Consider the following 113413-nt stretch of genomic DNA (forward strand, 5'->3'; position numbering starts at 1 on the left):
ACGAACAGGGCTGTGCCCACGATCCCGCAGGCCAGGAGCACCGTCACGGTCCCGACGCTACAGGGCGGGGAGCCGGCCCGGCGGCAGGATCAGCGGGCGCTCCCGGCGCTGTGGTGACCGTGGTCGGCCTCGGCCCGCGTGCCGGGCGCCAACGCCTCCTGCAGCAGTTCGACCGGGTGCCAGGCCGAGCGCTCGGTGCCGTGGAAGATCTGCTCCCGGCAGGACGTGCCGGTGGCCGCGATCACGGTCTGCATGTCCTCGGCTTCGATGGCCGGGAACAGCCGGTCGGCACCGACCTGCATGGACAGGGCGTAGTGCTCCTTCTCGTAGCCGAAGGAGCCCGCCATACCGCAGCACCCGGCGTCGAGCTCGACGACCTCCACGCCCGGGATTCGGCGCAGCATGGCCACGGTCGCCGCGGTGCCGACCTCGGCCTTCTGGTGGCAGTGCCCGTGGTAGAGGATGCGACGCCCCGCCAGCCAGGAGTCCTGGGCCAGCTCGAGCCGACCGTCGTCGACCGCCTCGGTGAGCAGTTCCTCGACCTGCCGGACCCGGCCCGAGACGTCTGCCACGTTCGGGTCGTCGGGCAGCATCGAGGCGTGCTCGTCACGCAGCGTGAACAGGCAGGACGGCTCACACCCGACGATCGGTGACCCCGATGGGGTGTCCTGGGCGAGCGAGCGGGCCATCTCCCCGGCGCGCTTGGCCGCCTCGTCGACCAGCCCCTTGGACAGGGCCGAGCGACCGCAGCACCCGGTGGTCGCCAGCTGGACGTCCCACCCGGACTGCTGCAGCAGCCCGATCGCGGCTTGGCCGATGTGCGGCTCGGTGTAGGTGGTGAAGGAGTCGGCCAGGAAGTTCACGGTCCCCTGGGGGGCGGCGGCCGGCGCGGTGCTGCCGGCCTTGGCCTGGCGGGCGTACCAGCGCCGCAGGTTCTGGAACTCAAAGTGCGGCAGTGGCCGCTTGGCGGTGATCCCGAGGAAGCGTTCCATCCCGTCGCGGACCAGCGGAATCCGCACCGAGGCGTTGGCCAGCGGCGCGAAGGCCGAGCCGAGCCGGTTCAGTCCCCGGATCGAGCCGAACACCCTGGAGCGCAGGGGCACGCCGTGCTGGTCGTGGTAGTGCGACAGGGTCTCGCTCTTGAGCTTGGCCATGTCCACCCCGAGGGGGCACTCGGACTTGCACGCCTTGCACATCAGGCACAGGTCCAGGATCTCGTGCAACCGCTCGTCCCCGAGGGCCTGGGCCGGGTCCGGCTCCGACAGGGCCTTCACCAGGGCGTTCGCGCGGCCCCGGGTGGCGTGCTCCTCCTCGCGGGTCGCGATGTAGGAGGGGCACATCACGCCGGTGGTGCTCTTGCGGCACTGCCCGATGTTCATGCAGCGGTCGGCCGCCCCGCGCATCCCGCCCACGACGTCGAACTGCAGCCGGGTCCGCAGCGGCGGGGCAGGCGGCAGCGCCGCGTCCCGCAGGTGCTCGGTCATCTTCGGCGCGTCGACGATCTTGCCGGGGTTCATCCGGTTGTCGGGGTCGAAGAGGGCCTTGACCTCCCGCATCGCCTCGTACAGGTCGTCGCCGAACAGCTCCCGGTTGAACTCGCTGCGCGCCAGCCCGTCCCCGTGCTCGCTGGAGTTCACGCCGCCGTACTCGCGGACCAGGTCCTTGACCAGCTCGGCCACGATCCGCATCCGCTCGACCTCGTCGGGCCTGCTGAGGTCGACGAACGGGCGGATGTGCAGGCAGCCGACCGAGGCGTGGCCGTAGAACCCGGCCTTCATCCCGTACCGGTCCAGGATCTCGGCGAACCGGGCGGTGTAGGCCGCCAGGTGCTCCGGCGGGACGGCCGTGTCCTCCACGAAGGCCAGCGGTCGGTTGGTGCCCTCGCTGGCGGCCATCAGCAGCCCGAGGCTGGACTTGCGCACCTTGAGCAGCGCAGCCTGTTGGGCTGCGGTGACCAGCTGCAGGGTGTGGTAGCCGTGGCCGTGTTCCTCCCACAGCCGGGTGACCTCGTCGAGCTTGGGCTGGAGCTGGGCCACGTCGTCCCCGGTGAACGAGACGAACAGGAGGGCCCCGGGGTCGCCGACCAGGCTGTTCCCCAGGTCGGCGAACTCGATCTTGCGGCGGGACAGGTCCAGGATGGTCTTGTCCATCATCTCGACCTGGGCGGGCTCGCAGGACAGCGCGTCCACGGTGGCCTCGATGGCGTGCTGGGGGCTCTCGAAGTGCCCCACGGCATACACCGTATGCCGTGGCTTGGGCACCAGGCCGACCGTCGCCTCCGTGGTGATCACCAGGGTGCCCTCGGCGCCGACGACGAACGTGGCGAGGTCGAAGTCGCTGTCGTCGGCGAGCCGGTCCAGGCGGTAGCCGCCCGCCCGGCGCCAGAACGGCGGGAACCCGGTGGCGATCGACTCGGCGTGCGCCGCCACGATCTCCGGCAGGCCACGGTAGAGGCGGCCCTCCAGCGTGTCCGCCTCCGCCCGGCGTGCCCGCTCTGCCTCGTCGACCGGCTCGAAGACGGCCGTGGAGCCGTCGGAGAGCACCACGTCCATGCTCTGGACGTGGTCGATGGTCATCCCGAAGCGCAGCGACCCGCTGCCGGCGGAGTTGTTGCCCATCATTCCGCCGACGTTGGCGCGGTTGCTGGTGGAGGTGTCGGGGCCGAACATCAGCCCGAACGGGGCGGCCGCCCGGTTCAGGTCGTCCTGCACCACGCCCGGTTGGACGCGTGCCGTGCGGGCCTCGGGGTCCAGGTCGAGGATCTTGGACATGTGCCGGGAGAAGTCGAGCACGATCCCGGTGTTGATGGTCTGCCCGGCCAGGCTGGTCCCGGCCCCGCGGGGGGTCACGACCACCCCGAACTCGGCGGCGATGCGCACGGTGGCTGCCACGTCGTCGGTGTCGCGGGGGAAGACGACGCCGACCGGCATGATCGCGTACATGCTGGCGTCCCGGGAGAACAGGTGCCGGCTGTAGTCGTCGAACTGCACCTCCCCGCGCAGTTCCGCCTCGAGGCGGGCGGCGAGTTCGGCGTGGTCGCCGGTGACGGTCGTGGCTGGGGGCTGTCGTGGCGGTCAACGGACCGACCTCCTGGAGGGTCGCGGCTGTGGGGTGGGCGTCACTGCTGCTCGAGGACGGCCAGCGCCTGACCGAGCCCGCCCTCGTCGATCGGGACCCCGGCGAGCTTCAGCCCCATCTGCACTCCGCTGAGGGTGCCCGCCAGCGTCAGGTCGTTGAAGTGGCCCAGGTGGCCGATGCGGAAGACCGTGCCGGCCAGCTTGCCGAGCCCGGCGCCCAGGGACATGTCGAACCGGTCCAGGATGATGCGGCGCACCTGGTCGGCGTCATAACCATCCGGGAGCAGGATGGCGGTCAGGGAGCCGGAGTACTCCCGCTCGTCCAGGCACAACACCTCCAGGCCCCAGCCCTGCACGGCGGCCCGGGTCGCGGCGGCGTGCCGCTGGTGACGGGCGAAGACCTCGGGCAGGCCCTCCTCCTGCAGCATCCGCAGCGCCACCTCGAGCCCGTAGAGCAGGTTGGTGGAGGGGGTGTAGGGCCAGAACCCACGGGTGTTGGCCTCCAGGATCGGGGTCCAGTCCCAGAAGGAGCGCGCCAGGCCGGCGGTCTCGTGGGCCCGGAGTGCCTTGTCGCTGATGGCGTTGAAGCTCAGCCCCGGGGGCAGCATCAGGCCCTTCTGCGAGCCGGACACGGTGACGTCCACCCCCCACTCGTCGTGGCGGTAGTCGATCGAGCCCAGGGAGGAGATGGTGTCGACCAGGAGCAGGGCCGGGTGGTCCGCCGCATCCATCGCGGCCCGGACCTCCCCGATCCGGCTGGTGACCCCGGTCGAGGTCTCGTTGTGCACGCAGCACACGGCCTTGATGTCGTGACCGGTGTCGGCCGTCAGGCGCTCCTGCACGACGGCCGGGTCGACGCCGTGCCGCCAGTCGCCGGGGACAAAGTCCACCTGGAGCCCGAGCCGGGTGGCCATCTCCTGCCAGAGGGTCGCGAAGTGGCCCGTCTCGAAGCACAGCACCCGGTCCCCCGGGCTCAGCGTGTTGACCAGCGCAGCCTCCCAGGCACCGGTGCCCGAGGCCGGGTAGATGACGACCGGGTTGCTGGTGCCGAAGACCGGCTTCACCGCCTCCAGGACGCGGGTGCCCAGCTGTTGAAACTCCGGCCCCCGGTGGTCAATCGTCGACTGGGAGATGGCGCGGAGCACCTCGTCGGGACAGTTGGTGGGCCCCGGGATCTGCAGGAAGTGCCGTCCGGTGTGCGTCATGGGATGTCACCTTCGCTCGGCCGCCACGGTCGCCGGCGGTCGGCGCAGAGGCGGTGCTGACTCGTCCGCCCAGTCTCACACCGACGAGGGACGCGTGGGGCCGTTTGGTTATGCCTGTCAGTGCTGGGGGTCAGCACCACCTGCCCGCGGCGTGTCGGCCCTATGCCTGTCAGTGCTGCGGGTCAGCACCCACAGCCACGGGTGCCGAGGCCCACTGCGGACCCTTGGGCTAGCCTCCCGGGGTGGAATTGCACCAGTTGCGCTACGTCCTCGCCGTTGCCGAGACCGGCAGCTTCTCGCGCGCTGCCGAGCGCTTGTACGTCGTGCAGTCCAACGTCAGCGCCCAGGTCCGCAAGCTGGAGCGAGAGCTGGGGGTGGAGCTCTTTGAGCGCAGGCCGCACGAGGTCGTCCCCACCGCCTTCGGCGAGGCGTTCCTGCCCGGGATCCGCGCCTCCCTGGAGACCCTCGAGGAGGCCCGCTCCTCCCTGGACGCGCTGCGGGGGCTGACCGCGGGAAACGCCCAGCTTGGAGTCCTGGGCACGGTCGGGAACTGGCTCATGCCGGCCGTGACCAGCGAGTTTCTGGACACCTACCCGGGTGTGGAGTTGTGGATCACCGAGGAGCCCAGCTCGATCCTGGGCGGGATGGTGCTGTCCGGCGACATCCCCCAGGCGCTCATGATCCTGCCGCGCAGCCTGCCCCAGCAACTGGTCGCCGAGCCCCTCTTCGAGGAGGAGCTCGTGGCCCTCGTGCCGGCAGGACATCCCCTGTGCGGCAGCGAATCAGCACCCCTCACCGCCTTCGCGGAGGAGGACGTCCTACTGCCGGAGGCCGGCAACCAGCTGCGGGACATGCTCAACGATGCCTGCGCCGAGGCGGGGTTCCACCCGAGGACCCGCGTCGAGGTCGGCAAGAAGCAGCTGGCCCGCGAGCTCGCGGTCGCTGGCGTGGCCACGGCCTTCATGCCCGCGCTCACCGCACTGCATGACGTGGCGCGGGAACCGGAGCGGGTCGTCCGCCTCACCGCGCCGTCCGTGGTGCGCTCGGTGGGTCTCGTGCGGCACCAGCGCACGACGCTGTCACCGGCAGACGCCGCCCTCGCCGAGACCATCAGGACGACCCTGCCCGACCACCTCCGGGCCGCGCTGGCAGCCGCAATACACCCGGCGGACGGGAAGCGTCAACCCCTCGCCCGGGCTCACAGCAGCCCGGACGGCTAACCCAGCGCCCAGGGCCTTAACGGCCCGGTTTGGCCACTTGACGGGGCCCGTAGCCCGAAGCAGTATCGCTGACCTAGCGAGTCTTGGATTCCACTAAGTGGAATGTTCCTTCTCGGTGGCAACGTCGCCGCCCGTGGGCTCGCGTCAGCCGTCCAGCGCGTGGTGATGGAGTTCTCTGCTCGGCTGGGAGTCCTATTCAAAGGAGAAGTCGTGGACATAGTGGTCACCGAGAGCGTGCCCCTCACGTTGATCGGATTTGCCGCCGTCATCGTGGTGCTGTTCTTCTTGATCGCCAAGTATCGATGGCACGTCTTCATCGCCCTGTTGCTGCCCATCGTCCTCTTCGCCTTCCTCCCCGGGGTGGACCGCGGCGCGTTCGTCGAGGCGTTCACCGTCGGATTCGGCGGGACGATTCAGTCCATTGCCGTCGTCATCGTGCTGGGTTCACTGATCGCCGAGCTCCTGAAGAGATCCGGTGGGGTGGAACGCATCACCGACTCCATGATCAAGTTCGTGGGGCGACGCCGGATGCCACTCGCGCTCACGTTGGCCGGATTCATCATCGGCATCGCGATCTTCTCCGACGTGGGCTACGTCATCCTCAACCCGCTCGTGCACGGAGCGGCCATCGCGAGCGGCAGCACCATGGGTGTGATGGCCACGGGCCTCGTCGGCGCCATGCAGACCACACACGCGATGGTGCCTCCCACGCCCGGCCCATTGGCAGCAGCTGCGCTGGTCGGCGCCGACCTGGGCACCGTGATCCTGATCGGCTCGGTGATCACGCTGGCGGCCTCGATTGCCGGGTGGGGCTACGCGATGCTCATTGGCAAGCGGGTGCCCTCCCCGCCGTCGAAGGAGTTCCTCGGGGAGTCCTTCGTCGACAAGGGCCAGAAGCTCCCGCCGCTGGGGATGTCGTATGCCCCGATCCTGGTGCCGCTCCTCCTGATCGCCGTCGGCAGCATCGCCAACCTGACCGTGGAGGAAGGCACCACGGCCCACCAGCTCCTGACGTTCATCAGCTGGCCCGTCTTTGCCCTGGGCGTGGGCGTCGTCATCGCCTACATCCTGTCCGTCAAGATGACGGGCAAGGAGGACTCGGCCGACCGGCGCGACGCCTGGGTCGAGGAGGCCCTGCGCGGCTCCGCCATGATCATCATGGTGACCGGATTGGGTGGCTCGCTGAGTGAGATCCTGAAGGGCACCCCGGCTGTGGACGTCATCGCCGATGGGGTGGCGAGCACCGGTCTGCCGATCATCTTCCTGCCCTTCGTGCTCGGGATCGTCGGCAACATCATCACCGGCTCCACCACGGTGGGAGTCATCACCGCGGCCTCCATCACGGCTCCGCTGCTCGGGCAGGTCGACCTCTCCCCCGAGGCAGCGATGCTGGCCGCGGCCGCTGGGTCGATCATCATCAAGTACGTGAACTCCAGCTACTTCTGGGTCTGCACCTCACTGTCCCGGATGCCCCTGCGATCGGCACTGATCTGCTACGGCGGGGTGACGCTGGTCAACGGTGTGGCTGCGATGCTGGGAGTCCTCGCCTTCTGGGGTGCCGGAATCATCTGACCCGGTTCCTTGAGCGCTCTGTCTTGGGCGTGGAGTGCCTACTCGAACGGGAAGCACCGCTTCAGACCCTGCACGTACCAACTACCGTCAGCGTGAGGCTCAAGTCGGAACTCGTACAGGACCCGGTCCTCGTGGTTCAGTCGGCGCCACAGTGCGTCGGAGACCTTGAGATCGCGCGTCTCCTCCGACGTCAGGCCCTGCGCGCCAGCGAAGTTCTGCACCGCGATCTGCGGGTCAGGATCCGACCCCGGTGGGCCAGTCGGCGCCTCCTCCATCGCGCTCTCCGCGTCCTCATAGAGCTCACAATCGAGGGTCGGAATAGACGAGCCCGACGGACTCGCCTCGGCATCCGACGGAGCGGAGTCGCCGCATCCACCAAGGAGCACGAGGCCTGCCACCAACAACGTCCAGGCGGAACCCCTCACCGACGGGAACGCACCGGTGTCGCTCGACAGGTTGCCCATCTCCATCACTCCTCCGCGGAGGTCGGGTGTCAGCTACTTGGCTTGGACGCAACGAACTGACAACGGGTTGCCCCGCCCGGTGATTGTCCCGCGGAAAGTTTTCGGGCTCTTCGCATTTAGGGGTGTAGTTGGGGTCTGAACCCGCCGGCCTCGAGCAGTGCGCGGGCGATGTAGTTGGTCAGGTTGCGGAACCCGAGGGCCGAGCCACGCAGGTGCTCAAGTCGACCGTTGATCGCTTCGGTGGGCCCGTTGCTGGTGCGCGGCCGGTCGAAGTAGGTCAGGACGTCCTCGGCGCGGCGAGACAGGGTCCGCCCGAGCCGACGCAGCTCGGCCAGACCGGGCGGGACGCCTTGGCGGACGGCGTCGATCACCGACCGCATCTGCTCGACGGCCCTGGCGGCGGATCGGGGTGCGCGGTAGGCGGCGACCATCCGCTGGTAGATGCCCCAGGTCGCCTCGACCGCGACGTGCTGCTCGACGGCGAAGAGCGCCTCCAGGCGCGCGGTGCTGCTTGTCGGTGAGCAGGTCGGCGCCGGTGTGCAGGGTCCGCCGGGCGGAGTACAGCGGGTCGCTCTTGCGGCCTCGGTGCCCGCAGGTCTCCTGCTGGACTCGGCGACGACAGTCTCGTCCATCGCCTCCCCGGCCAGCAGGACTACGTGAAACGGATCCATCACCGCTGACCGCCTCGGGCAGCTCTTCGGTGGTGGCGGTCTTGAAGCCACTGAAACCATCCATGGCCACCACCTGCACCCCGTCGCGCCAGGTCTGGTCCCGCTCGTCCAGCCAGGTCTTGAACGCTTTCTTGCGAGCGGCCCTCGACCATGTCCAGCAGCCGCGCCGGCCCGGTCCCGTCACGGACCGGGGTCAGGTCGATGATCACCGTGATGAACTTGTCGCCCGCGACGGGTGTGACGCCAACAATGCTCATCGACCCCGAGGACCTCGACCCCGTCCAGACGGTGCCGGATCGTCGATCAGCAGCCGCGTGCCCTTCGGCCAGGACAGCATCGTTGGCGGTGTGCCACGCCACGCCCAGCCCCTCGGCGACGCGAGCCATGGACAGGTGCTGCGACCACGATGCCGACCAGGGCCCAGGCGCAGCCCGCCCCGGGAGATCTTCGCCCGTGGCGTCGGCCGCGGCGGTGGTGTCCTGGCGCCACACGTGACCGCACTCGGCGCACCGGTACCGGCGCACCGTGACCAGCAGGGTGGTGGGACGCCACCCGAACGGCGCGTGCGCGAGCCGACTGGACGACGGTGTCCCTGGCCACGCCCTGGCAGCCGCACCGGCTGGCACCAGTCGTCGGGGTCCACGACCCGACACTTCAAGCACGGCGCGGTCGGGCTCGAGCAACTGGCCGGTCGACCTCCAGGCCGAGGCTCGTCCAGGCGGGTGAAGGTGGTCAGGTCAGGAGCAGCGCGAAGGTAGTAGCGTCAGGCACGTCGAGGTCTTTCGGATGGGCGGTGTGAGAACTCCCATCATCGGAAGACCTCGACCCTCATCCAGCGAGCGACGCGCGGACGACCGTTACACCCTCAACTGCGAAGAGCCAGAAAAGCCCCCGCCAATCCCTAAGGACGGCGGGGCGTGATGCGCTCAATTTACCTCATCGCCACCCGCTCCCGTCAGTCGACGTCAACCGGCTCTAGAAGCACTTGCGCCGCATCCACCGTTTTCGCGCCAACCAGCCCTTCGAGTTTCGCCTTGAGGAAGGCGCGACGCTTCTCGATGAAGTCCTTGTAGTCCGCGAAGTCCAAGCTGGTTCCGGCGGGAATGAGTGGGTCGAGGGCTGTCTTGCCGAGCCTAGGCTCAAGCCAATCCGCCAGCGGCTGGTCCTGTTTGGAGGTGTTCTCGCTTTCGGTGAGCAGCCAGAGGTTGCTCACGCCGTTCCAGTTCTCGCGGTCCTCGAAGAAGGCACGCAGGTCCGGGTTTCCCGTGAGGAACTCGCGCTTGTCCAAGCGGTCCTTGCCGAAGTCGGCGGCCGGGTGAAGATGGTCGGCGTGCAGTATCTGCTGGATGTCGACGTCCGGCTGAAGCAGCGCGAGAATCGAGTAGCAGTTGGGGTCGTCCTTCTGAGTGGCAAGCAGCCTGTCGACGAAGACGTCATCGAAAGTGAGGTCCCGCGCCGTTCCCCTGTAGCCCGCCAGGATGTGGTCGAGCGGGAATCCGTCGGCGTCATCAAGGTGGTCGCGGATCACCCGACGTAGGCTGGTCAGCAGTGAGTCCGCCGCGCGACCGAAAACGGAGCGAAGTATCGACATCAGTAGCCACTTCCTCATCTTGGTTCGCTCGTCTTGGTGGGCGATCGGCTTGTTGATCGTGGAGAATAGGCCACGAGCACCTGACGCCGGATCCCGCCCCTTGTGGAACAGGTAGTAGGCGATCGGAAGTACTGCGTTCTTGGCGCGCAGGGATGCATCGTTGAGGCCGAACGATGCGATCATGCGGAAGGACTCGACAAGTGAGTCTCTGATGTCGTCCCAGGCCACGCGAATCTTCGCCACGTTAGACGCATCAAAGTTGCGTGCCTGAAACCTGACATCGGCGTCCGTGATCATCACGGCGGCCTTCATGACCAGGTCGCGGTCGATGGAGAAGCCGAACGCGGTTCGGACCAAGTTCACAAGCTCGTCGACGCGGTCACGGGCATCCTCCCAGTTCGCCGACATGATCGACATAAGGAGGTCGGAGAACCGCAACGGCGTGCCGCCCTCATTCGTTCGGATGAAGATATCGAGGACACGGCCGATATCCTGGCTCTCCTCTACGAAGTAGTTCAGGATCGCCTCACGACGGACCGCGAAGTAGAGGCGACGGAGCGTCTTACGCGCGAACCTGTTGTCTCCATGACCGAGTCCATCGAGGTAGTCCATCACATGGTCGACGATTTCGTCATCGGTCTCGACCGTCGGAAATTGGAGAATCTGACCGACCTCAAACCACAAGTTCTCCGAATCGGTCGACTTCTTGGCCACACCGTCGGCCGTGAGGAACTGGAAGTCGTAGATCAACTGGTCGTCGTTGCGCTCTGGGTCCAACGGAGCCGCGAGGTTTAGATAGAGCGTGCGAGGCGGCAGCACGGCCGGGTCGTATGCCTTCGGCCACCAAGCACGGTGCTTCTTGACGCTGTAAGTACCCTTCAGCCCGATATAGAGCGAGGTCAGACGCTGCTGCCCGTCGATCACGGCGTAGAACTCGCCGTGACCTTTGGTATCGAAGTCGGGGTTGTTCTCGGCGAAGCGATCGACATACTTGGTCAGGAACTCATAGAACCGGAAGCCATCTCGAATCTCGGCCGAGTCGACCTTCCAGAGCATCAGGCTGTTGACTGGGTAGTGCTGCATGATTGAGTCGAATAGGCGGCATACCTGGCCCATGTCCCAGGTGAACTTACGCTGGATCGACGGCAGAAGGTACCGACGCTCGGCAATGTTCCTGATCGCAGCCTCAACCGTGATCGCCTTCTCGTATCCGCCTGCCATGAGCTGCCGTCCTCTCGACCACCTGGTGCCGTGCAATCATTCCACGCAGCCCCGTCGGGCACGGCGCAAGCCCTCTACCTGAACCGCTTCAGTGACGTCGCCACCAACCCGAGAGGCACGACCTACGCCTACGTAATCTGCTCGGGCCGTACAGCGAAGACCAATACCGCCGCCCCGCTGCCGAGGTCGACGCCGCGTTTGACGAGCGCGGGGCGGGACACGATCAGGAGTTCGCCGACCTCACCGCGAACCCAGCACGCTGAGACGGCCACAGCTCCTCGCGGCGCGCTTCGCCGAGGCCATCGCCCTTCCCAGGCGCAAGCGCCACCAGGACCGCATCTGCGCCGAGCTCGCGGAGGTCGACCGCCGCCTGGGTGGGCCCGGCCAACCAGGCGTTCTACACACGCGTGGAAGTCGCCACAGACGAGCATCTACGCCCGGTACTAGCCGAGCCGTTCGCCACCATCGTCGGCGAGACGCGAAGCAAAGAGACGGAACACGAACACACCGCAATCTGCGATGTCGTATGTTCCCGTAAGACACGTTGGGTGGACGTGAAGGGACTCGAACCCCTGACCTCTCGCGTGTGAAGCGAACGCTCTAACCAACTGAGCTACACGTCCGTGTTGCGGCAGGTAATGTACCCCGCCGCGGCGCACCCATCCTAATCGACGGGCTCAGGCGCCGAGCAGCCCGTTCACGGGTCGCGTCGCTCCGCACCCAGCCGGGCGAAGATCTCCGCCGCGCGGGCGGTGACCGGGCCGGGCCCACCCCCCAGTTCGCGCTCGGGCAGCTCTGCCGCGGGCAGGTGCCCGGCCAGGGTGTCGACCCCTGCGGCGACCCGGATGGTGGTCACGGCCTGGATGTCCCGGGTGCTGGAGGTAATGAATGCCTCGTCGCAGTCGGCGAGCACCGACAGCGGCAGCGCCTCCTCCCGCACCTCCAGACCCTCCTCGCGCAGCCACTCCACGGTGAGCGCTCGGGTGATGCCGGCCAGCGGCCCCGTCTCCAGGGACGGCGTGAGCACCACCCCGTCGCGGACCACGAAGATGTTGGACCCGGTGCCCTCGCACAGCTGCCCGGAGGAGTTGGCGAAGATGGCTTCGGTGCCGCCCAGCGCCTTGGCGGCGGCGAGGGCGACGACGTTCTCGGCATACGAGGTGGTCTTCAGGCCCACCGTCGCCGCCCGCTCGTTGCGCACCCAGGGCACCACGGCCACCGTCGTGCTGGCCGGACCGGGCGCCATCTCACCGGCGGTGACGATGTAGGTCAGCGGGCCGTCGAGCCGGTCCGACCCCAGCGGTCCGGGACCCCCGGTGACGGTGTAGCGCAGGCGGCCGAAACCGATGGTGCCTTCTGCGAGGACCGCGTCGATCCCCTCCTCCACCCGGGCCCGGTCCAGGGCGGGCAGTCCCAGCCCGGCAAGTGAGCGGTCCATCCGGTCGTGGTGCCGGGTCAGCGCGAAGACCGTGCCGTCGACGATCTTGGCGGTCTCGAAGACGCCGTCGCCGACCGTGACCCCGTGGTCGAGCGCGGCGATCGCCGGGCCCTCGTCGACACGTCGGCCGTCCACCCACACCCTGATCTGGTCTGTGCTCATGGGCACCAGCCTCCCACGACCCTCCGGGCGGCCGGCCCGAGGCCGGTGCAAGGGCGGCGGGCGCAACGGGTGACCTGCCTTCCCCGTTGCCGCTAGATTCGGGGCCGTGACCACGAGTCTGTACCTCGCGTCCGCGGAGTCCCGCTCCGGCAAGTCCGCCGTCGCCCTGGGCATCCTGGCCCAGTTGACCCGGTTGGGCGGACGGGTCGGGGTGTTCCGACCGATCGTGCAGGCGGACGTGACCGACCCGCTGCTGGACCTGCTGCTGCCGCACGCCAGTTCCCCGCTGCGGGTGGACGAGGCCGTGGGTGTCACCTACGACCAGGTGCACGCGGGTGCGGACGCGGCGGTCGGGGTGGTGGTTGAGCGATTCCATGCGTATGCCGAGGCGCACGACACGGTGCTCGTCGTGGGCTCGGACTTCACCGACATCCCGGGCCCGACCGAGTTCTCGGTGAACGCCGTCATCGCCGCCAACATCGGTGCGCCGATGCTGCTGGTCGTCCCGGGCATCGATCGCTCCCCCGCCGAGGTGGTCACGGCGGCCGAGCTCACCGCCCACGAGGCAAAGCTGCGGCACGGGCGGGTGCTCGCGGTGATCGCCAACCGGGTCGCCCCCGAGGACGTGGAGGGCGTGCGGTCGGGTCTGGTCGACCACTTCGGGCAGAAGGCCACCTACGTGCTGCCGGCGGACCCGGTGCTGGCGGCGCCCACGGTGCGGGACCTGATGACCGCGACCGAGGGCACCCTGCTCCTCGGTGAGGAGCCGCTGCTGGACCGCGAGGCGATGCACCTGATCGTGGCCGGGATGACGATGCCACACGTGCTGGACCGACTCGCCGAGGGGGCAGTCGTGATCTGCCCCGCTGACCGGGAGGAGGTGCTGATCGCGACGCTGCAGGCACACCGGGCGAGCACGTTCCCCAGCCTGGCCGGGATCATCCTCAACGGCGGCTTCGCCCTCAGCCCCCAGGTGCAACGCCTCGTCGACGGGCTCGGCGTGCAGTTGCCGGTCGTCACCACGGAGGGCGGCACCTTCAACACGGCGGCGGCCTGCCACAACGCCCGCCCCAGGATCGGCTCCGGCTCGCACCGCAAGAAGGACGCGGCCGTCGCGGTCGTGGAGGCGCACCTGGACGTCGCCGAGCTCCTCCCCCAGGCCGCGGAGCACGCCTCCGGCGTCGTCACCCCGCTGATGTTCGAGCACCGGCTCACCGAGTGGGCCCGGGCCGCGGATGCCCACATCGTGCTGCCCGAGGGCGCGGAGGAGCGGATCCTGCGCTCCGCCGACATCCTGCTGGCCCGGGGCGTGGCCCGGCTGACCCTCCTCGGGCAGGAGCAGGAGATCCGCGACCGGGCCACCGGCCTGGGCCTGCACCTGGACGGTGCCCAAGTGCTGGACCCCACGACGGACGAGCGGCGGGAACGCTACGCGCAGCGGTATGCCGAACTGCGGGCGCACAAGGGAGTGACGGTGGAGATGGCGCGCGACACCGTGGCCGACCCGGCCTACTTCGGCACCCTGATGGTGCTGGAAGGCGAGGCCGACGGCATGGTGTCCGGCTGCATCACCACGACCGCTCACACCATCCGCCCCGCCCTGGAGGTCATCCGCACGGTCGAGGGGGTGTCGGTCGTCTCCTCGGTCTTCTTCATGTGTCTGGCCGACCAGGTCCTGGTCTACGGCGACTGCGCGGTCAACCCGGACCCGACGGCCGAGCAACTGGCCGACATCGCGGTCTCCTCGGCCGCGACGGCCGCCCAGTTCGGGGTGGAACCCCGCGTCGCGATGCTGTCCTACTCCACGGGCGGTTCGGGCAGTGGTGCCGACGTGGAGAAGGTGCGGACCGCCACGGAGCTGGTCCGGGAACGCAGCCCGGAGCTGTCCGTCGAGGGACCCATCCAGTACGACGCCGCCGTGGACGCCGCGGTGGCCGCGACCAAGCTCAAGGACTCGACCGTCGCCGGTCGGGCGACCGTCCTGGTCTTCCCGGACCTGAACACCGGCAACAACACCTACAAGGCGGTGCAGCGCAGTGCCTCCGCTGTCGCCGTCGGGCCCGTCCTGCAGGGCCTCAACCGGCCCGTCAACGACCTGTCGCGCGGCGCCACGGTCCGCGACATCGTCAATACCGTCGCCATCACCGCGATCCAGGCAGAAGGGGCCCGCCGATGAGCGACGACCGTCCCGTCCTGGTGATCAATGCCGGGTCCTCCTCGCTGAAGTACCAACTGGTCCGGCCCGCGTCCGGGGAGTCCCTGGCGACCGGGCTGGTCGAGCGGATCGGGCTCGTCGGCGGCACGGTGCGCCACCGCGTCGGCGGGGGCGACCACCGGACGGACGTCGAGGTCCCCGACCACCACGCCGCCTTCGAGGTGCTCGCGGCCCAGTTCGCCGAGCACGGACCGGACCTGGCGCAGGAGGGCCCGGTCGCCGTCGGCCACCGCGTGGTGCACGGCGGTTCCCGCTTCGCCTCGACGGTGCGGGTGGACGCGGAGGTGCTCGACACGCTGCGCACCCTGGTGCCGCTGGCGCCGTTGCACAACCCCGGCAACATCGCCGGGATCGAGGTGGCGACGGAGGTCTTCCCGGACCTGCCGCAGGTCGCCATCTTCGACACCGCGTTCCACCAGACCATGCCGCCGGAGGCCTACACGTATGCCGTGCCCCGCTCCTGGCGGGAGGAGCACGGGGTGCGTCGCTACGGCTTCCACGGCACCTCGCACGCCTACGTCGCACGTCGCACGGCAGCCCTGCTCGGTCGGCCCGAGACCGAGGTGGCCCTCGTGGTGCTGCACCTGGGCAATGGCGCCAGCGCCACGGCCATCTTGGATGGTGCGAGCGTGGACACCACGATGGGGCTGACCCCCCTGGAGGGCCTGGTCATGGGCACCCGCGGCGGGGACCTGGACCCGGGCATCGGGGGGCACCTGGCCCGCACCGCCGGGGTCGGCATCGAGGACTTCGACCGGGCCCTGAGCAAGGAGTCGGGGCTGCTCGGCCTCACCGGGAGCAGTGACTTCCGCGAGGTGATGGCCCGCCGCGCCGCCGGCGATCCCGACGCCGCCCTGGGCTTCGACGTGGTGGTGCACCGACTGGTCCGCTACCTGGGAGGGCTGGCCCTGGTGTTGGGCCGGCTCGACGCCGTCAGCTTCACCGCGGGCGTCGGGGAGAACAACGCCGAGCTGCGGGCGGCCGTCCTGCGCAGGGCGGGCCTGCTCGGCATACTGCTGGACGAGGCGGCCAACGACGGCGCGGCCGGCGAGGCACGGATCAGCACCGCCGACAGCCCGGTCGCCGCCTTCGTCGTGCCGACCAATGAGGAGTGGGAGATCGCGCGCCAGGCCGCGGACCTGCTCGCCGCGACCTGACCGCCCTCAGAGACCTCCGCGCTCCCCCACCCGGTCCCTCCGGGGACGACGCCGACGCCCCAGCCACAGCGTGAGCGCGACGCCGCACAGCAGCCCGACGCCGAAGGCCGGGACCATGTAGTTCATCCGCCACCAGAGCATGCGCAGCCCCCACCAGGCGAGGAACAGCACCACGACGGTCAGCGCCAGTGACCACCCCGTCCGGCTCACCCGGTCACCTCCGGCCGACGCAGCATCATGCCCCTCAGACTACGGTGCCAGGATGGGCCGATGGCCACGCCTCCCGCACCGGAACCTACCGACCTCCCGCACCTGCGACGCTGCGTGGAGCTCGCCCGCGAGGCACTCCGGGCGGGCGACGAACCCTTCGGCTCGATCCTCGTGCTGGACTCGGGGGACGTCGTCTTCGAGGACCGCAACCGCGTCGCCGCCGGCGACCGCACCCGCCACCCCGAGTTCGCCGCCGCCCGGTGGGCTGCCGGGCACCTCACGGAGGCACAGCGGGCCGCGGCCACGGTGTACACCTCCGGCGAGCACTGCCCGATGTGCGCGGCCGCCCACGCCTGGGTGGGTCTGGGGCGGGTCGTGTATGCCGTGTCCTCCGCACAGCTGGTCGGCTGGCGGCGGTCGTGGGGGCTGCCGGACGGCCCGGTGAGCCCGCTGCCCATCGGGACGGTGGCCCCGGGGGCGCGCGTCGCCGGACCCGCGCCCGAGCTCGAGGACGAGATGCGGCGGCTGCACGAGGCGGCGGCCCGGCGGTCCTAGCCGACGACACCTATGCTGGGGGGAACCGCGAGACCAGGCAGGCCGAGATGATCGACTCCGCCCACGACACGACCCAGGGACACCCGCCGCCCATGTTGCTGCGCCGCGCGCTCGCGAGGGGGATCGATACCGCGCTGGCCCTGCTGCTGTCGGCGCTGGTGGTCTGGCCGCTGTCCTGGGGTGCGGCCTCCGACGTGCTCGCCGCCTCCGGCTTCAGCAACGCCCTGGACTTCCTGCGCGCCGGCCCCACCACCGCCGATGCCGGGACGGCCGCCTTCGCCGCGGCCCAGGACCTGCAACCCATCGTCGTCAGCGCCCTGCTGCTGCAGCTGGGGATCGTCTGGCTCTACGAGACCGTCTTCCTGGTGCTCGGCGGCGCGACACCCGGCAAGGGCGCGTTCCGGATGCGCGTGGTGCCGTTCGAGGGGTCCGCGGCCACCATCGCGCCGGTCCACCCGCCCGCGCACCGTTCCTGGGCCGACCGGCTGCTGCGCGGGGCGCTGCGTGCCGCCCTGGTCGTCGGTCCTCCCGCGATCGCCGTCGCGATGCTCATCGCTGCGGCACTGGGAGTGCCCGAGGCGACCGAGCTGGCCGAGGTCAGCATCGCGCTCAGCCTGGTCCTCGTCGTGGTCTGGTTCGCCGGAGGGCGCGGGGCCCACGGAATCCTCACCGGCACGACCGTCGCCCCGTTCAGCTGGCAGCAGGTGCGTCAGGCCGGGGAGGACTACCTGCGGGAGCAGACCGCCGACCCGGCCCGCCGACGGCAGGTCGCGGAGGCGGGCGAACGGGCCCGCCGGGCGGGTGAGCGACAGCTCCAGCAGCACCCCGAGGCGGGCAGCCTGCGCGACCTGCTCGCGGAGCGGTTCCCCGGCCTCGCCGAACGGGCCGAAACCTGGCTGCGCGGCACCGTCCCACTCCCGGGGCAGCAGGGGCAGGCCCCGCAGTCCAGACCCCGGGACAGCGACCCGTCCGGCCACCCCTGAGGCACACGGGGGCTGCCCCGCGTCTGCCCTGGCCGGAACGGCACCGGTTGCCTAGGGTGGGTGGATGCGGCAGACGCGGCCACGCGCGGCCTTCCGGTATGCGACCACCTGGGAGCTGCCGGCCCCTCCCGGACGCGTCTTCGCCGTCCTGTCCGACCTGTGGGCCTACCCCACCTGGTGGCCCCAGGTGCGCGGCGTCGAGCTCCTGGAGGACCGCACCGTCCGCGTCGAGGTCAGCAGCTTCCTCCCCCGCACCCTGCACGTCTCCCTGCTCCCCCGCACCGCCGATGAACTCACCGGACGGCTCGGCATCTGGGTGACCGGGGAGATGCAGGGATGGGCCCAGTGGTTGCTCAGCCCCGGTCCGGAGCCCAATTGCACGGTGGCCCGGTACCACCACGAGGTCATGACGCCCGGCAGCCGGGGGTCTGCGACTATCCTCCGCGGACCGATGTGGGTAAACCATGGCTGGCTCTTCCGGGAGGGTCACCGTGGGTTGCGTCGCCACCTGGCCGGAACGCCTGGTTGACATGCTCACCGCCAAGTTGATAATGATTCTCGCTATGATCTTGAAGCGACGCTACCTCCCCGTGTCGGTGACGGCCCTAGCCCTCACCCTCGCCGCGTGCGGCACCCAGAATCCCGACGAGTCGCACCGAGGCCGGTGCGGGACACCGCCCCGGGGCCCCGGAGTGACACCGACGACGGGGAACACAACGACAAGCACGACGACGAGCACGACCACGACGACAAGCACGAGCACGACGACGAGTCGGACACCCACGAGCTCGACCCGGCCGATGCCCGGGAGACCTCCGAGTCCGCCGGCCCCAGCCCGCGGCTGGGCATCAGCTACGACGGTGGCGTGCTCGTCGTCGATGCGATGACGCTGAAGGTTCTCGCGGACTTCCCCGCCGAGGGCTTCGTGCGGCTCAACCCGGCCGGGGACGACAGACACCTGCTGCTCACCGAGGGCGACAGCTTCCGGGTGCTGGACGCCGGCGCCTGGAGCGAGCCGCACGGTGACCACTCCCACTCCTACACGACCGAGCCCCTGCTGACCGACCTGCGCTTCGACGGCGACCACCCCGGCCACGTGGTGAACCACGCCGACCGCACGGTCCTGTTCCACGACGGGTCCGGGGCGATCGAGGTCTTCGACCCGCACGATCTCACCAGCGCGCACCTGCCCCACGTCACCGAGTTCGCCGTGCCGGAGGCGCATCACGGTGTCGCGGTCCTCCTGGAGGACGACAGCCTGCTGCACACCGTCGGCACCGAGGAGTCGCGCAGCGGCGCATTGGTCCTGGACTCCTCCGGCCGGGAGATCGCCCGCAGCGAGGAGTGCCCCGGCGTGCACGGGGAAACCGTCGCGGCCGACGAGGTGGTGGCGCTGGGATGTGAGGACGGGGTGCTGATCTTCCGGGACGGTGAGTTCCACAAGGTGGCGGCGCCCGACGACTACGGTCGCTCGGGCAACCTGGCCGGCAGCGAGCACTCCCAGGTCGTCCTTGGCGACTACAAGACCGATCCGGATGCAGAGCTCGAACGCCCCACGCAGGTGGCCCTGATCGACACCCTGTCCGGAGAGCTCCAGGTGGTCGACCTGCCTGCCAGCTACTCCTTCCGCTCCCTGGCCCGCGGCCCCGAGGGCGAGGCGTTGGTGCTCGGCACCGACGGCGCCCTACGCACTCTGGACCCCGACAGCGGCGAAGTCGTGTCGGAGACCGCGGTGGTGGCGGAGTGGGAGGAGCCCGAGGACTGGCAGGACCCCCGGCCCACGGTGCGGGTTGAGGGCGCCTTCGCCTACGTGACGGAGCCGGCCGAGCAGTCCCTGCACGTGGTCGACCTGTCCACCGGGGAGGTCATCGACCACGCCGAACTCCCCGTGGTGCCGAACGAGCTGGCCTCGGTCAGCGGCTGAGGGCCCTGGCTGTCCCGTCTAGTTGTCGGTCTCCCCGGCGGCCTTGCCGCCGGGGCTGTGCCGTCGGAACCACCCCGCGACGAGGGCACCCGAGAGGTTGTGCCAGACCGAGAACACGGCACCGGGCAGGGCTGCCGCCGGAGTGAAGAACGTGGTGGCCAGACCCGAGGCGAGACCGGAGTTCTGCATCCCGACCTCGATGGCCATGGTGCGCGCGCTGAGCTCGGTCTGCCCGGTGAGTCGGCCGAAGCCGTACCCGAGCAGGATGCCGAATCCGTTGTGCAGGATGACGGCGACCGCCACGATCAACCCCGCCTCCAGGAGTTGGTCGGCGGACAACGAGACCACGATCGCGACCACCATGCAGATCACCGCGACGGAGAACCAGGGCATCACCGGGAGCACCTTCTGCACCACGCGGGGCAGCGCGAGCCGGATGACGAGACCCAGGATGACCGGGATGAGCACGATCTGCACGATGGTGGTCGCCATCCCCGCGCCGTCCACCGGGAGCCGCTCGCCCACCAGCCAGAGCGTGAGCAACGGCGTCATCACGGGGGCGAGCAGGGTCGAGACCGAGGTCATGGCCACCGACAGGGCGGTGTCGGCACGGGCCAAGTAGGCGACCACGTTGCTCGCCGTGCCACCCGGGACGCACCCCACCAGAATCACGCCGACGGCCAGCTCGTCCGAGAGGCCGAGCGCCTTGGCCACCCCCCACCCGACGAGCGGCATCACGGCATACTGCGCGAAGACGCCCAACAGGACCGGTAGCGGCCGGGTGAGGACGAGCTTGAAGTCCGGCAGCGTCAGGGTCAGCCCCATCCCGAACATGATCACGCCCAGCAGGGGGGTGATCAGGCCGGACTGGGTGGAGATGGAGTCGGCCCCGAAGTAGCCGACCACCCCGGCCAGCAGCACCAGGAGCGGGAAGATCGTCACCGCCCGGTAGGCGCTGCGGTCCTCCGCCGGGGTGGGTCCAGGGCGCTGTGTCATCTGCTGGCCAGTCACGGCCACACACTGTGCCACGCACGGGCCGTGGCGTCAGCACGACGCGCGGGAGGCCCGCACCTCCCGGTGCGGGCCTCCCGATCGTGGTGGGGACTGAGTCCCCGGGACCTCAGCCCTTCAGGCTGTCGATGAAGTCCGGGTTCTCCTCCAGCCAGGCCTCGATGGCCGCTTCCTCCTCGCCGGATCCGAACTCGTTGACGACCATGTCCTCGAGCGAACCGTAGGCGTCGTCGTCCAGCGAGAAGTTGCCGAACATCTCGGCGACCTCGGGGAACTCCTCGCTGAAGCCCGCGGTCGCGATGGCGTTCAGCGTCTCGGCCTCGCCCAGAGCGCCCTCGGGGTCCTCCAGGTCCTTGACCGCGAACTCGCTGTTGGCCCAGAACGGCCGCCACAGGGTGACCACGACGTCGCGCTCCTCCTCGATGGCGTTGCCGAGCTCGGTCAGCATGGCCGTGGTCGAGGACTCCACGAGGGTGTAGTCACCGTCCAGCTCGTAGGTCGGCATGACGTCTTCCTTGGTCACGCGCGTCAGACCGGCCCCGGGCTCGATGCCGATGATCTGGCCGCCGAACATGTCCGCGTTGCCGGTCAGGTCGGCGATCGAGCTGATGTCGGTGTACTCCGGGACGGCGAAGGTCAGCTTGGCACCCTCGTAGTAGGCACCGAGGTCCTCCAGGTTCTCGCCGTACTCGTCCATGTAGGCCGAGTGGGTCACCTGGGGCCAGGCCGAGGGGTAGATGTCGATGTCGCCCTCGGCCACACCGGTGTAGAGCGGGGCGGCCTCGGGGATCTCCTGGATGGTCACCGTGTAGCCCTCGCTCTCGAGGACGTTCTTCCACAGGTAGGCCGTGCTCAGGCCGTCGGTCCAGGAGGGGATGATCCCCAGGGTGATCTCACCGCCAGCGCCACCGCCGGCGCCGTCGTCACCGTCGGTGCTGTCGCCGCCCTCGGCGCCGTTGTCGCCGCCCTCGGCGCCGTTGTCGCCGCCGTCGTCGCCGCCGTCATCGTCGGAGCCGCAGGCCGCGGCGGTCAGCACGAGGGCAAGTGCCCCCACGACCGCGCCGCTCCGTCTGATCATCGAATTGCGCTTCATCGTGCTCTTCCTCTCCTTCGTGCCCTCCCCGGCGCGTTCGCCGGGAACGTTGGGGTGCTCGCGGACCGGTGGCCCGCAGGGTGATGTCGCCGTCTCAGGTGGCCCCCTTCATGGCCGACGAGGCCCGACCACGACTGGTCTCCAACTCGATCTCCACCTCCTCGGCAGCCTCGGCCCCCTTGCCCGGCTTCCGGCGGCGCAGGCGGCCGAGCGCACCCCCGCCGACCGAGGCGGTGACGCGGTCCAGGTAGATGGCCAGCGCCACCACGGACAGACCCGCCTCGAAGCCGAGCCCGATGTTGAGCGTGGAGATGGCCGAGATCACCTGGGCGCCCAGGCCGGGCGCGCCGACCAGGCCCGCGATGACGGCCATCGACAGCGCCAGCATGATGACCTGGTTGACCCCGGCCATGATCGTGGGCATCGCCAGCGGGAACTGGATGCCGCGCAGGATCTGTCGTGGGGTCCCGCCGAACGCGTGGCCGGCCTCCACCACCTCGGCGTCCACCTGCCGGATCCCGAGCTCGGTCAGACGCACCCCGGGTGGCAGGGCGAAGATGATCGTGGCCACCATGCCGGCGGGGACGCCGATGCTGAACAACGTCACCACGGGCACCAACCACACGAACCCGGGCATGGTCTGCATCAGGTCCATCACGGGTCGGATGAACCTGCTGAACCGGTCCCAGCGGGCCGCGGCGATGCCCAGGGGGATGCCGATGACCAGCGCGATCAGGGTGGCGATCAGCACCAGCGAGAGCGTCAGCATGGCGTTGTCCCACTGGTTCATCCCGACCACGGCGGCCAGCCCGATCAACGAGCCGAGCGCGAGCTTCCAGTCCTTGGCGAGCCACGCGAGGAGCGCGAGGGCGACCACCACCACGAGGGCCGGCGGCGCGGACAGGGCGTCGGCCAGGCCCTCCACGGAGGTCTCGATGAGGTCGGCGATGGTGCGGAAGAACTCACGGAAGTTGGCCTTGACCCAGTCGAACCCGGCGTCGATCCAGTCGCCCACGGGCAGCCGCGGGATCCCCGGCTGGACCCAGTCCACGGTCGGCAGCACGCTCATCGCACCAGTCCCTCCGCCTCGGGCTGTTGATCGGGTCTGCTCGCGGCGTCATGGCCCCCGACACTGCCCAGGGCGCTGAGCAGGGTGACGCGCGGGATGACCCCGATCAGGCGGCCCTCCTCCACCACTGCCAGGGCGGTGGGGCTCTCGGCGGACGCTCCGAACAGGTCGGCGACGGCCACGTCGGGGCCGACGCTCGCGACCTGCTGCAGCACACCCGCGAGGTCGTCCCCCTGCTGGTCGACGGCACGCGGCGACGTCGATCTCGGTCACGACGCCGCGCAGCGTCCGGTCTCGGTCCACCACCATGAGCGCGCTGAGCTGGTGCTCCCGCATCAGCCGGTGCGCCGCCCGCGGTCCCTGCTCGGACCCGAGCACCGCCACCGGGGGCTCCATCACCGAGGAGGCGGTGAGGACGCGGGTCCGGTCGACGTCCTGGACGAACTGCGCGACATAGTCGTTGGCCGGGTCGTTCAGGATCTGCTCGGCCGTGCCGACCTGCTCGATGCGACCATCGCGCATCATCGCGATCCGGTCGCCCAGCCGCATCGCCTCGTTGAGGTCGTGGGTGATGAACAGGATGGTCTTGTCCAGCTTGTGCTGCAGCTCGATGAGCTGGTCCTGCATCTCCCGGCGGATCAGCGGGTCCAGGGCGCTGAACGCCTCGTCCATCAGCATCACGTCGGTGCCCGCGGCCAGGGCGCGGGCCAGGCCGACCCGCTGCCGCATCCCGCCGGACAGTTCGCCGGGCAACGAGCCGCCCCAACCCCCGAGCCCGACCATGGACAGCGCCTCGCTCGGCCTTGGCCTCCCGCTCCGAACGGTTCATGCCCGCGCAGCGCCAGGCCGTATGCGGCGTTCTCCCCCACGGTGCGGTGCGGCAACAGGGCGAAGTGCTGGAACACCATGCTGACCTTGTCGCGGCGCAGCGCCCGCAGGCCCTTGGCATCCAACCCGCCCACGTCGCGCCCGCCGACCTCGATGGTCCCGTCGGTGGGGAGCAACAGCCCGTTGACCATCCGGATGAGGGTGGACTTGCCGGACCCGGACAGGCCCATGACCACGAAGATCTCCCGCTCCGACACGTCGAAGGAGGCGTCGATCACCGCCGCGGTGATGCCCTCCTCACGCAGTTCGTCGCGGTCCGTCCCCTGCCGCAACCGCTCCACCGCCCGCTCCGGGCGGCGTCCGAAGACCTTGAACACGTGATCGGCCCTGATGACTGGCACCGTCGTGAGCTCCCGTCGTTTCGGCGCGACCGTTCGTCGCACCTCGTACGGCGGCGCACCCCGCAACCGGCACACTGCACGGTTTGCGGACCGGGACACGGACCCGGTCCTACCGGGGGCGGAGGAACGCGCCGATCACACAACGTACCAATCCCGTTCTTGCTCAGGGAGCGCTTGCGGGTCGCAACTCGGTAACGTTCTCGTCACCTTTGCGGCGCCGTCGGCGCACCGCCGGGGGCGCCGGACGTGCGTGCGGCCTCGTCCAGCGCCGCCAGTGCGGTGGCGATCGTCGGTTGTCGGCTGCTGCCCCGGCGCACCCCCGTGCGGATGTATCGCGCCGGTGTCGGGTCGCCCCGCAGCGGCACCCGGGTGATCCGGTAGCCACCGGGCAGCCGCGCCAGCCGGGGGATCAGGGCCACCCCCAGGCCGGCGTCCACCAGGGCCGCGCCCGTGTCCCACTCCGCTGCCTCGTGTGCGACATACGGAGAGAACCCGGCCGCCGCGCAGGCGGACTGGACCAACTCGTGCAGCGGACGTCCGGGACGGTCCAGGATCCAGGACTCCCCCGCCGCGTCCCCGAGCAGCACCGAGGCCCGCCCGGCGAGCGGGTGGTCCTCCGGCACGAGGAGGTCCAGGGGATCCTCCAGCAGCGCGGCCTGGTCGAACCGTGGGTCCGAGGCCGGCGGCAGACCCGGTGTCGCGACCACGACGGCGACGTCGGCCTGATCCGCCAGGAGCAGGTCGAAGCAGTCCGCGGGGTCCGCCTCGATGATGCGGACCGTGCACAGCGGATGAGTGGCGCGCACCTGGGCCGCGACGCGGGGCAGCAGCGCGGCCGCCGCGGTGGAGAACCCGCACAGCCGCAGCGTCACCACCCTCTCGGGACCCTGCTCGGCCAGCTCCGCCCGGATCTCCTCCCAGCGGGCGTAGAGCTCGTCGCTGCGCTCCAGCAGGATGCGGGCCGCAGCCGTCAGCCGGACCCCACGACCGACCGGCTCCAGGAGCGGCACCCCGAGGTCCCGGGACAGGGTGCGCAGCTGGTGTGACACCGCGGACGGTGTGTAGCTGAGGGCGCGGGCGGCGGCGGTCACCGTGCCCCGTTCGGCCACCAACCGCAGCACCTGGATCCGCTCGTCGATCATGCAACATGATTGCACGGTCATGTGTATGAACTGTTGATTCTCTTCAGGAGAGCGCGGGGTCACACTGGGTGACATGGGTCTGCACGATCCCCTCCTGCAGCCGTTCGCGCTGAAGGGCCTGACGTTGCGCAACCGCATCGTCAGCACCTCCCACGAGCCTGCCTACTCCGAGGAGGGCATGCCCAAGGAGCGGTACCGCGCCTACCACGTGGAGAAGGCCCGTGGCGGCGTGGGACTCACCATGATCGGCGGCTCGGCCGTGGTGTCACCGGACAGCCCGCCCGCCTTCGGCAACCTGCTGCTGCACCGCGACGAGGTCGTGCCCTGGCTGCGCCAGTTGAGTGACGCGGTCCACGAGCACGGCGCGGCCGTGATGTCCCAGGTCACCCACCTGGGGCGCAGGACGAGCAACTTTGCCGGGGACTGGCTGCCCCTCGTCTCGGCGTCACCGGTGCGCGAGCCGGCCCACCGCTCCTTCCCCAAGGAGGCAGAGGAGTGGGACCTGGACCGCATCGTGCGCGACTACGCCGACGCGGCCGCCCGCTGTGCCGCCGGCGGCCTGGACGGCATCGAGCTGCAGCACTGGGGACATCTGATGGATGCCTTCCTCTCCCCTGCCACCAACCAGCGCGCCGACCGCTACGGCGGCACCCTCGAGCAGCGGATGACCTTCCCCCGACGGGTGATCCGGGCGGTCCGCGAGGCCGTCGGCGAGGACTTCATCGTCGGGATCAGGATGTCGATGGAGGAGGACCAGCCCGACGGGCTGGAGCTGCACCGAGACTCTGGAGGCGGTGCGCCGCTACACCGACGACGGAGTCGACTTCCTCAACGTCACCCGGGGGACGATCGAGCGGGACGTCACCCTGGCCCGCGGCATCCCTGCGATGGGCACGCCCTCGGCCCCGTTCCTGGAGTTCGCCGGCCAGGTGCGCCGGGCTGTCGACATCCCCGTGATGCACGCCGCCCGGATCGCCGATGTCGCCACCGCGCGCCACGCGATCCGCAGCGGTCTCCTCGATCTGGTCGGGATGACCCGGGCCCAGTTGGCCGACCCCTACCTCGCGGCCAAGGTGCAGGCCGGGGAGGAGGACCGGATCCGTCCCTGCGTCGGGGCCAACTACTGCCTGGACGCCATCTATGAGTCCGGCGACGCCAAGTGTCTCCACAACCCCGCGACCGGGCGGGAACTCACCATGCCCCACCGCATCTCCCCCAGCGCGGGCCGCGCCCGACGCACCGTCATCATCGGCGCCGGCCCCGCCGGCCTCGAGGCCGCCCGGGTGCTGGGCGAGCGGGGCCACCGGGTCCTGGTGTTGGAGGCGGCAGACGCCCCGGGAGGGCAGGTCCGGCTCGCCTCCTCCGCACCCCGGCGTCGCGACCTGATCGGGATCGTCGACTGGCGGATGGCCGAGGCCAAGCACGCCGGGGTGGAGTTCCGGTTCGGCGCCTACGCCGAGCGCGACCAGGTGCTGGCGCAGGAGCCCGACCTCGTGATCGTCGCGACCGGCGGCCTCCCGAACCGCACCTTCCTGGCCGAGGGCCAGGCCCTGGTGTCCGACAGCTGGGACGTGATGGACGGCAGCGTCCGCGCCACCGGTGACGTGCTGGTCTACGACGACAACGGGGCCGAGCCCGGCATGGACGCGGCCGAGAAGCTCGCCCTCGCCGGCGCCCGGGTGCACTACGTGACGCCAGAGCGTGCCCTGGCTCCCCTGGTCGGCAGCATGAACTCCCCGGCCTACCTGCGCACCTTCGCCCGCCACGATGTCGAGGTCACGCTCGCCCAGCGGCTCACCGGCGTGCGGCGCGAAGCGGGGGCCCTCGTGGCCACGCTCTACAGCGAGTATGCCGAGGCGACCGTGGAGCGGGTGGTGGACCGGGTGGTCGTCGAGCACGGCACCCTGCCCAACGACGAGCTGTACCGCGACCTGGTGACCGACTCGACCAACCTCGGTGAGGTCGACCACGCCGCGCTGCTGGCGGGTCAGCCACAGACGGTCCACACCAACCCCGCGGGTAGCTTCCAGCTCTTCCGGATCGGTGACGCCGTCACCAGCCGCAACATCCACGCCGCCGTCTACGACGCCCTGCGGCTGTGCCACACCGCCTGATCGAGGAGGACCATGACCGCCGTGACCGCCCGGGCGACCGCCGGGACCACCGCCCCACCCGCGCACCCGACGGCCGTGACGGGTGCGACCCCGCAGGACCCCGTCGCCCTCCTGGCCCGGCGACGTCCCGGCCACGCGCTCGAGGGGGACTTCTACACCAGCCCGGACCTCTTCGCCCTCGACGTGGAGGCGGTCTTCGCCCGGCACTGGATCTTCGTGGCGACCGAGGCTGAGGTGCCCGAGCCCGGGGACTACGTCACCGTGGACCTGGGGCGCTACTCGGTGATCGTCCTGCGGGACGACGACGGTCAGGTGCGGGCGCTGCACAACGTCTGCCGGCACCGCGGCTCCCGGGTCCTCCACGAAGCGAGGGGGTCGGTGGGCAACCTGGTCTGCGGCTACCACCAGTGGACCTACGGCACGGACGGCCGACTGCTGCACGCCGGCGATCAGCCACCAGGGTTCGACAAGGCCTGTTTCGGGCTGAAGCAGGTCGTCGTCCGCACGATGGAGGGGTTGGTGCTGATCTGCCTCTCCCCCACTCCCCCGGACGACATCGACGATGTCGTCCGCCGGGTCGGCCCCTACCTCGCGCCGCACCGGTTGGCCGAGACCAAGGTCGCGGCCCAGATCGACCTGGTCGAGCACGGCAACTGGAAGCTGGTCATGGAGAACAACCGGGAGTGTTACCACTGCGAGGCCGGCCATCCCGAGTTGACCTGCACCTTCTTCCCCACCTACGGCTACGCACTGGAGGACATCCCGCCCCGGCTGATGCCGGCGCACGCCCGCTATCTCGCCGCGGAGGCGCATCTCGAGCGTGCCTGCACCGAGCGGGGTATGCCGTTCGCGGCCATCGAGGAGATCTCCGGACGACCCACCGCATTCCGGGTGCAGCGCGAGGCGCTGGACGGGGCCGGGGAGTCCTACACCCGGGACGGCAGTGCCGCCTCCGCGCGGTTGCTCGCCGACCTCGACACCCCGCGTCTGGGCCGACTCAGCCTGCACCTGCAACCCAATTCGTGGTTTCACTTCCTGGCGGACCACGTCGTGACCTTCACGGCGCTGCCGCTCGCGGCCGACCGCACCCTGGTCCGGACCACGTGGCATGTCCACCAGGACGCGGTCGAGGGTGTCGACTACGACCTCGACACCCTCACCGAGGTCTGGCGGATGACCAACGAACAGGACGGCGCCTTCGTGGCCCGCACCCAGGCCGGGGTGAGCAGCCCCGCCTACGAGCCGGGTCCTTACTCGGCCAACGAGTATCAGGTCGATGCGCTCGTGACCTGGTACCTCGAGCGGCTGCAGGAGCACCTGGCATGACCGAGGTGCTCGCGCCCGGCACCGCGCTGGCCACCCAGGAGTGGGTCGAGGAGCTGGACGGCACGCTCACCTGCGTGGCGATTACCGACGTCACGCACGATGTCCGCAGCTTCACCTTCGCGCTGCCCGGCGGGGCCGGGCTGCTCTTCCGGCCGGGGCAGTACCTGACGATCCGGGTGCCGGCGCACGGGGACGAGGTGGAGCGTTGCTACACGATCTCGTCCTCACCGGCCGAGCCGACCAGCCCGACCATCACCGTCAAGCGCGTCCCGGGCGGGCCGGTGTCGAACTGGCTGCACGACCACCTTCGGGTCGGCGACACGATCCAGGCCAGCGGGCCGCTCGGGGTCTTCACCACGGCTGAGCACCCGGCCGCGAAGTACCTCTTCCTGTCCGCGGGCAGCGGGATCACCCCGCTGATGTCGATGACCCGCGACCTGCGGGACCGCGGGGCCGGCGCCGACGTCGTGTTCGTGCACTGTGCGCGGAGCCCGCGGGACATCATCTTCCGCGACGAACTCAAGCAGCTGGCTACCTCGGGACTGGCGGCGGTGAGCATCCTGTGTGAGGAGGACTCCCCCGCAGAGGCGTGGACAGGACCACGCGGGCGGTTGACCCTGCCGGCACTGTTTGCTGCGGCCCCCGATCTCCTCGAGCGCGAGATCTTCATCTGCGGTCCTCCTCCGTTCATGGCGGCCGTCCGCGAGCACCTCGCCCTGGTGGCGGCCGACCCGGCACGGTGCCACGAGGAGTCCTTCCTCCTCGGCACCCCCGGGGCGCCCGCAGCGGGCACGCCGGGCGACCCCGGCGCGGACGTGGGCACCACCTACCGGATCGACTTCCTGAAGAGCGGGCGCTCCATCGAGTGCGACGACCGCACCACGGTGCTGGCCGCGGCGGCCAGGGCCGGGTTGACCCTTCCCTCGTCGTGCGCCGAGGGCGTGTGCGGGACCTGCAAGTGCCCCCTGATCAGTGGCCGGGTCGACATGCAGCACGCCGGTGGCATCCGAGCGCGTGAGGTCAATGAGGGCAAGATCCTGCTCTGCTGCTCGACCCCACAGGAGGACCTCCAGATCGACGCCTGAGCGTCGCGCCCCCGGGCCTCGGCTCAGCATCTCCGCGCACTACTGTGGGGGGCGACCACCCACCCCGCCGGCACCTGCCCGGCATACGGAAGGAACCTGCGTGCAGATCCGCGGTGCTGTCCTGGAGGAGATCGGCCGCGGGCGCCCCTACGCGTCCAGCGTCCCCCTGACCGTGTCCGACCTGGAGTTGGACCCGCCGGGACCCGGTGAGCTGCTCGTGCGGATTGAGGCAGCGGGCGTCTGCCACTCCGACCTCTCCGTCGTCGACGGCAACCGGCCCCGCCCGGTGCCGATGCTGTTGGGCCATGAATCCGCCGGGATCGTCGAGCAAGTCGGCGAAGGCGGCTCCGACCTCGCCCCGGGGCAGCGGGTCATCATGACGTTCCTGCCGCGGTGCGGGGAGTGTGCCGGCTGCGGCACCGGCGGACGGTTGCCGTGCGTGCCGGGCACCGCCTCCAACACCGCCGGGGAACTGCTCGGTGGCGGCCGGCGCCTCCAGCGTGACGGCACCCCGGTGCACCACCACATGGGTGTCTCCGGGTTCGCCTCGTATGCCGTGGTGGACCGGCGCTCGGTGGTGCCCGTGGGCAGCGACGTCCCGGCCCAGGTCGCCGCGGTCATGGGGTGTGCCGTGCTCACCGGGGGCGGCGCGCTGATCAACGCCGCGCCACCCGAGCCGGGGCAGACCGTGCTGGTCGTGGGGCTGGGCGGCGTCGGGATGGCCGCGCTGCTGACCGGACTCGGCCTAGACGACTGCACCGTGATCGGTGTCGACGCCGTCCCTGCCAAGCTGGACGCGGCGCGGCGCCTCGGCGCCGCGGACGCGCTGACCCCTCAAGAGGTGGTCGACAGCGGGGTCAAGGGTGACGTCGTGATCGAGGCCGTCGGGCACGCGCGGGCCTTCGAGTCGGCCGTGGCCGCGACCGCCGCGGGCGGCACCACCGTCACCGTCGGCCTACCGGCCCCCGGCGCGCTGGCCGAGATCTCCCCGCTGGGCCTTGTCGCCGAGGGACGCACGATCCGGGGCAGCTACCTGGGCTCGGCGGTCCCGGAACGCGACATCCCTGTCTTCGTCGACATGTGGCGGGAGGGCCGGCTGCCGGTGGAGCACCTGGTCTCCGACACGATCGGCCTGGACGACATCAACGGGGCGATGGACCACCTGGCCGACGGGGAGGCCATCCGGCAGATCATCGAGTTCCCGGGCTGACACCCAGCCCTGGTGCTTCCCGGGAGCGTCAGAGGTTGCAGTCGAGCGCCGGGGCGGGGAAGCCGTCGGGCAGGTCCGCAGCGCCCTGCGCGCTGAGCGCCGCGTCCAGGTCTGCCGACAGGTCCCGGTCGAGCCCGAGGGTGTAGGCGGCCATCGAGATCGACCCTGCCGCGTGCCCGTCGACCAGCAGGTCCATCGGCTGGTTGTCGGCAAGGCCCGCGACATAGAGCAGGGGCAGGTAGTGGTCCGGGGTCGGGACCGCAGCGTCGAAGTCGGCGTGCCGGTCCAGGGCCGCAACCCGCGTCGGGTCGTCGCTCTGCAGGACGTCCCGCGCCACCTCGTCGAAGCGCAATGCCCAGTCGTATCCGGCATCCGGCTTGCTGAAGTCGACCGCACGCAGGTTGTGCACGATGTTGCCGCTGCCCACGATGAGGACACCCTCGTCACGCAGCGGGGCTAGTTTGCGGCCGAGCTCAAGGTGGTGGTCCATGTCCTTGAAGGCGTTCAGCGAGAGTTGCACCACCGGGATCGAGGCGTCCGGGAAGGCGTGCAGCAGGACCGACCAGGTGCCGTGGTCGATCCCCCAGGAGTCGATGTCCTGGCCGACCCACGTCGGTTTCACCACGTCGGCGACCAGGTCGGCAACATCCGGGGCCCCCGGCGCCGGGTACTGCACGTCGAAGAGTTCCTGCGGGAAGCCGTAGAAGTCATGGATGGTCCGGGGCCGCGGCATGGAGGTCACCGCGGTGGCATTGGTGTACCAGTGCGCCGAGATCACCAGGATCGCCTTGGGCCGCGGCACCGACTGACCAAACAACCGCCACGCCTCCGTGTAGCGGTTTCGCTCCAGGGCGTTCATAGGGTTGCCGTGACCGAGGAAAGCAGCCGGCATCGTGCTCATGGCACTGACCCTAGGGCACCGGCTCGTTGCACGCACGGCCTCGTGGCACTCACGGTCGCCTCTGCAACAGTCGGGTCTGGCACGAATCTGGCACGCCGCTCCGAGAACGACGAAGCCCCCGGCCTGCGTGTACAGGGCAGGGGCTGTCTTGTGTTGGTGGGCGATACTGGGTTTGAAACTGGTTCACGTACTCAATCTTGAGATCCCCTGACCAGTCCTGATAGCGTTCTGACCTGCGAAAACAAGCGGAGGCTGGGAGGTCAGATGGGGACAGTCATGGTCACAGATGCACCGTCGTTCTGGCACGTATCTGGCACGAATCTGGCACGACCCTCAGATCCGGCCCGCTCCCGGGAGTCCCTCCCGTGACGAACACGGCACCACGCGCCGGCGGCGGCAATGCCCGCGGCAGGAGGGCGGGCTTCGGCTCTGTGCGCAGGCTGCCTTCTGATCGAGTTCAGGCTCGTTACACCGGTGTCCATGGCCGTGGCAAAGTCCCCACTGGTGGCCAGGTGAGGTCCCCGCTGGTGGCCAAGTAAAAGTGAGGTACAGGTTGGTCCCGTCGGCCAGCGGCAGGTAGGTGATGTCCCCGACGTAGCGCTCGTTGGGCGCGCTCGGCGGTGAAGTCCCGCTTGAGCAGGTCGGGGTACTTCTGCCCCGACGGCTCGGGGATCGTGGTCCGCACCCGACGCTTCTTCACGTAGCCACGGATGCCCGTCAAGCCGCATCACCCGCGCGACCCGCTTGTGGTTCACCCGCTCGCCTGGCAGGCGCGCTGTCGTTGAGCTCGGCGGTGATCCGCGGCGCCCCCTGGGTGTTGTCCCCGGCATGCACCGCCCGGATCCGCGTCGCGCAGCTCGGCATCGGCCCGAGCCCGCTCGGCTCGCGTGCCGGGGCTGCCGGCCAGCCAGGCGTAGTAGGAGGAGCGCTCGATCTCGACCAGCTCGCACAGTCGCTTCACCTCGAAGGTGGCGGAGTTGTCGGCGACGAACTGGAAGCGACTCACCAGCGCGTCTCCCCGGCGAAATACTTGGCCGCCCGCTGGAGGATCTCCCGCCCCCACCCCTTGCTCGTGTCATCCATGAGTTGAGCCCCTGAGCGGTGACGGTGGCGGTGTCTAGCCAAGTCACCGATCACCGCCCAGGGAGCTTCCAAGCGGCGGTGGTCCGGCTTTGTCCATACGGCCCAGGTACCACCTCGGCCACACATGCTCCTCAGTAACAGCCGGTCGCGCGAGACAGATCGGGCATACCATGCTTGCTCCTATTGGGCATGTCTGCGGCCTGGAGGCAGGCGCTGGGCGGCTCACCGTCCACGTGGACGGTTCCTCACCATACCGAGGGCCTTACGGGATCTTCAGTCCCTGGGTAGTCGGGCGGGGGAGACGCGAAGGGCCGGTGAGGGGGTGCAGTAATCCACGCCTCGGGCGCCGAGGGGTAACTGATTGCCGCCCCGGGGGCGCCCGCCTGCTGGGCGTCCGATGGCGCCGCGTGGAGGACGGAAGCACTCGTCGCACGCACCGGCGGCTGTGCGAAGGCATCCGCTCTTGCCGCCTGGAGCGTGGCCACTCTAGTGCTGCCGGCCCGGTGTAGGCCTCGCGTTAATCTAGGGTCGGTGAGCGATGTGGCCGCCTTCCAGGAGAAGCTCTTCCTCCCTGCCCCACTCCAGTGGGCTGTCCGCCTTGGCGCGGTCGTGGTGGCCGGGCTCGTCGTCTACGCTGCCGTGACCGAACCCATGTCGGCGCTGAATCGAACGGTCGGGCTCGTCATAGGGCTGGGCGTCACGAGCCTGATCCTGGTGATCCACGGAGTGGTCGAGGTCACGGCTGCGGAATTGCGACTGCGTCTCTTTCCCGTGTGGCGCAAGAGGGTCAGCCTGCGAGAAATCTCCACACTGCAACGGGTCGAAGTGAACCCTTTAGCACAGATGGGCGTCCTTGGAGTGGGCCAGATCGATGGCGCCACTGTCCTGGCCCTGCGCAAGGGAAACGCGGTGCAGCTGACCATGCGCAACGGCCACAAGTACACGGTGGGGCTGCAGCGGCCCGAGGGACTGCTGTCGGCCGTTCGGGCGGTGCGGCCCGACCTCTAGCTAGACGCGAATCGCCACAACCCCCGGTGTCACCTGACCCTCGGATCGGAATCGAACGCGGGATCATCCCGTGGCCGATGCAGTGGCTGAGCAACGTCCGGTCATGCCGCGACGAGGGCGTCCGCTTCCGCGAGGTCAGGGTTTTAGCTGCAGTTGCTCCGGCGCCGCCGGCAGAAGGCTCACGGCCATGCGTGAGGAGGTGAACGCAAGCAGGGTCTCAGTGGTATCGAGCGCGAACCCGTCCATCCCGTCCCAGTCGAGGCTGTACACAAAGCGTGGCGGACGGTCGCTTTCCGGTGGCTGAGTGTGCGCCATGGGATGAGGGCGATATTGAACGTCTGCGAACGCCACCGCGACGACAGGGGTATCCCGAGCAGCGCTTGGGATCCATTCCGGGTCGAAAGCGAAGTAGAGCGTCAGGTCCGTCGCTGATGGCCGCTCGAACCCGAGGTAGTCGGTGTCATGGAGGTAGACCCGTACGCCGTGGTCGGTGAGGAACTCATACGGGGTGACCTCCTCAACGCTTCTTCCGGGGAAGCTTGATACGCCGACGAATCGAGTGACGGGTCGCTCCATGCAGGCATGCTCCCAGACCACCCGTGGGCTGCTCACGCTCATGCCGAACCGCGCTCGGTCAATCGGCGGCGACCTTGCTGGTCGAAGTAGGCCCGGCCCTCGGTGTTGTTGCGCAGCTGCACGGTCGCGGCGATGTGCAGCACGTGGTTCATCCGCCGGTTCCCCGCCGGGAGAGGCGGTGTCGGATCTGCTGTCCGGAGGAGGCGTCCAACGGCGCTGTCCCAGTCCAGGACGCGAACCGCGCCCGTGTGGGGAAGCGGGCGACGTCGCCGGTGTCGGCCAGGATCCGGGCCGCGCCGGCTGGGCCGACTCCATGGATGTCCATCAGGTGCGACCCGCGGGCCAGGACCGCGGCCTTCAGCTCGGCCTTGAGCGCCTTGAGCTTGGCGTCGACGGCGACCAGGTCAGCCAGCTCCTCGACCGCCATCCGCCGCCGCGTCCGCCCGGCCACGTCACGAGGGCGGATCCCGGCCAGCATCTTCTTGGCCTGCAACGCCGACAGGTCCCGCTTCCGCTTGCCCGGGATCAACTCACCGAGCAGCCGTTGCAGCCGGTTGACCGTCTGCACGCGCAGGCGGGACAGCTCGTCCCTGCGGTCCGCGAGCATCCGCAGCGCCTCGAGCTCACCGTCGCGGTGCACCACCCGCAACCCCGGGGTGCGCACGGCGACGACAGCGATGGAGTGGGCGTCCAGGGCGTCGGTCTTACGGTTGTGCCCGGTGTCGAACAACCGGACCCGGGCGGCCAGCTTGGCAGGCACGTCGACGACGCGTTTGCCGTCCTCCACCAGGCGCTGGGCCAACGGGCGCCCGGTGCCGTTGGCGCCCTCGACCGCCCAGAGACGGTGGCGGAAGGTGCGCACGTAGGACCGCATCGCGGTGTACCCGCGCTGGTCGGTGTCGAACCGGCCGGTCGCGACCAGCCGTTCCTGACGGTCCACGACCTCGATCGTCGCGGACAGCTTGTGGGGGTCGACCCCGATGATGACCTCTGCCATGCTCATCGCCCCCAACAGGCGCCTCGAACCGATATAAGGAACGGCGAGGTGGGCAGTGCTACTACGAGCAGGGCAATCCCCTCTTGAGCCACGCCTCGTCAGGCGGTGCCCGACGAGGCACAGTCCAAGAGAGAGCCACACCCCCATACAGGGTGGGCAGCCGCGATAGGGAGCGTCCCGCCGGGCACCTAGACCGAGTCTGGCCCGACCCGATCATGACGCCAAGTCTCCTAGTAGCCGCGGTGCGGCAGGCGACTGGCACCCTTCAGACTTCCCCGATCTGGGCAACAACGTCGCGGTTCTGGGGGCACACCCAGACGGCTGCGTCGTTGACAGCGGCTGCCTGCAGCGGGTGGGCGTTTGGGTGAGCAGGGCAGCGCGGCCAGTTCGTTGCCCCGGCGCGCCACAACTGATCCTCGATCGCCCACTGCTGGACCTGGTCCGCCATGTCCGCGATTCGTTCAGATGGTGTCTCGGAGAGCAGCACCGAGACGCCGGAGCCGCTGCCGTCGATGCTCCACAACATGGCCGAGGTGGTTTCGGAGTCACCAGTCCAGTCGCGATCCTCGATCCTCGGTTCGTCCAGGCCGCCGCGCTTGAGGTCGCGCAGGATCGGCTCGAGCGCCTGTCGAAGAACCGCATCCACAGGCATATGGTGCCATCGGGGCAGTCGCGGAGGACGTCCGGATTTGCCGCATGGAGATTGCGTCCTGTCGTGCCACTCACAGCGTGAACCAGCTTCGCAGGGACACGAAGGCGCTTAAGGCTGCGTTCGGAGTTGAATACTGCGGCGGACTCAGGGGCAGGTGTTGCCCTGGGGGAGCCGCGCGAAGATCCAGTCCATCTGCTGGGTGGAGGCGATGATCTGGTCATCCTCGCCGCCAAGTGGATAGAGGGTGAGCTCTTCACCGTTCTCCACGTCCCAGGGCGCCTCCCGGTCGGCCAGCCGCCAGACGGCTCCGCCGAGTGGGCCGAGGGTGGGAACTTCGCACCCTGGGTCGTCGCGGTAGACGTACCGCACCGCTTCGTCACTGTGCAGCGCATCGCCGTCCGTGACGAGCGGGGGCTGGGCAGGTATGACCAGCGTCGGGTCTAGGTGCAGCTGCTCGTCGGTGGCGGTGCTTCCGGGCGCGGACAGGTCGACGTCGACGACGGTGCGCTCCTCCGCGGTGCCGGGATAGGGATCGCGAGCCTCGAGCTGCACTCGGAAAAAGGCCCTTCGGGCAGCAGCTGCCGCTGCACCGCCACGATGAAGGTGTGCGGGTTGGCGTCAGCCGGGCAGCCGTACACCGCGTTGGGGACCACCAGGTCCGCGTGCAGCAGGTCGCCCTCGACAATCACGCCATCCATCCGTACCGGGCACCCGCTCCCGTAGACCGCACCGAACCACACGGCGATCTCGCTTTCCCACTCGACGGTCGAGGGCTCGCCCTGGAGACCGGCCTGCGCCCACAACTGGTCCAGCTGAGCATCCGTCGTAGCCACCCCCGAGCGGTAGGCCTCGCCCGTCTCGTCCTCCCCGAGCAGACGCCAGCCCTCACCAGCGAGCGGCTGATCCCTTTCCTTAGGTGCAGCATTAGCGGGGATGCCCTCGATGCAAAGGGGACGCCCGACGAACTGGGCCAGGACCTCCTCGGCTTCTGGCGTGATCACGCCGAGGCCGATCTCGGCCACGCCATGGTGCGGCATCAGCGCGCTCCCGCCCGAGCGCACGCCGGCCTGGTCCAGGGCCGCAGTGACCTCGGTGACGAGCGACTGCAGCTCGCCGACCGTCCAGGGCACCTCCACGACCACCGATCCCCTCACCGGGCCAGCGCTCGGCGATCTGCTCAGACATGGCCTCGACGCCGGCGTCCTTGATCCAGACCGTCACCCACCCGTTGCGTTCCCGGTCCAGCCCGAGCTCGACAAATCCAGGTTGCGCGGCCGCCCACTCGTGAACGTCCTGGACCAGCTCGTCTGCGTTGCCGTAGACCGGTTCGTCCCGGTAGAGCGACTCGTCGGCCCGAAACTGGGGCACGTCGGCGCACGCCGGGAAGCCGGCAATGCCCTCCGTCGTGGCGGCGGGGGTTCCGTCTGACACCCCTGGCCCTGCCCCCATCTGCGTCCCACAGGCGCCCACCAGCAACATCCCCGACAGAAGCGCCCCAGCCCCCACCTGACCAGGTGTTCGCCACCCACGTCGTGCTGACCATGTCCGTCGCACCCGGCACCTCCCTGTGGAGTCCAGTGTGCTGCGCGGAGCCGCCCCGTGGGTCACGCCCAGGTCACGTTCTGCGTACGCGGCTGAACGGCCTGTCCGGGTGGCGCGCCGCCTGATGAGAGGCGAGAGGCTTGAAGTCACCACCAGTGATCCCGAAGCAGGGACCACTGACCCCCCGCGGGGCGCGACTATGACAAGGGCTGGGTCCACAGGCCCGCAACGACGCACCCGTCGAAATCACCGGCGCGTAGCCCAGCGACAAGCATCCGGTCATGCCGCTGTGGTCGCGTAGCGTCCGACCATGCCGCTGTGAACGCGTAGCGTCCGACCATGCCGCTGTGAACGCAAGGCACGCACCTCCTGCGCGACTTGTCTTCTTTCGGCAGGTGACCCGGCCACCGGGACCGGATCACGCAAGACGGTTCGTAGCGCAGTTCCTACGCATAGGATCTTGGGCGATCATCCATCAACCCCGTAGGAGCCATAGTGGCGCAGCAGGTACACACCATCCTCGTCTCAGATCTCACCGGTCAGGAGCTCGGCGACGACGGTCAGACCGTCAGGTTCGGCTTTCTTGGCGCTGAATTCGAGATCGACCTCTCGCAGCAGGAGGCGGACGAGTTCGCCAACAGCATGCAGAAGTACACCGACGCCGCACGACGTGTCGGTGGCCGTCGCCAGTCAGGGGCCGCCCAAAGCAGCGCCTCGACCGACCGCGAGCAGCTTCGCAAGATCCGCGAGTGGGCCAGGAAGAACGGCTACAAGGTGTCGAGCCGCGGCCGAATCTCCCAGGAAGTCCAGGACGCGTACCACGCGGCCAACTGACCCGGCTTCATGACAGCCCCGGTGGCACGGCCACCCGGGGCGGTCGCGGCTCGGACACAGTGCACCACACGAGGGCTGATCTGGCATCGACTCAAATTCTGCGATGCCGGCGCGCCCGGGACATGACCGGATGCGCGACAGCGAACGGCGGGCCAGCCGGCGGTCCCTGCGCAGGACTCGGCCTTCTACAGGCGCCCTGGGTGTAGCAGTGCGTGTTGGAGCCCTTGTGGACCGCCTCGGGACGTCTGAGCCGGGATGAAAGCCCAACTCCCGCTGGGATGGGTCGCGGACAGTCATCGAGCTCGGCGCCTCACCGGCGCCAGCCACCGATCCATCTGGCACGTATCTGGCACGGTCCAGAAAGGAGAAGGGCCTCTGAGCAACGTTTCCGCTGCTCAGAGGCCCTTACATGCGGGTGGGCGATACTGGGTTTGAACCAGTGACCTCTTCCGTGTCAAGGAAGCGCGCTACCACTGCGCCAATCGCCCGGGCGTGCCGGTGTGGTGTCCAGCTGCGAGGTGGAGACGGGATTTGAACCCGTGTAGACGGCTTTGCAGGCCGTTGCCTCGCCTCTCGGCCACTCCACCGCGAGGCATCAGGTGATGCTGCCTCAGAGCGGACGACCGGTCTCGAACCGGCGACCTCAACCTTGGCAAGGTTGCGCTCTACCAACTGAGCTACGTCCGCGTCTGCCCCTCAGGTCTCCCCCTGGGGCGTCACGGAACTTTATCCGAAGGGTGGCCGCTGCCCCAAATCCGGGGTGTCGGGCCCCGTCCACCGCCGCCCGCACGCGTCATTCCGGCTCGTGCCGGTCCACCCGGGTGAGCGTGTGCCGGGGCGCTGGCGGGTCGTCGGCCGAGCGCCGCTGGTCCCACCACTCGTTGGCCCGGACGATGGGGCCGCGGTACTCCGGCGGCGGCCAGAGCCGGCGGATCGCGGCGTTGGTGGCGGCCCCGATGAGGATGGCCAGGGCGATGAGGTAGAACCAAATCAGGGCGATGATCGGGGCGGTGAGCGGCCCGAAGATCGTGGCGCCGCCAATCGCGACCACCGCCCAGGCCCGCAGGAGGGCCGAGGCCACCACGATGATGACGGCCGCCACCACTGCGCCCGGCACGTCCCGCACGAACGGGGACTTCTGCGGGGTGGCGAAGTGGTAGAGCGCCGTGAGCCCGACCAGGGCGGACACCCCGACCACCGGCCAGTAGGCCACGAGGACCGGCTCCACTTGGCTCGGCAGCCAACTGGAGAGCAGGTTGGGCCCGATCAGCACCAGCGGGAAGACGATCGAGCCGAACAGGATCGACCCGGCATACAGCGACAGGCTCAGCACCCGGGACCCGATGATGCCGCGGATGCCGGTCTGGCCGTACATGATCGAGATGGTGTCCATGAACACGTGCAGGGCCCGGGACCCGGACCACAGTGAGAGGACGAACCCGATGGACAACAGGTCGGCACGCCCGCCCTGCAGGGTGTCCTCGACGGTGGGCATGATCAGCTGCTCGACGACCTCGGGGGTCAGGAACCGCGTGGACCACTCCTCGATAGCATCCGTCACGTTCGACAGGGCGACCGCGCCGATCCACTCGGACATGAAGCCGACCCCCGCGATCAGACCCAGCAGCAGCGGAGGCATCGACAGCAACATAAAGAACGCCGCCTCGGCCGACAGCCCCGTCACCCGGTAGCGGAAGGCGATCCGCACCGTCTCGGCGACGAGCCGCACCAACGGGACCGCGCCCGGGATCGGTCGCAGGACACGGTAGGCAGCGCGGCGCACGTTCACCATGCGTCGGCACCCCCGCGTCCGGGCAGGTCAGCACGGTTCGGCACCCCCCTACGGTAGCCAGCCGACCGCACGGGTGCGGTGGAACGCGCGGGAGAGCGTCGGCATACGGGATGATGGGCCGTCGACACGGTGGTCGCACTCCCCTGCACAACCCGAGGAAAGAACCCTGTATGGACATTTGGCCCGGCAAGCCCTACCCGCTCGGCGCGACCTATGACGGCTCCGGCGACGAACTTCGCGCTGTTCTCCGAGGTCGCGACCGGCGTCGAGCTGTGCCTGTTCGACGACGACGGCGCGCGAGACGCGCGCATCGCGCTGACCGAGGTCGACGCGCCACGTGTGGCACGCGCTACCTGCCCGACTGTCAGGCCCGGCCAGCGCTACGGCTTCCGGGTGCACGGCCCCTACGACCCTGACCGCGGGCCACCGCTGCAACCCGGCCAAGCTGCTGCTGGACCCCTACGCCAAGGCGATCGACGGACAGATCGACGGCGACCCGTCGCTGTTCTCCTACCGACTTCGAGGACCGCCGACGCCGCGAGATCAACGAGGACGACTCGGCCGCCGCACACGATGACTCTCGGTCGTGGTCAACCCCGTTCTTCGACTGGGGGCACGACCGGCCGCCGCGGCACGACGTACGCACGACACGCGTCATCTACGAGGCCCACGTGCAAGGGGCTGACGATGACCGCACCCCGACATCCCCGACGCGATCGCGCGGCACCTACGCCGGCGCTGGGACACCCGGCGATGATCGAGCACCTCACGGACCTCGGCGTCACCGCCGTCGAGCTGATGCCGGTGCACCAGTTCGTCCAGGACCACCACCTGCATGGAGCAGCGGCCTGCGCAACTACTGGGGCTACAACACGATCGGCTTCCTCGCCCCGCACAACGCGTACGCCGCCAACGGCACGCCGGGGCCAGCAGGTGCACGGAGTTCAAGGCGCATGGTCAAGGCCCTGCACGAGGCCGACATCGAGGTGATCCTCGACGTGGTCTACAACCACACCGCCGAGGGCAACCACCTGGGCCCGACGCTGTCGTTCCGCGGGCATCGACAACGCCGCCTACTACCGGCTGGTGCGACGACGACCCGCGCGCACTACTTCGACACCACCGGCACCGGCAACTCGCCTGCTCATGCGCAGCCCGCACGTGCTGCAGCTGATCATGGACTCGCTGCGCTACTGGGTCACCGAGATGCACGTCGACGGGTTCCGCTTCGACCTCGCGGCGACGCTGGCCCGGCAGTTCCACGAGGTCGACCGGCTGTCGCGCGTTCTTCGACATCATCCAGCAGGACCCGGTGGTGTCCCAGGTCAAGCTGATCGCCGAGCCGTGGGACCTCGGCGACGGGCGGCTACCAGGTCGGCAGCTTCCCGCCGCTGTGGACCGAGTGGAACGGCCAGCTACCGCGACACCGTGCGCGACTTCTGGCGCGGCGACGCCCGCGACGCTCGGCGAGTTCGCCTCCCGCATCACCGGCTCCTCCGACCTGTACGAGCACGTCCGGGCGCACGGCCGATCGCCTCGATCAACTTCGTCACCGCCCACGACGGGTTCACGCTGCGCGACCTGGTCTCCTACAACGACAAGCACAACGAGGCCAACGGCGAGGGCGGCAGCGACGGCGAGAGCCACAACCGGTCGTGGAACTGCGGCGTCGGAGGGCCCGACCGACGACCCGCAGGTCAACGCGCTGCGCGCTGCGCCAGCAGACGCAACTTCCTGGCCACGCTGCTGCTGTCAGCCAGGGCGTGCCGATGCTCGCTGCACGGCGACGAGCTCGGCCGCACCCAGGGCGGCAACAACAACGCCTACTGCCAGGACAACGAGATCGCCTGGATGGACTGGGACCTGGACCCGTGGCAGAACGACCTGCTGGACTTCGCCACCCGCCTGATCGACCTGCGGCGCACCCACCCGGTGCTTCCGGCGCCGCCGGTTCTTCGCCGGGGACGCCGCGCACGGCGGTCAGAGCGAGCTCGGCGACATCGTCTGGTATGCGCCCCGTCGGGCTGGTGATGGACGAGGAGGCGTGGGCCAACGGCTACGCCCGCTCGCATCATGGTCTTCCTCAACGGCCAGGCGATCGCCGCGCCCGGACGCCAACGGGCGCCCGGTCGTCGACGACCACGTTCCTCCTGCTGTTCAACGCCCACCACGAGCCGGTCGAGTTCACCGTCCCCGACGGGATCGACGCCACCAGCTGGTCGGTGGTCGTGGACACCACCGGGCAGTGGGGCGAGGACGACCCGCCGTGGCTCACCGGGGCCACCCACGAGGTGCCGCCCCGCTCGGTCGTTGTGCTCACCGGCACCCCGCGGGAGGAGCTGTCCTGACCTGACCGCTCAGCTGTCGGCGAGCCGCTCCTGCTCCTGCGCCACGTCGAAGTCGGCCTCCGGCCAGGTCAGGTCCAGGGCCCGCAGGTGCTCCAGCAGGAGCTGCTGGACGGCCAATCGGGCATACCACTTGCGGTCGGCCGGAACGACGTAGAACGGCGCCTCCGGGGGCGAGCACTTGTCCAGAACCTCCTGGTAGGCGGCCTGGTAGTCCCCCCAGTGGCCCCGCTCGGTGACGTCACCGGGGTTGTACTTCCAGTACTTGTCCGGACGCTCGAGGCGCTCGGCCAGACGCTCCCCCTGCTCGTCCTTGGAGATGTGCAGCATCACCTTGATCAGGGTGGTGTCACCCTCGACCAGCTCACGCTCAAAGTCGTTGATAGTGCGGTAGCGGCGCTTCCACTGGGCGGGCGGCACCAGGTCGTGGACCGCGACGATGAGGACGTCCTCGTAGTGGGAGCGGTCGAACACCCCGATCTTGCCCGGCCCGGGCAGCGCCTTGCGGATCCGCCACAGGAACGGGTGGGCCAACTCCTCCTTCGTCGGGGCCTTGAACGCCGTCAGGTCCACCCCCTGCGGGTCGACCGAGCCGACCACGTGGCGCATGATGCCGCCCTTGCCGGCCGTGTCCATCCCCTGGATGACCAGCAGCACGTTCCGGGCGCTCCCGGCGGTGCCCTGGGCGTAGAGGCGCTCCTGCAGCCCGTCCAGCTCCTCGTCCGCCGCCAGCAGGGCGTCCACCCCCTCGCTCTTGCCTCCCCCGAACGCCGGGGTGCTGCGCGGGTCGAGGTCGGCCAGCACGAAGCCCTCGCCCACCCGCAAAGCGTCGCTGAACGGGGTGGCGGACGCCTGTCCGCCCTTCTTCGTCTTCTTCCCGGCCTTCTTCGACTTCTTCTCCGACTTCTTCGCCATGGGGCCATCGTGGCACCCGGACCCGCGCCGCGACAGGTCCCACTCCGGTGGGCCACCATGGGGCGATGGTCACCTGGGTCCCCTCCGAGCCGCCGCAAGACGCACTGCGGGAGCTGTATGCCGTGCCGCCGGGACCGTGGGTCCGCGCCAACTTCGTCACGACGCTGGACGGTCATGCCACCGGTGCGGACGACCGCTCCGGCAGCATCAACTCCCCCGCCGACCAGCGGGTGTTCGAGGTGCTCCGGAGCCACGCCGACGTGGTCGTGGTCGGGGCGGGCACCGCACGCCAGGAGAGCTACACCCGGTTGCGGACCGCTGGGGCGGCGCTGCGGGCCGCCCGGGAGTCGGCAGGACTGGCCACCCACCCCACCCTGGCCGTGGTCACCGCCTCCGGCGACCTGCCGGACCGGCTGGTGGCGGATGACGAGAACGCAGGCGCCCTCCTCGTGGTGTGCCCCTCCGCGACCCCGCGGGCCGCGCTGGTCGACCGGCTCGGTGACGCCGCGGTGCTGGTGTGCGGTGCGGACGCGGTGCCGCCCGACGAGGCGGTCGCACGGTTGCGCGCTCTCGGACTCAAGCGGGTGCTGTGCGAGGGCGGTCCCCACCTGTTCGGGGAGTGGGTGCGGGCGGGAGTGGTCGACGAGTTGTGCCTCACGGTGCGCCCCACGCTGACCGGAGGGACCGGTCCGCGGGTCGTGGAGGCTATGCCGCTGGGAGTCGGCGCCACGCCCACCCAGGTGCTGCACGCCGACGGCGACCTGCTGCTGCGCTACCGCCTCACCTCGTGAGGAAGTCGGCGACCTGCCGCTCCCACGTGTCGCTGTCGGTGTTCCACTCCCGGCAGTGCAGCGGACCGTCCCATAGGTGCAGGGTGACCAGGTCCGGCCGCCGTGCGGCCAGCCGCTCCGACGGCCCGTAGGGGACCATCGCGTCGGTGCGGGAGTGGATGACCAGCATCGGGTGCACCAGCTCCTCGGCCCGTTCGACCCAGTTGGCCACGGTGAGGTCGATCGGCTCGGAAACCCCCACCAGGGGCCGAGCCCAGCGGCGGCCCATCAGGGTGCTGGCCAGGATCGCCATGGACCGCGGCAGCTTGTTGAGGTCGGCCTGGTGGGACAGCACGTCGCCCCAGTCGATCACCGGGCAGTCCAGCACCACCGCGTCCACCCAGTCGGACAGGCCGGACCTGTTCAGGGTCTGCAGCACGACCGCCCCACCCATCGACCAGCCGAAGAGGACGATGTCGCGCGCACCGTGCCCCACGGCATACCGGATGGCGGCCTCCACGTCACGCCACTCCGACATTCCCAGGTTGTAGCGGCCGTCACTGCTCGGCGGGGCCCCCAGGTCGTTGCGGTACTTGGGTGCCAGACAGGTGTAGCCGAGCCGGTGCAGCAGCGGCATCGCGCGCAGCGTCTCCTCCTGCCGGGCGCTGCGGCCGTGCACCAGGATCGCCCAACGGCCGGTCGCCTGCTCGGGCGGCACCCGCCACGCGGGCAGCTCGCCGATGTCGGAAGTCACCATGACCTCGTCGAAGTCGAGCCCGAGCGCGGAGCCGGGGTCGCCGGCGTAGTAGTAGGAGTTCCAGCGGGCGGGGCCGGTGTCCAGCACCCCGGAGTCCACGCCGTGCAGTTCCCGGGTGACAGTGCGGTCCAGCGCGCGGCGGGGCGACAGGTCCTGGGAGAGGACCTCCCCGAGCCGGGCGTGGCCGCGCCCACCGTCCAGCCACAACCCGTAGCGGCCGGGTGACAGAGTGTGCGGCGCGGCGCGCAGCGTGACGGAGTCCTCCCCCGCCTCCAGCACCCAGCTGTCGTCCCTCTTCTCGTGCTCGGGCGTGACGACGCGGCGGGCGAAGTAGGTGGCTGCGCCCAGGGACGCCAGGGCACTGGTGACGCCGACACCGACGGCACCCACGGCGGCCGTGGCCGCAACCTTGGGGCCGGCGGCGCGCGTCGCCGACCGCACCGTCCCTGCGATGTTGCTCACGGGGCCCATGGTGACAGATGGGGCCTCATCCGCTGGTCAGGACGTCGGCCAGGTCGAAGGAGACCGGGCGCTCCACCTGGTCGTAGGTGCAGCTGAGCGGGTCGCGGTCGGGGCGCCACCGCACGAACTGGGCCGTGTGCCGGAAGCGGCTGCCCTCCATGTAGTCGTAGCGGACCTCGACGACCCGTTCGGGGCGCAGCGGGACGAAGGACAGGTCCTTGCCGGCGTTCCACCGACTGGTCTCGTTCTTGCGCGGGGTGCGCTCCCCCGCCAGGTGTGCCGCCCAGTCCCACGGGTGACCCTCGAAGTCGGTCACCAGGTCCTGCAGCTCGGTGAACAGCTCCTTGCGCCGCGCCATCGGAAACGCCCCAACCACCCCCACGCTGGCCAGCTGCCCGTCCTCGTCGTAGATCCCGAGCAGCAACGACCCGATCGCGTCCGGCCCCGATTTGTGCACGCGGTAGCCGGCGACCACGCAGTCGGCCGTGCGCACGTGCTTGATCTTGGACAGGACCCGCTTGTCCGGCTGGTAGGTGCCCTCCGGGTCCTTGGCGATGAGTCCGTCCAGTCCGGCGCCCTCGAACTGCTCGAACCACTCCTGCGCGGTCGTGGTGTCGCGGGTCAGCGGCGTCAGGTAGAGCGGGGGCTCCACCCCGGCGAACGCCTCCTCCAACCGGGCCCGCCGTTGCGCCAGCGGCTGGTCGGTGAGGTCCTCGTCGCCCAGCGCCAGCAGGTCGAACGCCACGAAACTCGCGGGCGTCTCGGCGGCCAGCTTCTCGACCCGGGACCGGGCCGGATGGATCCGCTGCTGCAGGCCCTCGAAGTCCAACCGGTTGGCCGCGGTGTCGACCAGCACGATCTCGCCGTCGACCACGGCCCGGTCGGGGAATCCGGCCAGCACCGCCTCGACGACCTCCGGGAAGTATCGGGTCATCGGCTTCTCGTTGCGGGAGCCGATCTCCACCTCGTCGCCGTCGCGGAAGATGATCGACCGGAATCCGTCCCACTTCGGCTCGTAGCACTGGCCGGGCGGGATCGGCCGAGACCGGCTTGGCCAGCATCGGCTTCACGGGGGGCATCACGGGCAGGTCCATCGGCTCACTCCTGTGCCCGACCCGGAGGGTCATCAGGGATGTCATCGGGTATGTCGTGCCGCTTGCGGCTGGGCTGCACCCGGCGGGGCTCGCCGGGCATCTTGGGGTGGTCGGGCGGGAACGGCATCTCGCCCAGGCCCCGTGCGAGGTCCGCCTCCCAGAGTGCGAACGCCTGGTCCAGCGGGGCCGCGGTGTCGTCCATCCCGGCCCAGGGGTCGCCCCGCTCGGCCACCCGGCCCGGCACGGTGTGCACGGTGAACGCGCCCGGGTCCAGCCCGGGCAGCTCATCCCACTCCACCGGCGTCGACACCGGCGCGCCGGGGAGTGGCCGCGGGCTCCAGGCCGAGGCGATCGTGCGGTCCCGGGTCGCCTGGTTGAAGTCGACGAAGATCCGCTCGCCGCGCTCCTCCTTCCACCACGCCGAGGTCACCAGATCCGGCAGCCGCCGCTCCAGCTCCCGCGCGATGCCGATCACGGCGTGCCGCACCTGGAGGAACTCGCGGTCGGCGACGATCCGGGCAAAGACGTGCAGCCCGCGGCTGCCGGAGGTCTTGACGAACGGCGTGAGACCGAGCTCCTGCAGCAGGTCACGCAGCCCGAGCGCCACGGTCACGACGTCGCCGAAGTCCCGTCCCGGCTGGGGGTCCAGGTCGATGCGCAGCTCGTCGGGGTGGTCGTTGTCGGCGCTGCGGACCGGCCAGGGGTGGAAGGTGATGGTGTTCATCTGCACCGCCCACACGGCCGTGGCCACCTCGTCGACGACCAGCTGGGGATGGCTGCGCCCGGAGGGGTAGGTGCACGTCGTGGTGCGCACCCACTCCGGCAACCCCTTGGGCGGGTTCTTGGAGTAGAAGGACTCGCCCTCGATGCCGCCGGGGAACCGTTGCAACGTCACCGGGCGATCACCCAGCACCCGGAGCAGCGGCTCTCCCAGCGCCACCACGTAGTCCGCCAGGTCGGCCTTGGTCACCGCGGGCCCCGCCGCGGTGGCCGGCCAGATCGTCCGGTCGGGGCTGGACAGGCGGACGCTGCGCCCGCCCTCCGGGCCGGGGACCTGCAACGTCGTCGCCGTCGCCACCATGAAGGCACCGTATCCCGCCACGCCGACACCCCGCCGACCGAGCGGGCGCAGCACCCCCGGGTTAGCCTCGAGGGGTGCACAGGAGTGCACGTGCCCAGTGCCCGACCAGGAAGGTGATCCGCCGGTGAGCGTCCTGTCGAACGTCGTGATCATCTTCGTCGCGGTCACGGCCGTGATCCTGCTCGCCATGATCGTTGCCCTGGTCGTCCTCCAGGTGGCCCGGCGGCGACGCGAAGCCGCCCGCCCCGGCGACGGCCCTCCTGCGAGCGGCCCCTCCACGAGCGGCCCTCCCGCTGGCACCGACGGGCCTGCCTAGCGACACACCGACGAGAGGCAACGTTGTCAGTTGCAGGCTGACAGGTTAGCGTCGGTCCCAGCGCCACCCGCCCACCAGGAGGACACGTGACCGACAGCCGGAGCTGCTCGTTCTGCATGAGGCTCGAGCCCGAGACCCAGGCCCTCATCGCCGGACCGGGAATCAACATCTGCGACGACTGCGTCCGGCTCTGCTCCCAGATCCTGGATCAGCGGCCCGGTCACTCCCCCGATCCAGCCAGCACGCAGGTGCTGCCGTGGGACTCGATGAGCGAGGAGGAGATGCTGCTGCGGCTGCCGCGGATGCGGGCGGTCGCCGACCAGGCCGAGGACGGCCTCCAGCAGTGGGTGACCGAATTGCGCCGCCGCTCGGTGACCTGGGAACGCATCGGCAGCGGCCTCGGAATGACCCGCCAATCCGCCTGGACCCGCTTCCACCGGGAGGTTGTCTCATGACCACGCGCAACGACCAGCCCACCTGCTCCTTCTGCGGCAAGACCCAGAAGCAGGTCGGCCGACTGATCGCCGGGGCGGGGGTGTACATCTGCACCGAGTGTGTCGAGCTGTGCACGGAGATTATTGAGGAGGAGTTGGCGGAGTCTTCGGAGTTGGGGTTGGGGGAGTTGCCCAAGCCGCGGGAGATTTTTGGGTTCCTGGGTGAGTATGTGGTGGGGCAGGATCCGGCGAAGCGGGCGTTGGCGGTGGCGGTGTATAACCATTACAAGCGGATCCAGGCCGGGGTCGGGGGTGGGCCGGGTAAGGGGGAGGACGCGGTCGAGATCGCGAAGTCGAATATTTTGTTGATTGGTCCCACGGGGTGTGGGAAGACGTATCTGGCGCAGACGTTGGCGCGGATGTTGAATGTGCCGTTCGCGATCGCGGACGCGACCGCGTTGACGGAGGCGGGGTATGTCGGGGAGGACGTGGAGAACATCTTGTTGAAGTTGATCCAGGCGGCCGATTTCGATGTGAAGAAGGCCGAGACCGGGATCATCTATATCGATGAGATCGACAAGATCAGTCGTAAGAGTGAGAACCCTTCGATCACCCGGGATGTCTCGGGTGAGGGGGTGCAGCAGGCGTTGTTGAAGATTCTGGAGGGGACGACGGCCTCGGTGCCGCCGCAGGGTGGGCGTAAGCATCCGCATCAGGAGTTCATCCAGATCGATACCTCGAACGTGTTGTTTATCGTGGGTGGGGCGTTCGCGGGGTTGGAGAAGATCATCGAGGCGCGGGCGGGGAAGCAGGGGTTGGGGTTTGGTGCGACGTTGCACCAGGCCAAGGATGATGCGCAACGGTTGGGTGAGGTGTTGCCCGAGGACCTGATGAAGTTCGGGTTGATCCCGGAGTTCATCGGCCGGTTGCCGGTGATCACCACGGTCGCACCGTTGGACCAGGACGCGTTGGTCGCGATCCTGACCGAGCCGCGCAACGCGTTGGTCAAGCAGTACCAGCGGATGTTCGCGATCGACAACGTGGAGTTGGAGTTCACCGACGAGGCCGTCGCCGCGATCGCTGACCAGGCATTGTTGCGGGCCACCGGCGCCCGCGGGCTGCGCGCGATCCTGGAAGAAGTCCTGGGCCCGGTCATGTTCGACGTGCCCTCCGAGGACGACATCGCCCGCGTCGTCATCACCCGCGAAGTCGTCCTCGACAACGTCAACCCCACCATCGTCCGCCGCGACACCACCACCGAGGGCAAGCGGCGCCCGAAGGGTAAGTCGGCCTGACCCACCGGGCGCGGGGAAGGACTGCGGCAGGCGTAGCGTTGGCAGCACCATGAGCGACTCCCCCAGCACCCGACCCACGCCCGACTACGCGGTCACCAAGAGTGACCAGGAGTGGCGCGAGCAGCTCTCCGCCGAGGAGTACGCCGTGCTCCGGCAGGCGGGGACAGAGCGTCCGTTCGTCGGCGAGTACACCGACACCACGACCGAGGGCGTCTACTCCTGCCGCGCGTGTGGCGCCGAGCTCTTCCGCAGCGAGACCAAGTTCGAGAGCCACTGCGGGTGGCCCTCCTTCTACGCCCCGCTTGCCGAGGACCGCGTGGAGTACCTCGAGGACCGCTCGCTGGGGCGGGTCCGCACCGAGGTGCGGTGCGCCACCTGTGGGTCCCACCTCGGTCACGTCTTCGAGGGTGAGGGCTATGACACCCCGACCGACCAGCGCTTCTGCATGAACTCGATCAGCCTGACGCTGACCCCGAAGGGCAACTGACCCCTACGGGAGGCGGTCGACCAGCTCGGCCACCTCGACCCGCGGCCCGGTGAAGAACGGGATCTCCTCCCGCACGTGCATCCGTGCCCGGACCGCGCGCAGCTCGCGCATCAAATCCACGATCCGGTGCAGTTCGTCGGCCTCGAAGGCCAGCAGCCACTCGTAGTCCCCGAGTGCGAACGAGGAGATGGTGTTGGCCCGCACGTCGGCGTAGTCGCGGGCCGCCAGGCCGTGCTCGCGGAGCATGTCGCGCCGGTCCGACTCCTCCAGGACATACCAGTCGTAGGAGCGCACGAACGGGTAGACGCAAACGTAGGTGCGCGGCTCCTCCCCGCTGAGGAACGCCGGCACGTGACCCCGGTTGAACTCCGCCGGCCGGTGCAGGCCGACGTTGCTCCACACCGGCTCCAGCGAGGCGCCCAGCGCCGGTGCGCCGCAGCCGCTGGTAGGCCGCCTGCAGCGCTTCGACGTTGTCGGCGTGCCACCAGATCATGAAGTCGGCGTCGGCCCGCAGCCCGGACACGTCGTAGATCCCCCGCACCACCACGCCCTCCCCCGCGAGCCCCTCGAACAGCTCCGAGACCTCGGTGGCCAGGCCCGCGCGGTCGGCGCCGAGCGGGGCGACGGTGCGGAACACGGAGTACATCGCGTAGCGGATCTCGCTGTTGATCCGCTCCGCCTCGGCGGGGGTGGGCTCGGAGTGCTCGCTCATGTCCCCCATTGTCCGTGGCCGACCGGCACTGGGGACGGCGGGGTCAACCGCCGGCGACCAGACGCCGCGCCGCGTCCCTCGCGGCGCCGATGCAGGCCGGGATCCCGACCCCGTCGTAGGCGGCCCCGGTGACCTCCACTCCGGCGATGGCGGCCACCTCGGACCGCACCGCCGCCACCCGCTCCCGGTGCCCCACGGCATACTGCGGCAGACCCCCGCCCCACCGCTGCACCAGGGCGTCCAGCGGCGTCGGCAGCGCTGCCCCCAGGAAGTCGGCCAGGTCCGCCAGCGAGGCTGCCACCAGGTCCTCATCAGAGCGCTGCAGCGTCGCCTCCTCCCGGTGCCTCCCCAGGGAGGTCCGCAGCACCGCCACGTCCTCCCCCGCCGGCCCGGCGCCGCGGCCCGCCTGGGCCACCCAGTCCCACTTGTTCGCGCTGAACGTGGCCGCCTTGACCGCCCGCCCCTCGACCGGCGGGACCAGCAGCCCGGTGCCGGACAGCCGGGGCAGGTCCGCGGCACGGAAGGCCAGGGCGACGACCGCCATCGACGCCGTCTCGACCTCGCCCACGAGCGCTGCCGCGCCGGGGGCCACACCGGCGAGCAACCGCGCGGTCGGGGCCGGCGGGAGGGCGATGACCAGCCGGTCCGCCCGGTATGTCGTCGGCTCGGGGACCGCTCCCGCCACGAGTTGCCAGCCGGTCCCGTCCGGTGCGCGGTGCACCTCGCGCACGACGGTGCCGGTGCGCACCCGCGCCCCGAGACCCTCGAGGGCGGTGGCCATCGCGGCCGGCAGTCGGTGCAACCCGCCGCGCAGGCCGGCGAAGACCGGGGCGGGGCTGGTGCCCGGCTCCGGCTCCGGCAGCAACCGGTCGGCCGTCGCGAGCAGCGACTCCCCCCGGCGGTGGGCCTCCCACAGCGCGGGGACGGCGGCGGCGGTGGAGATCTCCCGCGCCCTGCCCGCATACACGCCGCCCAGCAGGGGCTCCAGCAGCCGGTCCACGACCGCGTCCCCGAGCGATGCGGCGACGAGGTCGCCGACGCTCAGGTCGTCCGTCCCACCATGCCCGGGCAGGTGCTCGGCACCGGCACGGGCCACCTCCTCGTCGGTGAGCAGGCCGCGCAGCAGTGCCGGGTCGGCGGGGACCCCCATCAGGGTGCGCCCCGGCATCGGGTGCAGCGTGCCGCGACTCCAGATCGACGAACCCCGGATCGGGGGGTGGACCACGTCGTCGCCGAGGCCGATCTCGTGCATCAGCGCCACGGCCTCCGGGCGTCTGGCCAGCACCGACTCGGCGCCCACGTCGAGCGTCACGCCGGCCACGGTGGCCCCCCGCAGCTTGCCCCCGACCCGACCGGTGGCCTCCAGCACGGTGACCCGGTGCGGCGCGACGTGACGGGTCAGTTCCCAGGCGGCGGCCAGCCCGGAGATGCCGCCGCCGATGACGAGAAAGCTCGGATCCGGCACGGTCGGAGTGTATGCCGCGGGCCCGATCGGACTCCCGTGGGGCACGATGACCCCGTGGCCACCGATCACACCGCCGCCCTGGGCCTGGTCCGGATGACGCCCGCCCAACAGCTCCGGGCAGGGCGACTCCCGGTGCGACTGCTCCAGCTCTTCGTCGGCCTGACCCTGTTCGGGCTGTCCATGGCCATGCTGATCCGGGCCGGACTGGGGATGATCCCGTGGGACGTCCTGCACTTCGGTCTGGCCCGGCACCTGCCGCTGAGCTTCGGCGCAATCGTCATCGCCCTGTCGGTCCTGGTGCTGCTGTTGTGGATCCCGCTGCGGGAGATGCCCGGGGTCGGCACCGTGGCCAACGCCCTCTGGGTCGGGGTCGCGGCCGACGTGTCGTTGGCGCTGCTGCCCCAGATGACCGAGTTGCCCGCCCAGCTGGCCATGATGATCGGCGGCATCGTCCTCAACGCGGTCAGCACCGGCCTGTACATCGGGGCCCAGCTCGGCCCCGGTCCGCGGGACGGCCTCATGACGGGGTTGCCGCGGGTGTTGCCGTTCAGCCTGCGCACGATCCGCACCGGGATCGAGGTCTCAGTGGTGCTGGTCGGCTGGCTGCTCGGTGGCGTGGTCGGGGTCGGCACCGTGCTGTTCGCCATGGCGATCGGACCGCTGACCCAGCTCGTCCTGCCGCCCCTGGTGATCCGGTTGCCCCATCCGCCTCAGCGTGCGGACAGCTCCTGAACCAGTCCCACGACCCGGGTGAGCACCGTCGGATCGGTGTCGGGAAGCACCCCGTGCCCCAGGTTGAAGATGTGGCCAGGTGCCGACCTGCCCTGCTCCACCACCTCACGCACCCCGGCCGCCAGCGCCTCCCAGGGCGCGAAGAGCAACGCCGGGTCCAGGTTGCCCTGCACGGCATACCGGCCCTGGGTGCGGTCCACCGCGTCGGTGAGGGAGACCCGGTAGTCCACCCCGATCACGTCCGCCCCGGCCTCGGCCATCTGGGGTAGCAGCTCACCCGTGCCGACGCCGAAGTGAATCCGGGGGATGCCCAGGTCCGCGACGCCCTCCAGCACCGCCCGGCTGTGCGGCTGCACGAAGCGCAGGTAGTCCTCCCGCGGCAGGGCACCCACCCAGGAGTCGAAGAGCTGCACTGCGGCGGCGCCGGCCTCGGCCTGCACCCGCAGGAAGGCGCCGGAGATCTGCGCCAGCCGCGCCAGGAGGTCGGACCAGAGCTGCGGGTCCCCGTGCATCAACGCCTTGGTGTGCTGGTGCGTCCGGGACGGGCCGCCCTCGACCAGGTAGGACGCGAGCGTGAAGGGCGCCCCGGCGAAGCCGATCAGCGGGGTGCCCCCGAGCGCCGCCACCGTCCGGGCCACGGACTCGGCGATGTCGGGCACCGCGTCGGCCGACAGCTCCGGCAACCGGTCGAGGTCGGCACGGGTGCGGAAGGGCTGTGCGACCACGGGGCCGACGCCCGCCACGATGTCCAGGTCCACGCCGACGGCGTGCAGCGGCACCACGATGTCGCTGAAGAAGATCGCCGCGTCGACCCCGTGCCGACGCACCGGCTGCATCGTGATCTCGCTGACCAGGTCGGGGGTCCGGCAGGCCTCCAGCATCCCCACCCCCGCGCGGAGCTCCCGGTACTCGGGAAGCGACCGACCCGCCTGCCGCATGAACCAGACGGGGGTGCGGTCCACCTCGGCACCGCGGGCGGCACGGATCAACAGGCTGTCGGACGGGGCGGGGGAACTGGCGTGGGTCACTGCCCGATCCTCCCACGCGCCCACGGCGTGGCACCCGGCCGGACCCCCCGGTGCGGCATAATCTGAGGCAGTGGTGAGCCGCATCGAGATGGGCCGTGACCGCACGGCCGCAGCCGGGTCCTCCTACGACCCGGCCGTATTCGAGCGCGCGGTCGAGGCCGTGCGCTCGGCACCGTTGCGTGCCGAGCTGCAGGTCGAGGAGGTGCCGGCCCCCACCCGGCTCGCCCCCGCCGCACTCGCCCTGTCCGGTGAGGTGCTGCCCGTGCGCGGCGACGACGAGGAGTCGGTGGCCACCGGCAGGTTCGTCCTGCTCCACGACCCTGACGGGCCCGAGCCGTGGGAGAGCGTCTGGCGGGTCGTCACGTACGCCAAGGCCACGATGGAGCCCGAGGTCGGCGGGGACCCGATGATGGGCCAGGTCGGCTGGTCCTGGCTCACCGACGCCCTGGAGTCCCGCGGGCTCTCCTACGCCGCCGAGGCCGGGGCCGTCACCTGCGTCATCTCGGAGAGCTTCGGCGCGCTCTCGGACCGCGACCAGACGGTGGAGATGGAGATCCGGGCGTCCTGGTCGCCCCTGGACGGTGACACGATCGACCAGCACCTGCAGGCCTGGGGGGACCTGTTGTGCACCATCGCGGGCCTGCCGCCGCTGCCGGACGGGGTCGTCCCGATGCCTGGGCCCCGCCGGTGACCGGGGAAATGAGCCAGCCCCGACCCGACGACCCGACCAGCCCGACCACCGGCGCCGACGTGCCCGCGGACCCGCCCCCCGTCGAGCACCTGACCGAGCCCCGCGACGGACTGCCCGAACTCGTCGCCGACCACCGCGCGTTGCAGGACGCCGTCGCGGCCATCAGCGAGGGCACCGGCCCCGTCGCGGTCGACGCCGAACGGGCCTCGGGCTACCGGTACGGCCAGCGTGCCTACCTCGTGCAGCTGCGCCGCCAGGGCGCCGGCACCTGGCTCATCGACCCGGTCCCCTTCGAGGACCTCGCCGCGCTGGGCCACACCCTCGCCGGCACCGAGTGGGTGCTGCACGCCGCGACCCAGGACATCCCGTGCCTGGCCGAGATCGGGATGCGCCCGAGCACGCTGTTCGACACCGAGCTCGGCGCCCGGCTGGCGGGCCTGCCCAAGGTGGGCCTCGCCGCGGCGCTCGAGCACTACCTCCAGGTCAGCCTGGCCAAGGAGCACTCCGCCGTCGACTGGTCCAGCCGCCCCCTGCCGGAGCCGTGGTTGCGCTACGCCGCGCTCGATGTGGAGCTGCTCGTGGAGTTGCGCGATGCCGTGGAGCAGGACCTGGTGGCGCAGGGCAAGGCGGAGTGGGCCGCCCAGGAGTTCCAGGCCCTGGCCAGCTTCACCGGCACCGGGCCGCGGCCCGACCCGTGGCGACGCACCTCCGGCATGCACCGGATCCGCAACCGCCGCGCCGCCGCCCTGGTCCGGGAGCTGTGGCTGGTCCGCGACGAGATTGCCCAGGAGCGCGATGTCTCCCCCGGACGGGTGCTGCCCGACGCCACCCTCATCGACCTCGCCTCGCGTGCGCCGAAGACCGCCGCAGCCCTCACCGCCGAGCGCAGCGCGGAGACCACCCGCTCGCGGCAGCGGCGCGCCCACCAGGGCCTGTCCCGCTACCAGCGCGACTGGTTGGGGGCGATCCGGTATGCCAGTGACCTGCCGGACCAGGAGTTGCCCGAGCTCACCCGGCGCACCGATGGCCCGCCCCCGGCCCGCGCCTGGGCCGACCGCGACCCCGTGGCCGCGGCGCGTCTGACCCGTGCCCGGGAGGACCTGGCGGCGCTGTCCGAGGAGCACCGCATCCCGGTGGAGAACCTGCTGACCCCCGACACGGTGCGCCGTGTCCTGTGGGAGCCCCCGACCCCTGCCGAGGGGGACGGGATCGGCATACCGGATATCGCGGCAGTCCTGCGCGAGCACGGTGCCCGGCCCTGGCAGATCGACCTGGTCGCGCCCATCCTGACCGAGGCGATTGCCGAGCACCCCGCCGGTCGGTGACCCGAATATCTCATATGTGATCTACCATGGCGCCATGACCGAGACCTACCTGTCGCGCATCGGCAACCTCATCCGGGACGCGCGCCGCCACAAGGAGCTCACGCAGGCCGAGCTCGCCGGCCTGCTCGGCACCAGCCAGAGTGCCATTGCCCGGATCGAGCAGGGCAAGCAGAACCTGTCCCTGGAGATGCTCGCCCGCATCGGGGAGAGTCTGGACTCCGAAATCGTCTCGGTCGGCAGCGCCGTCCCGCAGAACCTCCGGATCACCGGTGGCGTCAAGCTGTCCGGCGAGATCGACGTGCGCACCTCCAAGAACGCTGCGGTCGCCCTGCTGTGCGGCTCCCTGCTGAACAAGGGCCGCACGACGCTGCGCAACCTGGCGCGGATCGAGGAGGTCAACCGGATCACCGAGGTGCTGACCAGCCTCGGCTACAAGATCCGCTGGCTCGGCGACAGCAACGACCTGGAGATCGTGCCGCCAGCCCGCATCGAGCTGGAGTCGATGGATGAGGCCGCCGCCCGGCGCACCCGCACGATCATCATGTTCCTGGGCCCGCTGCTGCACGAGTTCGACAACTTCGAGTTGCCCTACGCCGGCGGCTGTGACCTCGGCACCCGCACCGTCGAGCCGCACATGACCGCGCTGCGCCAGTTCGGCCTCGACGTCACCGCCACCCAGGGGTCCTACCACGCGACCGTCGACCCCTCCCGGCGTCCCACCCGACCCATCGTGCTCACCGAGCGGGGCGACACCGTCACCGAGAACGTCCTCCTTGCGGCCGCCCGCCACCCGGGCACGACCGTGATCCGCAACGCCTCCCCCAACTACATGGTGCAGGACCTGTGCGTCTTCCTCCGCGTGCTCGGGGTCAAGGTCGAGGGCATCGGCACCACCACGCTGACCGTCACCGGCGTCGAGGAGATCGACGTCGACGTCGAGTACTCCCCGTCCGAGGACCCGATCGAGGCGATGTCGCTGCTCGCCGCGGGCGTCGTCACGGGCAGCGAGATCACCATCAAGCGGGTCCCCGTGGAGTTCATGGAGATCGAGCTGGCGGTGCTCGACACGATGGGGCTGCAGTACGAGCTGAGCGAGGAGTACACCTCCGCCAACGGGTTCACCCGGCTGGTCGACCTGCGCACCGTCCCCGGTCCACTCAAGGCGCCGCTGGACAAGATCCACCCGCTGCCCTTCCCCGGGCTCAACATCGACAACCTGCCGTTCTTCGCGATCATCGCCGCCTGCGCCGAGGGCTCCACGATGATCCACGACTGGGTCTATGAGAACCGCGCCATCTACCTCACCGAGCTCACGACGCTCGGCGCCAAGGTGCACCTGATGGACCCGCACCGGGTGATGGTTGAGGGCCCCACCAAGTGGCGCGCCGGCGAGATCATGTGCCCGCCCGCGCTGCGCCCGGGTGTCGTGATCCTGCTGGCGATGCTCGCCGCCCCCGGGGTCTCGGTGCTGCGCAACGTCTATGTGATCAACCGCGGCTACGAGGACCTGGCCACCCGCCTGAACAATCTCGGCGCCAGCATCCAGACCTTCCGCGATATCTGACCCCTCGCCCGACCGTCGGGTAGTTTGGGCGCTGTGACAGCCACCACATATCTGGAGCACGGCGGTCCGATCCCGTTGGCCCACCGCGGCTTCTCCCAGGAGGGGCTGGAGAACTCGATGGCGGCGTTCGCCTCGGCGGTGGCGCTGGGCTACGAGTATGTGGAGACCGACGTGCATGCCACGCAGGACGGGGTGCTCGTGGCCTTCCACGACACGCGACTGGACCGCGTCACCGATGCGACAGGCTCCATCACCGGGATGCCGTGGGCCGAGATCAGCAAGGCACGGATCGGCGGCACCGAGCCAGTCCCCAGGCTGGAGGAGATCCTGCACACCTGGCCCGACCTGAAGGTCAACATCGACATCAAGACTGCCGGCGCGATCGTCCCCCTGGTCCGGGCCATCGAGCGCACCAAGGCGCACGACCGCGTGTGTGTCACCTCGTTCTCTGACCGTCGGCGGGTTGCAGCGCTACGCCGGCTCAGCCGCCCGGTCGCGACCTCCGGGGGACAGCGGACCGTGGCCCGTTTCCTCGGGGCGGCCCGCCTGCCCCGCCAGCGGAGCCAGGCGCTGCGCCGGGTGCTGAGGGGCATCGACTGCCTGCAGGTCCCGGAGGACTTCGGCAGGGTGAAGGTCGTCAGCCCGGCTACGGTCGAGGCAGCCCACGCCGTGGGCGTGCAGGTCCACGTGTGGACCGTCAACGAGGTCCCCGCGATGCACCGGCTGCTGGACATGGGCGTCGACGGACTCGTGACGGATCGTGCGGACCTGCTCAAGCAGGTGCTGCAGGACCGAGGCACCTGGGCCTAGGAGGTACGGGCCGCCAGGCCACCCGTCCGGTCGCGGTGGGGACCGCCAGGCCACCCGTCCGGTCGAGACACAAGATGTGGGGGGTTACATCGATGTCATTTCGTGTATATAGTGGCGCACGCAGCTGGTTCGGCCGCTTCCCCTCGGGGTGGTGGTCGTCGCAAGAGGGAACCCGGTGAGACTCCGGGACTGCCCCGCAGCGGTGAACGGGAACGACCTTCGTCATCCAGCACTGGACCACCCAGGTCCGGGAAGCGGCGAACAGTAGGCGACCTGGCAACAGGTCCGGCCCGTGAGTCCGAAGACCTGCCAGTGCACTGCCGTCCCGACGACGGCGGTGGTCCGCGGCCGCGTGGGACGGTCAGGGCCCGACGCGACCGCCCGCGGGCGGTCAGGCGTCCCGCCCTCCCCTCCCCTCGGCATACGGGCTCGCTCCGCTTTCTTGAGTTCACGAGGGGTGAACCGATGAGCATCACGGTCATCAAGCGCGACGGCACGCGCACGGCATACGACGGGTACGAGGTCGCCCGGTCCATCGAGGCAGCAGCCCGGGGTCTGGACGACGCGATCACGCGCACCACCCAGCTGCAGTCCGAGCTGGAGATCACCCTGTTCGACGGCATCACCAGCGAGGAGCTGGACCAGGCGGTCATCCAGGTGGCGCTGCAGAACGTCAAGGACGACCCGGCCTACGACACGATCGCCTCCCGCCTGCTGGTGAAGTCGCTCTACAAAGCCGTGTTCGGGGAGACCCACGACCTGTTCGGCGACGTCGACCCCAGCACCATCGCCAAGCTGCACCGCGCTGGGTTCCCCGGCTACGTCGAGCAGGCGGTGCGCTCCGGCCAGCTCGACCGCCGTCTCGGCGAGGTCTTCGACCTGGAGCGGCTCGCGGAGGCGCTGGACCCCTCGCGCGATGACCTGCTGCGCTTCATCGGGGCGCAGACGATGCGCAACCGCTACCTGCTGACCGGCCCCGACCGCACGCCCCTGGAGGTGCCGCAGTACTTCTGGATGCGCGTCTCGATGGGCCTGTCGCTCAACGAGGACGACCCGACGACCGCCGCGCTCTCGTTCTACGACAAGATGTCCCGGCTGGAGTACCTCGCGGCCGGCTCCACCCTGGTTAACGCCGGCACGTCCTACAGCCAGCTGTCCAACTGCTTCGTGATGCAGATGGAGGACGACATCGAGCACATCGCCAAGAGCGTGCGCGACGTCATGTGGCTGACCAAGGGCACCGGCGGCATTGGCCTGTCGGTCACCAAGCTGCGCTCCGAGGGCAGCCCGATCCGGTCCAACAACACGACCTCGACCGGCCCGATCCCGTTCATGCACACCATCGACTCAACGCTGCGGGCCGTCAGCCGCGGGGGCAAGAAGTTCGGCGCGCTGTGCTTCTACATGGAGAACTGGCACCTGGACTTCCCGCAGTTCCTGGACCTGCGGCAGAACTCCGGCGACCCCTACCGCCGCACCCGCACCGCCAACACGGCCGTGTGGATCTCCGACGAGTTCATGAAGCGGGTGGAGCGGGACGACGAGTGGTACCTCTTCGACCCGCTGGAGACGCCGGACCTGGTCGAGGCCACCGGTGCGGAGTTCAGCAGGCTGTATGCCGAGTACGTCACCCGGGCGAAGGCCGGCGAGCTGCGGCACCGGCGGATGCGGGCCCGCGAGCAGTTCCGGTCCATCCTGATCTCGCTGCAGACCACCAGCCACCCGTGGCTGACCTGGAAGGACACCGTCAACACCCGGGCGCTGAACCACAACACCGGGACGATCCACCTGTCCAACCTGTGCACCGAGATCTGCCTGCCGCAGGACCGTGACAACGTCTCCGTCTGCAACCTGGCCTCGGTCAACCTCTCGCGCCACGTCACCGGCCGCCGGCAGCAGGCCCGGGTCGATTGGGACCGCCTGGCCGAGTCCACCCGGCTGGCGGTCCGTCAGCTCGACAACCTGATCGACATCACGATCAGCTCCGTGCCGGAGTCCGAGCGGTCCAACGAGCTCAACCGGGCGCTGGGCCTGGGCGTGATGGGCTTCACCGACATCGTCGAGCGGTTCGGCTTCTCCTACGAGTCCGAGCAGGCCTACGAGTTGATGGACGAGATCATGGAGTTCGTCTCCTGGCACGCCATCGACGCCAGTGCCGACCTGGCCCGGGAACGCGGCGCCTACCCCAACTTCGCGGGGAGCCGGTGGAGCGAGGGGCTGGTGCCGGTCGACTCCCTGGACCTGCTCGAGGCCGACCGCGGCACCCCCGTCGACGTGGACCGGACCACCCGGCTGGACTGGGACACGCTGCGGGCCAAGGTCGCCGGCGGCATCCGCAACTCCACGCTGATGGCGATCGCGCCCACCGCCTCGATCGGCCTGGTCGCCGGCACCACCCCCGGCCTGGACCCGCAGTTCAGCCAGATCTTCAGCCGGTCCACCAGTTCGGGCAAGTTCCTGGAGGTGAACCGCAACCTGGTGCAGGACCTGATGGACGCCGGGCTGTGGGAGCAGGTCCGCGAGGAGTTGCTGCGCCACCAGGGTGACCTGTCCAAGGTCGAGGGTGTCCCCGCGGAGCTGCAGGAGATCTACCGCACCTCCTTCCAGCTCTCCCCCTACGCGTTCCTGCACGTCGCCGCCCGTGCCCAGAAGTGGATCGACCAGGCCATCAGCCGCAACATCTACCTGGCCAGCCGAGACGTCGGCGACATGGTCGAGCTCTACTCCGCCGCCTGGCGGATGGGTGTCAAGACCACCTACTACCTGCACATGATGCCGCGGCACCAGGCTGAGCAGTCCACCGTGCGGGTCAACAAGGCCGAGCAGTCCGGTGGCGCCGGGGCACCCCGCCGCGGCTTCGGAGGAGCGGGCGCCGGCAGCGGTGCCGGCGCGGCGGGTGGAGCCCGTCGTGGGTTCGGTGCCGCAGCGCCGGCGGCGGCACCCCCCGCTCCCGTCGCCGAGGCGGTCGCCGAGCCGGTGACCGCCCCGGAGGAGGCGACCCAACTCGACCTCATCGACGGGCAGGCGTGCCCGATCGACCCGCAGGAACGCCTGCAGTGCGACTCCTGCCAGTGAGCCACGCCCTCGGCATACCCGAAAGGACCTGACATGACCACCGACACCACACCGACCACCACCGCCCGGGGCATCCTCGGCACCGGCATCCAGGAGGGCCTGCTGCTCAAGCCGGTCACCTACCCGTGGGCCTACGACCTCTACAACCAGGCCGTGGCCAACACCTGGTTCCCCAACGAGATCCAGCTCGGGGAGGACCTGGGCGACTTCGAGCGGATGACGCAGGAGGAGCGGCACGCGCTGACCTTCCTGATGAGCTACTTCAACCCCAACGAGCTGCTCGTCAACAAGGCCCTGGCCTTCGGGGTCTACCCCTACGTCAACGCCGCCGAGTGCCACCTCTACCTGGCCAAGCAGATGTGGGAGGAGGCCAACCACTGCATGGCCTTCGAGTACGTGCTTGAGACGTTCCCGGTGGACCGGGAGCAGGCCTACGAGTCGCACGTCACGGTGCCCTCGATGGCGGCCAAGGAGGAGTTCGAGGTCCGTTACATCCGGCGGATGACCGAGCAGACCCTGGACATCACCACGGTCGAGGGCAAGCAGGACTTCGTGCGCAACCTGGTGGCCTACAACGTGATCCTGGAGGGCATCTGGTTCTACTCCGGCTTCATGGTGGCGCTGAGCTTCCGGCAGCGGAACCTGCTGCGCAACTTCGGTTCGCTGATCGACTGGATCGTGCGGGACGAGAGCCTGCACCTGAAGTTCGGCATCAACCTGATCCTCACCGTGCTGGAGGAGAACCCGGAGATCGCGACCGAGGAGTTCGCCGCCGAGATCCGGCAGATGGTGCTCGACGGGGTCGAGATGGAGGAGCAGTACAACAGGGACCTGCTGCCCAACGGCATCCTCGGGCTCAACGCCGACTACATCAACCAGTACGTGAAGTACCTGGCCGACCGCCGGCTGGAGGAGCTCGGCTTCGACCCGCACTACCGGGTGGCGAACCCCGCCAAGTGGATGGCCGCGGCCAACGACACCCTGGAGCTGGTGAACTTCTTCGAGTCCACCAACACCTCCTACGAGGTGAACGCCCGGGCGCACTGACCGCGGCGTCTAGCCGGGGCGGTCCCGCTATGCCAGGGCGATCTCGAGGATCTCCCGGGCAGGGTCGTGGACCGCCTCGGCGGCCGTCCTGCCGGTCGCCGCCAGGTAGCGGTCGACGATCCGGTTGCCCGCGGCGTAGCCGGCACCGGTCGGCAGCCCCACGGGGTTGCCGCCGAACGCCCTGGCGGCCTCGTCCCCCAGCACCCAGGCACCGAAGTTCTCCATGCCGGTCACGTCCAGGCCGGAGACGACCTTGGCGAACACCTCGTCGTCGTCCAGGTGCGGCACCCCTATCCGGGCGTAGCCGAGGTCGTCGCCGTAGACCTGCCGGGCGAAGGCGTCGGCCAGCCCCTCGGACACCACGTGGTCGCCGACCGTCACCGTGGCCGGATCCCAGGTGGCACCGCCGGGGGCGAACCGCACGTTGTGATGCAGTTCGTGCACGGCCGTCGCCTCCACCCGGGCGAGCACCTCCTCGAACGGCCAGAAGGTCAGCGCGAGGTAGCCGGTGACGCTGCCGTTGGCGGTCATCCCCAGGGCGTGGTCCATGAAGTAGCTGTTACCCGGGTCGCCCAGCACGATGTATGCCGTGAGGTCGGGGACCTCAAACCCCGGCACCGCGGCCTGCAGTCGCCCGAGGCCGTCCTCCAGTGCCTGACCGACCCGGCCCCAGACGTCGGCCTCCCGCATCGTGGCCAGCGCCGCCCGGCACCGCTCCTCGTCCCGGTCCAGGGGGAAGCCGCCGCCCATCCCGTGCATCGCCACCAGGTCGACCTCACCCGGGAAGTAGCGGTAGAGCCCGGCCGCTGGCTCGGCCATCCGACGCACCAGCTCGGGCCGGTCTGCGGCGGGGGCGGCCAGGATGTCGTGCATCTGCTGGTCGGTGTCCAGAACGGTGATCGTCATGGCGCCCACGGTAGGCAGCGACGCTGCGTGAGGGTCAACAGGTTTCGCCGCCCTCCGTCTCAGGGGGGAGGCGGACGGCGCGGGCAGCCCGCATACTCACAGGCATGAGCGAGTCCATCATGACGCCAGGAGCCCAGGTGCTCACCCCCCACGGGCAGGGCGCGGTCGTCGACGTCCGTGCCACGCCAGCGGGCAAGATGGTCATCGGGGTCGAGGACGACGACGGCGCGGTGACCTACTTCACCGAGAAAGCGCTCCGGCTCGCGCAGCGCTAGGACCCCGCGACGAGGGGGCTACTCGACGAAGCCCTCCTCCTGGAGCCACTCGAAGGCGACGTCCCCGGGCTCCTCGCCGTCCACGTCCACCCGCGCGTTGAGCTGCAAGCAGCACCTCGTCGGTCAGTTTCTCGGTGACGGGGGCGAAGAGCTCCTCCAGCCCCGGGTGCTCCTCGAGCACCTCCTCGCGGATCACCAGGGACACGTTGTACTTCGGGAAGTACTCCCGGTCGTCCTCCAGCACCACCAGGTCCAGCGCCACGATGCGCCCGTCGGTGGTGAACACCTCACCGAAGTTGCAGGCTCCGCTGGCGGTCGCGTCGTAGATCGCACCCGTCTGGTAGGTCCGCAGGTTGTCCTCCGGCACCCCGTCGGAGTCGCCCTGCGGGATGTCGTAGGTCTCCAGCATCCCGGGCAGGCCGTCGGGCCGGTTGGTGAACTCCGACTCGACGCAGAAGGTGCGCTCCTCCACCGGGATGTCCTGGATCTCCGAGAGCTTGGTGATCCCGAACTCGTCCGCCACGTCCTGGGTCACCGCGAACCCGTAGGTGTTGTTCATCGGCGCCGGCGGCAGCCACACCAGGCGGTTCAGGTCCAGGTCCTCGTCGCGGACAGCCTCGTACTGTCCCTGCTCGTCGGCGATCGGGTCGTCGTGCCCCAGGTAGGTGATCCAGCCGGTGCCGGTGTACTCCCACATCGCGTCGATCTGGCCCTCGATCTGGGCCTGTCGAGCCGCGGCGCTGCCGGGGATGTTGGTCAGGTCGGTGACGTCCGCACCCCCGGAGGCCAGCAGGGTCACCGCCATCTTGCCCAGGATCACGTTCTCGCTGAAGTTCTTGGAGCCGATGCTGATCTCCAGCCCGCTCAGGTCGGTCCCCTCCAGGTCGCCGATCAGCGCGCTGCTGTGGATCTGCCCGCCGGCCGTGCCCAGTCCGCACCCCGCCAGCACGAGGGCGGGGGCCAGCACCAGGGCTGCCCGTCGTATGCCGTGACGCACCTTCACCGTCAGATCCCCTTCGGCCGGGTGGCCAGCTCGAGCAGGCGGCCCAGCCACTCGATGACGAGGGCGAGCAGGGCGATGAGCAGCGCCCCAGTCACCATGAGCGAGAAGCGGAACAGGGAGATCCCGGTCTGCAGGATCTCGCCCAGACCACCGGCGTCGATGAAGCAGGCCAGGGACGCGGTGCCGGCGAGCAGCACCAGCGCGGTGCGCACACCCGCCATGATGACCGGCACGGCGAGCGGCAGCTCGATCCGGAACAACGTCGCGGCCTGGGTCATCCCGACGCCGCGTCCCGCCTCGACCAGAGTGGGGTCGACGCCCTGGATGCCGGTGATCGTGTTGCGCAGGACGGGCAGGATGCCATAGAGGCTGAGCGCAAAGATGGCGGTCCAGAAGCCGCCGCCCAGCCACAGGAAGAGCAGCACGATGAGACCGACCGAGGGTGCGGCCTGCCCCGCGTTGGCGATGCCGACCACAACGGGCGAGGCGGCACGGAACCGCCCCCGGGTCAGGATGATCCCCAGCGGGACGGCGACCAGGACGACCACTGCCGCGGAGACGAAGGTCAGCTGCACGTGCTCCCAGATCAGCTGGTTGACCTCGGACCAGCGCAGCTGGTTCTCCTCGACGCTGTCCAGGTCGGCCGTCTGCCGCCACAGCACGTAGCCGCCGAACGCCAGTGCCACCAGCAGCGGCGGGACCACCAGCATGGTCGCGGTCTCCCGCGTCACCACACGGGCGCCGCGCCGCCGGGTGGCGGGTGCCTGGTCCACCTCCTCGCCGGTGGGGGCGGTCTGCTCGCTCATGTCCGACCTCGCCGCTCGGCCACTCGGCACTGCGCCGCCTCGGGCGCCTGGGCCGGCGCGGCCGCGTCGTCGATGTCGTCCGGGTGCTGCTCGCTGCGCAACTTCTCGACGTTGGCCTCGGCCGTCTGTTCGGCGGCCCGCATGTGCTCGGTGACGCTGCCGAAGCTGATGATGCCGAGGTACTCGTCGCGGTCGCCGGTGACGATCGCCCGGGAGTGAGTCGCCGTGAGCATCGTGTCCAGCGCGTCGTTGAGGGTGGCGCGCGTGTCGAGGGTGACCAGGTCCTCGCGAGGACGGCCGACGACTTCCTCGGACTGGCGCACCTGACGCAACCAGGGCCAGGCGACGGGGCGGTTGCGCTCGTCGAGCACCACGATGGCGGGGTCGCCCGCCGCCTCCGCACGGGCGATCGCCTCCGCGGAGGAGTCCCCGATCCGGGCCGTGGTGGCCTCCTTGAGTTCCAGCTCGGACACCCGCGCGAGGGAGAGCTGCTTGAGTGAGGAGCCGGCACCCACGAAGTCGGCGACGAAATCGTTGGCCGGGGCGGCCAGGATGTTCTCCGGGGTGTCGTACTGCGCGACCTGCGCCCCCTCCTGGAAGATCGCGATCCGGTCCCCCAGCTTGATCGCCTCGTCGATGTCGTGCGAGACGCACACGATGGTCTTGCCCAGCTCGCGCTGGATGCTGATCAGCTCGTCCTGCAGCCGCTGCCGGGTGATCGGGTCGACCGCGCCGAAGGGCTCGTCCATCAGGATCACCGGCGGGTCCGCTGCCAGGCCGCGGGCCACCCCCACCCGCTGCTGCTGACCGCCCGACAACTCCCGCGGGTAGCGGTCGCGATACCGGGCCGGGTCCAGCCCCACCAGCTCCAGCAGTTCGTCGACGCGCTCGCTGATCCGGGAGGCGTCCCACCCCAGCATCTTCGGGACGACCGCCACGTTGGTCCCGACGGTCATGTGCGGGAACAGGCTGCCGCCCTGGATGACGTAGCCGATGGTGCGGCGCAACGAGTTGGCGTCCTGCCCCCGGACATCCTTGCCGTCGATGCTGATCGTCCCGGACGTGGGCTCGATCAGCCGGTTGATCATCTTCAGCGAGGTGGTCTTGCCACACCCGGAGGGACCGATGAACATCACGATCTCGCCCGCGGGCACCGTCAGCGTCAGGTCACGTACGGCCGCAACCTTCTGCCCCGCATACTTCTTCACGACGTTCTCAAGTCGGATCTCCGCGCCACTGACGTCCTGGGCTGCGGCAGCGTCGTTCGGTGCCTGGTCAGTCATGAGACACGGATTCCCTTCGAGATGGTGAGGCGGCCGAGGAGCAGCAGCAACAGGTCGGCGATGAGGGCGATGATGACGATGCCGACGGTGCCCACGAGGGCGTAGTTGACCGCGTTGACGCCGCCGGTCTGTGCCAGGCCGGTGAAGATGTAGCCACCCAGCCCGGGGCCGAGCACGTAGGCGGCGATGGCCGCGATGCCCATCGACATCTGCATCGAGATGCGCACCCCGGCCAGGATCACGGGCCAGGCCAGCGGGATCCGGACCCGCAGCAGGGTGCCCAGTTCGGTCATCCCCATGCCGCGGGAGGACTCCAACAGGATCTTGTCCACCCCCTGCAGCCCCACCACCGCGTTGCGCAGGATCGGCAGAACCGCGTAGAAGATGACGCAGAGCAGGGCCGTGGGGGTGCCCAGCCCCGAGACCGGCAACAGCAACCCGACGAGGGCGAAGGAGGGGATGGTCAGCCCGATGGCCGAGACCGCGTTGGCCACGGGTTCCAGTTTGGGCAGCCGGGTGATCACCACGGCCAGCGCGACGGCGATCACGGTGGCGATGAGCACCGCCTGGAAGACCAGGTTGGCGTGCTGGAAGGCGTGCGTCAGGATATCCGTGCTGCGGGCACTGATGAACTCCCACACGATCCAGGTCACCTCAGTCCGGCGTGGTCACCACGGTTTCGGTCCGCCCGCAGCAAAAATGGTGCGTACAACACAACCACAGGTCGCGCCTCACCGCGACCGATGGCGACGACCGGCGTGTCCCCTCCCCCAATTTTCGTAGCGGGTTTGTTGCCGCGTCTGCACTTTTCGTAGCGGATTTGCGCCCCCCTTTCACCGACAAAGTCGCTACGAAAATAGGGAATCGGGCGACAAACTCGCTACGAAAATGGGCTAGGAGTCGCAGCCGGTGAAACGCCACAGGCTCGCCTGGCCGCCGGAGTCGACGAGCTCGCCGAACCCGTCCCGGCCGGTGTCCACCTGATAGAGCCCCTGGGTCGTCTCCTCCCACTTGCCGCCCTCCTCGAAGGTGAGGTCGTCCGCATACACGTGGGTGACGCCCAGGGACCGGACGGCCTCGCACACCTCCGGATCCTTCCACCACCCGTGGTCGGCCGCCGGACCCGGGACCACGCGGTCGAAGTTCTCGGCGAGCAGGAGTCGCTCCGGGGAGCCGGCGATCGGGGTCAGCTGGGGGAAGACGACGGAGACGTCGCTGCGGTGCAGCAGGAAAGCCGAGCCGTTGACCGGCTCCCCCAGCACGACTGCATCCTCGGGCAGCACGTCGGCGGCCCGGTCGATCATCTCCAGCTCCTCGTAGGAGTCGATCATGGTCCCCCACGCGATGGGCCAGGTCGAGTAGACCGACGACATCACCGTCACCTGGGTCGGCCAGCGCAGCCCGAAGGTGGCCAGCACGACCACCACCGCGAGGGCGAGGGCACCCTTGACGATCCCGAGGGAGAAGCGGTCGGCCACCTTGCGCGCCACCAGCGCCGCACCTCCTGCCGCCAGCACGATGGCCGGTATGACGAGGAGCTGGTTGAGCCGGGACGCCTGGGTGTACCAGAAGCCGGCGAGCACCCGCAGCGGGTTCTCCGGCGGGCCGGCCGCGAGCAGGGTCAGCACCCAGGTCGCGATCAGCGCCACCACCAACCACCGGGCGTGGGTGTGCCGGATCGTGATCCAGACCCCGACGAAGACGAGGGCGGTGACCACGGCGTTGAAGGACAGGAACGGGTAGACGTAGATCAGCGGGTGGTCGATGAGGATCGAGCCGATCGCCCCCCAGTAGTGGTCCTGACCGCCCCGCTCGTAGCCCACGATGGCCTGCAACGGCGGGAAGTTCAGCAGGAACACGGTGAGACCGATCGCGCCGGCCACCAGGGCGATCCCGGCCAGCGCCACCGGCACCCGGTGGCCGCGTCGCCAGAAGCGTCGCCCCTGGCGACCCAGCAGCACGGCAATCAGGGGCGCCGCCAGCAGCACGATCGAGAACAGCCCGGACCCGTGCGCCAGCACGACCCCCGACAGGGCCCCCAGGAATCCCAGCAGGTGGGCCAGGTGCAGCCGCCACGGCTGGTCACCACGCAGCGCGACGATGAGCAGCGCCAGGGTCCCCGGCAGGCACGCCACGCTTACCGCGAACGGCCACACCCCCAGCATGGACACCGCCACGGCGGGGAAGGCGACATACGTCGCGGCCAGCAGCGGGGTGAAGATCACCGGCAACGGCCGGCCAGGCCAGACCACCCGGCTCAGCGCCACCAGCCCGCCGATCCAGATCACGGTGCCGAGCACGATCGAGGAGGCGTTCGCCGCCGCGCTCACCCCGCCGAAGCCGGGCACGACGGCGACGATGCTGTGCCACACCGTCGGGTAGTAGGGGGCGATCGTGTCGGCATACAGCGGCGCCATCCCGCCCAGGCTCGAGGCGTTGCCGTACTCCTGGATCACCCACACGGCGTTCAGGTGATAGACCCCGTCCCAGGCCTGCAGCGGCATGTCGGGCCGCCCGATCCCGGTCATCATGGCCGCGGCGAGGGTGCCGCCTCCCACCAGGCAGGTCAGCGCCAGCCAGCGCCGCTCCCGCATCGACATCCGGTGCTCGCCGGCGAGGCGCTCCCCCACCGGGTCGTTCATCGTGCCCAGCCGCCACCCGATCAGCGCCGCCACCGCGACCAGCACCAGGCAACCCGCCAGGAAGGACCCCAGCGACCACCCGATCCCCAGCCGGTCATATCCGATCGCCAGGATCCCCGCGGCGCCGGACGTCAGTGCCGGGCCCGCACCCCAGGCCACCAGGCCACGCACCCCGAGGGCCCGCAGCACGGCATACCCGGGGAGCACCCACAGCCCGGCCATCACGAACAGGCCGGGGACCACCACCCACCAACTCATGCGGTGACCGGTTCACCCCCGCCGATGGTGAGGCGGGGGATGCCGGTGAACCGCTCCGGGTCGGTGATCCGGCGCCCGTCCAGCAGCAGCCGCAGGCCGGGCAGGTCGGCCGCGGACAGGGTGGCGTACTCGGGGTGGTCGGCCTGGACGAAGGCCACGTCCACCGGCTCGCCCAGGTGGTAGGGGCTCCAGCCGTATGCCGTCAGCTCCTCGTCGGTGTACATCGGGTCGTGCACGGTGACGGTCGCGCCGCGGGCCTCCAGCGCGGTGACCGTGGGGAACACCCCGGAGAACGCGGTCTCCTTCACCTTGCCTCGGTAGGAGGCGCCCAGCACCACGGCGCGCAGGCCCGACAGGTCACCCAGCAGCGCCTCGGCGCGGGTGACGGCGTACTCGGGCATCGCGGCGTTGGCCGCCCGGGCGGTCGACACCACGGTGGCGTCCGGGTCGGTCGACAGGTAGAGCCGTGGGTAGACGGGGATGCAGTGGCCCCCGACGGCGATGCCCGGCTGGTGGATGTGGGAGAACGGCTGGGAGTTGCAGGCCTCGATCACCTTGCGCACGTCGATCCCGACCGAGTCGGCGAACACCGCGAACTGGTTGGCCAGCCCGATGTTGACGTCGCGGTAGGTGGTCTCGGCCAGCTTGGCCATCTCGGCGGCCTCGGCGCTGCCCATGTCCCACACGCCGTTGGGGCGGGGCAGGTCCTCGCGCTCGTCGAAGGTGAGCACCGCCTCGTAGAACCGCACGGCGGCCTCGGTGCCGGCCTCGGTGAGCCCGCCGACCAGCTTGGGGTAGCGGCGCAGGTCCTCGAAGACCCGCCCGGTGAGCACACGCTCCGGGGAGAAGACCAGGTGGAACCCGTCGTCCGACCCCTCGGTCAACCCCGAGATCTGCTCGATCATCGGCTTCCAGCGGCCGCGGGTGGTGCCCACCGGCAGCGTCGTCTCGTACGAGATCAGCGTGCCGGCCGTGAGGTGCTCCGCCAGACTCTGCGTGGCCTCGTCCATCCACCCGAAGTCGGGCGCTCCAGTCGCCTCGTCGACGAACAGCGGCACCACGAGCACCACCGCGTCAGCACCCGGGATCGCCTCGGCATACGAGGTGGTGGCCTGCAGCCGTCCCGCCGGCACCAGCTCGGACAGCTTGTCCTGCAGGTGCGCCTCCCCCGGGAACGGCTCGGTCCCCTGGTTCACCAGGTCGACGACCTGGGCGTTCACGTCCACCCCGACGACCTCGTGGCCGGCATCGGCGAACTGCACCGCCAGTGGCAACCCGATCTTGCCCAGCGCGACAACGGCGATCTTCATGACACTCCTGTGCTCCGAGGTGGTGCGGTGATCCCGAGGATATGCGGGCTAGCCGGTCCGGGACGAAACGGCGCGCTCGTATGCGGAGTGGTAGCCGTCGGCGACGGCCGGCACCGAGAAGCGTTGCCCGACCGTGTCCGAGATGTCCTGGGCGCTCAGTCCGGCGGTCCGCTGCAGCACCGCCTCGACCGCGTCGGCGTAGGCCCCGGCCTCCTGGACGTCGACGGTCTGGCCGACCGCGGGGTCGATGTACTCCCCCTGGCCGCCGGTGGCGCCGACGACCACGGGACGGCCGGCGACGAGCGCCTCGGCGCAGGAGACGAAGAAGTTGTCGCCCCGCGTCGGACCCAGGAACAGGTCGGCACGGGCCAGCTCGCGCAGCACCCCGGCGCCGTCGAGGGGGCCGGTCAGCTCGACCCGGGCCGCGACGTCCAGCAGCCGGGCGCGCTCCCCGATGACGCTGCGGAGCGGGCCCTCGCCGACGAGAGTGAGGCGGGCGTCGTGCCCGCGGAAGAGCAGCTCGGCGAGCACGTCGACGGCCAGCACGGGGTCCTTGCGCTCGATCAGCCCGCCGACCGAGACCAGGCGCAGCCGGCCCTGGCGGGTCGAGCGATCGGGCACCGGGTCGGGCACGGGCACGATGCAGGGCACGACGCTCACCGGGGCGTCGCCGCGGACCTCGCGGATCGGGTCGGCGAGGTACTCACAGACCGCGGTGACCACGTCGGGGCGCCGGTGCAGGCGGCGCAGCGCGGGCAGCGCCCGGCGCCAGGTGGGCGGCAGGGTCTGCGGGGCGGTCAGGCCCGACCAGTGCTCGGTGTGCACCCACGGGGCGTCGGGCCGCCACCAGGCCAGCGGCAGCAGCGCCGAGAAGGCCATGGTGTGGACCACGTCTGCGCCCTGCGTGAGCCCGCGCAGCGCCCGCCCCGCGGCGGCGATCTGCCGGGGGTCCGAGGTCGACATGGGGATCCGGGTGACCGGCAACCCCTCGACGATGTGCTGCTCCGAGCCGTCCCGGGCCCAGGTCGGCTCCCACTGGTGCGGCGGGCACAGGTGCACCACGGCGACCTCGTGATCCGGGCCTGCGATCGCCCGGGCGTCCTTGACCACGAACGCCCCGGTGGAGGCGCCGCGAGGGCTCGGGAACCAGGTCGTCACGGCGAGCACACGCATGGGCGGCAACCTACCCGGCTGTGGGGAAACCCACAGCACCAGCCGGTTGCTCACCGTTGCGCGAGGGGGTGCGCGTCTGCATACAGTGCTGACCCATGAGCCGCGAGCCCTCCCTGGCCCCCAGCACCGCCTACCTCGACCAGCTCGAGACCGAGACCGTCGCCCGGTTGCGCAACGCCGTGGCGGACCCCTCCCCCTTCGCGGGCGCCCCGGACGAGATCTCGACCGCGGTGGAGCAGGCGGCGGAGGCGCTCCGGGACGACCTCACCCACATCGTGCACACCCTCCACGGCGACCCCGAGACCGCCTACCAGGAGCACCGCAGCGCGGCCACGCTGGTGGAGGTGCTCAGCCGGCACGGCATCACGGCGACGCTGGGGGTGCACGGGCTGGAGACGGCGTTCCGCGCGGAGATCGGGTCCGGGGACACCGGCTCGACCATCGCGATCCTCGCGGAGTACGACGCGCTGCCGGAGGTCGGCCATGCCTGCGGGCACAACGTGATCGCCGCGACCGGTGTCGGTGCCTTCCTCGCGCTGGCCCGCACTCTCGACGAGCGCCCCGACGCCTTCCCCGGGCGCGTCGTGCTGCTGGGCACGCCGGCGGAGGAGGGGCACACTGGCAAGGAACTGCTGGCCCGCGAGGGCGCTTTCGACGACGTGGACGCGGCCATCATGGTCCACCCTTATGGCTACGACCTGGCCGACCAGGTCTGGCTGGGCCGCCGGCTGCTGCGGTGGGAGTTCAGCGGTGTCCCGGCCCACGCCTCGGCCCAGCCGTTCATGGGGCGCAACGCCCTGGACGCCGCCACCCTGGCCTACCAGGCGGTGGGCCTGCTGCGGCAACAGCTGCCGCCGGTCGACCGGGTCCACGCGGTCATCACCGAGGGTGGCACCCGGGCCAGCGTGATCACCGAGAAGGCCGTGGTGCAGTTGTATGCCCGGTCCAAGTACGTCGAGACCCTCAAGGACCTCAGCGCCCGGCTCGACGACATCGCCCACGGTGCCGCGCTGATGACCGGCACCAGCGTCGAGGTCTCCTGGGACGCCTACCCGCCGTCCCTGCCGATCCGCACCAACAACGCCCTGACCGGCCGCTGGGTCGAGGCGCAGCGCCGCCGCGGCCGGGACCCGCTGCCGCTGGGCGTGGTCTCGGAGACGATCGCCGCCTCCACCGACTTCGGCAACGTCAGCTTCCGGGTGCCGGGCATCCACCCGTTGCTCAAGATCGCCCCGCCGGAGGTCGCCCTGCACACCCGGGATTTCGCGGCGGCAGCCGCCACCCGGGAGGCCGAGGACGGCGCCGTCGACGGCGCGGTCGGCCTGGCGCTGACCGCCCTGGACTACCTGTCCGACAGTGACCTGCAGCGCTCCGTCCACCAAGAGTTCGCGGACCAGGGCGGCCCCCTGGACGTGCCGCACTACTTCGACTGAGAGGCACCCACCAATGACCGCGCAGACCAGCAACGCGGGCGACTCGCGCCTGAACCGGATCCTCAACGGGGTCGAGACGGGTGGGCAACAAGCTGCCCGACCCGTTCATGCTCTTCGTCGGCCTCTTCGTCATCGTGGCGGTGGTCTCCACCGGGCATGGCGTGGGCGGGCATCACCGTGCAGATCCCCGGCGCCGACGAGGTCACCGAGATCAAGGGACTGTTCACCGGTGAGGGCCTGGTCTGGCTGACCGAGAACGTCGGCCCGAACTACCTCGGCTTCCCGCCCCTGGTCACCGTACTCACGATCCTGCTCGGTGTCGGCGTCGCGGAGAAGTCGGGACTGCTGGCCGCCCTGATCCGGCGCACCATGTCCAGTGCACCCCGGTGGGCCCTGCCGTATGCCGTGGGGGTCGTCGGCGTCATCGGCTCGGTGATGGCCGACGCGGTCTTCGTCGTGGTCCCCCCGCTGGCTGCCATGGTCTTCAAGGCCGCCGGGCGGCACCCGGTGGCCGGTCTGATCGGTGGCTTCGCCGCGGCGGGTGCCGGCTACTCCACCAACGTGGTGCCCACCAGCCTGGACGCACTCTTCGCCGGGATCACCACGGCCGTCACCGAGGTGCTGCCCAACCCGGGGGCCCCGGTCAACCCGGTGTCCAACTACTACTTCAACATCGTCTCCGCCATCGTGCTGATGCTCGCCGCGGGGTGGCTCATCGACAAGGTGCTGGAGCCCCGGCTCACCCGGCAGGGTGTCAACGACGAGGAGATCATCGCCGAGGACGACCAGTCGGAGGGACACGCGACGGCCGAGGTGATGACCGCCGAGCTGACCGCGGTCGAGTCCAAGGGTGTGAAGTGGGCGGTCCTGAGCGGCGTCGCCCTGGCGGTGCTCCTCGCCGTCGCGTTCGTGTTCCCGGACTCCCCGTGGCGCAACGAGGAGGGCGGGTTCCTGCCGACCTCCCCGCTGCTGAACTCGATCACCTTCATCGTCTTCATCCTCTTCCTGGTCCCCGGCCTGGTCTATGGCGCCGTCGTGGGCACGGTGAAGAACGGTAAGGACGTGCCGAAGCTGATGGGTCAGGCGCTGGGCGACATGATGTCGTTCCTGGTGCTGGCCTTTATCCTGGGTCAGTTCATCGCCCTGTTCAACTGGTCCGGGCTGGGCTCCTGGATCGCGGTGGCCGGCGCCGAGGGCCTGGAGGCGGCGAGCCTCACCGGCTACCCGGCGATCCTGCTGTTCATCGTGCTGGCCTCGGTGCTGAATCTGTTCATCATCTCGGGATCCTCGCTGTGGACCCTGATGGCGGCGGTTTTCGTGCCGATGTTCGCCCTGCTCGGCTTCGAGCCGGCCTTCTCCCAGGCAGCCTTCCGCGTCGGTGACTCCGCCACCCAGATCCTGACCCCGCTGAACCCCTACATGATCGTGCTGCTCACCATGCTGCGCCGATACGAGCCGGAGGCGGGCTTCGGCACCATCATCGCCCGGATGATCCCCTTCACGGTCGTCTTCTGGATGTCCTGGGCGATCATCCTGTCGATCTTCTACTTCGCCGACCTCCCCCTCGGCCCCGGCAACGGCATCATGATCGCCCCCTAATTGACCGGACGCACCACCTGGCGCTCCCAACCCCCCACCGGACGCGTGACCTGGCGGTCGTCCCGCCGGACCTATGCCGTGCTTCCACCAGGTGGCGCTCTCGGTCGGGGTCTGGAGCCGCCAGGTGGCGCTCTCGGTCGGGGTGTGGGGGCGGGAACAACCGGGGCCGCCGACGGCTTGCCCCCACATGAGCTCTCCGCGCATCTACGCCCTGCACGAGAACCCGGAGTGGTTCCCGCCGTTCGCCCGGGCCTTCGCCGCCGAAGGCGTCGAGGTCGAGGAGTGGCTGCTCACCGAGGGCACGCTCGACCTGGGCCAGGCCCCGCCGGAAGGGATCTTCTGGTCCCGGATCAGCGCCTCGGCACACACGAGGGACCACAACCTGTCCAAGGACTACACGCGGGCCGTGCTGTCCTGGCTCGAGGCTCACGGACGGCGCACCGTCAACGGGCGGCGTGTCCTGGAGCTGGAGATGAGCAAGGTCGACCAGCTCACCGCGCTGCGCGCCGCGGGGATCGAGACGCCGCGGACCGTGGCGGCGATCGGCCGCGACCGGGTGCTCCAGGCCGCACAGGGGTTCCCCACCCCGTTCATCACCAAGCACAACCAGGGCGGCAAGGGCCTGGGCGTGCGCCGGTTCGACGTCGGCTGACGAGCTGGCCGGACTACGTGCACTCAACGGAGTTCGAGGTGCCCCAGGACGGCATCACCCTGGTCCAGGAGTACGTCGCAGGCGGCCGAGCCGAAGATCACCCGGGTCGAGATCGTCGGCGGCGAGTTCATCTACGCCATCGACGCCGACACTGCGCGCGGCGGCTTCCAGCTCTGCCCCGCCGATGCCTGCGCCATCGACCCGGTGACGGGCGCGCCGATCATGCCACCCGGTGCCACCATCGCCCCGGAGCCGGACCAGCAGCTGTTCAGCCTGCGCGAGGGCTTCGACCACCCGATCATCGAGCGCTACCTGGACTTCGCCCGGCGCACCGGCATCGAGGTGTGCGGGATCGAGTTCATCGAGTCCGCCGACGGTCGGCTGCTGACCTACGACGTCAACACCAACACCAACTACAACGCGGCCGTCGAAGCCATCGCTCCGCGCTCGGCACCCCGGGCCCTGGCCCGCTACCTGAAGCGGGTCGCCGACCAGGAGTTTCCCTCCACCGCCGCCTGATCGGGCTGGCGGACCGCACCTGGAGGGCCGCGCGCGCAACCTACCGAAGTCGGGGGCAGCCCCTACTGAGGTAGGAGAAGGAAGTGCCCAGGATCTAGGTCATTCTCCTGATGTGTGCGACTGCCTTAGGCGGCCAGGCTGGGGTCAGCCGGAAAGGGAGCCGCACGTGTCGATCAGCAACCCGGACGCCAACGAACTCGCGTATGCCGCCAGGGACTCACGCGCCCTGGCCTGCCGCACCGAGCCCGACCTGTTCTTCGGGCAGACGCCCCAGGACGTGGAACGGGCCAAGGCGCTGTGCTCAGGGTGCCCCCTGCAGGAGCTGTGCCTGCAGACGGCGCTCGAGACTGCCGAGCCCTGGGGTGTGTGGGGCGGGCAGCTGGTCGAGCGCGGCCGCATCGTGCCCTACAAGCGGGGCCGCGGCCGGCCACGCAAGGACCCCCGGGCCGCATGATCCGTCGTCGCACCAGACGTAGGTTGGCAGGGTGACCGTCCAGTCCCCCTCGTCCCCACCAGCGCCCGGACCGTGGGCGAGTTGAGAGCGTCCGGCCACACCCAGCGATCGGTGCGCGAGGAGATCCGGGAGAACCTGCTCGCCGCCCTCCGCGCGGGGACGGATCCGTGGCCGGGCCTGCACGGGTTCTCCGACACCGTGCTGCCCCAGTTCGAGCGCGCCCTCCTCGCCGGCCACGACATCGTGCTGCTGGGCGAGCACCCCTACGACCCAATCACCCGCTGGTCTCGCGGCCGCGCGGCCGAGTTGGGCGATGCGTGGACGGCGAAATGAGGCTCCCCGGCGATGCACGTGGCGAACGCGACAGATCCAAGTCAGCTGAGGTACCGCGGCCAGGATACGGAAGCGTCTTCGTCACACAGCATCGCCATGGTCCGGTCAACGCCATTTGGCAGGACGAACACCGGTACATATCACGGTTCGGGACATTGGCAGAGATGCTGGATTGGGCCCGGCGTCAACCAGGCGAGCGGTTCTTCTTTCCCACCCCCGATGGTGCGGATCAAGTAGAAGTCAGACCACCGCACTGGGACCCCGGAGAGCGCAGGACCAAGTAGGGGGACTCGGCCTTCCTGCCTTGCCTTGATTCCAGCGGGACCGGCTCCTGCGATCCCGACGGCCGTGGACCAGCAGCCGGGCGCCTTCCGGGGCGAGGCCGATTCGGTGGCGCGCGTCGTGGACCTGCGAGCCGCGCTCGAAGTGCTCGCCGAGGGGCAAGCCTGAGCAAGGTCTGAGCAACTAGCGGTGATCCCGTCTGCCGTACCGTGCCGGCCGTGTCGTCCGAGGGTGCGCGTCGGTCGCCCCGGTCACGGGATCGCATGCGGTTCCATCGCCGGTGTGGCTGGGGGGGCAGTCGCGTCGCCCGCGCCAACCCGCCGTCAGCCTGCGCCCGGGCCGCGTCCGGCTTCCGCCTGCCGCGACATCTCCAGCAGCAGGTTGGCGTAGCCCCGGGCGTCGTCGATAGCCCGGTGCGTGTGCTCGACGTCCCCGAACCACTCGGGCGGGATGTGGTGGGTGTGCATCTCGGTGATGGAGGTGCCGCTGACGCCAGCGGCGTAGCTGCGGATGCACAGGCCGGGGCCGTCGAACAGCGGGTCCTCCTCGTAGGGCCCCTGGGTGATGCCGTAGCGGGTGAACCGCCGCAGGTAGTAGTCGATCCAAGCTGCGTCGAAGGCCAGCGGGGACGCGGCGAACATCCGTGGGTGCGGCAGGGCCCGCACCCATGCCACATACCGCTCCAGCACCGCCGGCACCGGCTCGGGGTCGGTCGTGGCAGCCGCCCACGCCTCGGGGAAGGAGGCGAACCACTCCAGCGTCTTGGGACTCGCACTGGCACCCGGCAGCGGCTCGAGGACGGCCTCGAAGCTGCCATGGTCGGTGCCGTCCAGCGAGATCGCGACGGAGGCGAAGGAGCGCATCGAGTTCGGTCCGGGCCAGGGTCCGTCAGCCTCGATGTCGGTCACCACGTAGGTCCAGGCCTCGCGCTCCTCGCGGGTCACGGCGTGCCCCGCCCCTACGGTCCCGCGCCGGTCGAGGCGGCCCAGGTCGGCAGCCACCTGCCGGGCCCGGGCCTCCCAGGTGTGCTCGTGCCGGGCCGCCAGCACCCGCTCCGTCGTCGGCCGCGACCTCCTCCCGGTCCTCCCGCAACCGGGTGAGCAGCGCGCGGACCTGCTCCTCGTCATACGGCACGGACCAGCCGAGTCCCGCTCCGGCGACGGTCTCGGCGGCCAGCGTCCCGGCGCTGGCCAGCACCGGCTTGCCGTAACCGAGGTACTCGTACAGCTTCACCGGTGAGGCGAAGTCGCGGTACTCCGAGGGCTCCACGACCAGCGAGCACACGTCGGAGCGCTCGAACAATTCCCGCAGCCCCTCGCCGCGCCGGTGCACCACCTCGACCCGGTCGCCGAGCAGGGTCGCGTACTCCCCACGCATCGCCTCCCAGGCCTCCGGCGGCGTGCACAGCAGCATCCGCACCCCCGGCGTCTGCGCCACCGCACGCACCATCGGCTGCATCCGGTAGTAGGAGCTGAGGTTGCCCACGTAGAGCACGGTCAGCTCGGTCGAGGTGGACGGCGCATCCACGATCGCCCCGCCGGGCGGCAGTGCCGCCGCCTGCTCGCGCCGCAGGTGCGGCACGTAGTCCGCAATCTGCAACGACGGCAGGTAGACCCGGTCCAGCGCACGGTAGGCGACCAGCTCGGCGTGGTAGAGCGACCGCGTGCCCAGGGCGACGACCCGGTTGACCCGCTCCAGGTACTCCGGGAACCGCCAGTAGACGTCGCGATAGAACATCCCGGTCGGTATGCCGTGTCGCCGGCACAGGCGCAGCAGGCGCAGGTCGACCAGGGGGTGGGTGGGCAGGTGGTGGGACTCGGTGAGCACCGTCGGCATCGTGGAGTTCTCGCCGTAGGCGAAGTCCACGGCTAGTCCGTCCTTGAGGCGCCCGGCGAGCTCCCGCACGGCCCGACGGCGCTGCGCCCCGTACCCGGTGATCTCGATGACGTCATATCCCAGGTCGCGGAAGGCCTGGTGCATCTTCACCGGTCGCACGCCCGAGCCGGATCCGGCGCGCTCGCCGAGCGGGTAGGGGGCGTGGAAGACCATGGTGGGCACCCGCCCAACCTAACGGCCCTCTACGCTGACCCGCGTGAAGATCCTCAGTGTCGTCGGCGCCCGCCCGCAGTTCGTGAAGCTGGCCCCCGTGGCCGACGAGTGCCGGGCCCGGGAGTGTGGAGCACGTGATCGTGCACACCGGGCAGCACTACGACCCCATGCTGTCCGACGTGTTCTTCGCCGACCTCGGGATCCCCGACCCCGACGTCCACCTGGGCGTGGGATCCGGCGGGCACGGCGTGCAGACCGGGGCGATCCTGTCGGCGATGGACGCCGTGCTGGAGGAGCACGCCCCGGACTGGGTGCTGGTCTACGGCGACACCAACTCCACCCTGGCCGGCGCGTTGTCGGCGGTGAAACTGCACCTGCCCGTCGCTCACCTGGAGGCGGGCCTGCGCAGCTTCAACCGGCGGATGCCGGAGGAGCACAACCGGGTGCTCACCGACCATGCGGCCGACCTGCTGCTCGCACCCACGGAGGTGGCCGCGGGTCACCTGGCCGACGAGGGGCTGGCCGCGCGCACCGTCGTCGTGGGCGACGTCATGGTCGACGTGCTCCTGAAGGTCCGCGACCACCTCACCGACGACGACGCGGTGCTGCAGGACCTGGGTATGCCGTCCGGCGGGTTCTCCGTGGCCACGATCCACCGCGCGGAGAACACCGACGACCCCGACCGGTTGCGCGCGATCGTCGCGGCGCTGCAGGTGGTGGACCACCCGGTCGTGCTGTTGGCGCACCCGCGCCTGCGGGCCAAGGCGGCGCGAGCAGGGACTGGACCTGGACGGCGGGTCGCTGACCACCCGTGACCCGCTGGCCTATCCGTCGCTCGTGGGCGCGGTCGCCCGCGCCCGTGGCGTGATCACCGACTCCGGCGGGCTGCAGAAGGAGGCGTTCGTGCTGCGCACCCCGTGCACCACGGTGCGCACCGAGACCGAGTGGGTGGAGACGGTCGACCTGGGCTGGAACGTCCTGGTCGAGCCCGGCCCCGACCTGGCCGCGGCCGCGACCCGCCCCGCACCCGCGGCCACCGACGCGGCCCCCTACGGGGACGGTCATGCCGCCGCGGCCGTGCTCGACGCACTGCTCAGGTGGTGACCCGGAAGGCCCGTCCCGTGGTCTCCTCCGGCTCGATCCGCACGAACCGGGGCTTGTTGCCCTGCTGCCAGGGCGTGATGCCGAGGTCGAGCACCTCGATCGAGTCGTAGAAGTCCCGGATCTCCGTGGCCGGGCCCCTTGACCACGACGCTCCAGGCGGTGTCGCCGTCCCGGCCGTCGATCTCGTAGGCCACGTACTCCCCCACGGCGCCGTCCAGCTTGGTCCCCTTCGCGGTGCGGAAGACCAGGGTCCCCCGGTCCACCACGTGGTTCACCGGGAAGATCTCCGGCCCGCCCTCCACGACGACGGCCAGCCTGCCGTAGGCCGCCTCGCGCAGCCGCCTCCAGCACTCGTCCGCGCTCATCTGCCGGACCGTGGTCTCCGTGTCCATCGTGCTCACCGGCCTTCCTGTCCGTCGGTACCTCGAGTACACCGCTCTGCGCGTCCGCTGCGTAGGGCCCAAGGTCCCGAATCCGGCACCCGGCTGCCTACACTCACGCCGTGATGCCACACGACCGAGACCCCTGGCACGCACGGTTCCCCGAGCTGTTCCGCCCGATCGACGTCGACTACGCCGACAGTCGCGTCCGCTACGCCACCGGGGCAGGGCCAGAGGACCTCGTGGCCCGGCTGCACATCGTCGCTGTCACCGACGCGGGGGACGTCGTGGTGTGCCGCAGCGACGTGGGGTGGCGGTTCCTCCCGGGTGGGACCCGGGAGCCCGGGGAGTCGTTGCAGGAGTTGGCCGAGCGGGAACTCATGGAAGAGGCCGGTGCCGAGTTGCTCGGCGAGCCCCGTCGCTTCTCCGCGCACGTCGCTGAGCGCAGGGCGGCCGAGCCGTTCAGGTCCCACCTGCCCCACCCGGTCTCCCACTGGGCGTATGCCGTGGCGCCGGTCCGCCTCGCCGGCCCCCCGACCAATCCGGACGACGGGGAGCAGGTCGTCGAGGTCCAGGCCCTTGCGCCGTTGGACGCGGCGGCCTTTCTGCACGGGCACGATCCGATGCACGAGGGCGCGGTGCTCCACGCACACGCGATGGGCCTACTGTCGGGGACCTAGCGCGTCGGTGGCGCCACTCGTGCCCGGTGTGGCCCGCTCGTCACCGTCGTCACCGCGGATATGAGTGCGCCAGACCGGCTACCAGTGGTGTCCTCGACACCAGGTAGGTCAGGCTGAGCCGCTGACCGGGCGGTCGACGCGCAGCGTGCAGGCCAACGCCTCCTGGCTCAGCATCGAATCGATCGACTCCTGGGGTGCGCCGGCATACTTGCGCAGCAGCTCCTCGTCGATCCGCTGCTGCACCGCGTCATCCTCGGCGACGTGAGTCGTCGCGACCGGTTCGCGGGGCAGCGCCAGGGCAGCCTCGCGATCCCGCTCGGCCACGGCCCCGTCGCCCGCGGCGAAGGCCACCGGGCGACCGGCCAGCACGTGCCGGTACCACCACGAGTCCTCGCCAAAGGCCGATCGCAGGTAGGGCACGCCGTCGACCACCATCGCCCAGATGGGCGTCGCCACGGCCCCGCCGCTGGCACGGGTGGTGACGATCGCGACGACCTCGGTGCGGTCCAGCAGGTCCACGGCATCCTCGAAGCTCATACCGTTCCAAGGAGATCGCGCAGCGCAGCTATTCCCGCTGCGGGACCTGGTCAGCCGAGCCGGGCCGCCAGCGCATCGACGGCGCGCGCCCAGCCCAACACCTGCTGCTCGGCGGAGTAGTCGCGGGCGATCGTATGGCTCGCCGCCTTGAACGACGCGACCTGCTCGGACGTCAGCCCGTCCAGCGCCTTGGCCAGCGCCTCCGCGGTGAAGTCGGGCGTGACCACACCGAGGTCGTGCTCGCCCACCAGCGCCGCCATCTCCGGGCTGGGCCCCACGATGATGCCGAGCCGGGCCTGCACGTAGTCGAAGAACTTGTTGGGCAGCGTGTTGAGGTAGTTGAAGGTCAGCGGCGGCAGCACGAACACCCCGACGTCGCAGCGCCCGAGCCGCTCGACCAGCTCCCCCGGCGTGACCGGCTCGTTGAACCGCACCTGCGGCAGGTCCGCCGCCTGCTCCTTCAGCTCGGCGAGGTAGCCCGGGTCGTTCGGCACGACATACAGGTCCAGCGTCACCGGCCGCGTCGTCAGGCGCACCGCGTCGAGCATCACCCCGAGGCTCCGGTTGCGCCGGGCCGCGCCGGAGTGGACCAGCCGCAGCGGCTCACCGACGGGCGTGGGCGAGCGGTCGGCATACGGGGCGGCGTTGATCACCACGCCGGCGTCGACGCCGAACTCCCGCCGGTACTCCTGCGCCAGTCTTTCCCCCACCGTCGTGACCGACGCGGCCCGGGTCACCCAGGTGCGCACCATCCAGCGCCGGTAGGGCGCGACGAACCAGCGCCAGCGCCAGGACTCCTCGTTCTGCCGGGAGGCGTACTCGTGCAGGTCCGCGTGCACCCCGGCGGGCGGGCGCAACGTCACCGCCAGCGGCACCGAATCGACGTCGTTGGCCAGGACCACGTCCCACCGGCCGGGCTCAAGCCGTGGCGTGAGGTGCCGGATCACGGGGGCGGTGTCGTATGCCGATTGGTACCGCCGCAGGATCAGCAACCGTCGGTCGGTGTGCCAGGCGATGATGTCGTCGGGCACCTGGATGTGCTCGACCACGCCCTCGGGGGCGGGCCCGTAGCCGACGGTCGTGACGGCATACCGGTCGGCGAACAGGCGGATCTGGCGCAGCACCCGGGCGTCGGCCACGAGCCGGCTCAGGCTGATGATCAGCAGGCTGCGGCGCTCGCTCATCGGCGACCCGCCCCGGCCAGCACCCGGCCGTAGAGTGCCAGCAGCTCTGCCTCCTCGTGCTCCCAGGTGAGCACGGTGGCAGCCTGCCGCGCCGCGGCCCGGTAGCGCTCCGGGTCGGCCAGGATCGTGCTCATCGTCGCGGCCATGTCGGCCGGGCTCTGCGCGTCGAAGATCTCGCCGACGCCGTGCTCGCGCACGATCGCTGCCGTGTCGGGCAGGTCCGCGGCCGCGATGGGCAGCCCGCCGTGGATGGACTCGAACAGCTTGTTGGGCAGGCTGAACTCATACGACAGGCAGACCGGCCGGACGTAGACCACCGACAGGTCGGCGTCGGCCAGTGCGGTCGCAACCTCCGCGGGCGCGACCTTGCCGACGAAGTGCACCCGCTCCCCGAGCCCGAGCCGCCCGATCCGCTCCTGCAGCACGGCCAGGTAGTCCGGCTCGCCATAGCCGAGCAGCACAAAGTGCACCCGCTCCGGCAGCAGGGCCAGCGCCTCCAGCGTCTCCTCGATGCCCCGTGAGGTGGTGATCCGGCCCCCGTAGGCGACGACCTGGGTGTCCGGGGCGCAGCCCCGCGAGCTGGCGCAGCCGTCCCCGGGCCGGGTCGACCGGGCCGCCGGCTCCGCTAGGGATGTTGCGCACCAGCGTCGGGGCCTCGGGGAGCCGGTAGGCGGCGCGGTACCAGTCCACGATCGAGGGGCTGACCGTGATGACACCGGCCGCCCGGCGGATCACCGTCGACTCGATGGCGGTCTCGACCAGGGGCGCGACGGGACGGTCCTGCCGCACGTTGCGATGCCGCCACAGCTCGTGCGCGTCGTAGACGACCCGGGCCTCGGTGCGGGCGGAGATCCACCAGGCGGGGGCCAGCGTGTTGCCGTCGTTGGCGTGCACCGCGTCCGGCCGCCAGGCGATCGCCTCCCGCGCGGCCTCGAGCCAGTAGAGCCCGAGGTTGGCGGTGCGGAAGGTCCGCAGCCACACGTCGTTGGCCGCCACGAGGAGCCGGTCCTTGGCGGTGGGTCGGGCGGGCAGGGTCGGTATGTCGACAGCCGGCTCCGCACGGGTGGGCGCCTGGTCGGTGGTCCCGGGCGCAGGTCTGCCCGGCGGCGCCCCTCGCGCGACGGGGGTCTGGCGCCCGAGCACCTTCCGGGCGAGGTCGACCGCCCAGGGGGCGTACCGGATGAGCTCGAACTCCGGGGCGCGGTGCACCGCGATGCCCTCGCCCACGGTGTCCGGCCCCTCGGCATACCCGGCGCGGGCGCGCGCCACGGCGAAGATCCGCACCTCGGCGCCGGCCGAGCGCAGCGACGAGGCGGTCTTGATCACCCGGGCGTCGGCGTGCGCGTCGTTGTAGACCAGCAGGGCGATCCGCGGCGGGCGGCCGTCGACCTGCGGCAGGTGCTCAGTCACGGGCTTCCTCTCCGGCGGCGGCGTCCACCGCGGCGCGCTCCTGCCCCGGGGTCAGTCCGGCCAGGGCGGCCTGGGTGGCGAAGTCCGGCTCGGCGGCCACGACCTCATCGAAGCTCCCGTGCGCGATGAGCCGGCCGTCGCGCATGAAGCACACCTGCTCGCTGTGCCGGATGGTGGCCAGCCGGTGGGCGACCACGATGACGCTGACCTCCCCGGCCAGCTCGCGGATGGCCGAGGTGACTGCCGCCTCGGTGCTGGTGTCCAGGGCCGAGGTGGCCTCGTCCATCACCAGCACGACGGGGTCGGTGTAGAGCGCGCGGGCGACCCCGAGGCGCTGCTTCTGCCCACCGGACAGGCTCAGGCCGCGCTCCCCGACCTTGCCGTGGATGCCCCCGGGCCGGGACTCGATGACGTCGAGGAGCTGGGCCCTGGCCAGCGCGCGCCGGACCCGGTCCTCGTCGACCTCCGAGTCTTTCCAGGTGAGCGCCACGTTGCGGGCCACCGAGGCGTCGAACAGCGACACCTCCTGGGGCACGTAGCCGACCTTGCTGCGCCACCCGAGGAGCACCTGCGGCAGCGGGGTCTCCCCCACCAGGACCTGCCCGTCCGAGGGTTCGAGCAGGCCCAGGATGAGGTCCACCAACGTCGACTTGCCCGACCCGGACGCCCCGACCAGGGCCAGGGTCTGACCGAAGGGTAGTTCCAGGCTGACGTCCCGCACCGCGGGGACCTCGCTGCCGGGGTAGCTGAACGTCACCCGGTCCAACCGCAGGGTGTGGGCCCCGTCCGGCAGGTCGCGGGCCCCGGCCGCCTGGTCCGCGGCGACGTAGCCGCGTCCCCGGTCGATCTCGGCGAGCACCTGGTCGGCGAACGGCATGTTCGCCCCGGTCTGGGCCATGATCGTCTGGAAGCGGGTCAGGGAGGGCACGATGCGGAAGCCTGCGACGCCGAAGAGGGCCACGGCCGCCAGGGCACCGCTGACGCCGTCCTCGTCAGCGGCGACCGCCTGGAGGTAGCCGATGGTGGCGCCGATCCCGAGCCCGCCGATCAACGCGGCCTCGAGCACGTAGCGCGGGATGGCCCCGAGGAAGGACTGGTTGGCCCGGGCCTGGGAGGCCCGCTTGCGGACCGAGAGGACCACCTCGGCCACCTCACCGGACTTGTTGCGCAGCGTGATCTCCTTCAGCGAGTGCACCATCTCGCTGACCAGCCGCACGGCCCGGGTGGAGTAGTTGCGGTTGTCCTGGCCCGCCTGGACCGCCTTGCGCAGCACCCACAGATAGAGCACGGCGCCGACGAGGCCGAAATAGACGATCGTGGCCGTGGCCAGGAACGGCTGGGCCACGAGGAGCACGCCGAGCACGGCGATGAAGGTGAACAGCTCCCCCGACAACTGGCAGAACGGGATGAGCACGCCGGCCACCGTGGCACCGACCCCGACGTCGGTGGCCCGGACGATCTCGGTGGAGTTGCGGGTGAGCCGCTCAGTCCAGGGCGCCCGGAAGGTGGTCTCCAGCAGTTGTGCCCCCAGCACCTGCTCGAAGCGCGCGAAGCGCCGGGTGGCCCACCACTGCAGGCCGATGGCCAACACGCTCTTGCTGATGATCAGCAGCCCGACCAGGATCAGGACGTTGCGGAACTGGGACGGCTCGCTGAGCGTCACCCCGATCACCGGGACCTGGAACTCGTTGCCGGTGAGCATCGGCGCCATGATCATCGCGAGCAGACCCAGCGCGAGGACGTCCAGGATCGCCAGCATGCTCTGCAGCACCGCGAAGGTCGAGATGAACCGGCGGGTGCCGGCCGGGAGGACGGTGAGCAGGGACCGGACGGTGCGCCACAGAGCGACCATCCACTCCTCCTCAGGCTGCCCGGGTGCTGTCGGGCGTCAGCCTATCGCCGCGGCCGGTCCTTCCCGGCCCGCTGCCACCACCGACGGCGTGGCGGTGCCGTGTCCTCCACGGTCACGGTGTCGGCTTCCCCGGTGTCCTGGTCCTCGTGCCGGGCCCGGGCCTGCCGCCAGGCCTGCACCATCTCCTCGATGTCGACCCGGCCGACGACGACGGGCGACCCGGGGCCGAAGTAGGGCTTGCGGCGGTCGGCGAGCACCCGCTCGTTGAAGTCCTCGAGCCGGGCCCTGACGGCGGCCTCCTCCGACAGCTCCACCAGCGCCTCGGGGAGTGTGGCGCGTTCCCGGCGCAGCGCCAGCCCGGTGGGCAGAGCACCGGTCAGGTCCAGCTTCTCCCGCTCGATCAACCCCTTGACCCACCAGTCGGGATCGTTGCCTGCCCGCTCGATCCTCTCCAGTGGCTTGCCCGCGCCGGGCAGGTCATCGAAGTCCCCGTTGCGCTGCGCCTGCTGGATGGCCTGGTCCACCCAGGTCTCGATCTTCTGCAGGTCCATCCGGGGCCGCGGCGGCGTGCCACCGCCCGCGGCCTGGTCGGGGACGCGGCCGTCCTCTCCGCTCATCGGTCCCACCCCTCGGGTCGGTGCTTGGTCGGCAACCGGCTGACGACCAGCCGGTAGGACTCCTCGATGGCCTCGATCAGTTCATCGTCCGGGATCGCGCCACCGCGGGCCAGCGAATTCCACCCCGACCGGCCGATGTAGGCCATCACGGAGGCGTCCTCGGGGTAGCGCTCCAGCCACTCGTCGGCCTCCTCACGGGTGGGCGCGCACTTCACGCCGATGGCGGTGCGGCCCAGGAAGCAGAAGATCTTGCCCGCCCCCGCCGGGCCGACCTTGGCGACCCGGTCACCCTCCCAGGGCTCGTCCGGCCAGGCGCCGGGCAGGGAGAGCGCGTGGTCCCGGACCGCGTCGCGTGCCATCGTCGACCTCCTGCCGTCCCTCCCTCTCCAGGGTAACCGGGGCCAATGACGACGGCACCCGGGGCCTCAGCGGGCGGGGACGCTCCTGCGGTGCAGCCAGATCGACATACCGAGGACGAGGAGTCCAGCCGCCGACAGAGCGACTCCCACCCAGCTCGCCGCCTGGTAGCCCCACCCTGCGTGGATCACCACGCCACCGAGCCAGGCACCGAGGGCGTTGGCGAAGTTGAGCGCAGCGTGGTTGCTCGCCGCCCCGATGGTCTCGGCGTCGCCCGCGACCTGCATCAGGCGCAGTTGCAGCACGATGACCAGCACCGAGGCGGCGACCGAGACCGCGAAGACGGTGAGCAGGGCCGGCAGCGCCCACTGCGAGGTCACGGTGAACGCCGCCAGGAGCAGACCCGTGGCCGAAAGCGCGATGACCAGGCCGCGCAGCACGGACCAGTCGGCCAGCCACCCCCCGAGGAGCGACCCGACCGCCCCGCCGATGCCGAAGACCAGGAGGAACCACGGCACGGCGGAGCCCCCCAGGCCGGTGACCTCGGTGACCGTCGGGGCGATGTAGGAGTACATCGCGAACATCCCGCCGAAGCCGACAGCCCCGATCGCCAGGGTCAACCAGACCTGCGCCCGGCGGAACGCCGCCAGCTCGCGCCGCCCGCTCGCGGTAGTGTCCCCAGGGGTCGGCGGGACCCAGCGGGCGACCAGTGCGACCGTCAGGACCGCCACGGCGGCCACGAACCAGTAGGCGGCGCGCCACCCCATGGTCTGCCCGAGCCAGGTGGCTGCCGGCACCCCGACCATGTTGGCGATCGGTATGCCGAGCATCACCCGGCTGACGGCGCGCCCCTTCTGCCCCGGGGCGGCGAGGGCGGAGACGATGAGGGCGGCGACCCCGAAGAACGCCCCGTGGGGCACCCCGGCGAGGAACCTGGCCAGCACGAGCAGTTCGTAGTTCGTCGCCAGGGCACTGGCCACGTTGCCGAGCAGGAAGACCCCCATCAGCGCCAGGGCCAGGCCGCGACGCGGCAGTCTGGCCCCGAGCACGGCGACGACGGGCGTGCCGAGGACCACGCCCACGGCATACGCCGAGATCGCGTGCCCGGCGGTGGGGATGGTGACGTCCACGCCCGCCGCGATCTGCGGCAACAGACCCATGGTGACGAACTCGGTGGTCCCGATCGCGAACCCACCCACCACCAGGGCCGTCGTGACCAGCGCGAGGTGCGCCCGCGCGGTCGCGTCGTGCGGTGCGGGCGCCGTCGGCGGGGCGGGATCGGGGTGTGTCGCGGTGGGGTGCTGGGGCGGGGCGGCGGTCATCCGGGTGACTCCTGCTGGGGACGTGGTGTGGCCCGACGTCCCTGTCCGCGGCCGGCACAGGAGCAATACTGCCGCGAGTCCCGGTATTCCCTGCGCGTGCACTGGCCGCGGATCGCGTTCCGTGGTAGGCAGTCTGGCACCCCTCACAGCCGAGGGCCCCTGTCCCGAAGGGATACCTGCCATGGCCGCACCCCAGTCGTCCACCGCGGAGCAGTACGCGACAGGTCGGGCCCTCATGCTCGCCGCCGTCGCGGCCCTCGGCGGTTTCCTCTTCGGCTTCGATACCGCCGTGATCAACGGGACGGTCACAGCGGTGCGGGGGCAGTTCGAGATGGGCTCGGGCCTCACCGGGTTCGTGGTGTCCTCCGCCCTGCTGGGCTGCGTCGCCGGTGCCTACCTGGCCGGTCGCCTCGCGGACCGGATCGGGCGCACCCGGGTGATGGTGATCGCCGCCATCCTCTTCTTCATCAGTTCGGTCGGCTCCGGCCTCGCCTTCGGGCCGGCGGACCTGATCGGATGGCGGGTGCTCGGCGGCCTCGGCGTGGGCGCCGCGTCGGTGATCGCCCCGGCCTACATCGCCGAGATCTCCCCGGCGTCCATCCGCGGGCGCCTCGGATCACTGCAACAACTGGCCATCGTGACCGGCATCTTCGTCGCGCTCCTGTCCGACGCCTGGCTGGCGGCACTGGCCGGGGGCGCCGCGCAGGAGTTGTGGTTCGGGTTGGAGGCCTGGCGGTGGATGTTCCTGGCCGAGGTCGTCCCCGCGGTCGTCTACGGGGTGATGGCCCTGACCATCCCCGAGTCCCCGCGCTTCCTGGTGGCCCGCGGCGACCTGGCCCGCGCCCGCTCCGTCCTGGGCGAGGTGCTCAAGACCGGGATCGACGAACGCATCGCCGAGATCACCCGCACCGTGAAGCGGGACGCCAGGTCCTCCTTCCGCGACCTGGTCAACCCCAACGGCCGCGGACTGCTGCCCATCGTGTGGATCGGGATCGCGCTGTCGGTCTTCCAGCAGTTCGTCGGGATCAACGTGATCTTCTACTACTCCTCGACGCTGTGGCAGTCCGTCGGCTTCACCGAGTCCGACGCGTTGACGCAGACCGTGATCACCTCGGTGACCAACATCGTCGTCACCCTCGTGGCGATCTCGCTGATCGACAAGATCGGCCGGCGCCGGCTGCTGACCATCGGCTCGGTCGGGATGTTCCTCACCCTCGGGACGCTGGCCTACATCTTCGCGACCGCCCCGCTCGTCCAGGGCGACGAAGGTCTGGAGCCGATGCTCGGCGACACCCAGGGCGTGATCGCCCTCATCGCCGCGAACCTGTTCGTCGTCTTCTTCGGTATGTCGTGGGGCCCGGCCGTCTGGGTGCTCCTGGGCGAGATGTTCAACAACAAGATCCGTGGGACCGCCCTCGGACTCGCGGCCGCCGCCCAGTGGCTGGCCAACTTCGCCATCTCCACCAGCTTCCCCGCGATGGCCGATGTCGGCCTGGGCTTCGCCTACGGCTTCTACACGCTGTTCGCGTTCCTCTCGCTGGTCTTCGTGCTCAAGTTCGTGCCGGAGACCAAGGGACGCCAGCTGGAGGACATGTAGCCGCCCCTGGCGCGCCGCCCTCCATCCCGCCGCCCGCCCCTCTCCGCGAGCGAGGGTGACCTGTCAAAGGCGGGCTACGGCACCCGCTTTGACAGGTCACCCCTTCGAGACACCCGGGTTGCGACGCCGGAGGCCTATGGCACCAGTGGCACCTTCGTGACGCAGTCGATCGGTGTGTAGCGCCGACCCTTGTCGTCAAAGTAGGGGCCTCCGATGTAGGCCCGACACCCCGTGTAGCCCGCGCCAGGCAGCGCGGGCTCCGAGCGTGGCGGCTCGGGAGCGGGGGTTGGCGACGATGCCGGAGGTGAAGTTTCACGCTGCGCCCGTTCCTCGGCCTCTCGCTGCGCCCGTTCCTCGGCCTCTCGCTGCGCCTGCTCCTCGGCCTCCCGCTGCGCCTGCTCCTCGGCCTCCCGCTGCGCCCGCTCCTCGGCCTCCCGCTGCGCCTGCTCCTGGGCCTCACGGGCAGCTTCGAGCTGTGTATCCCACTGTTCACGCAATTCGCGCAGCGAATCCTCCTGCCTCCCGACCTCCTGCTTCATGCTGCTCAAGTCCATTGCTGAGTAGCCACCAAGCGGCACGAGGTTTGCATCACCCTCCAGAATCAACCCTAGCGCCGCGAGAGAAAGGAGTGCCTTGTCTATCGCGTCTAACTGAGCCTCCGCCTCCTCGACAGAAGCATCGTCTATGGGGACGGCGGACAAGGACGCCAGCGATTCCGAGGCGGCTGAGAGTTGCGCGGGAATCGAGCAGTCCACCTCAACGTCGTACAGGCCCACCGCTTGCGCTTTGGCCTCCTCATGTGCCGACGCGACTTCCGCATAGAACCGTTCGTTGGGGGCTATCTTCAGCGGAATGCCGAGTCCGTGTCTGGCGAGCTCCGCGTTGACGAGAACATCCTCGGCGTACACACCCGCCAACAACCGGCCGTAACGATCCCTGAGTTCCCGATCGAACGTCAGCGTCACTTCAGTCCCAGGCGGCAATCGCTCCTCGAGGAAGTGGGCGGCCGCGGTCCCCAGGCACTCGACCGGCCGACTTGGGTCGACGCTCTCAGGGGCGTCGACATTGAGCAGTCGCACCCGTGCGTCTTCTCCTGCGAGGCGCACATCCACCGTGTCGCCATCGACAGTGCGCGTGATCGTGGCAGTGACGCTCGCCCCCGCCTCGGGACCCGGGGTCGGCTGCAATAACTGTGACCCGCCGACGACTGCAACGGTCCCCGCGAGACCCAACGCGATCTTGACCATCAGTCCCATACGGCTGCCTTCCTAGTGCTGAAGAAGCGGATCCGCCTCGAGCGCCCTCTCGGAGCGGGATGCCGACCGCCCATGCTGGGGTGACCTGTCAAACGAGGGCTGCGGCACCCGTTTTGACAGGTCACCCCATCCGGGGCCAGCTCGGACAAAGAGCGATCAGAGGCCCACGGAGTCGACGCCGTGGACAGCCTGCTCCTGGGTGAACCCCTCGAAGATGAGTTGGTCGATCAAACCCTGCCGCGAGAACGCCATGAACTCCAGGTAGGACTCGGCCGACTTGGCAGCCTGCTCCATCCAGTCCACGTCGATGTGATTGACGGCGTACTCCGCGTCTGCCCTGGGGTAGCCCTCGAACTCGAGTTGGTCCACCAGCCCGCTCTTGGAGAAGGCGCTGAAGGACAGGTAGGACTCGGCGGACCGGATGGCATTCTGCTGCGACACCGTCGTGCCCGACTCGCCGGAGGCTGCGGCCGAGGCGGGTTCCGCGGCCGCGACGTCCTCCGACGAGGCGTCCGTCTCGGCAACGGCCGGGGCTGCCACCTCGATCTCGACCTCGACCGTCTCGGTAGCCGTCGCCGTCGTGGTCACGGTCTCCGTGACGACGGTCTCGGTCTCGACGACTTCGGGGTCAGCGGTGACGGTCACTGTGCTCTCAGAGTGAGTTGGGGCCGCAGCGGCCGGAACACCACCGTCGGGCGCCTCGGACCCGGCGGACCCGATGGCAACGCCAGCGAAGAACAGCGCAGCCCCGGCGGCACCCTGCACGAGGCGACGGCGGAGGCGCCGAGGATGCGGGGGCGCCTGGGGCGACTCGGGCTGCGGGAAGTCTTCGGAGGAGATCGACGTCATGGCGGGCAGACTTTCTGGGCAAGGAGGACCCGAGCAGCAAGGCACGGCAAAGAGTCCCCCGGTGATCGGACGGGTGGCGAACCGCTGGCGTCGTCAAGACCCTCATTGAGGGACCCGCTCGCCATCGAACTTTACTTGGTACAGAGTATTACGTAACCATTCCTTACGCTAGCCCTGCGGCGACAATTCGTCGTCGACATAGCCGGGACCTGCCGCGACGAGCCCCGACCCGGCCATCACGACGCCCGCCAGCACGAGCACCGCGAGGGGCAGCTCCCAGCCGCCCGCGACATCGAACAGCCAGCCGACCAGGAACGGGCCGGCGGCCGCCATCAGGTAGCCCATCGACTGGGTGAAGCCCGAGACGCGGGTCGTGACGCGCGGGTCCCGGGTGTGGATCGTGATCAGGGCGATCGCCAGCGGAAAGGCCGCACCGGACATGCCGAGGAAGACGGCCCACAACCACGGCAGGGTCATGGGGGCGAGCCACAGACCCAGGTAGCCGGCACTGAGCAGCGCACCGAGGGCCACGACGAGCACCCTCAGGTCGGTATAGCGCCCGACGAGCCACGGCATCAGGAGCCCGGTCGGGATGCCGAAGGCGGCGATCGTGGCTCCCAGCACCCCAGCCACCGTCGGGGCCAGCCCGCTGTCGCGGTAGATCTGGGCGATGAAGGCGAACTGGATGTAGGCCTGGGAGGACTGGACGCCGAAGAAGAGCGCCAGGGCGCAGGCCTTGCGGGACCTGGCCATCGCCCACATGGAACCCACCACGGCACGCTGGGAGGGCAGCGTCCTGCGCCGTTCCACGACCGCCAGCACCACCCAGGGCACCGCGGCGAGGGCCGCCGTGACACCCCAAATCCCGATGCTGCCGCGCCAGTGCCCCGGCAACGTCCCCGCCAGCGGGACGGCCAGCGCGACCGGGATGGTGGCGCCCAGCGCGAGCCCCGTGGAGTAGACGGAGGTCATCAGCGGCAGCCGGTGCGGGAAGTGCCGCTTGATGAAGGCCGGCACGAGGACGTTGCCGATCGCCACCCCTGCGAACGCCAGCAGGGACAACACCAAGAACACCGCGACGTCGCCCACGAGCGCACGGGCGATCAGTCCGACTGCCGTCGCGAGAGCCCCCACGGCGATGGCCGAGTTCAGCCCGGCCCGGATGGCCAGCGTGACCGCCAGGGCACCGAAGACCGCGAACCCGAAGCCCGGGAGGGCGCCCAGCACCCCGGCCGACGTCTGGCCCATCCCCAACCCGGCCTGGATCTCGGACAGGACCGGCCCGATCGAGGAGGCCGCCGGCCGCAGGTTGACCGCGAGCAGCACCACCGCGACCGCGGCGAGCACGGCGCGGCGCGCGGGCACCCCCGGCCGGGGCGTGGGCTCAGCCACAGTCCACGTTCCCGAGCTCGGCCAGCCCGGCCAGGTCGCCGCTGCCGTAGGTGAGGTTGCGGGCGCCGTGGGCGTGCATCAACTGACTCTCGTCGTCGACGTGGTCGAGCCCGACCAGGTGGCCGAACTCGTGGAGCACGATCGCCTGCCGCACATCCGCGTTGCGGATCCCGTCGAAGGAGTCGATGTCGAGCACGACGACGCCGGAGACGAACTGCCGAAAGCCCGCCCGCGACTCCTGCACCGTGCTGCCCCCGATCCCGGCGATCTCGCCCTCCAGCTCGGGCACTTCCTCCTCCGTGGCCCACATGACCAGGACCGGGCGGTCAGCCTCCCGGATCCCGGTCGCCCGGTCGCTCGTCGTGCCGATCAGCCGGAACTGGAAGCCCGTCGCGTCCCCCGTCTCCCGGACCGCGGCCCGCACCAACTCCTCGTGGTCCTCCGGCGCCCCCTCGGGGTTGATCGCCACCTCGATCTCCCGGCAGGGGCTGTAGCTGACCGGCACCCCTCCCCGGGGCTGCGTGCTGACGAACTCGTATGACGTGGCGGACGTCGAGGTCTCGGGGGCCGGACGCAGCCGGTTGTCGCCGCCGAGGCCGACCCGTTGCAGCGCGTCCGACACCAGGAACGGGTTGAGCACCAGGACGCCGACCAGGGCGAACAGCAGGAGCATCCCCACGACCGTCCCCCCGGACCTGCGCCGGCGCGGTGGCTCGGGCGCCCAGCCGGGAGGCGGCTGGTCAGGGAAGGTCATACCCCGATTATCCGCCCGGGGCCAGGACGACGTCGGCGGCCCGGTCACCGGTGGCGGCCAGGGACCGGTGCTGCTGGACCCACGCGACCCGCCGGGCCGCGGCCGCAGTGTCACGTCCGGACCGCAGCACGCGCACCATCGCCGCGGCGACCGCCTTCTCGTCGTATGCCGTGGCCTCCCCCAAGTCCGACTCCGTCAGGTCCTGGGCCGCCGGGCCGGGACCGGCGTAGACCACGGGGGTGCCGCAGGCCAGGGCCGCGATCACCTTCGTCGGGTACGCGAAGTCATAGCCCAGCCCCGGCCGAACGCTGACAAGCGCGGCGGCGGCGGCACGCTGCCAGGCGGCGGCCTCCTCGGGTGGCACGAGGGGGCGCAGCTCGATGGTGCCCTCGGGGAGGCTCTCGGCGATCTGCCGCAGCGCCGGCCAGGAGCTGCCCTGCCCGAGGAAGACCAGCCGCGCACCGGGCACCACGGCGACCACGTGGCGCATCGCCCGGGCGAAGACCTCGGCGCCCTGCCACTCCGAGGCGGTGCCGGCATACACCAGGAACGGTGTCGTCGGAGCGTCGGCCGGCACGGGGCCGTCCGGGGTGAAGGTGCCGGTGTCGATCCCGTTGGGGATCACGCGGACCCGTCGGCCGCCGAGGGCGCGCACCCGCTCGGCGACCCCGTCCGAGACAGCGATGACGTCCCGGGCACCGCGCAGCGCGAACCGCTCGACGGCCCGGACCGCGGCCACGACGGGGGCGGGTGCCCCGGTGGACGCGGCGGCGTCGGACCAGACGTCGGCGGCGTAGTAGACGTAGGGCAGCCGGCGCCGCGACAGCACCGAGCGCACACCCGTCACGGCTCGGACCACGGCACCGGTGGTGGGTGGGGGCTCCACGAGCACCACGTCGGGGCGTCGCGCGGTGAGCAGGCGCGCCGCCGCCGGGAGGTCGAAGGACAGGTAGGGCAGGTACCCCCTGACGTACCCCGCCTCGTCACGCAGCACCGGCCAGCGGCTCACCCTGGTCCCGGGCGGCTGCCGGTCGTCCCCGGCGTAACGACCCGGCGGCGCGGCGGCCGTGAGCACGTCGACCTCGGCGCCCCGGGCTGCCAGGGACCGCACCACCGCGACTAGGCGGAAGGTCGCCGCGGCCGCCTCGGGGGTGAAGATCCGGGTGACGAGCGCTATCCGGGTCACAGCGCGATCGTCGTCCTGGTGGCGGCGGAGGCCAGAATGGCCTCGATCACGCTGAGGGTGTGCACGCCCTCAGCCATGGTGACGGCCTCGGAGGGACGCCCCCAGAGGCGGTCGCGGAAGTTCTCCTGCTCCACGCGCAGCGGCTCCCGCTTGGCCAGGGCATAGCGGATGGAGTCCCCCTCGGAGACCCCACGGAAGACGGCGACCCGGTCCCAGTCGGTGGCCACGTCGCCGTTGGCCACGAAGGTGAGGTCACCCGAGAGCATGTCGGCGATGAAGGCACCCTTCTCTCCCGTCGCCACGACCTGCCGGATCTTGACCGGCGACAGCCAGTTCACCACGTGGTTCACGATGATGCCGTTGGCCAGCCGACCGGTCGCCACCACCATGTCCTCGTGCTCCCGACCGGACCGGTGCGTCACCTGGGCCGAGACGCTGGCGTACTCGGACTGGGCGATCCACGCGGTCAGGTCGACGTCGTGGGTCGCCAGGTCCTTGACAACGCCGACGTCGGCGATCCGCGCGGGGAAGGGCCCCTGTCGCGAGGTGGTGATCTGGTAGACCTCGCCGAGCTCGCCCTCCTCGATGCGAGACCGCATAGCCAACAGCGCGGGGTTGCACCGTTCGACGTAGCCCACGCACCCCACCAGGCCCGCCCGCTCGAACGCCTCCGCGACGCGCTCCCCCTCAGCCACCGTCGCCGCGATGGGCTTCTCCACCATCGCGTGCACCCCGGCCTCCGCCAGGGCCAGGGCGACCGGTTCGTGCAGGTAGGTGGGCACCGCCACCATCGCCGCGTCGATCCCCGCAGCGATCAGCGCCTCCACGTCGGGCAGCACGTCCAGCGACCCGGCCACGCCGTGCTTGTCCCCGTGCGGGTCCGCCACGGCGACCAGGTCCATCCCCTCGACCTCGCGGATCACCCGGGCGTGGTGGCGGCCCATCGACCCCAGGCCGATCAGGCCCATCCGGATCGGCTCGCCCTCCGGCAGCACCGCGTCCTCCGGCCCCTGCCCCATCAGGCACCTGCCTTGACGACCGCGTTCACGGCCGTCGCGACCCGCTCCAGGTCCGCCTCGGACAGCGAGGGGTGCACCGGCAGGCTGATCACCTCTGCCGCGGCCCGCGCCGTCACCGGCAGCGCGTCCGGGTCGGCCGGGGCGAACCGTGCCAGCGAGACCAGCTCGTGATTCGGGATCGGGTAGTACACGCCGCAACCCACCTTGTGCTCCTCCTTCAGCGCGGCGACCACCCGGTCCCGCTCCTCGGCAGAAGCACCGGCCAGCCGCACGGTGTACTGGTGGTAGACGTGCTCACACCCGGGGCGCACCGGCGGGGTCACCACACCCTCCAGGTGCGCGTCGAGCCACGCGGCGTTGTCCCGCCGCGTCGCCGTCCATCCGCCGACCTTGCCCAGCTGCACCCGCCCGATGGCCGCGTGCACGTCGGTCATCCGGTTGTTCAACCCGACGACCTCGTTGGCGTACTGCGTCTCCATCCCCTGGTTGCGCAGCAACCGCACCCCCCGGGCGATCTCCTCGTCGGCACAGGCGACCATCCCGCCCTCGCCGGAGGTCATGTTCTTCGTCGGGTAGAGGCTGAACATCGCGAACGTGCCGAACGAGCCTACGGGCGCTCCGTCGATGCGCGCGCCGTGCGCCTGCGCCGCGTCCTCGAAGACCATGACGCCAGCCTCGGCCGCCACCGCCGACAGCCCAGCCATGTCCGCCGGGTGCCCGTACAGGTGCACCGGCATGATCGCCGCCGTGGCGTCCGTGACGACCGCACGCACGGACTCCGGGTCCAGGTTGAAGGTGTCCTCGCTGATGTCGGCGAAGACCGGCCGCGCCCCGGTCAGCGCCACCGAGTTGGCCGTGGCCGCGAAGGTGAACGACGGCACGATGACCTCATCGCCCGCCCCGATCCCGGCGGCCAGCAACCCCAGGTGCAGCCCCGAGGTCCCCGAGTTGACCGCCACGCAGGTGCGGCCACCCACCAGGCCGTCCGCGAACTCGGTCTCAAACGCCGTCACCTGCGGCCCCTGCGCCACCATGCCCGAGCGCAGCACGGCGTCGACGGCGGCCCGCTCCTCGTCCCCGATGATCGGCTTCGCCGCGGGGATCATCTCCAGGTCACTCATGCCTCCACCTTCCGGATGGTGTCGCCGTGCTGCTCGTATGTCGTGCCGTTGACCGGGCAGGTGAACCGTCCGTCGGCAGCCTGGACCAGGGGCTGACCGGCCTCACCGACCCAGCCGATCTGGCGGGCTGGCACCCCCACCACGAGCGCGTGGTCGGGGACGTCCCGGGTCACCACCGCGCCGGCCGCGACCGTCGCCCAGGCCCCGATCGTCACGGGGGCGACGCAGACCGCGCGCGCACCGATCGAGGCTCCCCTGCCGATGCTGACGCCCACGGCGTCCCAGTCGGAGGCGTCCTTGAGGGACCCGTCGGTGTTGATCGCCCGGGGGAAGGTGTCGTTCGTCAGCACCACCGCGGGGCCGATGAACACCCCGTCCCCCAACTGGGCGGGCTCGTAGACCAGGGCATAGTTCTGCACCTTGCAGTGGTCACCGAGTCGCACGCCGGGGCCGACGTAGGCTCCGCGACCGATGATGCACCGCTCGCCGAGCGTGGCCCCCGATCGCACCTGGGCCAGGTGCCAGATGGTGCTGCCGTCGCCGATCTCGGCGCCGTCGTCGATATCGGCGCTGTCCGCGATGCGCGTCGCCACCGGTGTCCTCCTGTGGGGTGGGAGACAATGCGTGCATGAGCCTAACGCCACCGGTGACCGATGCGTGGCTGGTGATCCCCCTCTTCAACGAGGGGTCGGTCATCGGGGACGTGCTGGAGACCGCCCGCGCGCGGTTCCGGCACGTCGTGTGCGTGGACGACGCGTCCACCGACGACTCGGCGCGACTCGCCGCAGCAGCAGGGGCGGTGGTCGTGCAGCACCCGTTCAACCTGGGCCAGGGGGCGGCGCTGCAGACCGGCATCCGCTACGTGCTCGAGGCGACGGACGCGGACTATGTCGTCACCTTCGACGCCGACGGGCAGCACCGGGTGGAGGACGCCGAGGCGATGGTCACCCGCGCCCGGGACGAGGACCTGGCCATCGTCTTCGGCTCCCGGTTCCTGGACTCCCGCACCGAGCCGGGGTTCCTGCGCAAGGTCGTGCTCAAGACCGCGGTGTGGATCACCAACCAGCAGACCGGCTTGCGCCTGTCCGACGCCCACAACGGGCTGCGGGTGCTGCGCCGCGACGCCGCCTCCACGCTGGACCTGAAGCAGGACCGGATGGCGCACGCCACCGAGATCGTGCTGCAGCTGGGCCGCGCCGGGTTGCCCTGGGCCGAGCACCCGGTGCACGTGCTCTACACCGACTACTCGCGCGCCAAGGGGCAGTCACTGATGAACTCGGTCAACATCCTCATCGACACGATCCTGAAGTGAGGCTGACGTGCTGGACCAACCTCTGATCAAGGCCCTCCTCCTGGTGGGCATCGTCGCGGTGACCGTGATGCTGACCCGTTCGACGACCGGGTCACGGCACCAGGCGATCCGCCGGCTGCTCCTGATCGGGTTCGTCGCCCTGGCCGTCGTGGCTGTGCTGTTCCCCGGGATGCTCACCCGGATCGCCCAGTTCGTCGGCGTCGGCCGCGGCGCGGACCTGTTGCTCTATGGCCTGACGATCACGTTCCTGGGCTACGTTGCGGCCTCCTACCGGCGGATGCGGGTGCTGGAGCAGCACCTGACCGCGGTGGCCCGGGAGCTGGCGTTGCGGGAGGCCCGGGACGATCAGGACCGCACGCCCCCGGGGGCGAACCCACGCACCTGAGCCAGCTGGGGCAGCACCGCCTCGTATGTCGCACGGTCGGCGGCGACCAGCACCCGCTCCGGCACCACCCCCGCGCGGTAGACCGCACCCTGACCGTCGCCGACGAACCCGCCGGCCTCGGTCACCAGCAGCGCACCCGGCGCGTGGTCCCAGGGCTGCCCCTTGGCGTAGACCACGAAGTCGGCCTCCCCCTCGACAACCTTGGGGTAGTCGACGCCGCAGCACACCCAGGTCAGCTCCAGGGCGGCGAGCGCACCGTGCACCTGGCCCACCTGCGCGCGCATCGACGTCACGCCGCGCAGATCCGCGAGCTCCCCGGACGGTGCGGGACGGGTCAACCGCTCCCCGTCCCGATACGAGCCAGCCCCCAGCTCCGCGACATACGCCCGTCCGTGCTGCGGCTGCCAGATCCAGCCGCGCACCGTCGTGCCGTCCCGGCTCTCGGCGACCATCACGGCGTGGTCGGGCGAGCCGTGCACGAAGTTCTTCGTCCCGTCGACGGGGTCCACGGTGAACGCGTGGTCGGCGTCCAGGTAGGCCGCCATCAGCTCGGGTCGGTCGGCGTGCGCCTCCTCACCCAGGATCACGGCGTCCGGGTAGGCGGCCCGCAGCGCCCTCGTGATCAGCACCTCCGCCTGCCGGTCGGCCACGGTCACCAGGTCCCCGGGGTTCTTCTCCGCGACGTCGCCGTCGGCGAGGTCGCGGAAGCGGGGAACGATCACTTCCTCGGCCACGTCCTTGAGCAGCGTCAGGATCGCGTCGGTGTCCATGGAGCCGGTGCGTCAGGACGACTGCTCGAGCGCCGCGCGGTGCGTGGCGGCCAGCCCCGGGTAGTGCCCGATGCCCTCCTTCAGGCCCTCCCGCTCCTCAGCAGTCAGCTCGCGGCGCACCTTCGCGGGCACGCCCGCGACCAGGGAGCCGTCGGGGACCTCGGTGCCCTCCAGGACCACGGCGCCGGCGGCGACCAGGCACTCCCGGCCGATGACCGCGCCGTTGAGGACGACCGCGCCCATCCCGACGATGGTGCCGCTGCCGACCGAGCACCCGTGCAGCACTGCGGCGTGACCGACCGACACGTCGTCGTCGATCGTCGCGGGATAGCCGGCATCGACGTGCACGACCACGTTGTCCTGGAAGTTCGACCGCTCCCCGACGGTGATCTGCTCGTTGTCGGCGCGCAGCGAGGCGCCGTACCAGACGCTGCTGCCCGCCCCGATCCGGACGCTGCCGCTGACCACACTGTGCGGGGCGAGCCAGGCATCGGGATCGATCTCGGGGGTGCGGTCTCCCAGGGGAAGGACCAGTCCGTGGGGGGTCTCGCTCGTCATCTGCTCAGCCACCTCGCTGTCTCGTCGGTGACCCTGACACTAGCTTGAGCCGATGGAGCCGCTGAGACCACCTCGGCGACATCGGCCGGGTCCGCCATAGGGTGGTGGCGTGACGCTGCCGTCGACCACCCCCGCCGACTGGGACCGCCTGGCCGCGACGCTGGCCGGATCGCTCGGCGCTGACGCGGTCAGCCGCCGGCTGCTGGACCGGCACGCCCTGGCCCACGACGCCTCCCACTATCTGCTGACCCCCGAGCTGGTGGTCCGGCCGACCGACCGCGACCAGGTCGCGGCCGTGCTGCGCTCGTGCCACGCGGCGGACGCCCCGGTCACCTTCCGCTCGGGCGGGACCAGCCTCTCGGGGCAGGCCATCACCGACGCCGTCCTGGTGGACACGCGGCGCCATTTCCGTGGCGTGGAGGTCCTCGACGACGGGGCCCGGGTGCGGGTCCGACCGGGCACGACCGTCCGTGAGGTCAATGCCCGCCTCGCGCCCTACCGCACCAAGCTCGGCCCGGATCCGGCCAGCGAGGGTGCGTGCACGATCGGCGGGGTCGTGGCCAATAACTCCAGCGGGATGCAGTGCGGCACCGAGTTCAACACCTACGCCACCCTCGACTCCCTCGTCGTGGTGCTCCCGTCGGGGACGGTGGTCGACTCGGCGGCGCCCGACGCCGCGGCGCGACTGCGTGAGCAGGAGCCCCGGCTCTGCGCCGGACTGGTCGCGCTGCGCGACCGGATCACCGCCGACCCGGCCTCAGTGGCGACCATCGAGCGGCTCTTCGCGATGAAGAACACGATGGGCTACGGCCTCAACGCGCTGCTGGACTACTCCGAGCCCCTCGACATCCTCGTGCACCTCATGGTCGGCAGCGAGGGCACGCTCGGGTTCATCGCCGAGGCGACCTTCCGCACCGTCCCGGTCCATCCGGCCATCACGACCGGGTTGCTCGTCTTCCCCGACGTGGCCACCGCCACCGCGGTCGTGCCGCAGCTGGTCGCGACCGGCACGGCGACCGCGGAGCTGCTGGACGCCGCGTCGCTGCGGGTCTCCCAGCGCGACCCGCAGTGCCCGCCCCAGATCCGGGACCTGACGGTCACCGACCACGCCTCCCTGCTGATCGAGTACCACGCGCCGGACGAGCAGGAGCTGGCCACGCTGGTCGCCGGGGCGCAGCCGACGTTGCGGGAGCTGCCGGTCAGCGGCCCGGCGGACCTCTCCGGGGACCCGGCCGTCCGCGCCGCCCTGTGGCGGGTCCGCAAGGGCCTGTTCAGCGCGGTGGCGGGCGCCCGCCCGCAGGGCACCAACGCGCTGCTGGAGGACGTCGTGGTCGGCGTCGACCTGCTGGGGCAGACGATCGTCTCGCTGACCGAGCTGTTCGACCGGCACGCCTACGAGGAGCCGGTCATCTTCGGCCACGCCAAGGACGGCAACGTCCACTTCATGCTCAACGAGCGGTTCGAGGACGCCAGCGCCATGGCGCGCTACGAGGCCTTCACCGAGGACCTGGTCGACCTGGTGCTGGGCAACGGCGGCTCGCTCAAGGCCGAGCACGGCACGGGCCGGATCATGGCACCGTTCGTGCGACGGCAGTACGGCGACGAACTGTATGCCGTGATGTGGGAGCTCAAGCACCTCCTCGACCCGCGGGACCTGCTCAACCCGGCCAGCGTGCTCTCCGAGGACCCGCGCTCCTACCTGCGCGACCTCAAGCCCAATCCCCGGGTGGAGGAGGAGGTCGACCGGTGCGTCGAGTGCGGCTTCTGCGAGCCGGTGTGCCCCTCCCGCGACGTCACGCTCACGCCACGGCAGCGGATCGTGCTCCGCCGGGAGATGGTGGCCGCCCGGGAGCGGGGTGACCTGGCGCTGGCCGCCGAGATCGAGCGGGACTACGCGTATGCCGGCGAGCAGACCTGCGCGGTCGACGGGATGTGCCTGACCGCCTGCCCCGTGCTCATCAACACCGGCGACCTGGTCCGGCGGTTGCGCCGGGAGAGTGCCTCCCCCGTCGCCGACCGCGCCTGGGAGGGAGCCGCCCGGGGGTGGGCCGCCGCGGCACCGCTCGGCGGTATGGCGCTCTCCGTCGCCCAGTCGCTGCCGACCAGGGTGCCGGTGGCCGTCACCGAGGCCGCCCGGGCGGTGGCCGGTCCCGACACGGTGCCGCTCTATGACGGACGGCTGCCCGGCGGCGGTCCGGCCCGACCCGTGCTGGACCCGCCGGCACCGCAGGCCGTCCTGTTCAGCCCGTGCATCGGGCAGATGTTCGGCCCCGAGCCGGCAGCCGACGACGCGCCCGCGCCCAGCGCGACCGAGGCGCTGCTCTCGCTGTGCGACCGGGCCGGGGTGCCGGTGCGCACGCCCCGCGGCCTCGCCGGGTTGTGCTGCGGGACCCCGTGGAAGTCCAAGGGCCTGTCCCGCGGGTATGCCGTGATGGCCGACCGGGTGGTGCCCGCGCTCCGCGAGGCCACCGACGGCGGGCGTCTGCCCGTGGTGTGCGAGGCCTCCTCGTGCGCCGAGGGGCTGGTCGAGATGCTGCGGGACCGTGCCCCGGACCTGGAGGTCCTGGACGCGGTGGAGTTCGTGGCCGACCGGGTGCTCCCCCGCCTCACGGTGACCCGGAGGGTCGACTCCGTCATGGTGCACCCCACGTGCTCCACGGAACGCGCCGGCAGCACCGGATCGCTCCTGGCCCTGGCGCGCGCGGTCAGCGACGACGTGTCCGTCCCGGAGGCCTGGGGGTGCTGCGGCTTCGCTGGCGACCGCGGGCTGCTCCACCCCGAGCTCACGGCCGCCGCCACCGCCCCCGAGGCCGCGGACGTGGGCCGACGCGAGCACACGGCATACGTGTCGTGCAACCGCACCTGCGAGATCGGGATGACCCGGGCGACCGGCCGGCCCTACCGGCACGTGCTCGAGCTGCTCCTGCACGCCACCGGGTGACCCGGGCCGGGGCCTGTGCGCCCCGGCCCGGTGCCCTCACTCCAGGGTCAACAACTGGTCGGCCACCGCCTGGCTGATCGCCGCCGGGCCGCCGAGCAGGAAGATCCGGCCCGGGTCGAGCCGGTCCAGCTCCTCCCACGTGACGGCGGGGATCCGGTCCTGGCGGACCAGCAGCACCGGCACATCGGTGTCCGCTGCCCGCGCCGCCCCGGCCAACGCGTCCGGCCAGTCCTGCCCGGTGGCCACGAAGATGTCCTGCGACGTCTCGTGGTCCTGGGCGATGAGGGCGGCCGTGTCGTACCGGTCCGTCCCCGCCACCCGCTCGACCGGACCGTAGGCAGCCAGGGCCTCCTCCACTCCGGTCGACACCGCCGAGGGGCCACCCAGCAGCACGATCTGGTCCGGCGCCAGCCGGGTCAGCTGCTCAGCCGTCGCCTCGGGCAGCACCGTCGGCCGCACCAGCAACACCGGCCCGTCGAGCGACCCGGCCCGGGCCGCCCCGGCCAGTGCGTCGGGGTAGTTCGCCCCGGTGGCGACGTAGACGACGTCCGCGGAGTCGAAGTCCTCGGCGATGAGGGCCGCCGTCTCGTAGCGGGTCGCGCCGGCGTAGCGCACCACCTCGGCGTCGGGGACGAACGCCGCCAGCTCCTGCTCCACCTCCTCGGTCACCGCGGACTGCCCACCGACGAGGACGACGGTGCTCGGCTGCAGCCGCACCAGCTCGATCCGGGTGGTCTGCGGGAGCCACTCGGGGTGGGTCAGCAGGACCGGGGAGCCCTGGCTGCCGGCCGACGCGGCCGCGGCCAGCGCGTCCGGGTAGTCCTTGCCGGTCGCCACGAACACCGTGTCCACCGGGCCCGGGAACAACTGGGAGATCCGGGAGGCGGTGTCATAGCGGTCCACGCCCGCGACCCGCACGACCTCGGGCGGGATCGGCTCGGGGTTCTCCTCACACCCGTTGTCCCGCATCGAGAAGTCCTGGGTCACCGTGCCGCCGCGGACCAGCGTGACCCGGTGCGTATCCGGGATGTAGCCGCCCAGGCTCGCGGTCATCTCCAACGTCCCGAGCTGGGTGTTGAACCACCGGGCATAGTCACCTTCGTGGTTGGTCACGATGAGCCAGCCGTCGCCGACGTCCCGCACCGGGACCACGTTGATCGGGATGCTGTCACCCGCGGTCTGGCCGCCCTCGCAGTCCTCCAGATATGCCGTGCCCATCACCTTGCCCCACGTCAGCGGCGGGGTGACCTCCATCGTCACGTCGACCGGCGTGGGCCGCTCCGGGGTGTTGGCGGTCAGGCTCACCTGGGCGGTGTAGGTGCCCGGCTGGTTCACCTGACTGCTGTCGGTGGTCACCCCGACGGTGACGCTGTCACCGGGCTCCAGGTAGGCCTCGGCGGTGTCGACCTCGAGCCAGGGCACGTCGGCCCCGCTCTCGGCGCACTGGTCGAAGCCCGGCAACAACTCGGCCGACGTGGTCGGGTCGAAGCCTCCCCGGTCCCCGCCGATCCGCACCAGCCCGCAGCCACCGCCGCCGCGGTAGACGGCCTCGTTGGAAGCGGGCATCGTCGCCCACTCGTCCGCCGCCGGGTCGTAGCCGTAGCTGGCGTTGGTGAGCTGGTCGGCCTGGACTCCGCCCACGACGACCAGCAGGTCGTTGGCCGCCGTGCCGGAGGCGCCCCAGAACGTGGTCGGGGACGGCGCACGGTCGGTCCACTCCTCGGCCCCTGGGTCGTAGGCCCAGGTGTCACCGGTCTCCATGGCGTCGCCGTCGATACCTCCGGCACACACCAACTGGCCCTCCAGCGCCCCACAGGTGGGGAAGGCGAGTGGGGTCGGGTATGCCGTCAGCTCGGACCACATGTCGGAGGCGGGGTCGTAGGCCTGCACGGTGTCCTCGACCGGGAAGCACTCCGGTGTGGTGCACCCACCGACCACGACCAACTGGCCCTCCAGCACGCCGTACCCGGCGGAGGAGACCGCCACGGGCATCGGCTCACCCGCGGACCAGCTGTCCGATCCGGGGTCGTAGCGCCAGGTCTCGCTCGTCAGGCCACCGTCCTGCCAGCCGCCGGCGACCACGATCTCGCCACCGATGACACCGGCTGCCGCCGACTGTGCCGAGGCCGGCAGTGGGGCCACCGGGACCCAGTCCAGTGCTTCGGCGTCGTAGCGCCAGACGGCGTCGGTGCTCTCGAACCCGTCCGTCCCGCCGATGGAGTACCAGTCCCCGTCGAGGGAGACGATGCGGTTGTCCATGACCGGCTCCACCAGCGGCGCCAGGTCGACCCACGGCTCCTCCGCGGTCCGCGGCGGGCTCGCCGCGTCCCCGGACGCTGCCGGGTCGCCCGAGGGTGCCGCGCCGGCCGAGGCCGCGGGTGAGAAGTCGCCCGTGCGGCTCACCACCGGAGCACCCTGCGACTCCAGCACCTCCTGGGTGCCCATCCGACTGCCGTCGGCCCGCAGGATCTCAAAGCCGCCGGGACGTTCCCCGAAGGTGATCTCGGCAGGGGAGGTCCCCGTGTTGGTCACGGTGAACTCCGCGCCGTCGCTGCCGCCCAACTGCACCTCGGTCTCGATCGAGGTCGGGTCCACCTCCAGCACCGCCGAGCCGAGCACGAAGTCGGCCCGGGCGACGTCTCCGGCGGGGACATCCACATCCTGCTGGTCGGTGCCGTAGTTGCGGGCGGTCGCCTCGAACGGGGTGCTCCCGGTGAGGGAGGAGTAAAGCCAGTAGAACCCGTCGTCCAGGCCGTCGTCGTCCGGCGTGGCCCGGGTCGTGCCCACGTCCGCCGGGTTCTCCACGGACGTCACCCGGGCGCCCAGGATGCCGGCACCGTCCGTGTCGTTCTGCACGTAGCCGGTCACCAACCCGCCGCCAGTCGGCAGGCACTGCCTGCTACCCAGGAACACGTCGTCGACCTGCCACCACCAGTCCCACTCGGCCTCGTAGTGGAACCGCACCTGGGTCTGCGCCGAGACGTGGCCGCCGAGGTCGACGAGGACGTCCCCGATCTGGCTGCTGCTCGGGGCCTGCCACACAGTCTCCCAGGTGGCCCCGCCGTCGGTGCTCGCCTCGGCGTACGCGCTCGCCTGCCCGAGCGTCTCGTGGTAGTGCTTGAACCCCAGGGTCGGCGCGTCGACCGCGGTGAGGTCCACCGGCGGGGACACCAGGACGGTGTCCTGGCTGGTGTCCGGGCCGTAGAAGTCGCTGTTCACGACCGCGAAGTTGCCCTCGCCCCCGGTCTCGTTCGGGATGCCCCACGGGTCCTCGAAGGTCCACACGCCGCCGGAGTCGTTGAGGTCCTCGACCGTCCATCCGTCCGGGGCCTCCGTCTCGTCGAAGGTCTCCAGGATGCCGTCGACCTCCACGGTGTAGCCCGGCGCGGTGCAACTGGCGGCATCGACCGGCAGGGCGAAGTCCTGCACGGTGCTGCCGTCCGCCGCGACCGTCACCTGCGCGGAGCCGACCTGGTAGCCCGGGTACTGGGCCGTCGCCAGGAGGGTGTGGGTCCCGGCGGGCAGGTCCAGTTGGTAGTCCCCGGTCTCGGGATCGGTGTAGCTGCCCACCGACGCCTCCCCCTGGACGCTGACCCTGGCATAGAGCGGCCAGCCCTGACCGGACCCGTCCGTGATCGTCCCGGTGACCGTGCCACTGGGCGCAGGGTCCAGTGCCACGTCGTGCACGACGGTGTCATCCACGGGCACGGTGAGGGTCGCACTGTCGGTGACGTAGCCGAACCGGCTCACCGTCACGTCGTAGTCACCGGAGCTGAGCCGGGCACGGAACGTGCCATCGGCGCCGGTGCGTAGGGTGCGGTCCCGCTCGCCCTCCAGCAGCACCTGGGCCGAGGCGATGGGGTCTCCGGTCGCGGAGTCGGTCACCGTCCCCTCGACGGTGCCGGAGTCGCCGATGGGTGCGGCCTCCAGCAGGGCGAGCGCGTCCAGCCGGCCCTCCCCGAAGACGTTGTTGTCCTCGTCGGTGCCGCCGCACTGGTCGTCCGGGCTGTCGATGGCGGTGCCGTCCAGCAGCTCCTTGGTGAGCTCGATGTCGCCCACCAGGGCGGGGTCGGCGGACCAGAGCAGCGCGATGGCGCCGGCCACGTGCGGGGTCGCCATCGAGGTCCCCGTGAACGCCGCGTAGTCGCCTCCGGGGATCGCCGAGGTGACGGCGGTGCCGGGTGCCGAGATGTTGGGCTTGATCTCCCCGTCCTGCCCCGCACCCCGGGAGGAGCTGGGGTTGATGGTGTGCGAGGAGTCGTAGTTGCCGACGGAGTAGTTGATGATCCGGCTGCCCGGGGAGCCCGAGGTGTCACAGCCCGGGCCGATGTTGCCGTTGGCCCAGACACCGAAGATTCCCGAGGCGGCCCACGCCTCGGCCACGTCCTCCATGAACGGGTCGTTGGAGGGCATCACGGTGCCCCACGAGTTGTTGATGATGTGCGGCCGCGCGTCCGGGTCCGGGTTCTCCCCGGCCAGGTCCGTCGGGGCGAGCATCCACTCGCCGGACAGGATCAGGGCCAGATCCGACGGGACAGCAGCCGTTGGCGGCGATCCACGTCGCCCCGGGTGCCACGCCGATCTGGTGCTCCCCACCGTCGTCGCCGACCATCGTGCCCATCGTGTGGGTCCCGTGGGCGTCGAAGTCGGCCGGCTCCTCGAGACCGTAACCTGCGGCGTCGAACCAGTTGTAGTCGTGCGTGAACGTGCCGTCCCCGTTGTTCCCGCGGTACTGCTCCACCAGCGCCGGGTGGTCGAACTCCACCCCGGTGTCGATGTTGGCCACGACGATGTCCTCGCCCGTCAGCCCGAACTGGCTCCACACGTCGTCGGCGTTAATGTCCTCCACGCCCCACTCGATCGCGCTCGGCGTGATGACCGACTCGGCTGCCTCGGGCTCCGGCAGCTCATAGGCGGTATTCGGGTAGATCCCCTCGACCTCCGGGTCGGCAGCCAGCGCCCCCACCAGGTCGGCGGTCCCTCCGTGGACCATGATCGCGTTGGAGATGAAGAAGGAGGTGTATGCCGTGCCCGCCACCTCCAGCTCTGCCCGGGTCTCCCGCTGGCTGGCCTCGGCGGTGGACCGCAACGCCTCGTAGACCGCCGCACCGCGGGCCCCCCAGTCCGGGGTGTCGGCCAACGCGTCCAGGTCAGGCCGCTCGGCGAAGCGCACCAGGAAGCTGGCCCGCCCGTCCTCCTCGAGGGCCTCGGTCACTTCCTGGCTGACCTTGTCGGTGGCGTCCGGGGCTGCCGGAGACGGTGCCCCCGGCGGTGCTGCCCCGACCCCACCCCCTGCCGCCACGCTGCCGCTGACGGCAAGCAGTCCCCCCAGCGCGGCTGCCAGCCAGCGTCGGGTGGAGGACTGCGCCGAGACGTTCCTGGACCAACCTGCTACAGCCATGGTGCCTGCCCCTTTAGTCCTGCGCCCGCCCGGGGAGGAACCCCGGGATCACGGGCTATGGGATGAACCTAGGACCGCGGCGCACCCGGCGGTATCCGTGGAACCACTGGCCCGTTCAGCGTCCCCGACCTGCCGACATGGCGGCATACCAGCCGGCGACACTGGCCCGGCTGGAGTAGCCCAGCTTGTGCAGGACCGAGCCCACGTGCGACTCGACGGTCCGCTCGGAGAGGAACAGCAGCGCCGCGATCTGTCGGTTGGTCAGCCCCTCCGCAACGTGCTCGACCACCGACTGTTCGCGGGCGGTCAGGCCGCTGGCCTGCAGCACCTGTCGGATCCGCGGATCGGGGGTGTCCTCCGCGCTCTCGAGCACCTGGGCGGCGACCAGGTCCGGGTCGGTCGCCACCGCGAGGGTCAGGATGGCGCGCACCTCGGCCTCCATCGACCGGTTGTTGCGTGCCGCGCGGATCTTCAATCGGTGCCGCACCTCGTCGTCGAGGGCGCGAACCGTGATGGCTGCCATGCGTCGGGATGCTAGCGGTGCTGGCAGATTCGGTAAAGAGCGCGTCAGGTCCCGAGGTCAGGACACCCGGACTGACTGCTCGAGGAACGCGTGCAGGGGCGTCTCGCGCAGCGGGACACCGGTGAACGCGGTCTCGGCCCGGAGCACCAGGATCTCGCGCGGCCCGCTGATCCGGCCGTCGGTCGTGTCGCTGAACCAGACCCGCCCGGTGGCGTCGGTGAGGACACCGAATCCCGCGTTGGTCCCCGCCGTCACCCGCCCGACGAAGGCCTCCAACCAGGCCCGCGCGCCCGCCTCGTGCTCGCTCACCGCCAGGATGGTGGCCTCCCCGCGCTCCATCGGGAGCAGCACGACCCACTCCCCCGGATAGACATCCTCGACGCTCACCTCCGATGGGGCGGTCTCCTCGCCACCGCCCCGCTTCCGCCTGTCCCGCCCATTGCCGATCATCCTGACCATGTCCCCTCTTCCCGTGTCCTGACGTGATCCCATCATGCTCCGCCCCGGAGACGAACGGAAGGTGGACCCGTCGGCGGGCCACGCACCGAACCTGGTTCACCGTGTCGGTCTCGCCGGGGAGGACTCGGCATACGTCACTCGCCGCAGCAACACCTCCGCCGGACCACGACGGCCGCTTCGCTCCAGGCCGGACGCGAGAACCAGACCCACCAACCATGCCAGGCCGGTCCCTGACCGGCGGCCTGTTCGACCTGCTGGAGGACCTGCACCCCGAGGTGAGCGTGTGCGACGACTCCCTCCTCATCGACAAGCCGCACCATGACGACCACCTCTGCGAGGGTGCCGAGCTGACACTGGTCCCCGCGGTGTTCGTCTGGCCACTGCTGGTCGTCGCCCCCCAGGGCGGGGCAGGCTTCGAGTTGATGTACGGTGCGCGCGGAGTGGGAAGGGTCTGGGAGGGCCTGCCGCGCGACCCGAGGCCAGGGGACCCGATCTCCTCCCTGCTGGGCCGGACCCGAGCCTCGGTCCTGAACCGCCTGAACGTCCCGCGTTCGACGACCCAGTTGGCCCGGGAGCTGGGTCAGAGCCCGGGGACGATCAGCACACACCTGGCCGTTCTGCGGGCCTGCGGCCTGGTCACGAGCTGGCGGTCGGGACGGTCCGTGCTCTACCGGCAGACCCCGCTGGCCGCCTCCATCCTTGAGCTTGGCGATCCACTCACGGGATCCGCCTGAGCGTCACCCCCTGCGCTGGGGGACGACGCGGGGTGGCCTGCCCCCGCGCGCGTCCGGCCGCCAGCGCAGCCAGGCCTCGGCGGCGATCGCGTGCATCGCGAAGGCCAGCCAGAAGGCCGGGGCGAACCCCTCCTCCATGGCCAGCGGGCCGAGTCCGGACAACAGCCCCACCCAGATGCGGATCGTCCCCACCGCAAGCCCGGTCGAGAAGGCCCGGATCATCCACCGGCGGTGGGCGCGGATGTCGCGCCGTCGCACAGCCCCGTAGGCCACCGTGAGCGCCACGAGGAAGTAGCAGCCGAACACCGCGGTGGCGGCCGCCTGCCAGGCGCCACCCGTGGGGAACGGGATGCCGAATCCCAGCGCGAAAACCCCGCTTGTGAGCCCGGCCACCAGGGCAAGCCGCCCCAACCGTCGGTGGGCCATGAGATGTCGGCTGCGGAACCTGCGGGACAGTTGCAGCGGGGCGAGGAGGAGAAACACCACGCCCGGCACGATGTGGGAGTAGGCCAGGATCGGGTAGCGCACATAGTGCACCTCGAAGGCGTCGGGAGCGGGCATCTCGCCGGTGAGGATCTGCAGGGTATCGGTCACTATCCTGATCGCGGCGAAGACCAGAACGATGGTGGTGAGGAGACCGATCGCCGTCCATACGGGGATCGCAATCAGCCGTCGCATCTGGGGCCACCTTCCTCGGGCCGTGCCGCAGGGCGGTTCCAGCGGCGTCAGGTGGGTCGAGGGTGGCCCTGCTGACCTCGCGCACCAACGATTCGGCGTGCGCCGAACCGTGCGCTGCCCACCGGCGGAAATCCCGTGGCGCCCCGCAGACTGTCCGGCTAGCCTCCCGGCCGAGGAGGCCCCACCGTGACCACACCGCACCCGCCCCATGTCCAGATCCGCGACTACCGCGACGAGGACGAGCTGTCGTGGCTGCGGTGCCGGGTGCTTAGCTTCCTCGGCAGCGCCTACTACGACGACGTCAAGACCGAGCGCACCACGTTCGGCGGCGCCGCGATCCGGCTGGTGGCCGTGCACCACAAGCCCGCGGGCGTCACCACCCCGGGACCCGAGGAGGTCGTCGGCGTCCTCGACGTCGAGCTCTTCGCCCCCGACGAGGACGCACCGGACGGCGCGGCCACCATCGACACGATCGCCGTCCATCCCGACCACCAGCGCCGCGGGATCGCCGATGCGCTGCTCGGCGAGGCGCTCTCCCGGCTGGGCGGCCACCCGGTCGCGACCCTCGACGCCTGGACGCGCGAGGACGGGCCCGCGAACGCGTGGTACACCCACCACGGGTTCACCGTGGCCCACGAGTACCTGCACGTCTACAAGGGGTGGGAGGACCCGGACGACGACTTCAGCACCCCTGAGGACCTGTCCGCCCCGGTGTCCGCCTTCGCCCACGCGTCCCTGGCGGACGAGGAGTCCCTGCGGGCCAGGTTCGCCCGCGTGTACCGGTGCCGGCAGTACCTTCGCCACCTCTGACCCTCGACGAGCGGGGGGGAGAAAACCGGTTGTCCCTGCGGCCCCCCGGCTGCCACCCTGGGGCCGACCGTGCGGCATACGACCGCAGAGACCGGGCCGAGTGCCCCTGAGGAGAGGAGCCGTGACGTGACCACGACTGCTGCCGGTGTGCCCACCAGCCACCGCACCCCCTCTTCCAGGAGCACCAACTGTGTCCCGATTTCCCGACACGGGTGACATCGACCCGTTCTTCGTCTTCGACTACACCCCCCTCGACGACCCCGCCGGCACCGGCACCTCCGCCGACGACGGCACCTCCGACCAGCGGTTCACGACCTACTGGGACGTGGAGCGCGGGTGCCGTGGCCCCGAGCCCCTCCCCGCGTGGGTCGTCACCGACAGCGGCGCCGTCGACACCGACCTCGGCGTCCTCAAGACCGGCAAGGAGGCCGACGTCCGGTTGATCCACCGGGCCGCCACCGACGGCTCCGGGGCCGAGGCCGTGATGGCCGGCAAGTACTACCGCGCCCGCGAG

At 70.6% G+C, this 113413-nt stretch carries 105 protein-coding genes, 4 tRNA genes, 6 pseudogenes and 1 riboswitch (2 of these 116 cut by a window edge); of the genes and pseudogenes, 48 read left to right on the top strand and 67 right to left on the bottom strand.

What is annotated here, in order from left to right; translation table 11 throughout:
* From AC1QRC_RS13205 to AC1QRC_RS13215, 3 genes are all read right to left on the bottom strand, one after another.
* Positions 1–47, bottom strand: partial view of a DUF998 domain-containing protein gene (locus AC1QRC_RS13205; protein WP_484203752.1) — the 5' end (the start) only. 550 nt of this gene lie to the left of the window's left edge; the window shows 47 of its 597 coding nt (coding positions 1–47); it begins with the start codon at positions 45–47; the stop codon falls past the left edge of the window.
* A 42-nt stretch (positions 48–89) separates the two neighbouring features.
* Positions 90–2990 (bottom strand): FAD-binding and (Fe-S)-binding domain-containing protein, encoded by a 2901-nt coding sequence (locus AC1QRC_RS13210; RefSeq protein ID WP_484203753.1) that lies wholly within the window; start codon positions 2988–2990, stop codon positions 90–92.
* 128 nt (positions 2991–3118) lie between these two features.
* The gene (locus AC1QRC_RS13215; protein WP_484203754.1) at positions 3119–4282 is read right to left on the bottom strand and encodes a pyridoxal-phosphate-dependent aminotransferase family protein; all 1164 of its coding nucleotides are present in this window, start codon (positions 4280–4282) and stop codon (positions 3119–3121) included.
* A gap of 242 nt (positions 4283–4524) precedes the next feature.
* Between AC1QRC_RS13215 and AC1QRC_RS13220 the strand changes: the two genes are divergently transcribed.
* Both AC1QRC_RS13220 and AC1QRC_RS13225 read left to right on the top strand, forming a co-directional pair.
* Entirely contained in the window at positions 4525–5502 is a 978-nt protein-coding gene (locus AC1QRC_RS13220; RefSeq protein ID WP_484203755.1) for a LysR family transcriptional regulator, read from the top strand.
* 210 nt (positions 5503–5712) lie between these two features.
* On the top strand, positions 5713–7074 hold the full coding sequence (locus AC1QRC_RS13225) for a GntP family permease (protein ID WP_484203756.1): 1362 nt from the start codon (positions 5713–5715) through the stop codon (positions 7072–7074).
* A 38-nt stretch (positions 7075–7112) separates the two neighbouring features.
* Here the strand turns inward: AC1QRC_RS13225 and AC1QRC_RS13230 are convergent, their stop codons facing one another.
* From AC1QRC_RS13230 to AC1QRC_RS13255, 6 genes and pseudogenes are all read right to left on the bottom strand, one after another.
* On the bottom strand, positions 7113–7544 hold the full coding sequence (locus AC1QRC_RS13230; RefSeq protein ID WP_484203757.1) for a hypothetical protein: 432 nt from the start codon (positions 7542–7544) through the stop codon (positions 7113–7115).
* Between the two features lie 110 nt (positions 7545–7654).
* The gene (locus tag AC1QRC_RS13235) at positions 7655–8269 is read right to left on the bottom strand and encodes an ISL3 family transposase (protein WP_484203758.1); all 615 of its coding nucleotides are present in this window, start codon (positions 8267–8269) and stop codon (positions 7655–7657) included.
* 7 nt (positions 8270–8276) lie between these two features.
* A pseudogene (locus tag AC1QRC_RS13240) lies at positions 8277–8393 on the bottom strand (hypothetical protein); the annotation flags it as partial.
* 771 nt (positions 8394–9164) lie between these two features.
* Positions 9165–11021, bottom strand: a complete 1857-nt coding sequence (locus AC1QRC_RS13245) for a DUF262 domain-containing protein (RefSeq protein WP_484203759.1) — start codon at positions 11019–11021, stop codon at positions 9165–9167.
* A gap of 549 nt (positions 11022–11570) precedes the next feature.
* Positions 11571–11644 (bottom strand) — tRNA-Val (locus AC1QRC_RS13250).
* Positions 11645–11718: 74 nt separating this feature from the next.
* Complete coding sequence (locus AC1QRC_RS13255) at positions 11719–12621, bottom strand: aminotransferase class IV (protein ID WP_484203760.1); 903 nt, start codon at positions 12619–12621, stop codon at positions 11719–11721.
* A 106-nt stretch (positions 12622–12727) separates the two neighbouring features.
* Between AC1QRC_RS13255 and pta the strand changes: the two genes are divergently transcribed.
* On the top strand, positions 12728–14797 hold the full coding sequence (gene pta / locus AC1QRC_RS13260) for a phosphate acetyltransferase (protein WP_484203761.1): 2070 nt from the start codon (positions 12728–12730) through the stop codon (positions 14795–14797).
* Positions 14794–15993 carry an acetate/propionate family kinase gene (locus AC1QRC_RS13265; RefSeq protein WP_484203762.1) on the top strand — a complete coding sequence of 400 codons (1200 nt, stop codon included), beginning with the start codon at positions 14794–14796 and terminating at the stop codon, positions 15991–15993. Before pta ends, AC1QRC_RS13265 begins: the two co-directional genes overlap by 4 nt.
* A gap of 6 nt (positions 15994–15999) precedes the next feature.
* Here AC1QRC_RS13265 and AC1QRC_RS13270 read toward each other — a convergent pair whose 3' ends face one another.
* A complete protein-coding gene (locus AC1QRC_RS13270; protein WP_484203763.1) occupies positions 16000–16203 on the bottom strand; it encodes a hypothetical protein in 204 nt (67 codons plus the stop codon).
* Positions 16204–16263: 60 nt separating this feature from the next.
* On the opposite strand from AC1QRC_RS13270, the gene AC1QRC_RS13275 reads away from it, so the two are divergent.
* The 4 genes from AC1QRC_RS13275 (at position 16264) to aztD (ending at position 19665) form a co-directional block, all read left to right on the top strand.
* Entirely contained in the window at positions 16264–16758 is a 495-nt protein-coding gene (locus tag AC1QRC_RS13275) for a nucleoside deaminase (protein WP_484203764.1), read from the top strand.
* A gap of 47 nt (positions 16759–16805) precedes the next feature.
* The gene (locus AC1QRC_RS13280; RefSeq protein ID WP_484203765.1) at positions 16806–17741 is read left to right on the top strand and encodes an RDD family protein; all 936 of its coding nucleotides are present in this window, start codon (positions 16806–16808) and stop codon (positions 17739–17741) included.
* A 64-nt stretch (positions 17742–17805) separates the two neighbouring features.
* The gene (locus tag AC1QRC_RS13285) at positions 17806–18270 is read left to right on the top strand and encodes an SRPBCC family protein (RefSeq protein WP_484203766.1); all 465 of its coding nucleotides are present in this window, start codon (positions 17806–17808) and stop codon (positions 18268–18270) included.
* A 135-nt stretch (positions 18271–18405) separates the two neighbouring features.
* Complete coding sequence (gene aztD, locus AC1QRC_RS13290; RefSeq protein WP_484203767.1) at positions 18406–19665, top strand: zinc metallochaperone AztD; 1260 nt, start codon at positions 18406–18408, stop codon at positions 19663–19665.
* 18 nt (positions 19666–19683) lie between these two features.
* On the opposite strand, the gene AC1QRC_RS13295 is transcribed toward aztD, so the two are convergent.
* The 5 genes and pseudogenes from AC1QRC_RS13295 to AC1QRC_RS13315 all read right to left on the bottom strand — a co-directional run bounded on the left by AC1QRC_RS13295 (position 19684) and on the right by AC1QRC_RS13315 (position 25209).
* Positions 19684–20661 (bottom strand): bile acid:sodium symporter family protein, encoded by a 978-nt coding sequence (locus AC1QRC_RS13295; protein ID WP_484206643.1) that lies wholly within the window; start codon positions 20659–20661, stop codon positions 19684–19686.
* A gap of 124 nt (positions 20662–20785) precedes the next feature.
* Positions 20786–21754 carry a glycine betaine ABC transporter substrate-binding protein gene (locus tag AC1QRC_RS13300; protein WP_484203768.1) on the bottom strand — a complete coding sequence of 323 codons (969 nt, stop codon included), beginning with the start codon at positions 21752–21754 and terminating at the stop codon, positions 20786–20788.
* A 109-nt stretch (positions 21755–21863) separates the two neighbouring features.
* Positions 21864–22838 carry an ABC transporter permease gene (locus AC1QRC_RS13305; RefSeq protein ID WP_484203769.1) on the bottom strand — a complete coding sequence of 325 codons (975 nt, stop codon included), beginning with the start codon at positions 22836–22838 and terminating at the stop codon, positions 21864–21866.
* A pseudogene (locus AC1QRC_RS13310) lies at positions 22835–24067 on the bottom strand (quaternary amine ABC transporter ATP-binding protein). The gene AC1QRC_RS13305 and the pseudogene AC1QRC_RS13310 overlap by 4 nt, the downstream one beginning before the upstream one ends.
* A 203-nt stretch (positions 24068–24270) precedes the next feature.
* Positions 24271–25209 (bottom strand): LysR family transcriptional regulator, encoded by a 939-nt coding sequence (locus AC1QRC_RS13315; RefSeq protein WP_484203770.1) that lies wholly within the window; start codon positions 25207–25209, stop codon positions 24271–24273.
* A 73-nt stretch (positions 25210–25282) separates the two neighbouring features.
* On the opposite strand from AC1QRC_RS13315, the gene AC1QRC_RS13320 reads away from it, so the two are divergent.
* The 5 genes from AC1QRC_RS13320 to AC1QRC_RS13340 all read left to right on the top strand — a co-directional run bounded on the left by AC1QRC_RS13320 (position 25283) and on the right by AC1QRC_RS13340 (position 30944).
* Positions 25283–26353, top strand: coding sequence for an oxidoreductase (locus AC1QRC_RS13320; protein ID WP_484203771.1), 1071 nt, complete (start codon positions 25283–25285; stop codon positions 26351–26353).
* A 52-nt stretch (positions 26354–26405) separates the two neighbouring features.
* Positions 26406–27323: an FAD-dependent oxidoreductase gene (locus AC1QRC_RS13325; RefSeq protein ID WP_484206644.1), complete on the top strand. Its 918-nt coding sequence runs from the start codon at positions 26406–26408 to the stop codon at positions 27321–27323.
* Positions 27324–27335: 12 nt separating this feature from the next.
* A complete protein-coding gene (locus AC1QRC_RS13330) occupies positions 27336–28649 on the top strand; it encodes an aromatic ring-hydroxylating oxygenase subunit alpha (protein WP_484203772.1) in 1314 nt (437 codons plus the stop codon).
* Entirely contained in the window at positions 28646–29734 is a 1089-nt protein-coding gene (locus tag AC1QRC_RS13335) for an FAD-binding oxidoreductase (protein ID WP_484203773.1), read from the top strand. The genes AC1QRC_RS13330 and AC1QRC_RS13335 overlap by 4 nt, the downstream gene beginning before the upstream one ends.
* A 100-nt stretch (positions 29735–29834) precedes the next feature.
* A complete protein-coding gene (locus tag AC1QRC_RS13340) occupies positions 29835–30944 on the top strand; it encodes an alcohol dehydrogenase catalytic domain-containing protein (protein WP_484203774.1) in 1110 nt (369 codons plus the stop codon).
* A 28-nt stretch (positions 30945–30972) separates the two neighbouring features.
* Here AC1QRC_RS13340 and ygiD read toward each other — a convergent pair whose 3' ends face one another.
* Both ygiD and AC1QRC_RS13350 read right to left on the bottom strand, forming a co-directional pair.
* A complete protein-coding gene (ygiD, locus tag AC1QRC_RS13345) occupies positions 30973–31845 on the bottom strand; it encodes a 4,5-DOPA-extradiol-dioxygenase (protein ID WP_484203775.1) in 873 nt (290 codons plus the stop codon).
* 543 nt (positions 31846–32388) lie between these two features.
* Positions 32389–32904, bottom strand: a pseudogene (locus AC1QRC_RS13350) (IS3 family transposase); the annotation flags it as partial.
* A 555-nt stretch (positions 32905–33459) separates the two neighbouring features.
* Between AC1QRC_RS13350 and AC1QRC_RS13355 the strand changes: the two are divergent.
* Complete coding sequence (locus tag AC1QRC_RS13355) at positions 33460–33936, top strand: hypothetical protein (RefSeq protein ID WP_484203776.1); 477 nt, start codon at positions 33460–33462, stop codon at positions 33934–33936.
* A 135-nt stretch (positions 33937–34071) separates the two neighbouring features.
* On the opposite strand, the gene AC1QRC_RS13360 is transcribed toward AC1QRC_RS13355, so the two are convergent.
* The 5 genes from AC1QRC_RS13360 to AC1QRC_RS13380 all read right to left on the bottom strand — a co-directional run bounded on the left by AC1QRC_RS13360 (position 34072) and on the right by AC1QRC_RS13380 (position 37315).
* Entirely contained in the window at positions 34072–34512 is a 441-nt protein-coding gene (locus AC1QRC_RS13360) for a hypothetical protein (RefSeq protein WP_484203777.1), read from the bottom strand.
* A gap of 148 nt (positions 34513–34660) precedes the next feature.
* Entirely contained in the window at positions 34661–35515 is an 855-nt protein-coding gene (locus tag AC1QRC_RS13365; RefSeq protein ID WP_484203778.1) for an IS110 family RNA-guided transposase, read from the bottom strand.
* Between the two features lie 259 nt (positions 35516–35774).
* Positions 35775–36155 (bottom strand): hypothetical protein, encoded by a 381-nt coding sequence (locus AC1QRC_RS13370; RefSeq protein WP_484203779.1) that lies wholly within the window; start codon positions 36153–36155, stop codon positions 35775–35777.
* 150 nt (positions 36156–36305) lie between these two features.
* Positions 36306–36530 (bottom strand): hypothetical protein, encoded by a 225-nt coding sequence (locus AC1QRC_RS13375; protein WP_484203780.1) that lies wholly within the window; start codon positions 36528–36530, stop codon positions 36306–36308.
* A 71-nt stretch (positions 36531–36601) separates the two neighbouring features.
* The gene (locus tag AC1QRC_RS13380; RefSeq protein ID WP_484203781.1) at positions 36602–37315 is read right to left on the bottom strand and encodes a hypothetical protein; all 714 of its coding nucleotides are present in this window, start codon (positions 37313–37315) and stop codon (positions 36602–36604) included.
* An 883-nt stretch (positions 37316–38198) separates the two neighbouring features.
* On the opposite strand from AC1QRC_RS13380, the gene AC1QRC_RS13385 reads away from it, so the two are divergent.
* A complete protein-coding gene (locus AC1QRC_RS13385; RefSeq protein ID WP_484203782.1) occupies positions 38199–38537 on the top strand; it encodes a histone-like nucleoid-structuring protein Lsr2 in 339 nt (112 codons plus the stop codon).
* 416 nt (positions 38538–38953) lie between these two features.
* Here the strand turns inward: AC1QRC_RS13385 and AC1QRC_RS13390 are convergent.
* From AC1QRC_RS13390 to AC1QRC_RS13405, 4 genes are all read right to left on the bottom strand, one after another.
* Positions 38954–39025: transfer RNA gene (locus tag AC1QRC_RS13390), tRNA-Val, on the bottom strand.
* Between the two features lie 28 nt (positions 39026–39053).
* A tRNA-Cys gene (locus AC1QRC_RS13395) sits at positions 39054–39124 on the bottom strand.
* Positions 39125–39151: 27 nt separating this feature from the next.
* A tRNA-Gly gene (locus AC1QRC_RS13400) sits at positions 39152–39224 on the bottom strand.
* Positions 39225–39330: 106 nt separating this feature from the next.
* Entirely contained in the window at positions 39331–40329 is a 999-nt protein-coding gene (locus AC1QRC_RS13405) for a YihY/virulence factor BrkB family protein (RefSeq protein ID WP_484203783.1), read from the bottom strand.
* 213 nt (positions 40330–40542) lie between these two features.
* Here AC1QRC_RS13405 and AC1QRC_RS13410 point away from each other — a divergent pair, with 213 nt between their 5' ends.
* From AC1QRC_RS13410 to AC1QRC_RS13420, 3 genes are all read left to right on the top strand, one after another.
* Positions 40543–41319 (top strand): hypothetical protein, encoded by a 777-nt coding sequence (locus tag AC1QRC_RS13410; RefSeq protein ID WP_484203784.1) that lies wholly within the window; start codon positions 40543–40545, stop codon positions 41317–41319.
* A gap of 156 nt (positions 41320–41475) precedes the next feature.
* Positions 41476–42360, top strand: a complete 885-nt coding sequence (locus AC1QRC_RS13415; protein WP_484203785.1) for a hypothetical protein — start codon at positions 41476–41478, stop codon at positions 42358–42360.
* A complete protein-coding gene (locus tag AC1QRC_RS13420) occupies positions 42339–42677 on the top strand; it encodes a hypothetical protein (RefSeq protein WP_484203786.1) in 339 nt (112 codons plus the stop codon). The genes AC1QRC_RS13415 and AC1QRC_RS13420 overlap by 22 nt, the downstream gene beginning before the upstream one ends.
* Positions 42678–42686: 9 nt before the next feature.
* Here AC1QRC_RS13420 and AC1QRC_RS13425 read toward each other — a convergent pair whose 3' ends face one another.
* On the bottom strand, positions 42687–43589 hold the full coding sequence (locus AC1QRC_RS13425; protein WP_484203787.1) for a polyphosphate kinase 2 family protein: 903 nt from the start codon (positions 43587–43589) through the stop codon (positions 42687–42689).
* A gap of 65 nt (positions 43590–43654) precedes the next feature.
* Between AC1QRC_RS13425 and AC1QRC_RS13430 the strand changes: the two genes are divergently transcribed.
* Entirely contained in the window at positions 43655–44380 is a 726-nt protein-coding gene (locus tag AC1QRC_RS13430; protein WP_484203788.1) for a dihydrofolate reductase family protein, read from the top strand.
* Here the strand turns inward: AC1QRC_RS13430 and AC1QRC_RS13435 are convergent.
* The 3 genes from AC1QRC_RS13435 to ligD form a co-directional block, all read right to left on the bottom strand.
* Positions 44370–45578, bottom strand: a complete 1209-nt coding sequence (locus AC1QRC_RS13435) for an alpha/beta hydrolase (RefSeq protein ID WP_484203789.1) — start codon at positions 45576–45578, stop codon at positions 44370–44372. The two genes, AC1QRC_RS13430 and AC1QRC_RS13435, sit on opposite strands and share 11 nt — an antisense overlap.
* Before the next feature lie 25 nt (positions 45579–45603).
* The gene (locus tag AC1QRC_RS13440) at positions 45604–46614 is read right to left on the bottom strand and encodes an ATP-dependent DNA ligase (protein WP_484206645.1); all 1011 of its coding nucleotides are present in this window, start codon (positions 46612–46614) and stop codon (positions 45604–45606) included.
* Between the two features lie 62 nt (positions 46615–46676).
* Positions 46677–47774: a non-homologous end-joining DNA ligase gene (gene ligD, locus AC1QRC_RS13445; protein WP_484203791.1), complete on the bottom strand. Its 1098-nt coding sequence runs from the start codon at positions 47772–47774 to the stop codon at positions 46677–46679.
* 103 nt (positions 47775–47877) lie between these two features.
* Between ligD and AC1QRC_RS13450 the strand changes: the two genes are divergently transcribed.
* The 4 genes from AC1QRC_RS13450 to msrB all read left to right on the top strand — a co-directional run bounded on the left by AC1QRC_RS13450 (position 47878) and on the right by msrB (position 50285).
* A complete protein-coding gene (locus tag AC1QRC_RS13450; protein WP_484203792.1) occupies positions 47878–48069 on the top strand; it encodes a hypothetical protein in 192 nt (63 codons plus the stop codon).
* 86 nt (positions 48070–48155) lie between these two features.
* Positions 48156–48524: a ClpX C4-type zinc finger protein gene (locus tag AC1QRC_RS13455; RefSeq protein ID WP_484203793.1), complete on the top strand. Its 369-nt coding sequence runs from the start codon at positions 48156–48158 to the stop codon at positions 48522–48524.
* Positions 48521–49798, top strand: coding sequence for an ATP-dependent Clp protease ATP-binding subunit ClpX (gene clpX / locus AC1QRC_RS13460; protein WP_484203794.1), 1278 nt, complete (start codon positions 48521–48523; stop codon positions 49796–49798). The genes AC1QRC_RS13455 and clpX overlap by 4 nt, the downstream gene beginning before the upstream one ends.
* Before the next feature lie 49 nt (positions 49799–49847).
* Complete coding sequence (gene msrB, locus AC1QRC_RS13465; RefSeq protein ID WP_484203795.1) at positions 49848–50285, top strand: peptide-methionine (R)-S-oxide reductase MsrB; 438 nt, start codon at positions 49848–49850, stop codon at positions 50283–50285.
* A 3-nt stretch (positions 50286–50288) separates the two neighbouring features.
* On the opposite strand, the pseudogene hemQ reads toward msrB, so the two are convergent.
* Both hemQ and hemG read right to left on the bottom strand, forming a co-directional pair.
* Positions 50289–50997 (bottom strand): annotated as a pseudogene (hemQ, locus tag AC1QRC_RS13470) (hydrogen peroxide-dependent heme synthase).
* 43 nt (positions 50998–51040) lie between these two features.
* Entirely contained in the window at positions 51041–52462 is a 1422-nt protein-coding gene (hemG, locus tag AC1QRC_RS13475) for a protoporphyrinogen oxidase (protein ID WP_484203796.1), read from the bottom strand.
* A 54-nt stretch (positions 52463–52516) separates the two neighbouring features.
* On the opposite strand from hemG, the gene yczE reads away from it, so the two are divergent.
* Positions 52517–53194 carry a membrane protein YczE gene (gene yczE, locus AC1QRC_RS13480; RefSeq protein ID WP_484203797.1) on the top strand — a complete coding sequence of 226 codons (678 nt, stop codon included), beginning with the start codon at positions 52517–52519 and terminating at the stop codon, positions 53192–53194.
* Here the strand turns inward: yczE and hemE are convergent.
* Positions 53173–54222, bottom strand: coding sequence for a uroporphyrinogen decarboxylase (gene hemE, locus AC1QRC_RS13485; RefSeq protein WP_484203798.1), 1050 nt, complete (start codon positions 54220–54222; stop codon positions 53173–53175). The two genes, yczE and hemE, sit on opposite strands and share 22 nt — an antisense overlap.
* Before the next feature lie 73 nt (positions 54223–54295).
* Between hemE and AC1QRC_RS13490 the strand changes: the two genes are divergently transcribed.
* From AC1QRC_RS13490 to AC1QRC_RS13515, 6 genes are all read left to right on the top strand, one after another.
* A complete protein-coding gene (locus tag AC1QRC_RS13490; RefSeq protein WP_484203799.1) occupies positions 54296–54913 on the top strand; it encodes a DUF3000 domain-containing protein in 618 nt (205 codons plus the stop codon).
* 8 nt (positions 54914–54921) lie between these two features.
* The gene (locus AC1QRC_RS13495; RefSeq protein ID WP_484203800.1) at positions 54922–56238 is read left to right on the top strand and encodes an HRDC domain-containing protein; all 1317 of its coding nucleotides are present in this window, start codon (positions 54922–54924) and stop codon (positions 56236–56238) included.
* 34 nt (positions 56239–56272) lie between these two features.
* Positions 56273–57802: a helix-turn-helix domain-containing protein gene (locus tag AC1QRC_RS13500; RefSeq protein WP_484203801.1), complete on the top strand. Its 1530-nt coding sequence runs from the start codon at positions 56273–56275 to the stop codon at positions 57800–57802.
* Between the two features lie 33 nt (positions 57803–57835).
* On the top strand, positions 57836–58612 hold the full coding sequence (locus AC1QRC_RS13505) for a glycerophosphodiester phosphodiesterase family protein (RefSeq protein WP_484203802.1): 777 nt from the start codon (positions 57836–57838) through the stop codon (positions 58610–58612).
* A gap of 108 nt (positions 58613–58720) precedes the next feature.
* A riboswitch (cobalamin riboswitch) is annotated at positions 58721–58940 on the top strand.
* A 137-nt stretch (positions 58941–59077) separates the two neighbouring features.
* The gene (locus tag AC1QRC_RS13510) at positions 59078–61687 is read left to right on the top strand and encodes a ribonucleoside-diphosphate reductase subunit alpha (protein ID WP_484203803.1); all 2610 of its coding nucleotides are present in this window, start codon (positions 59078–59080) and stop codon (positions 61685–61687) included.
* A 33-nt stretch (positions 61688–61720) separates the two neighbouring features.
* Positions 61721–62734 carry a ribonucleotide-diphosphate reductase subunit beta gene (locus AC1QRC_RS13515; protein WP_484203804.1) on the top strand — a complete coding sequence of 338 codons (1014 nt, stop codon included), beginning with the start codon at positions 61721–61723 and terminating at the stop codon, positions 62732–62734.
* 27 nt (positions 62735–62761) lie between these two features.
* Here the strand turns inward: AC1QRC_RS13515 and AC1QRC_RS13520 are convergent, their stop codons facing one another.
* A complete protein-coding gene (locus AC1QRC_RS13520) occupies positions 62762–63640 on the bottom strand; it encodes a DUF2268 domain-containing putative Zn-dependent protease (RefSeq protein ID WP_484203805.1) in 879 nt (292 codons plus the stop codon).
* A gap of 104 nt (positions 63641–63744) precedes the next feature.
* Here AC1QRC_RS13520 and AC1QRC_RS13525 point away from each other — a divergent pair, with 104 nt between their 5' ends.
* Positions 63745–63915: a hypothetical protein gene (locus tag AC1QRC_RS13525; protein WP_484203806.1), complete on the top strand. Its 171-nt coding sequence runs from the start codon at positions 63745–63747 to the stop codon at positions 63913–63915.
* On the opposite strand, the gene AC1QRC_RS13530 is transcribed toward AC1QRC_RS13525, so the two are convergent.
* The 7 genes from AC1QRC_RS13530 to AC1QRC_RS13560 form a co-directional block, all read right to left on the bottom strand.
* On the bottom strand, positions 63881–64918 hold the full coding sequence (locus tag AC1QRC_RS13530; RefSeq protein WP_484203807.1) for a glycine betaine ABC transporter substrate-binding protein: 1038 nt from the start codon (positions 64916–64918) through the stop codon (positions 63881–63883). The two genes, AC1QRC_RS13525 and AC1QRC_RS13530, sit on opposite strands and share 35 nt — an antisense overlap.
* Before the next feature lie 2 nt (positions 64919–64920).
* Positions 64921–65724, bottom strand: a complete 804-nt coding sequence (locus AC1QRC_RS13535; protein WP_484203808.1) for an ABC transporter permease — start codon at positions 65722–65724, stop codon at positions 64921–64923.
* Positions 65721–67007: an ABC transporter ATP-binding protein gene (locus AC1QRC_RS13540; protein WP_484203809.1), complete on the bottom strand. Its 1287-nt coding sequence runs from the start codon at positions 67005–67007 to the stop codon at positions 65721–65723. The genes AC1QRC_RS13535 and AC1QRC_RS13540 overlap by 4 nt, the downstream gene beginning before the upstream one ends.
* Positions 67004–67648 (bottom strand): ABC transporter permease, encoded by a 645-nt coding sequence (locus AC1QRC_RS13545; protein ID WP_484206646.1) that lies wholly within the window; start codon positions 67646–67648, stop codon positions 67004–67006. Before AC1QRC_RS13545 ends, AC1QRC_RS13540 begins: the two co-directional genes overlap by 4 nt.
* 252 nt (positions 67649–67900) lie before the next feature.
* Positions 67901–69907 (bottom strand): DUF6541 family protein, encoded by a 2007-nt coding sequence (locus AC1QRC_RS13550; protein WP_484203810.1) that lies wholly within the window; start codon positions 69905–69907, stop codon positions 67901–67903.
* On the bottom strand, positions 69904–71217 hold the full coding sequence (locus AC1QRC_RS13555) for a nucleotide sugar dehydrogenase (RefSeq protein WP_484203811.1): 1314 nt from the start codon (positions 71215–71217) through the stop codon (positions 69904–69906). The genes AC1QRC_RS13550 and AC1QRC_RS13555 overlap by 4 nt, the downstream gene beginning before the upstream one ends.
* Positions 71218–71265: 48 nt before the next feature.
* Complete coding sequence (locus AC1QRC_RS13560) at positions 71266–72390, bottom strand: glycosyltransferase family 4 protein (protein WP_484203812.1); 1125 nt, start codon at positions 72388–72390, stop codon at positions 71266–71268.
* 95 nt (positions 72391–72485) lie between these two features.
* On the opposite strand from AC1QRC_RS13560, the gene AC1QRC_RS13565 reads away from it, so the two are divergent.
* The 6 genes and pseudogenes from AC1QRC_RS13565 to AC1QRC_RS13590 all read left to right on the top strand — a co-directional run.
* Complete coding sequence (locus AC1QRC_RS13565; protein WP_484203813.1) at positions 72486–73823, top strand: M20 family metallopeptidase; 1338 nt, start codon at positions 72486–72488, stop codon at positions 73821–73823.
* 156 nt (positions 73824–73979) lie between these two features.
* A complete protein-coding gene (locus AC1QRC_RS13570; RefSeq protein WP_484203814.1) occupies positions 73980–75422 on the top strand; it encodes an AbgT family transporter in 1443 nt (480 codons plus the stop codon).
* A gap of 187 nt (positions 75423–75609) precedes the next feature.
* Positions 75610–76074 (top strand): ATP-grasp domain-containing protein, encoded by a 465-nt coding sequence (locus AC1QRC_RS13575; protein WP_484203815.1) that lies wholly within the window; start codon positions 75610–75612, stop codon positions 76072–76074.
* 204 nt (positions 76075–76278) lie between these two features.
* The gene (locus tag AC1QRC_RS13580) at positions 76279–76593 is read left to right on the top strand and encodes a hypothetical protein (protein WP_484203816.1); all 315 of its coding nucleotides are present in this window, start codon (positions 76279–76281) and stop codon (positions 76591–76593) included.
* Between the two features lie 166 nt (positions 76594–76759).
* The gene (locus AC1QRC_RS13585) at positions 76760–77047 is read left to right on the top strand and encodes a WhiB family transcriptional regulator (RefSeq protein ID WP_484203817.1); all 288 of its coding nucleotides are present in this window, start codon (positions 76760–76762) and stop codon (positions 77045–77047) included.
* A 72-nt stretch (positions 77048–77119) separates the two neighbouring features.
* Positions 77120–77362, top strand: a pseudogene (locus AC1QRC_RS13590) (magnesium chelatase); the annotation flags it as partial.
* A 623-nt stretch (positions 77363–77985) separates the two neighbouring features.
* Here the strand turns inward: AC1QRC_RS13590 and AC1QRC_RS13595 are convergent.
* Both AC1QRC_RS13595 and AC1QRC_RS13600 read right to left on the bottom strand, forming a co-directional pair.
* Entirely contained in the window at positions 77986–78606 is a 621-nt protein-coding gene (locus AC1QRC_RS13595; protein ID WP_484203818.1) for a hypothetical protein, read from the bottom strand.
* Complete coding sequence (locus AC1QRC_RS13600) at positions 78551–79711, bottom strand: glycosyltransferase (protein WP_484206647.1); 1161 nt, start codon at positions 79709–79711, stop codon at positions 78551–78553. The genes AC1QRC_RS13595 and AC1QRC_RS13600 overlap by 56 nt, the downstream gene beginning before the upstream one ends.
* A 134-nt stretch (positions 79712–79845) precedes the next feature.
* On the opposite strand from AC1QRC_RS13600, the gene AC1QRC_RS13605 reads away from it, so the two are divergent.
* Together AC1QRC_RS13605 and AC1QRC_RS13610 are read left to right on the top strand one after the other, a co-directional pair.
* Positions 79846–80526, top strand: a complete 681-nt coding sequence (locus AC1QRC_RS13605; RefSeq protein WP_484203819.1) for a UDP-N-acetyl glucosamine 2-epimerase — start codon at positions 79846–79848, stop codon at positions 80524–80526.
* A gap of 22 nt (positions 80527–80548) precedes the next feature.
* Positions 80549–80815: a UDP-N-acetylglucosamine 2-epimerase gene (locus AC1QRC_RS13610; RefSeq protein ID WP_484203820.1), complete on the top strand. Its 267-nt coding sequence runs from the start codon at positions 80549–80551 to the stop codon at positions 80813–80815.
* Here the strand turns inward: AC1QRC_RS13610 and AC1QRC_RS13615 are convergent.
* Positions 80773–81207 carry a pyridoxamine 5'-phosphate oxidase family protein gene (locus AC1QRC_RS13615; protein ID WP_484206648.1) on the bottom strand — a complete coding sequence of 145 codons (435 nt, stop codon included), beginning with the start codon at positions 81205–81207 and terminating at the stop codon, positions 80773–80775. The two genes, AC1QRC_RS13610 and AC1QRC_RS13615, sit on opposite strands and share 43 nt — an antisense overlap.
* Before the next feature lie 113 nt (positions 81208–81320).
* Between AC1QRC_RS13615 and AC1QRC_RS13620 the strand changes: the two genes are divergently transcribed.
* Complete coding sequence (locus tag AC1QRC_RS13620) at positions 81321–81875, top strand: NUDIX domain-containing protein (protein WP_484203821.1); 555 nt, start codon at positions 81321–81323, stop codon at positions 81873–81875.
* 108 nt (positions 81876–81983) lie between these two features.
* On the opposite strand, the gene AC1QRC_RS13625 is transcribed toward AC1QRC_RS13620, so the two are convergent.
* The 4 genes and pseudogenes from AC1QRC_RS13625 to AC1QRC_RS13640 form a co-directional block, all read right to left on the bottom strand.
* Positions 81984–82412, bottom strand: a complete 429-nt coding sequence (locus AC1QRC_RS13625) for a DUF2255 family protein (protein ID WP_484203822.1) — start codon at positions 82410–82412, stop codon at positions 81984–81986.
* 50 nt (positions 82413–82462) lie between these two features.
* Positions 82463–83596 carry a glycosyltransferase family protein gene (locus tag AC1QRC_RS13630; RefSeq protein ID WP_484203823.1) on the bottom strand — a complete coding sequence of 378 codons (1134 nt, stop codon included), beginning with the start codon at positions 83594–83596 and terminating at the stop codon, positions 82463–82465.
* The gene (locus tag AC1QRC_RS13635) at positions 83593–84312 is read right to left on the bottom strand and encodes a glycosyltransferase (protein WP_484203824.1); all 720 of its coding nucleotides are present in this window, start codon (positions 84310–84312) and stop codon (positions 83593–83595) included. Before AC1QRC_RS13635 ends, AC1QRC_RS13630 begins: the two co-directional genes overlap by 4 nt.
* A pseudogene (locus AC1QRC_RS13640) lies at positions 84248–84823 on the bottom strand (glycosyltransferase); the annotation flags it as partial. The gene AC1QRC_RS13635 and the pseudogene AC1QRC_RS13640, both read right to left, overlap by 65 nt.
* On the opposite strand from AC1QRC_RS13640, the gene AC1QRC_RS13645 reads away from it, so the two are divergent.
* Positions 84777–84950 (top strand): hypothetical protein, encoded by a 174-nt coding sequence (locus AC1QRC_RS13645; protein WP_484203825.1) that lies wholly within the window; start codon positions 84777–84779, stop codon positions 84948–84950. The pseudogene AC1QRC_RS13640 and the gene AC1QRC_RS13645 overlap by 47 nt on opposite strands.
* A 48-nt stretch (positions 84951–84998) precedes the next feature.
* Here the strand turns inward: AC1QRC_RS13645 and AC1QRC_RS13650 are convergent, their stop codons facing one another.
* The 4 genes from AC1QRC_RS13650 to AC1QRC_RS13665 form a co-directional block, all read right to left on the bottom strand.
* Complete coding sequence (locus AC1QRC_RS13650) at positions 84999–86858, bottom strand: ABC transporter ATP-binding protein (protein WP_484203826.1); 1860 nt, start codon at positions 86856–86858, stop codon at positions 84999–85001.
* 41 nt (positions 86859–86899) lie between these two features.
* A complete protein-coding gene (locus tag AC1QRC_RS13655; RefSeq protein WP_484203827.1) occupies positions 86900–87475 on the bottom strand; it encodes a DnaJ family domain-containing protein in 576 nt (191 codons plus the stop codon).
* The gene (locus tag AC1QRC_RS13660) at positions 87472–87834 is read right to left on the bottom strand and encodes an MmcQ/YjbR family DNA-binding protein (RefSeq protein WP_484203828.1); all 363 of its coding nucleotides are present in this window, start codon (positions 87832–87834) and stop codon (positions 87472–87474) included. The genes AC1QRC_RS13655 and AC1QRC_RS13660 overlap by 4 nt, the downstream gene beginning before the upstream one ends.
* 66 nt (positions 87835–87900) lie before the next feature.
* Positions 87901–89154, bottom strand: a complete 1254-nt coding sequence (locus tag AC1QRC_RS13665) for an MFS transporter (RefSeq protein ID WP_484203829.1) — start codon at positions 89152–89154, stop codon at positions 87901–87903.
* 181 nt (positions 89155–89335) lie between these two features.
* On the opposite strand from AC1QRC_RS13665, the gene AC1QRC_RS13670 reads away from it, so the two are divergent.
* Positions 89336–90751, top strand: a complete 1416-nt coding sequence (locus tag AC1QRC_RS13670; RefSeq protein ID WP_484203830.1) for a sugar porter family MFS transporter — start codon at positions 89336–89338, stop codon at positions 90749–90751.
* A 134-nt stretch (positions 90752–90885) separates the two neighbouring features.
* Here AC1QRC_RS13670 and AC1QRC_RS13675 read toward each other — a convergent pair whose 3' ends face one another.
* The 8 genes from AC1QRC_RS13675 to AC1QRC_RS13710 form a co-directional block, all read right to left on the bottom strand.
* Positions 90886–92007 carry a thermonuclease family protein gene (locus AC1QRC_RS13675; RefSeq protein WP_484203831.1) on the bottom strand — a complete coding sequence of 374 codons (1122 nt, stop codon included), beginning with the start codon at positions 92005–92007 and terminating at the stop codon, positions 90886–90888.
* Positions 92008–92163: 156 nt separating this feature from the next.
* Positions 92164–92652: an Ltp family lipoprotein gene (locus tag AC1QRC_RS13680; protein WP_484203832.1), complete on the bottom strand. Its 489-nt coding sequence runs from the start codon at positions 92650–92652 to the stop codon at positions 92164–92166.
* A 372-nt stretch (positions 92653–93024) separates the two neighbouring features.
* Positions 93025–94248: an MFS transporter gene (locus AC1QRC_RS13685; protein ID WP_484203833.1), complete on the bottom strand. Its 1224-nt coding sequence runs from the start codon at positions 94246–94248 to the stop codon at positions 93025–93027.
* Positions 94241–95002, bottom strand: coding sequence for a zinc metalloprotease (locus AC1QRC_RS13690; RefSeq protein WP_484203834.1), 762 nt, complete (start codon positions 95000–95002; stop codon positions 94241–94243). The genes AC1QRC_RS13685 and AC1QRC_RS13690 overlap by 8 nt, the downstream gene beginning before the upstream one ends.
* 7 nt (positions 95003–95009) lie before the next feature.
* Positions 95010–96188: a glycosyltransferase family 4 protein gene (locus tag AC1QRC_RS13695; protein ID WP_484203835.1), complete on the bottom strand. Its 1179-nt coding sequence runs from the start codon at positions 96186–96188 to the stop codon at positions 95010–95012.
* Positions 96185–97207, bottom strand: a complete 1023-nt coding sequence (locus AC1QRC_RS13700) for a Gfo/Idh/MocA family protein (protein WP_484203836.1) — start codon at positions 97205–97207, stop codon at positions 96185–96187. The genes AC1QRC_RS13695 and AC1QRC_RS13700 overlap by 4 nt, the downstream gene beginning before the upstream one ends.
* A complete protein-coding gene (locus tag AC1QRC_RS13705) occupies positions 97207–98328 on the bottom strand; it encodes a DegT/DnrJ/EryC1/StrS family aminotransferase (protein ID WP_484203837.1) in 1122 nt (373 codons plus the stop codon). Before AC1QRC_RS13705 ends, AC1QRC_RS13700 begins: the two co-directional genes overlap by 1 nt.
* Positions 98325–98921: an acyltransferase gene (locus AC1QRC_RS13710; protein WP_484203838.1), complete on the bottom strand. Its 597-nt coding sequence runs from the start codon at positions 98919–98921 to the stop codon at positions 98325–98327. The genes AC1QRC_RS13705 and AC1QRC_RS13710 overlap by 4 nt, the downstream gene beginning before the upstream one ends.
* 35 nt (positions 98922–98956) lie before the next feature.
* On the opposite strand from AC1QRC_RS13710, the gene AC1QRC_RS13715 reads away from it, so the two are divergent.
* Both AC1QRC_RS13715 and AC1QRC_RS13720 read left to right on the top strand, forming a co-directional pair.
* A complete protein-coding gene (locus AC1QRC_RS13715; protein WP_484203839.1) occupies positions 98957–99640 on the top strand; it encodes a glycosyltransferase family 2 protein in 684 nt (227 codons plus the stop codon).
* Positions 99641–99647: 7 nt separating this feature from the next.
* A complete protein-coding gene (locus tag AC1QRC_RS13720) occupies positions 99648–100025 on the top strand; it encodes a DUF2304 family protein (protein WP_484203840.1) in 378 nt (125 codons plus the stop codon).
* On the opposite strand, the gene AC1QRC_RS13725 is transcribed toward AC1QRC_RS13720, so the two are convergent.
* Together AC1QRC_RS13725 and AC1QRC_RS13730 are read right to left on the bottom strand one after the other, a co-directional pair.
* Entirely contained in the window at positions 99986–100795 is an 810-nt protein-coding gene (locus AC1QRC_RS13725; RefSeq protein ID WP_484203841.1) for an inositol monophosphatase family protein, read from the bottom strand. The two genes, AC1QRC_RS13720 and AC1QRC_RS13725, sit on opposite strands and share 40 nt — an antisense overlap.
* 12 nt (positions 100796–100807) lie before the next feature.
* Positions 100808–101353: a gamma carbonic anhydrase family protein gene (locus AC1QRC_RS13730; RefSeq protein WP_484203842.1), complete on the bottom strand. Its 546-nt coding sequence runs from the start codon at positions 101351–101353 to the stop codon at positions 100808–100810.
* 109 nt (positions 101354–101462) lie between these two features.
* Here AC1QRC_RS13730 and AC1QRC_RS13735 point away from each other — a divergent pair, with 109 nt between their 5' ends.
* Positions 101463–104294: an FAD-binding and (Fe-S)-binding domain-containing protein gene (locus tag AC1QRC_RS13735; protein ID WP_484203843.1), complete on the top strand. Its 2832-nt coding sequence runs from the start codon at positions 101463–101465 to the stop codon at positions 104292–104294.
* A 36-nt stretch (positions 104295–104330) separates the two neighbouring features.
* Here the strand turns inward: AC1QRC_RS13735 and AC1QRC_RS13740 are convergent, their stop codons facing one another.
* The 4 genes from AC1QRC_RS13740 to AC1QRC_RS13755 all read right to left on the bottom strand — a co-directional run bounded on the left by AC1QRC_RS13740 (position 104331) and on the right by AC1QRC_RS13755 (position 110677).
* Entirely contained in the window at positions 104331–108707 is a 4377-nt protein-coding gene (locus AC1QRC_RS13740) for a cell wall-binding repeat-containing protein (RefSeq protein ID WP_484206649.1), read from the bottom strand.
* Positions 108607–109695 carry a S8 family serine peptidase gene (locus AC1QRC_RS13745; protein ID WP_484203844.1) on the bottom strand — a complete coding sequence of 363 codons (1089 nt, stop codon included), beginning with the start codon at positions 109693–109695 and terminating at the stop codon, positions 108607–108609. The genes AC1QRC_RS13740 and AC1QRC_RS13745 overlap by 101 nt, the downstream gene beginning before the upstream one ends.
* A 115-nt stretch (positions 109696–109810) precedes the next feature.
* Positions 109811–110218: a FitA-like ribbon-helix-helix domain-containing protein gene (locus AC1QRC_RS13750; RefSeq protein WP_484203845.1), complete on the bottom strand. Its 408-nt coding sequence runs from the start codon at positions 110216–110218 to the stop codon at positions 109811–109813.
* Between the two features lie 57 nt (positions 110219–110275).
* On the bottom strand, positions 110276–110677 hold the full coding sequence (locus AC1QRC_RS13755) for a hypothetical protein (RefSeq protein WP_484203846.1): 402 nt from the start codon (positions 110675–110677) through the stop codon (positions 110276–110278).
* A 215-nt stretch (positions 110678–110892) separates the two neighbouring features.
* Here AC1QRC_RS13755 and AC1QRC_RS13760 point away from each other — a divergent pair, with 215 nt between their 5' ends.
* Positions 110893–111411, top strand: coding sequence for an ArsR/SmtB family transcription factor (locus tag AC1QRC_RS13760; protein ID WP_484203847.1), 519 nt, complete (start codon positions 110893–110895; stop codon positions 111409–111411).
* Between the two features lie 3 nt (positions 111412–111414).
* On the opposite strand, the gene AC1QRC_RS13765 is transcribed toward AC1QRC_RS13760, so the two are convergent.
* Positions 111415–112089, bottom strand: a complete 675-nt coding sequence (locus AC1QRC_RS13765) for a DUF2306 domain-containing protein (RefSeq protein ID WP_484203848.1) — start codon at positions 112087–112089, stop codon at positions 111415–111417.
* Positions 112090–112275: 186 nt separating this feature from the next.
* On the opposite strand from AC1QRC_RS13765, the gene AC1QRC_RS13770 reads away from it, so the two are divergent.
* Both AC1QRC_RS13770 and AC1QRC_RS13775 read left to right on the top strand, forming a co-directional pair.
* The gene (locus AC1QRC_RS13770; RefSeq protein ID WP_484203849.1) at positions 112276–112899 is read left to right on the top strand and encodes a GNAT family N-acetyltransferase; all 624 of its coding nucleotides are present in this window, start codon (positions 112276–112278) and stop codon (positions 112897–112899) included.
* A 190-nt stretch (positions 112900–113089) separates the two neighbouring features.
* On the top strand, positions 113090–113413 hold the 5' portion of the coding sequence (locus AC1QRC_RS13775; RefSeq protein WP_484203850.1) for a serine protein kinase RIO. It continues 549 nt past the right edge of the window; only the first 324 of its 873 coding nucleotides appear in the window; the start codon lies at positions 113090–113092; the stop codon falls past the right edge of the window.

The sequence above is a fragment of the Ornithinicoccus sp. genome (assembly GCF_057176825.1).

Coding starts and splice junctions, on each gene's coding strand:
- AC1QRC_RS13215 (WP_484203754.1), bottom strand. CDS start 4,282: ATGACGCACACCGGACGGCACTTCCTGCAGATCCCGGGGCCCACCAAC.
- AC1QRC_RS13230 (WP_484203757.1), bottom strand. CDS start 7,544: ATGGAGATGGGCAACCTGTCGAGCGACACCGGTGCGTTCCCGTCGGTG.
- AC1QRC_RS13235 (WP_484203758.1), bottom strand. CDS start 8,269: ATGGTTTCAGTGGCTTCAAGACCGCCACCACCGAAGAGCTGCCCGAGG.
- AC1QRC_RS13245 (WP_484203759.1), bottom strand. CDS start 11,021: ATGGCAGGCGGATACGAGAAGGCGATCACGGTTGAGGCTGCGATCAGG.
- AC1QRC_RS13255 (WP_484203760.1), bottom strand. CDS start 12,621: ATGAGCACAGACCAGATCAGGGTGTGGGTGGACGGCCGACGTGTCGAC.
- AC1QRC_RS13265 (WP_484203762.1), top strand. CDS start 14,794: ATGAGCGACGACCGTCCCGTCCTGGTGATCAATGCCGGGTCCTCCTCG.
- AC1QRC_RS13275 (WP_484203764.1), top strand. CDS start 16,264: ATGGCCACGCCTCCCGCACCGGAACCTACCGACCTCCCGCACCTGCGA.
- AC1QRC_RS13280 (WP_484203765.1), top strand. CDS start 16,806: ATGATCGACTCCGCCCACGACACGACCCAGGGACACCCGCCGCCCATG.
- AC1QRC_RS13285 (WP_484203766.1), top strand. CDS start 17,806: ATGCGGCAGACGCGGCCACGCGCGGCCTTCCGGTATGCGACCACCTGG.
- AC1QRC_RS13295 (WP_484206643.1), bottom strand. CDS start 20,661: ATGACACAGCGCCCTGGACCCACCCCGGCGGAGGACCGCAGCGCCTAC.
- AC1QRC_RS13300 (WP_484203768.1), bottom strand. CDS start 21,754: ATGATCAGACGGAGCGGCGCGGTCGTGGGGGCACTTGCCCTCGTGCTG.
- AC1QRC_RS13305 (WP_484203769.1), bottom strand. CDS start 22,838: ATGAGCGTGCTGCCGACCGTGGACTGGGTCCAGCCGGGGATCCCGCGG.
- AC1QRC_RS13315 (WP_484203770.1), bottom strand. CDS start 25,209: ATGATCGACGAGCGGATCCAGGTGCTGCGGTTGGTGGCCGAACGGGGC.
- AC1QRC_RS13320 (WP_484203771.1), top strand. CDS start 25,283: ATGGGTCTGCACGATCCCCTCCTGCAGCCGTTCGCGCTGAAGGGCCTG.
- AC1QRC_RS13325 (WP_484206644.1), top strand. CDS start 26,406: ATGCCCCACCGCATCTCCCCCAGCGCGGGCCGCGCCCGACGCACCGTC.
- AC1QRC_RS13330 (WP_484203772.1), top strand. CDS start 27,336: ATGACCGCCGTGACCGCCCGGGCGACCGCCGGGACCACCGCCCCACCC.
- AC1QRC_RS13335 (WP_484203773.1), top strand. CDS start 28,646: ATGACCGAGGTGCTCGCGCCCGGCACCGCGCTGGCCACCCAGGAGTGG.
- ygiD (WP_484203775.1), bottom strand. CDS start 31,845: ATGAGCACGATGCCGGCTGCTTTCCTCGGTCACGGCAACCCTATGAAC.
- AC1QRC_RS13360 (WP_484203777.1), bottom strand. CDS start 34,512: ATGGAGCGACCCGTCACTCGATTCGTCGGCGTATCAAGCTTCCCCGGA.
- AC1QRC_RS13365 (WP_484203778.1), bottom strand. CDS start 35,515: ATGAGCATGGCAGAGGTCATCATCGGGGTCGACCCCCACAAGCTGTCC.
- AC1QRC_RS13405 (WP_484203783.1), bottom strand. CDS start 40,329: ATGGTGAACGTGCGCCGCGCTGCCTACCGTGTCCTGCGACCGATCCCG.
- AC1QRC_RS13410 (WP_484203784.1), top strand. CDS start 40,543: ATGACGGCTCCGGCGACGAACTTCGCGCTGTTCTCCGAGGTCGCGACC.
- AC1QRC_RS13415 (WP_484203785.1), top strand. CDS start 41,476: ATGCGCAGCCCGCACGTGCTGCAGCTGATCATGGACTCGCTGCGCTAC.
- AC1QRC_RS13420 (WP_484203786.1), top strand. CDS start 42,339: ATGCGCCCCGTCGGGCTGGTGATGGACGAGGAGGCGTGGGCCAACGGC.
- AC1QRC_RS13425 (WP_484203787.1), bottom strand. CDS start 43,589: ATGGCGAAGAAGTCGGAGAAGAAGTCGAAGAAGGCCGGGAAGAAGACG.
- AC1QRC_RS13430 (WP_484203788.1), top strand. CDS start 43,655: ATGGTCACCTGGGTCCCCTCCGAGCCGCCGCAAGACGCACTGCGGGAG.
- clpX (WP_484203794.1), top strand. CDS start 48,521: ATGACCACGCGCAACGACCAGCCCACCTGCTCCTTCTGCGGCAAGACC.
- msrB (WP_484203795.1), top strand. CDS start 49,848: ATGAGCGACTCCCCCAGCACCCGACCCACGCCCGACTACGCGGTCACC.
- AC1QRC_RS13495 (WP_484203800.1), top strand. CDS start 54,922: ATGAGCCAGCCCCGACCCGACGACCCGACCAGCCCGACCACCGGCGCC.
- AC1QRC_RS13500 (WP_484203801.1), top strand. CDS start 56,273: ATGACCGAGACCTACCTGTCGCGCATCGGCAACCTCATCCGGGACGCG.
- AC1QRC_RS13510 (WP_484203803.1), top strand. CDS start 59,078: ATGAGCATCACGGTCATCAAGCGCGACGGCACGCGCACGGCATACGAC.
- AC1QRC_RS13515 (WP_484203804.1), top strand. CDS start 61,721: ATGACCACCGACACCACACCGACCACCACCGCCCGGGGCATCCTCGGC.
- AC1QRC_RS13520 (WP_484203805.1), bottom strand. CDS start 63,640: ATGACGATCACCGTTCTGGACACCGACCAGCAGATGCACGACATCCTG.
- AC1QRC_RS13525 (WP_484203806.1), top strand. CDS start 63,745: ATGAGCGAGTCCATCATGACGCCAGGAGCCCAGGTGCTCACCCCCCAC.
- AC1QRC_RS13535 (WP_484203808.1), bottom strand. CDS start 65,724: ATGAGCGAGCAGACCGCCCCCACCGGCGAGGAGGTGGACCAGGCACCC.
- AC1QRC_RS13540 (WP_484203809.1), bottom strand. CDS start 67,007: ATGACTGACCAGGCACCGAACGACGCTGCCGCAGCCCAGGACGTCAGT.
- AC1QRC_RS13550 (WP_484203810.1), bottom strand. CDS start 69,907: ATGAGTTGGTGGGTGGTGGTCCCCGGCCTGTTCGTGATGGCCGGGCTG.
- AC1QRC_RS13555 (WP_484203811.1), bottom strand. CDS start 71,217: ATGAAGATCGCCGTTGTCGCGCTGGGCAAGATCGGGTTGCCACTGGCG.
- AC1QRC_RS13560 (WP_484203812.1), bottom strand. CDS start 72,390: ATGCGTGTGCTCGCCGTGACGACCTGGTTCCCGAGCCCTCGCGGCGCC.
- AC1QRC_RS13565 (WP_484203813.1), top strand. CDS start 72,486: ATGAGCCGCGAGCCCTCCCTGGCCCCCAGCACCGCCTACCTCGACCAG.
- AC1QRC_RS13570 (WP_484203814.1), top strand. CDS start 73,980: ATGGCGTGGGCGGGCATCACCGTGCAGATCCCCGGCGCCGACGAGGTC.
- AC1QRC_RS13575 (WP_484203815.1), top strand. CDS start 75,610: ATGAGCTCTCCGCGCATCTACGCCCTGCACGAGAACCCGGAGTGGTTC.
- AC1QRC_RS13600 (WP_484206647.1), bottom strand. CDS start 79,711: ATGGTCTTCCACGCCCCCTACCCGCTCGGCGAGCGCGCCGGATCCGGC.
- AC1QRC_RS13615 (WP_484206648.1), bottom strand. CDS start 81,207: ATGGACACGGAGACCACGGTCCGGCAGATGAGCGCGGACGAGTGCTGG.
- AC1QRC_RS13620 (WP_484203821.1), top strand. CDS start 81,321: ATGCCACACGACCGAGACCCCTGGCACGCACGGTTCCCCGAGCTGTTC.
- AC1QRC_RS13625 (WP_484203822.1), bottom strand. CDS start 82,412: ATGAGCTTCGAGGATGCCGTGGACCTGCTGGACCGCACCGAGGTCGTC.
- AC1QRC_RS13630 (WP_484203823.1), bottom strand. CDS start 83,596: ATGAGCGAGCGCCGCAGCCTGCTGATCATCAGCCTGAGCCGGCTCGTG.
- AC1QRC_RS13645 (WP_484203825.1), top strand. CDS start 84,777: ATGAGCTCGAACTCCGGGGCGCGGTGCACCGCGATGCCCTCGCCCACG.
- AC1QRC_RS13650 (WP_484203826.1), bottom strand. CDS start 86,858: ATGGTCGCTCTGTGGCGCACCGTCCGGTCCCTGCTCACCGTCCTCCCG.
- AC1QRC_RS13655 (WP_484203827.1), bottom strand. CDS start 87,475: ATGAGCGGAGAGGACGGCCGCGTCCCCGACCAGGCCGCGGGCGGTGGC.
- AC1QRC_RS13660 (WP_484203828.1), bottom strand. CDS start 87,834: ATGGCACGCGACGCGGTCCGGGACCACGCGCTCTCCCTGCCCGGCGCC.
- AC1QRC_RS13665 (WP_484203829.1), bottom strand. CDS start 89,154: ATGACCGCCGCCCCGCCCCAGCACCCCACCGCGACACACCCCGATCCC.
- AC1QRC_RS13670 (WP_484203830.1), top strand. CDS start 89,336: ATGGCCGCACCCCAGTCGTCCACCGCGGAGCAGTACGCGACAGGTCGG.
- AC1QRC_RS13675 (WP_484203831.1), bottom strand. CDS start 92,007: ATGGGACTGATGGTCAAGATCGCGTTGGGTCTCGCGGGGACCGTTGCA.
- AC1QRC_RS13690 (WP_484203834.1), bottom strand. CDS start 95,002: ATGACCTTCCCTGACCAGCCGCCTCCCGGCTGGGCGCCCGAGCCACCG.
- AC1QRC_RS13700 (WP_484203836.1), bottom strand. CDS start 97,207: ATGGGGCAGGGGCCGGAGGACGCGGTGCTGCCGGAGGGCGAGCCGATC.
- AC1QRC_RS13705 (WP_484203837.1), bottom strand. CDS start 98,328: ATGAGTGACCTGGAGATGATCCCCGCGGCGAAGCCGATCATCGGGGAC.
- AC1QRC_RS13715 (WP_484203839.1), top strand. CDS start 98,957: ATGAGCCTAACGCCACCGGTGACCGATGCGTGGCTGGTGATCCCCCTC.
- AC1QRC_RS13725 (WP_484203841.1), bottom strand. CDS start 100,795: ATGGACACCGACGCGATCCTGACGCTGCTCAAGGACGTGGCCGAGGAA.
- AC1QRC_RS13730 (WP_484203842.1), bottom strand. CDS start 101,353: ATGACGAGCGAGACCCCCCACGGACTGGTCCTTCCCCTGGGAGACCGC.
- AC1QRC_RS13740 (WP_484206649.1), bottom strand. CDS start 108,707: ATGCCCTCCAACGACCCGTTCATGGAGGACGTGGCCGAGGCGTGGGCC.
- AC1QRC_RS13745 (WP_484203844.1), bottom strand. CDS start 109,695: ATGGCTGTAGCAGGTTGGTCCAGGAACGTCTCGGCGCAGTCCTCCACC.
- AC1QRC_RS13750 (WP_484203845.1), bottom strand. CDS start 110,218: ATGGCAGCCATCACGGTTCGCGCCCTCGACGACGAGGTGCGGCACCGA.
- AC1QRC_RS13755 (WP_484203846.1), bottom strand. CDS start 110,677: ATGGTCAGGATGATCGGCAATGGGCGGGACAGGCGGAAGCGGGGCGGT.
- AC1QRC_RS13760 (WP_484203847.1), top strand. CDS start 110,893: ATGCCAGGCCGGTCCCTGACCGGCGGCCTGTTCGACCTGCTGGAGGAC.
- AC1QRC_RS13765 (WP_484203848.1), bottom strand. CDS start 112,089: ATGCGACGGCTGATTGCGATCCCCGTATGGACGGCGATCGGTCTCCTC.